Raw genomic sequence first — 114,548 nt, forward strand, 5'->3', positions numbered from 1 at the left:
GGCGGCTTTGGTATTGCGTTGCTCACCCCTTAACAGGGCGTTATAAGCACTGGCACAGCTCTAAGAATTCAAACGTTCATTCTTTAATCAAACTCTTAATTGGTATATATGCACAATGATGCACCTCTATGTTAAGGAGGTGTATATGCCAAAAATTTATGAGTACTTAGGGATAGTTCTATTTTTTTACAGCAATGAGCATGAGCCGATTCACATCCATGGTAAGTTTCAAGGTAAAGAATCTAAGGCGGAAATTCACCTAAAGAATGGGTGTATAACAAGAGTTGTAGTCAAAGATAAGGGGACTGGGTTAGAGTCTAAGAAGAAGCGAGAGTTTCAAGACTTTGTTCACTGTTATGCGGAAGATATAGTGGATAAGTGGGTAGACTACTTTGTAAAGAAGAAACATGTAAGTCCAATGATAATTACGAAGAAGGTTAAAAATGTCAGAGTTATCGGTGGTTAGAGCAACGCATCTTACTGGTCACATATTAGAAATCGAGTTTAGTGATAGTCATATTTCAATCGTGGACTTCGCACCATTTATTTTTGGTAATGGTCACCCAGACTATGATGTGTATAAAGACGTTTCTCACTTTTTGAAGTTTGACCTACTTGATGGGAATCTAAACTGGGATGATTACACAATGATTTTTCCTATCGGTGATCTGTACCAAAACAAATTGTAATAGTGCTTCTAACAAACTGTTTAAGAGTGATTCGCAACGCGTGGCATTTTTGCTATGCGTTGCGTTTAGTGTTTAAGGTGGTATGCGGGAGCTTTGGTATTGCGTTGCTCACACCTTAACAGGGCGTTATAAAGATTAGGAGACTTTCACGATAAATGGACTTAGTTGTTGAGTTACTAAAAACTGGTGATTACTGGATTGCGATTGTTGTAGTGATCGTAACTATTGCTATAAATGCTCCTAGAGTAACCGAGTACTACTTCTTACTTAGAAAAAATAGAATGGCTCAGATTTTGTCTGCTTTACAAGAACCGAGTGTTTCGGAAGAACTAAAGACTCATTTGAAAAATGAGCTCGATATTGAGTGTTTTAAAGGTATTCATGGTATCCGCGTTAGTCTCCCAATGTTAAAAGCAGTTTATGTACTTAATGAAAGGGTTGGGGCGACGGTCTCTTTCAGACATGTTTTGAAAACAGTCCAACTTTTACCTGATATTTCAGATGTAGAGCTTTTGTCGTACCGGATTAGATTAAATATCCTAGATAAGGTTATTGCTTCTTATAACCTGGTGTTTGGATTGCTCATAGCTGGCTTTGGGTTCATAACATTTTTACTATCGATTTACTCGATTGTTACTGGATTTGAGCCAAGTCTTCTTATTTCTGGTGTTATCTTCCTACCTTTAGGTTTTTACATGCTCAATGATGGTAGTGCCTTGTTTTCTGTGTATCACATCAATAGAGCACTCAATGACTATGAAAAGGCAACTGAGAAAAAATCTTTATAACAAATTGTTCAAGAGTGATTCGGCACGCGTGGCATTTTTACTATGCGTCGGTTTTAGTGGTTAAGGTGGTATGCGGAGGCTTCGGTATTGCGTGCCTCACACCTTAACAAGGCGTTATAAAACTATATGAATTTACGATTACTAAATAAATATGAAGAGGTAACTTACGATAAGTTAGCTCATGTTTGTAAGGAACGAGCCAAAGTTTTTACTAAAGTAAGGTTGGCTGATGTATTCCCTATAAACAACAGCGGGATATCAAAAGGTGAGTTTAGCTATTGTTTAAAGTCTCATTTTGATTTTGTTGTTGTAAACGATGACTATCACCCAATATTTGCAGTTGAGTATGATGGTCGTCAACATAGGACTGAATCACGTCAAATAAAAAATGATCTCCTTAAAAATAGTCTTTGTAAGAGGTTTGAACTCCCGATTCTACGAGCAAATTTTAATTATGTATCGAAAGAGTTTAAAGGTCTTGATTTACTGACTTATTTTATTGAATGTTGGTTTCTGTGTGAAGATTTTCAACAAGCTCAGCTTATGGGTAACATTCCTTATGAGGAAGATTTTGACCCTTGTTTTCTTATATCTACCTCCTCAGATGCGAATTCTAAATTTCCGTATTGGATATCGTTGGAAGCACAACTAGCAATAGAAAAGCTTTATAAGCAAGGTCAAATAAAACAACGAGTTCCATCAGATTGGGTTGGTCTAGATAACAAAGGAAACTATAGGTGTATTACGTGGCTTGAGGTGTCTGATCACGAAGTTATCCACTTGACGACAGGTATGCATGATCAACAATTTAACTGTGTAAGTATTTCAGAAACGATAAAAATGATAAATATTGTTGAATTACATCAGGCGATTAACGATTTTCTAGACAAAAAAATAAAAGCAGTATCAACGGAGCAGTTTAAAATATTGCTTGAACAATTTACATCTCGTTATGAGCCGAGAGGTTCTACTATAGCAGGAAGTATTGTGGCAAAAGTTTTATAACAAACAATTTAAGAGTGATTCCCCACGCTTGGCATTTTTGGTTTGGGTCAAGTTTAGTGTTTATGGCGTCCAAGTTGAGTGTCGTGGTAGCGTGGCTCACACCTTAATTGGGCGTTACATGTACTCTATCGTGAATTGATGCTTTGTTAGCTGTATAATAGTCTTGTTTCTTATAAAAAGAGAAAAGAAAGAATGTCAGACGACGAGTTTGAAAAATTAGAAAACGTTTGGTTAAACGTTGAGCATATCATGCCAAAAGATGATATATCGATTAAAATTAAGAATTGGGAAAACTTGATCCTTCAATTTCGAGACGACGCATTTGAAAAGAAAATAAAGAGTTTTTACGCTGATTTCTCTTATGGTGAATCGGATGTGAAGAAGTCGATTTCAGAGCTAAAGAAATGTTACCACTCGGAATCGCTAGTCCTTGTTTTAGGTGCAGGAGTTTCGCTCGATTATGGGCTTCCATCTTGGGATAAGTTATTACAGAGACTTATTGCAAAGACAATTGATACCGAGGACAGTAAAACTATTTCTGGGTTGTTTAATTTGGTGTTTGGTCCTACGGCATTAATTTCAGCAAGGTACCTTAAGCTGCACTTCGACAAAGAGAAGAATAAAAAAGGTGCTAGGAAATTTCCATTTGAAACAGAAGTACGAAATGCTTTGTATGAAGAGCTTGAAGATAATATGAGCTTAACATATAAATCCATTATAAAACTGTGTGTTTCACCTGGAAAGAGTCCAAGTTTAGACTCAGTGATAACATATAACTATGACGATATTCTTGAAGAGCATTTGAAACAGCTTGATTTAGGGATTAAATATAAATCTGTATATCAAATAGGAATGAACTCTAGAAGTGATGAACTTCCAATATATCATGTTCATGGATATTTACCAAGAAAAGGGAATATAACAGCTAAGAACTCAGTGATATTAAGTGATGATAGTTATCATAAGCAGTATACAGATTTCTATCACTGGAGCAATCTTGTCCAAGTTAACAAGTTTAAAGATTCAAATTGTTTATTTGTTGGACATTCTTTTTCTGATCCAAACCTTCGACGATTGCTTGACTTAGCTAAAGCTCAGCGAGGTAACGACCATATCCAACATTATTTAATTAAAAAGAAATACTCATCAGATGTTATTAAATCTAACATTGAAGAGTTAGCATCAAGAAACCATGAGTTGTCGGCTCTAATTTCTGATGAAAAAAAATTGTTGTCTGTAGTTAGTAGTCTAATAAATATAGTTCATAAATTTGAGCAAGAAGATGCTCACTCTTTTGGTGTTGAGATCATTTGGGTCGATGACTATGGCGATATACCTTCGATAATAGATGGCATATCGGCTTAACATGTAACAATCTGTTTAAGAGTGATTCGCAACGCGTGGCATTTTTACTATGCGTTGCTTTTAGTGTTTAAGGTGGTGTGCGGCGGCATCGGTATTGCGTTGCTCACACCTTAACAGGGCGTTAGTACGGGTTTGACATCAAAGGTCACAAGTTCTGGTGTTTATCTGTTTTGGCGCTCGAATTTACACCTTTCAGTTAGTGCCTTTCATGTTCTATCCGGTGGCACTATATGCGGAGTGTTCGCTTTGGTTTCACCGTTTACGGTTTCTAACTCTTAGCCTATTTCTTTGGTGCTTCTTCATTTTCGTGGTGGCTTTTGAGAGAACCTTGGTTGTAATTGATGCTGTCGTCGGAGTACTAGGACCGAATCCTTTTCTAATTTGAAGCCAGTGAAAGTAGGGCAGTTCAGTGCGTTTTTCTTCTAGCCAACTTTCGTTTTTCAATCGAGTTTAACTTTTGTAGCTGCCCGTCTCACTTCAGTGCTCAAAGCCTTTCATATCATGCTACTTTTCAATATCTTGGAGCGCACAAATAGAAGTAGCGCATGTACTAACAAATTGCTTAAGAGTGATTCGTAACGCGTGGCATTTTTACTATGCGGTGTCTTATGGGATTAAGGCGCTGTGCGGTAGCTTTTGTATTGCGTTACTCACACCTTAGCAAGGCGTTATGTGGTTGGAGAGAAATTATGAATCCATCAGCGGTTCTTGTTCATGTCCCAGATGTAGCGAAAGGGCTTGAATGGTACAAGAAAGCTTTTCCAGAAGCCGTTCCGGTTTACCATCCTGACTTTGATTTCACGGCGCTTGATCTAAATGGTTTCTCACTAGAAATAGTCCAAGCAGACAAAAAGGTTGGTGCTGGTAAAAGTGGCACAGTTGTTTACTGGTCAGTAGATAACTTATGTGTTGCGCTGGCTCATTTTGAAGAACTAGGTGCGTGCCTTTATCGTGGACCAATGGAAATTGAAGATGGTCTTTCAATGTGCCAAGTTGAGGACCCATTTGGAAACTTAATAGGACTACGTGGGAAAACCACATAACAAATTGTTCAAGAGGGATTCGCAACGCGTGGCATTTTTACTATGCGTTGAATTTAGTGATTAAGGTGGTATGCGGCGGCTTTTGTATTGCGTTGCTCACCCCTTAACAGGGCGTTATGTGCTCGGAGCAAAATATGAAAAAACTATCAATCATCACGCTGGGCGTATCAAATATCGAGTCCTCAGCAAAGTTTTATGAAGCGGTGCTTGGGTTAGAGCGTACAGATTATAAATCTGATGAAATTGTATTCATGGATGTTGATGGATCGGAGTTAGCTTTATTTCCTAAACCCGAATTAGCTAAAGATGTTGGTGTTGAACCAGATGGTTCAGGTTTTGCCGGTATTACACTGGCTAGAAATGTCGACTCTTCTCGTGAAGTGCTTAGTCTTCTGAACAAGGCAGAAGCAAATGGTGGGAAAATCGTAAAGCAAGGGCAGCCTGTATTTTGGGGTGGTTTTTCAGGTTACTTCTCTGATCCAGATGGGTACTTGTGGGAGATAGCTGTAGGTTCAGAGCTCTATAAAGCAGAAATGGAGCAACGCACATAACAAATTGTTCAAGAGTGATTCGGCACGCGTGGCATTTTTACTATGCGTTGCGTTTAGTGGTTAAGGTGGTATGCATAAGCTTCGGTATTGCGTGCCTCACACCTTAACAAGGCGTTAGTCGCCAGAAAAAGCTAGCAATCAAAATCATGTTTCTGAGCTTAAAATTTAGCAGCGGTTTGTTTGGTATACAGATTCATCGTCGATGGTCAAAACTCAGTTTCTGCTGTTTTAAGCCCAAAGCTTGGCAAGTGTCCTAGCGATTGTTTTGTTCTTTGGTGCTGACAGAACAGGGCAATCGAGAGTCTGTTTTTGGTTGCAAATCTGCTCGGTGAGTTTGTTGGTTTAAAAGCTCATTTACTTGCTGAAATGACGTTTTCTCTGGTGTTGTAAGTTCCACGTGGTTTCAGTGACTTTGTTGAAAGTCCGCACTGTGAGATTGGTTTTCCAAAAACGCTTGTTGGTGTTGTCAGTCTGTTTTCTACGACGTTGTTTGTTCCAAGTGGTTTCATTGAGTAGGTGCTTTGAAACTACGCCTGACTTGTGTGCATCAAAGCACATAAATTTTATTGTTCGCAAAGTTTAGTTCGGCTTAAAATTGTCGCTCGGTGCCTCGCGACTAACAAACTGTTTAAGAGGGATTCGCAACGCGTGGCATTTTCACTATGCGTTGGTTTAAGTGATTAAGGTGGTATGCGGCGGCATCGGTATTGCATTGCTCACCCCTTAACAGTGCGTTATGTGACCAGAGAAGGAATAACATGGAATACATACCCAAACTATTAGCTAGTAAATTTAAATGGGCTGCTACTTCTTCCTTACTGAAGCTTTGGTTTATATGTGTCTGCTTTGTTTTTTTGATGCCTTTATTGGTACCGATTCTCATGCGTATTAATGGTGATTTGGTATTATTAATGTTGAGTGCCTATTTAGTGTTTCTATTAGGCATATTTTCCGCTAAGTATTACTCTAGAACAGATGTGTTGTTAGGTACTCCGGTTCCTAAAAATAATAAGCTGAATTTTGTATTCCTAGCGGTATTCTATTTTAAGTTAAGTTGTGCTGTTCTCTTGGCTGTTTCCCCACTGTTTTTTGGTGATTAGGTTTTGGGGCAAGTCACATAACAAACTGTTCAAGAGGGATTCGCAACGCGTGGCATTTTCACTGTGCGTTGGTTTAAGTGATTAAGGTGGTGTGCAGTGGCTTCAGTATTGCGTTGCTCACCCCTTAACAGGGCGTTATGTGCTTATAGGAATAATGTATTCATGTCAGCAGAAGATATACTGAACTTAGCGAAGAAAAAGCAGTACGAGAAAGCCTACTTCGTTGGGAAAAAATACCTAGAAAAGAGTCCGAATAACGCCGAAGTAGTTGAGGCGTTGAAAGTTGTCTCTTCAGATCTTAGGTCGAGATGCATGGATTTAGCATATAAAAAGGCAGATAACACTTCAGCCTATTTTAAGGTGGCAAGCTTGTTAGAAAAGATGAATCAACTTACAAATCAAGATCTTTACGGTAATGTGATAATCCCAGATTAATGTACAAAACTGGGCACTCACTATACGGTGATGCATCGTTCAGAAAAGATATGAAAATCACTTAACCGCGCACATAACAAACTGTTTAAGAGTGATTCGCAACGCGTGGCATTTTTACTATGCGTTGGTTTTGGTGTTTAAGGTGGTATGCGGAAGCATCGGTATTGCGTTGCTCACACCTTAACAGGGCGTTAGTTTTTGGACTGAGCCATGAGAATATTTGCATAGCTCAGCTTTAGAGATGGGAAGAGCCTATTTTTTACGACGTTGACCTTTAGCTTTCTTTGGTCTCGTACCATTAGACCACCATGCTGGAATGGTGCTTGGTGACTTACCTAAGATATCTTTTAATATAGCTACTAGGTCGTAAGATACTAAGCCATCTATATGCTCATGTAGGCTAGGGTCAATATTATTTCTGAGCGCGTCTAGGACAAAGTCTATACCATTTGTACGTGCTAGTTTTGCCGCTGGAACGAAGTCACTATCTCCAGCAAAAAGAACAACCTTATCTACGAGCTTTTTCTGTGCAATGCTAGCAATATCGACGCCAAGTTTAATATCTACACCTTTTTGGCGCATACTGTAATAGAAGTCGTCATTTGTGAGTTCTTCAAATTTACGAGTTCCTTTTAAAACATCGTTGAGGGCGCGATCAGAAAGCTTCCATTGTTTATCATGTTTGATTGTACCTAGGCGAAGAGCAAATTTTCTCTGCTTTTTAACTTCAGCTAAAATCTCGTTACGATGAATTGTTTCTGGTTGTTTAGAAAAATCCAAAACTCGATGTTTTGTCTCTCCAGGGTTAACAAGAGGGTAATGAACTTTTATGTCCAACGGTGGCGAGTCATAGTAAAATACACGATACAGGTGTTGATAAGTGCTTACGTTACCGTCGTTGATATGCCGCTTAATGCAGCTGTTCAACACTTGAACAACTTGTTTGGGCGTTAATTCAGGCTCAGAAGGGAAGTAGCGGCGTTTGAAAAAGTTTAGGCGTTCAGGAAGAAAGACGCATCTACTAATACAGCAACTTTTATGTCCATAAAATTATTCGTTTAGTCCAGATACAAAAAAAACCGCGGGTGGGGCAAGGTTGTTAACAAATGAACCAAGCGTAGCCGCGGGTGCTATGTGTTTAATATTAGCTATTTTATCGGTGGTGTCAATAAAAAAACTAACAAACTGTTTAAGAGTGATTCGCAACGCGTGGCATTTTTACTATGCGTTGCGTTTAGTGTTTAAGGTGGTATGCGGGAGCTTCGGTATTGCGCTGCTCACACCTTAACAGGGCGTTAGCAAATTAATTCGCCATCTAACTCACATGGAGGAAAAGTCAGTGGAAACAGATAGAGATTCGATTATCGAATCGCATAGGCTTGCAAGCCCAGGTCTTCGGTATTTAGGACAAATCATTGATGGTGCAATAAGTGCCGCAATATTCATTTTCTTTCTTAGGCTCGGGACCTTAATTGGTTTATCCCAAGACTCATCTGGCTTAATCGCCTTTTCTGCCGCTGCTTTTTATTTCCTACTTTCTGATGGTTTCGCAAAAGGTCAAAGCCTTGGTAAGAAGCTACTAGGTATCTCAGTTATAGATTCAGTTACAGGTAAAAGTTGTAGTTTCCCTCAGTCATTTTTCCGCAATGTTTTGACACCAATAATCGGTATGATTGACGCGATCTTTATTCTAGGTAAAAGAAGACAGAGATTAGGTGACAAACTGGCGAAAACAATCGTTGTAGTAAATTAGCTAACAAACTGTTCAAGAGGGATTCGCAACGCGTGGCATTTTCACTGTGCGTTGGTTTTAGTGTTTTAGGTGGTATGCGGCGGCTCTTGTATTGCGTTGCTCACACCTTAACAGGGCGTTATGGCTCTAGGAGAAATATGTTAGTAGAACATGCTGTAGATTTGGGGGAGTTTGTAACCGAACTCCAAAGTGAGACTGATCGTGGGTTGCCTTTGGTTGGCGCTGCTCTCATTGACGAAAAGCTGTCAAAAACATTGGAGTCATTTTTCGTTGGGGGGAAGTCGACCAAAAATTTACTCTTTGGTGCTAATGCGCCCATTGGGGACTTATCTTCTCGCGTTGAATTATGCCTTTCGCTTGGATTAATAGACCAATTTGAGTATCAAGAGATTCAAATTATTCGCAAAATACGTAATCAGTTTGCCCATCTTCGACATGGACTTACCTTTGACGATGAGAAAATAAAAGGTTTGTGTACTAGCCTCAAATCACCTTTACCTGATGGTATGCCGAAGGAGCGGCAAACACCAAGGTTTCGGCTTATTAACGCGATTGTATGCATCGTTCTAAGGTTGTTTTATCGTCCTGAGTGGGTTGCTAAAGAACAAAGAGTGCCAAAGCAATGGGTTCCAGACTCAACTTGGTACAACACCAATGACACTCCGCCACCAGAGAATGCAGGTTTTGTTGGGTTAGTCAGCAAGTCGCTGTGAGTTGCGCCATAACAAAGCGTTTAAGACGGATTCCCAACGCTTGGCATTACCGGCTTTCTCCAGTTTAAGTGTTTATGTCACAATGGTTTAGGTAGGATGGTAGGCGTTGCTCACCACTTAACGCGGCGTTAGTTCCCCAGAGGAAGCAATCAATCCGTAGGGAATTTTTGTTTCTGGTGGAGTACACGCATAACTCTGATGATATCGCCCTCGACCCAGTAAGAGACAATCATCGAAATCTCAGGAATAATGAGCAATCGTCCGCGGATGCCATCTTTTTGCAGACCCATTAGAGGTTGTTCAAGCAAGTTTTCTACTTTTGCTTCAATGAGGTTGTCAGTTTTTTCTGCCGCATCAGGGTTGAAGTCATAGAGAAACTCGAAGATCTTTTCACGATCATTAAGTGACTCTTCTTCCCATAAAATCATTGCTTACCTCGATTACGGATTCTGGCTTTGCGCTCTTCCATTCGAGACTTAGCAGTTTGGTGTTCAACGAAAACGGATTTTCCTGAGTCAAGCTTCTCAAATGCTAGGTTTACTTGTTCAGTTAGCCATGCATCGTGAGATAATGTCTTTCTTTGTTGTTCAGCGAGTTGCTCAGTAAGTTCACGGCAAGCATCACTTAGAGTTCGACCTTGGCTCTCAGCCATTTGTTGAGCTAAGCGTTTTGTTTCTTCATCAACACGAAATTGAATTCTAGTGTCCATGATGTATTCCTTTGTTGGTGTGTGTACAAATGTTAGCACTAGGCTTTGAGATGGGCAACTAACAAACAATTTAAGAGTGATTCGGCACGCGTGGCATTTTTACTATGCGTTGGTTTTAGTGATTAAGGTGGTATGCGGGAGCATCGTATTGCGTGCCTCACACCTTAATTGGGCGTTATGTGTATTTAGAAGAACAAGGAGAGTTCACATGAAAAATATTGCGATGGGCGTGGTCGTAAGAGATGGAAAAGTTCTTATCCAAAAGCGCTTCAGACGAGGGCAAGGAATGGTATTTGAATTCCCAGGCGGTTCTATTGACCCTGGTGAGTCAGGTAATCAAGCAGCAGTTAGAGAGCTGTGGGAAGAAACGGGACTGCAAGGTTTAAAGCGACTCGGTAGTCATCAAGCTAAAAATGATTTTGGTGGTGAAATTCATTATGTTGTTTTACGTGCGGGTAATGATACTGAGCCTCAGATGATTGATGAAGTTAGGCAGCAAACTTTCTTTTGGCTTGAGCCAAGTGCTATTCCACTTGGTGATTTTTATCGAGCTGATATCGAATTTATAGAGAATCACTTAAGCCAATACACATAACAAACGCTTCAAGACGGATTCGCAACGCGTGGCACTTTTATCATGCGTTGATTTTAGTGATTTAGGTGGAATGAGGAAACATCGTATTGCGTTGCTCACCACTTAAGCGGGCGTTAGCAGTCAAGGATGAATATGAAACAAAACTATCAAGTTCATGAAGACATGTATGTTGAAGCTCGCCAAGCTGGCTGGAAAGGTTAGGGTGGCAACGAGCGAATGTCTAAAGCAGTTTTAGTGGAGCGTTTTCTCGAGCTATTTAAACGACCTGTGCAAGGTAAACTGCTCGAATTAGGTTGCGGTGAAGGACATCATTGCAGAGCCTTCCAGAAGTTGGGCTTTGAGGTGACAGGTATAGATATTTCACCAACCGCAATCGAATGGGCAAAGGAAAAAGCCAGAGCAACAGGAGTCGAGGGTAATTATTATTTAGCGGACCTAACGGTAGCGTCTCTTGAACTTCCAGAGCGTTATGATGTTGTTATTGACGGTAATTGCTTGCATTGCATTATCGGTGCAGATCGAGTCATATTCTTGAGTCATGTTTATCGTTCACTGTCTGAAAACGGGGTGTTTTTTGTCAGTAGCTTGTGCTCTAAAAATGAAATTAGCTATGAAACTTATAGAGATGGCAGTCCATATCGTCATGTTACCTCTGAAAATGATCTAGTTGTTGAACTAGAGAAAGCAGGGTTCCAAGTGCTTCATGTCAGTGTTTATGAGCGTGAAAGTTCAAACCACATAACGGTGTATGCGATAAAAGCATAATTTTGAGCAGAAAAAACTGCTAACAAATTGTTCAAGAGTGATTCGGCACGCGTGGCATTTTTACTATGCGCTGGTTTTAGTGGTTAAGGTGGTATGCGGAGGCTTCGGTATTGCGTGCCTCACACCTTAACAAGGCGTTAGGTGAATTAATGGAATATTACTACACAAATAATGATAGATTGATGCAGCTAAACGACTTAAAAGGACGTTTGACGCTTTTAATTGCTCATCTTCAACTAAACCATAACGATGCCAAGATAATTTCAATATACGAGCGTGCTTTGTTTGACGTAGATGAGCTGATTTGCAATGGTTTTAACCAAAATCAATTGTCGAATGTTAGTGATTCAATCCCAGATCTTTTTAATCGGCACAAAGATTGGGTACCTCCCTTAGAAGTTGGCTCTGATGGTAAGTTGTCTGAGCCGCAATGGTTTTTAGCGCTAGAGAATTATCTTCAACCTGTTCTAAAAAGTGCAAGGAAACTAAAGGAGTTGGGTGCGCGATAATTCACCTAACAAATTGTTCAAGAGGGATTCGCAACGCGTGGCATTTTTACTATGCGTTGGTTTTAGTGTTTAAGGTGGCATGCGGCGGCATCGGCATTGCGTTGCTCACCCCTTAACAAGGCGTTATAATTTTGGAGATTCCTCATGAGGATAAATCACACATGTCCATATTGTATGCAAGAAGCATTTAATAGAAGCGGCATGCAGAGTCTTAGTTTTAGGCTTACGCCTCACATGCTCCATGATAGCGGAGTACACGAAATTAAATGTCCGAGAGGTCATGAATATTCAGTTGTGTTAAATGCTGCAAAATATGAGATTTTATATGACTTAGGTATGAATGCTTTGGGTGACGGTTACACTCGGGAGTCGGTTTCGTCATTTGCTAGTGCTCTGGAGCGCTTTTACGAATTCTTCATAAAGTTTCAAATGGTGAACACTGGCATTACATCAGAACTCGCAGATCAAGCGTGGAAGACCGTTTCAAATCAATCTGAAAGGCAGCTTGGTGCTGTTACCTACCTCTACTTATCATCACTAGGTGAATTACCACCAGAGCTAAGCAGCAATGATCGTGGCTTTAGAAATAAAGTAATTCATAAAGGTTACATTCCATCCGTAGACGAAGCTATCGGGTTTGGAAAGGTTGTTTACAACCATATAATGGCGGTTATATCAGAACTTGAAGTTAAATATGGTCGTCAAAAACTGTATGAGTTTTACTCGAGTCAACTTCCACAAGGTGGTTCTAGTTGGGTTGTCAATGAATCTGCCAAGTCTATGAATCTATCTCAAACATCTGGAGGCACCTCAGTGGTTGATTTTGATACTATGTTGCAGAGGTTTAGTCGATAGAAAATTATAACAAACTGTTTAAGAGTGATTCGCAACGCGTGGCATTTTTACTATGCGTTGGTTTTGGTGTTTAAGGTTGTATGCGGCGGCATTTGTATTGCGTTGCTCACACCTTAACAGGGCGTTATGTGCCACCAGAATTTTGAGGCAATAAATTGAAGTATAAAGACTTGTCGAAAATTGCACTAGATCCATATAGCACTGATAAGAGTATCGATTTACTCAAGCTGCATGGGGTTAGTGCGCCTGATTCTGTGATTGAGCAGTTTTATATTGATCATAATGTCAACAGTCGCTTTTTAGCTCTCTACGGTGATCTATCACTTCTTGATCTAAAGTGGGAGCTAGTTGATTTTGATACGACGAAGTTTTTGCAGATAGGTAGCAATGCTTCATTTCCTGATTTCCTTGAGGAGGTATCTGAAGATGCATCGCATTTCAACGACGTTGGAGAGGCAGTGATTGATTGCCGAGAGGAAGTACTCAATCATTGGAAAAAGCATGGCACTTGGTTAACTCCACCGATATTTCTAGATGCAAATGTTCTTGGTGGTAAATCTGGCATACCTCATTTAGTTGAGGGGCATTCAAGGGTTGGGTGCCTGCTTGGTATTCAAAAATATAAAATCATTCCTTTGGCTGACAGGCACAAAGTGTATTGGGGCTCTATTCGCAAAGGCACATAACAAATTGTTCAAGAGTGATTCGGCACGCGTGGCATTTTTACTATGCGTTGCGTTTGGTGTTTAAGGTGGTATGCGGAAGTATCGGCATTACGTTGCTCACCCCTTAACAGGGCGTTATAGCGCTAGGCGATAGTGTTGCATTGCTCGCAATTTCAATTACCGCCTGTCTCTGGCATAAGATGCGATAAATTAAACTAAAAACATACAGTTTAATTCGTTATTCATTTGAGTGAATATTTGCCTTTTCAAAGTGAAAAGGAGTTACACATGGAGAGTTTGGTTTATACAGGAACAGAGCTTAAGTGGCACGGGCGCGGTACCTTTAACGCGACTTCTGGAATGAAGGGTTATCAATACCCTGAAGACCAGTGTGTTCCAGATAAAGGTCCTGTCCCAGAGGGAAAATACTATATTCCTCTTATATTGGGAGCTTTGGCTGAAGATGATGGTTCTGGCTTTTGTGTGCTTAAACCATCATGGCAGGTTCAAGAAATACCGCGTGGAGAAAGCGCAGGCGAGTGTGATCCTTACTGGGCTAACTGGGGCTATAATCGGGTGCGCTTTGAACCATACGACGAGGTTACCAAAAAAAGATGCAGACCTTCGAGAAGTGGCTTTTACCTTCATGATTCAACTAAAGGATACAGCCATGGCTGTATCGAAGTGGAAGGACGCTTCTTCAATGAACTTAGAGCGTTTATCAAAAAAACAGATGCTCGGAAGCTTATGTTAAGTATCAAATACCAACCGAATGTAAAAACTAATGGTGGAACTTATGTTGGCTAGAATCTGTATTTTATTATTTTGTTGCCTCCCCTTTTTGTCGTTCGCGCAGCAGACTGCAAGTAGCTTCGTTGACTTCGAGAATACACTTTCAAATTGTGTTTCTATTGATACTAGCGATACTTATGACCGTAACAATCTAACTCTAGTAGATATGAAGCTGATACTAGAAAAAAATATAGGTAGCTGTGGGTGCAAATCTGCCATAGCATCTATTACGCTTGAAAGGATGCCTTTTGGTAGTTCAAGCTTTGACTTTGCTTTGAGCAAGTCTCGCATTATATCAGTTCCTTTATTGCTCGATAATACATTGAAAAATGTTAGCAGCATCAAGGGTGCTTTGGCTTGCGGTAATAACTAGCGCAATAACAAAGCATTTAAGAGAGATTCGTAACGCATGGCATTTTTACTATGCGGTGGCTTATGATGATTAAGGCGCCGTGCGGTAGCTTTTGTATTGCGTTACTCACACCTTAGCAAGGCGTTATGTGCTTTGGTGTTCGTGTTGTTTAGATGTGCATGTAAGTCAATTTAAATTAGTAAAAGGCATTACTATGTCCAAAAAGGAATCGGATAAAAGTACAGCACTTAAGTTAGGATTGTTCATGGCTGGCTCGGTATTTGGTGCAGTCTTGTATATCTTTTTTGCAATTCCAGCATCTTGATTGTTCGGGTTACTAGGTGTCGTCGGTTGGGTAGCCACGGTTGGGCTCAAGCTACATGTAGGGATAGAATGTTAGTTGCCATCGTATACGTTATTGTCACACTTCTTATGGTTAAAGTGCTTTTAGAGAAGAGAGTCTCCAAAAGTGTACTTTTTTATTTCGCACTTGAACTCTATTTTGGTGCAGTTGCGGTCGCCTCTTATATCGATTAGCTGTTCTGTGAGCAAAGGTGTTCAGTTTAAGCACGCACATAACAAACTGTTCAAGAGGAATTCGTAACGCGTGGCATTTTTGCTATGCATTGCGTCTAGTGTTTAAGGTGGCATGCGGGAGCACCGGTATTGCATCGCTCAGAGCTTTACAGTGAGTGTGCATGGTTGCATATTGTTGGGATTACTATGATAGGGACTTCAATATGCAAAATATCCAGGACAAAAGAGAGTTTGAGGCTGCGATTCAAGCTTTAGAAGCGCAAGCAGTGAATGTTGGTCTTTGTATGGTGGTAGATGCATAAGCTAGGCAGCTTTACTCGAGACAAATAAAGCGTTTCTCTGAAGAGTTAAAGTTAGAAGTAAAACAAGGAAAAATTAGTTGAGAGGAAGCTGCAAAAAAGGCGAATGAAACTCGAAATGTAATTATGGAGATTGTAAGGGGTAAAAGTACCCCCGTCGGAAACGCATATGCTCAGCGGTTGAAAAGCAAAGGTAGAACGCTAAATGAACTGGTCGCGAAGAAAACAAACGAGATTTATCTTACCAAGCACTTCAACGATCTTACTTTAGAACAAAAGAACAAAGTGTATTCGGAAATCGTAAAGTCATCTGGCAAATCTAATCCAGATGTCAATAGGCTAATGAAAAATATTTCAAGTGCAGGACGCGGTTTGATTGTTTTATCTATCGGTCTTTCTGTGTACACGATTACCTCCTCTGAAAAGAAACTTGAGACAGCTGGCCGCGAGGCTTTAGTTGCAGGTGCTGGTATTGGCGGCGGTATTGCTGGAGGGGCAATAGCAGGTTTAGCTTGTGGTCCGGGAGCTCCAGTATGTGTAAGTGTGGGGGCTTTTATAGGTGGAACATTAGCTGCATTTGGAGTGAGTATTGCGTGGTAGTTGATATGGAACTGTTATCAAAAGATAAATTGGAAATACGTGACGTTGAGAAAGGCAGTGAGTACATATCTTACAAGATATTATTGGCTATTGAAGGCAGGCCCGCAAATTCTTTTGTCAAAGGTGTACAAGTAGAATATGGCGTAAAGTATGATAACTGTTACGTTATCTTTGTCACTGATGACATCCTTAATGAAGAAACGCTGAGAGTATATTTGTTTGATCTTAATGCAAAGCTGATCGATTACTTGTATATAGGTAGTGCTTATTCAACAGGGCGTTTACAAGACTTGACCCTTCAGAAAGACGGCTCAATATCATTTTTGTTTATAGGGGATACACTCTGGAATATAAAAGTATTATCCAAGGCAGAAATGATTATTCCTTTCGTGTCTAACCCGAAAGGGGTCAGCAGAAAAAGCGTCTTTAGTAGCTTTTTACATGTACAAGGCTCGCCAAAAGCAGAAACCTAACAAAGTATTTAAGAGTGATTCTCAACGCTTGGCATTGTCACTATGCGTTGGTTTATGTGATTAAGGTGCTTGCAGGGACATCGGTATTGCGTTGCTCACACCTTAACAGGGCATTAAATGACCTTTCAAATCGGTGCAACTTAATGTAATCGAGGTATGATGTATATTGAGTTAGCGCGAACTAAAAATATTGGTAAATCGCATTTACGCTTTGAAACTCCATATTCACTCACACTCATATTGGGGCAAAAGGGCAAACTATGGAATTTGAGTAGGATGAGAACAAAAACTTAATAAATTTGGCAAAACATAGAATTGATTTTGCTGATGCCGTACACGTTTTTCTTGATGCTAGCAGAATTGAAAGAGAAGATACACGCTACGACTATGGTGAAGCTAGGTTTCAAACGATTGGCAAGACAAAATATGGTATCTTGTTTGTGATTTATACAGAGAGGCAATCAAGTGGTAATATTAGATTAATCTCAGCACGTAAAGCTAACTCTCGTGAAAAAAATCTTATGAGAGAGATTTATTAAGCCATACTCTCAGGTGGTGTAATATGACAATCAAAAAGGTATCGATTGAGAATTTGAAGTTCTCTCGCGGGCAAACTGACAAAAAGCAACTTGAAGCGCTATCTGATAGAGAAATTAATGAGGCAGCCCTCAGTGATCCAGATAGTGTCGTTCCAACCGAAAAGGAACTTGAAGCGTTTGGTACACCAAAGGAGAGAGCATGACAAAGACAATTAAACTTTAAGACGTTCAATCACTCAACGGAAAAACGAACTGGCTCTATTTAAAAAAGTCAAATGAAAGTAGCAAACCAAGCCAAATAGCACCAGAGATTCGTCAGCATCATTTAAACCAAATGAAAAGACCGAAGTCATAGGTCATTTAACAAACTGTTTAAGAGTGATTCGCAACGCGTGGCATTCTTACTCCATCGCTGGGCTTTATGTTTACGGTGGTATGATTAGGTTTCGTGGTTGCGTTGCTCACCCCTTAACAGAGTGTTAGAACTACAAAGGCGCATGCAACGACTTGAAATTAATAGACTTATAAATATCGATATGAGTCGACAAAAAGACGTACTCATATTTAACAACATATTTGCATATGCGAGTATTCCCTTAAGCTCACACCAATAAAGGCTAAATATGAAAAAGCCAAGTTTCAGCAAGCTCAAAGTAAACTATAAAACTCTTCCTACGCAAATCCATTCATGCTCAATGGCATTTCCCAATACTTGCGCAATTAGGATGAGCGAAGCTTTAGTTAAAACACCTTACAGCCTTTAAGAATTCGTCAAAGAATAAATGCCCGCATGGTTATTTAAGGGGGGCACAAGATCTAGCTGCAGTGCTAGGTTCTCCAAAAGTCTTAGGAACACGTACACTCGGTTGGACAAGCCAAGCAAATGGGCAACCGCCAAGCAATGCTATCGGTAAGAAAGGTATTGTATGTTATATGAATATTCCTGACTTTTCAGGGCAAGGGCATATAGATTTATGGGATGGGACTAAAGCTGTAGGCGATGCCTATTGGGAAGCGAAAACTATATGGATGTGGACATTAACATGAGTAAGTTCTCTATCTTTATAAGTATTTTGATCTCGTTTTCCGTTAGCGCAGAGCAATTCTCGATTTTTGAAAGAGAAATTAAGTTAAATGAAGATTGTACCGTAGACGTTATTAACGCTGGGAATCTCTCATATTCTCAAGAACTGAGTGATATCGGGGAAAAAAAATGTTCGTTTATTAAGTTTGGAGAAACTAGTTTAATTCATCTAGAGCGATTCAATGATAAATATGTAGTTTTGGTTGAATCTCAATCTTTCGACAACAAAGAATGCACTTCTCGTTATGGAGCGTTAATTTTCCGCCGTGATAAACCAGTAGAGTTGATCAACTGGTTTAAGGAAAGTGGTAGTTGCGGGGCTGATAGAGAAAGAAGGGTTTTTGAATACTTTGTCTCAAAGTCCGTGCAAAAGTAATTCTAACAATCTGTTCAAGAGTGATTCAGCACGCGTGGCATTTTTACTATGCTTTGGTTTCGGTGTTGACGTGCCATGCTTCGGCTTGGTCATTGCGTGCTTCACACCTTAACAAGGCGTTAGCCGTCATAGAGCTTGCTATACTTAAAGTGATAGAATAGTATCACTTTAGTATTCCTTTGGAGCAACTCTCATGAAAGTAGAACTAGTTACATCACTCAAACGTCAAGCAACTAAGATTCTCGCCGATCTCCACGACACCAAAGAACCAGTGTTAATTACTGAGCATGGTAAGCCATCCGCGTATCTCGTTGATGTTGATGACTACGAGTTTATGCAAAATCGTTTAGCTATTCTTGAGGGTATTGCACGAGGTGAGCGTGCACTAGCTGACGGTAAAGTGGTAAGTCATGATGAAGCCAAGGGCAAAATGTCAAAATGGCTGAAATAATCTGGACTGAGCCAGCGTTATCTGACCTCAACGATATCGCTGAATACATCGCACTTGAAAATATCGTAGCTGCAAAGCAGTTAGTGCAAACGATCTTCTCCAAAGTCGAACGTTTACAAACTTTCCCAGAGTCAGGTCGTATTCCACCCAATCTAAAACATTTAAGTTATCGTGAAGTTGTCGTTAATCCATGTCGTGTTTTCTATAAACAAGACGGTGACAAAGTGTTTATTTTGTTTGTTATGCGCGCAGAGAGAGATTTGCGTAAGTTCTTGTTAAATAAGCAATAACCTTTAGGGATGAGCGCTTAGTATCAAGCTTGAAGTGCGACACTTAGAGTAGCTGCTCATAAATATACTCCGTTGGTGTCTTGTAACCAAGCCTTTGGCGTGGTCTGTTATTCAGTTTATATGCTATCTGGTTGTGGTTGCACAGTCTTTGTGTCACATAAGCCATTGAGGTTTTCTTAGGTAAATATTGGCGTACAGTTCAAAGGTTACAAGAAAACGGGTGTTCTTCACGAATCATTTGGTTAAGACACTACTTATAATTTTCCAAGTCAGGTCAAGCAGGCTGGGATGTTTCACATCCATATTAGACATTCTTCATCCAAACGTTGGCATTTGAAGAAGCTTTCATATCATAAGACCAGTAACACCGCGTTGATCTACTGTGAGGGCTTTTTGAATAAAAATTACTTTTTACTCTCAGGTTTTATTGAAAATGCTCTTCAATTATTTAAATTAAAACCACTTTACTTAATGGAATTGGCCGACGTAGCTGAACGCTTTCGTGAAAAGTTTTAGGAGGTAGTATGAGTATTGAGTTGAATTGGGAAAAAGGATTGCCATCATTTGTTGGTATGTATTTTGTTGCGGTAAAACTAGGACCCGCTGCTGGCGTCTACGATTTTGCTCAGTGGAATGGCTCAGCGTGGGAGTTACAAATAGAGGGTGATATAATTGCTTATGTAGATATTCAAGAATTCAAGAATTCCTTGGATATCAAATGGCCTGAAGATGTATTTATACAAAGAGAGCTTCAACAACTATCAGAAGATGACTCTGATCTTTGGTCAGAATCCTAGGGCTAACAAAGCATTTAAGAGTAACTCTCAACGCTTGGCATTTTTACTATGCGTTGCGTTTGGTGTTTGAGGTGGTATGCAGGAGCTTCGGTATTGCGTGCTTTATACCTTAACAAGGCGTTATGTGTATGTAGCTTAAAAACGTATAGCTAATTTGTCGAGAAATATATGAAAAGGATTTTGTGTTTATTTTTAATTGTTGGATTAGTTGGATGCGCTACAGCTCCAACAGTACCATCTGATGTCAAGCTAGCGTCTCATAAACGATTATATAATCAAAAATTATATAAACCTTCTGAACTTAGAACTGTTCCAGTGACGATAACACGGGACACTGGTGTTTTAGGGTCTTTGGGCTACTACATTCTTGAAAATAGATGGAGAATACGTGGTGTGGCTTAACGTGATGGAGGAAATTACCATTTACTTAGCTCCAGGAGGATACGTATTCGAAGTAGAAAATGGAGTATGTCCTGATATCAAACAGTGCAAAAAATCATTAGACGTAACCATAAAAAATGGATTTAGCAATAACTTTAGGATTGCCGCTGACGACGGTTTTGAGATCATTCGCTCCAACACATAAACACAACAAACTGTTTAGGGGGGCATCACGCGTAGCATTTTTATCATCCCTTGATCTTAGTGACTAAGGTGATGTGCGACAGCTTTTGTTCTGTGTTGCTCACTCTTAGCAGGGAATTATGCGATTGGTGGACAACTCATACCTATTGAGGTTAACATTCCTCCTCGCGGCTGCACATGAATTTCAGTCAACTTTAGAGAAAATACGATGATTGTAGAAAATGTGCTTCCTGAAAATTATGCAGAAATGCTTAATGTTTGGGAAAATTCAGTCCGAGCAACTCATGACTTCATAACAGAAGAAGATATTGAGTTTTTTAAACCAATTATCATTGAGCAGGCTTTTCCTGCTGTCGCGTTGAGATGTGTGAAAAATGATAGCGGCTCAATTTTAGGTTTCGTGGGTATCTACGACTCAAAGGTTGAAATGCTATTTATCTTGAACGAGACAAGAGGGCAAGGTGTTGGTAAGGTGCTACTGCAATATGCAATAGAGCAGTTAGGTGCAACCAAAGTCGATGTAAATGAACAAAACCCGCAAGCCGTAGGTTTTTACGAGTATATGGGTTTTAGAGTTGTTTCTCGCTCACCACTTGATGATATGGGAAAACCTTTTCCAATTCTGCATATGGCACTTTAGAGCTCGGTTTGTCGTAACCAGTTTGCTAGAAGAAACGCCCAAAGCTAATAACTTTGGGCGTTTCCGTATGTGGTGAAAAATCACATAACAATAAATTTAAGAGTGATTCGTAACGCTTGGCGTTTTTACTCCAAACCAGTTCAGTGTGCTATTTGCTTGGGCGTAGCATGACAATACCGCAGAATATTGGTTAAAATATCAACTACTATAAGAACACCATAAATTTATAAAGCCTTATGCGTTTGGGGCGTTGTGTGGCGAAGCGGGAACTGTAATGACTTATGCTGAGAAAGCACTATCATTGTATTCTTCGCCAGACATTAAATATTATGGGAAAGCCTGTGGTGGTAAAAATCCGCAGATAATGCACGGCATATGCAGAGTTCGCAAAGTTGATAGCCTCACACTTTCCGATATCAGAAATTGTTGCAGAATAGTAATTAATGCCCGCGGCGTTAACTTATTAAGTCAAGAGTCTAATTTCGGGAATTAGTGTTTAGTTATGTTTCGATATTAATACAAAAATGTAACTTACAACATTATAACTGAGCCATTGATCTCAAGGAGTCAATTATATAAAGGTGAGGCTTCTTTATTAGGGCGATATGATTTATGATTTTACTTGAAGCATACAGACAAGATGAAACCTGTCTAATGCATCAGGAGGTAAAATGGATTATTTGCCGAAACTTATGGCTAGGAAGTTTGAGTGGGTTGAAAATGTGTCAATGCTCATAATATGGATGATACTTATCTCTATATTACTAGTTTGTCCTTTCCTTGGTGTAGTGCTCATTAAAATCGACATAAGTTTGTTATTGTTTGTATGTGGCATATATTTTTTGCTTTTATTTGGTTTACTTTACGCTAAATACTATTCGTCAGAAATTATGTTATTAAAAGCATCCAAAAGCAGAAGTGGACTTATTCGAAATATGTTTTTACTTATGATTTTTCCTAGTTTAGGTGTTAATTAAAAATGGCTGGGTAAGTATTTTTATATATATTTGTTGGGTGTGCGTATTCAATATGTTTTTTATTATATTGACTATAATGGCATGTTCTCATCCAATTTTATTGTAGATAATGCGCTGAAGTGTAAAGCTACTCATTAATTCGAAATTTACGCCTTATCACCAACTCTAATGGAACGTATTTTAAAGATTGTTTTTAACGTTTTTTATATAAACAGTAATCTTCGCTAAAAGGACAATGACCCTGATCAGATTTTAGAAGGAAAAAGTGGAACATATTTCAATAGTCAAGGTAAAACACCTTTTTGGATACATATTAAAGATACAATTCAGTGACGGACACATCTCTATTGTTGACTTCTCATCATTTATTTTTAGTGGAAAACACCCGGATTATGAGCAGTACAGGGATACTTGTTTCTTTGTTGACTTTGACATTGTTGATGGTAATCTGAACTGGCATGATTATAATATGATTTTTCCTATTGAAGATCTTTATGAAAATAATGTTTTAAATTAATGATTTTTCTTTTTTTAGAAGCTTTTTAGATTGCGAAAAATTAATTATAGACGAAAATGTTCATGGAAAAAAAATCTTACTATCATCAAGTCAAATAGAGAAAAGTCACTAACATATGTTAGGGAATTAAAATGTAGCTTTGTTGATTGGGAAACTAGAATAATATTAGAATCTACGCTTAATGAGCTTGAAAGGCTAAGGAGTATAAGTGAGTTTTCCGATGATGAAAATGTTCGCGCTAATGCTGCTAATGATTATATAAAGGTTCAACTACTCAGAAAGTCACTTGAGAGTGAGGCGAAGGTTGTATTTGGGGAACAAATACTTAATTTTAACCAAGAAGACTTATGATACTCGCTTTGCTGATAGGATTCCTTAGATGTATTGAAAGTGAAAACCTTATTCAATGTTGCTCCATTGGACGGAGAAGTGAAACGCAAGTCACGAAATTTACTCGCATATGTTGAGTTACAAAATGGAGATATCTTGATAGATCTGATAACACTAACTCGCAATGGTCAGTCTTACTACTTTCAAGGAAAGCGATGGCAGCGAAACCAATGTTGTCTCGGTGAGGACGAGTGCACTGCAGATGATGGAAGTACGATACATATTTCGCTTCTAAATAGGCGACAGCGCCCTATATGGGTTGAGAGTAAAGAGTGTTACGTTTCGCCAGCTGCACAAAAACGTTATCAGCTATGGATTTCAAAGCAGCGATAAAACAGGCTTGGAGCTCTATGTTTGATGATAAAGAACTGAGGTACATAAAGATTTACTTAATTGAGAAGTATGAGCGTGATTTAGCTTTGTTAGCTAAATTAGATGAAGACAGTGATGATTATATCGAACTTGCAAACGATCTCATGCTACTGGAATGTTTAATCTTTAAATTTACTAAAGTATAAGTAAGGTTATTTCCACCCAATACGGGCACTAGGATCTACAAACTAAAAACGGGAAGAGTGACTAAATTATCTTTGGGCTTTGGAAAATTTTAGAAAAATTATTACTTCTTAGTTAAAATGATAAATAGAAACATGAAAACATTATTAAGACAAAACAAGTTGTCCAATATTAAGCTACTTCATAGTTTTATAAACAGAGTCTTTTTCTTTAGTATTTTAGCTTACTACTTAGTGATCATTTCAGAAGAACCATTGCTTACTCAACTCAGCTTTATAGCCTTTGGTTGTGGTTTCTCACTACTTATCGATTATTCAGTATCAAAACCACGACAGTCTGTCGAGGTCTCGTTTGATGGCACTAAGTTGAGGTTTCTCAATATGTGTATCATGACATCTGATGTAAAAGAAATTCTGTATGGACAAACCAAGAGGTTTGAACACACGGTTCGTTTTCGCTACAAAAATCAGACTTACCAAGATTTTGAACTTGCTTCGAAAGACTTGATCGAGGATTTGCGATTTTATTACTTTCTCGTGGATAACCAGTTACCAGTCAAAATGTTAGATTGTAACGAGCGCTTGATTTAATGTTTCTGTAAGAACGAGGAAAAAATGAATCAACTTTGTTGTTTATATTACGTAGGGATAATGAAAACACTCGTTATCAACGTGACACTACTCATTTTAGTTGGATGCGTGTCAAAAGTGGATAAACTGAGCTACTTGGAAACATGGAATGACAAGTGGCAAGAGTGTGACAAGGTAGGCAAGGAAACGACTATCGTATTTCCTCAGTCTGATTGGTTCGAAAGTTTGACGCTAGATAACAAAAGAAAAGTATTCTTATACATACATTTTCTTAAGGGTTACGAGTGCACTCAAGAAGAAGCCGAAAAACTTAAAAGTGTTTTGAGCGAATATGACATTACAACGCTCAATGAGGTTCTGAAAGGATTTATCTACTTCGACATGCCAAGCAATGTTGATGTTAAACATTTAGATGAACAGCAGCTTATCTTTCTCTCTAATCAAATTTTGGGACCTTTCAATGCTATAACAACAGCAGAAGCGATGGGATTAATAAAACACGAATGAACCTAAGCTGTGAGAATTATATTGTGTCAACATCTGATGATGATCGGTATGGCGATGGACTACGAAAAAGTGAGTTATTTCGTTTTAACCATGCCTTCTAATTCAAGAAGCTTGAAGGTGCATCGCAGTAAAAGCCATGATTACTGGCGTAATTAGAGATAGTTATACCGAAGCAATTGAACTCATGTTAATTATTGGTTTTATTCTTCACAACTTTTCCTGTTTAGGGGAGCAACGTGTGTCAAAGGAGGGCTTTGTGGAGTGGATGTTAGGCATATTAGCTTTTGCTGTATTTTGGGGACAAAACGAGTTCTCTTCAATTAAGTATCGACAAAAGACAATTGAGCGCAAGATAGATCTCTTATTGGAACAATCAGGTTTAGAGGTCGATCAACGGTTTGGTGTCTCAATCGAGGTGTGTGATGCGGTTAAATCCGGGGCTAAATTAAAAGCTATTCGTCTTTATAGAAAAGAGATGGGGGCTTCGCTGAGAGATGCTAAAAGGGTTATAGAAACATTGGAAAAAGAGATTGCTTGAGCCTGTCGATATAGAACTCAAGAGTATTTAACTCAATCATATTTACTTTGAATTTGGGTATAAACACACTATTTAACTTGGTATAGTAGTCCTTGTTATGGTTACGTTGTCACTCGACTCTCAAAGTTGTATTCTGAAGACCTGTCCTGTCTTCACATTGGGCCGAAGCTGAACAATGCGTTACTTACGAAACATTTATTAAGTTAGCTAAATGCAAACGAATAAAAACAAAAACCCGCAATGTGCGGGCTTTTTTAATCGAGACTATACTGCCAGTAAACGGCAATGGGTAGCTTAGTCAATTAAGCCATAGTCTTTACTTAAAATCTCTATGATTTCAGCTTTAGGGTTTTGGCTTAATGTAATTGGCTTTCCGGTAATTTTTTCTGCAATACCAATGTAAGTACGAGAGATATCCATTAAAGATTCGACTGGCAATTCGTTGTTGCGAGCCAATGCTTCACGTTCTGACATACGCTCTTTATTAAGTAAAATATCTGGGTCAGGGAAGTGGTTTAGCAGGAATTGACGGAAACCTTCTTTCGAGTTTTCGACGATTTGACCTTTTTGATACGCTTTGGTATCCCAAATTCGCGATGAATCAGGTGTGCCAACTTCATCCATATAAATTAGTTTTTCATTACCTGCGGCATCGTGTACGTAACCGAACTCGAACTTAGTATCAACAAAGGTTTGGTCGATGGCTTCCAGTGCATGACTGATCACGTTAAAGCCTTCTTTGAGTAGCTTCTCGTACTGCGCTATGTCTTCTGCATGAGAGAAGTTGAAAGCTGCAAAGTTGTCCACGATATTTTCGCGAGTGATGTTCACGTCATCAGCTTCAGGGACGTCAGGAATGCCTTTCAAGATACCTTTGGTTGAAGGTGTCATTAGTAGCTCTGGCAACATTTTATCTTTTTCAAGACCTTCTGGAAGCTGAATACCACAGAAGTTGCGTTCACCATTTGCATAAGCACGCCACATAGAGCCCGTAATGTACTTACGACAGATAGCTTCAATCTTAACTGGTTTGGCTTTTTGTACAATCCAGACAAACGGGTGGGGGATATCTAAAATATGGCTATCTGCAAGACCGTTTTCTTTAAACAGTTTAAACCAGTGATTTGAAATTGCGTTCAGCGCTGCTCCTTTACCCGGAACGCCTTTTAGTCCTCCTTCTCCGTGCCAGATACAATCGAATGCTGAGATGCGATCGCTGATTACCATAATGGCCAAGGGCGCATCTGGGGCGACGTCGTATCCTTTTTCTTTGATCAGTCGTGCGCTGTCTTTTTCTGTTAACCAGTAAACAGAGCGAACTTTTCCGCTGTGGACGGGCTTGTGAGTGCGAATTGGCAGGTCGTCATTGACGGCAAGTACTTGATTAGCAAGGCTCATTGCGACATTCCTATCATCTTAATCAAACGTCAGAAAGAGAACTTACTCAGCGCACAGTGCGCACTGAATAAACCGAATGAGGGCATCATACCAGAACTATTTTAACTCGCCAGAGAAAAAGCAAACGTTTGCTTCATTTTACTTTGGTATAAAAAAGCCCCCTTAAAAGGAGGCGAGATGCAGGATGGATAACGTCGATATTATTAGTGGTATTGGCTTGGACGGCCTTCGACGAAAAAGACTTCGCACTGATAACGCTGAGCGATGTCACGAAGCATAGATTGATTGATAAGAGCAATCTCATTCGAAGCAACAACTGCGCTAGCATTGCCAGATTGGATGGCTTTAATAACGATTTCCACTTCAGAAAGTTGCTGAGATGGCTTCATCTGAATGATGTTTTGACAGCGAATATTAGAAGCAGCAAGTTGCTCAAAATCAGGACGCGGGCACTGAGCAGTAAACAAAATCCACTGCTGTTGCTGAGATAATACTGCCAACTGAGAAAGAAGTTGGTCAGAGACATCCATCGGTTGTGTTGCTTGCGCCAATACGTTGTAGCGAGAGTATGTATGAGTTTGACTTTGTAACTGCATCTTACTGTTCCTTTATACATGCTGTATGTGTATACAGTAGTTTGTTTTCGAAGTCTGATCAACCCATTTTTATCGATGACTTAGGATAAATGTCGCATGTTTATTGCTTGGATTTTTGTTAAGTTGTTGAATTATAGAAATAAAGTTATTATCGAGTGTAGATTGGCAGTGTGAGAAAATGTGAACTTATCGACATTGCGCTTCCTGTCTATACAGTGTTTTTCTACTGTATAGACAGGGGTTGTACAGTAGGATTTGACTCGGAGACGAAAAGACAGGATGGAAAGTGGTAAGCTGATACGATCAAAAAAGCGCCTTAAACAAGGCGCCTTTGAAAATCAGTTCCATTGATTTGTTGTGGTTAGCTTGCTCGCTGAACCATACGTTCACGCATTTGCAATTCACCTTGGTTAAAGAGGCGCACATCAATTTTGGCGATGTCGTAGCAAGATTTGCAAGAACGATGGTATTTACCATCTAGGTAATCATGACGAGTAACAAAGCTAGGTTTTTTGCACCAGTCACAGGTGCCTTCTTCAGTGAACATTGATTTTCTCCCCACCTACATGAATTTTGAGTCGCTAGGTGTTATTTTTCGCCAAGTATTATGGCATACAAAAGATAGCTAGGTTAAATGTCTGTTAATTTGTTTGAGAGGGAGATCGATTGCGAGCCTTTATTTTAGAGGCAGAAAAGCTCGCATGTTAAAGGGGGTTGACTTGGTTTTACTATTTTGTAACATTCTGTGAAATGGTTTTAAACGCCTGATTTAAACGCTTCATTTCTTCTTCACTTCCTCTGGAATCAGGATGATAGAGCTTTGATAGTTGTCTGTAGCGCAATTTCACTGCTTTACTGTCTGGGATACTCTGTGGGGTATAACCGAACATGGCGCATGCTACAGCCAATCTGTGTCCTTCCGATTGACCTTTGATCTTCCTAAACTCTTTGAATACCTTTTCAAGTTGACGTTTAAGCTGCTTATTTGCAAATTCAAGTTCTTTAGTTTGAGTTTCTAACTGCAGCGTTCTGGATACTTGGTGGGCGGTATTTACATTGATATTCTGACGATGTCGACGAGTTGCGAATGCGCCTCCAGCAATTACTAAAGCAGCACCTAGGGCGCCAAAGAAGTACCAAAGTGTGGACTCTTGTGCTTGTTGCGTGGACTTCGCTTGTTTTTGGTCTTGTTCTTCTTCGTCGGTGGCTTTTTTGTCTAACTCGACGATTTCCGATACTTGTTTAGCTCGTAATTGGTTAAACCGCGCTTCCAAAAATTGATTGTACGCTTGCTCTGCTTGTGGGTTTTTTAAAGCCGAAAGCTGATACCAGGCTTCAACCAAATCGGCGTTTGATACTTCTTGCTGATGATGTTCTACAAAATCAGCCAACAAGAACCCGCGATCGTTTGGATCATCCAGTGCCACTGATGTAAACCAATACACTGCTAAGGTGTAATCTACGTCTCCGGTTAAACCTCTAGCGTAGTCTTCGGCTAACTGCTTTTGCGCTGGAATATACCCTTGATGTGCCGATTGTTCTAACCAATAGCGTGCGTCATTAGGTGAAGTTGGATTAGGGGATAGAGCCAGCTGCTGCGCTAGTTCGAATTGCGCCTCAGGCTGAGTTGGGTTTTGGGAGGCGAATGCTGCGCCCGTCAGACTGGTCATCAATACCAGAGAAAGGGCAAAAGTTTTGAAACACATGAGGTATGTCAGGTCTAGCGCTTATCGCTAGACCTGCTCCGGTAATTTTAGTTATTACCGATATGGTGCAACCAAATTACTTCAGTGGCAAGATCTGGATTTCAACACGACGGTTGCAAGCACGACCTTCAGAAGTTTGGTTTGAGCAAATTGGGTTACGCTCACCGTAGCCACGTGCGATTGCACGACCTGCTGCGACGTTTTGTGATACTAGGTATTGACGTACCGATTCAGCACGACGCTCAGATAGCGTTTGGTTGTAAGAATCGCTACCAGTACTGTCGGTGTAACCATCGATCACAAGGCTAGTGTCTGGGTATTCAACCAGAATGCGCGCCACGCCACGTAGTGTGTTATGGATGCTTGCGTCTAATTGGTAAGAGCTTGAAGAGAAGCCAATGCCGTTTTCCATGCGAAGAAGCAGTTTGTTTTCACCTACGCGTTCAACTTGCACACCTGAATTCAGTAGTGCACGACGCAATTCTGCTTCTTGTTGGTCAAAGTAGTAACCAATGCCAGCACCAGTTGCGCCACCAGCTGCAGCGCCAATTAATGCATGTTGACGACGTTCTTTTGCATTGTCGCCCGTCGCAAGACCGATTGCTGCGCCAGCAATCGCACCGATAAGCGCACCTTGTGTGGTGGAATTTGTTTCGTATTCACCTGTGGTTGCGTTTTGGCGTTGGGTTGCTTGACAGCCTGTAAGAGCCAGCACTAGCGCAAGTGCAATAGACATCTTTTTCAAAGGAAAATCTCCGTATAAGCCGAGGCGCAATGGCGCCTCATAATGGGATGTGAATTATGGAATAGAAGGTATTGATATTTGTTATGTGAACGTCAGATTGATAGGACGTTCGTCAGCTTTTTCTGATAGTTGGCGATTGAATAACCAGTGATAGGCTCACTTCGATGGGTTATCCAACATTTTTCTCGCTTGCTCTCCGCCCACTCCGCGGTTAACGGAGACCTTACGACCCTTCTTTAGGCCAACTTCATAATCTGCTGTGAGGTTTTTCATCGCTTCTTTGAGTTGTTTCTTGAACGTCTCTCGGTCGATGTTTTTAAATTCTTTATCAATGTAGTTATTGATCTTATTTGCGGACTCTTCATCAGGGGAGATCACTGGTAGTTTCTCAAGTGCTCCTTCAACCCAACCTGAAACAAAAGAGTTCACGCGACGAGTGACTTCCATTGATGAGGTGCCTGAACCGGCAAAGCTGTTACGAAACTGACCAGTACTTTCGTTCATTTCACGATAGATAATATCGAATGCAAATGCAGCAAAAATCGCACGGTCTGCTTCACCGATAAACTCAACTCGTTTTAATCCTTTATGGTTTAGAAGTACTGCCTCGACACCAAATTTAGTGTTAATACCGCGGATCACACGCAGCAATGTTGAACTGATGTTGGCTGGCAGCAGGTGTGACGATTGCGTCTTACCCATCTTGATAAACTCAATGTCATCTTTATCCAACCCGTATTTAAGCATCAAACGATGCGCCATTTTGATGGCGTTTGCAGCCTCATTGACGTTGGCGGAATTACCCAGTTCTAAACATTTGGCGATTTTCTTCAGAGCTTTTTGTTTATCCATCGATGAACAGTACCAAGAGCAGAAAATTTAAGAAGTCGGACATATTACCTTTTTCGCACTAAAAACGCCAGAAAGGCGAACTGTGAGCAAAAAGAAAGCCCCTTATTAAAAGGGGCTTAATACGGTGTTAATAGCGATTGAAACGTTATAAACCTAACTGGTCTAACAGATCATCTGCGTCATTTTTAGAACCACTTGATTGTGACGCTTGCTTGTCTTCCATACTTTTGCGAGTCGCTTCTAAAATGTCGTCTGGACTCTCGTCTTCCGCCACCTCAAACTCTTCAAGCTGAATAAACTCGGTTTTATCCATCGCAAGTTCTAAGTAGAAAATGTTGTTATTTGCCGTAGAGAAGGTCACGCGACGCGCTTGAGGTCGGTCGAGGTTGGTGTCTACTTGCAAAATTACCTGTTTATTCAGAGCCAACATTTTGGGTTGATTTTGAGTAATGTTGGTTTGTAGCTCTTTGCGGATCTTGTTGGTGAAGTCGCCAACCAGCTGATTCATCAGCTCACCAAGAACATCACCTACTTCGTCAGAGGTGTGCGAGATCGCTAACTCCTCTTCTGGCATGCCCATATTGCGCATGTAGTTGGTGTAGACCTCCAGTGCCGCTTTAGCAGTAAAGTTAATGACCACCAATCCAGTAAACCCACCGTCAAACAGTACAAAACAACCAAAATCCGGCTTGAGGCTGGTTTTGTTGATCTTTTGCACCATTGCTGAGTAGTTAACTTGAGAGGAAGTCGCCGAAGTAAGAACGCCAGAAACCGACTGGCAAAGTTTTAGAAGGATATCTTCAGTGGTTACAACTTTATTTTTTTTCATCCTGAAAGCTCATATTAAAGGGCTATTTCCCTTTCAATGTAAGGCATCAAGCCTCAAAAAATAAAGCATAAGTTTAATTCTTGTTTGGAGATTCTGATTTGAACGCCTTTTTAAATGTTGTAAAGTGACGTAATTCAAAGAATATTACCTCATTCATGTCTCTGTCTTCTGCTGTTGACGGTGTAGTTCCGAGGCGTGGGTGCTTAAAAATTACATAACCCGCAGCTGATTGGATCAGCGCAGTAGGGGCAGGAAGCAAATGTTACCAAGATTACACTCGCAAACGGATGTCGATCCTCTTGTTCTGAGTTTTCTCAAAGAACTTGAGCAATCCGGGTTCACTGGCGATATTGAAAGCCAGTATTCTAGCCGCCTTGCGGTAGCCACCGATAACAGTGTCTACCAGCAACTTCCTCAGGCTGTTGTTCACCCCAAAAACACTCAAGATGTCTCCCTTATTGGTCGGTTGAGCAATAAGGAAGCTTATGAACGTATAACGTTTTCACCACGTGGAGGCGGAACAGGTACCAATGGACAGTCGTTAACCAAAGGCATTGTGGTCGACTTGTCGCGTCACATGAATAAAGTGTTAGAGGTTAACGAAGAGCAAGGTTGGGTGCGTGTTCAAACGGGAGTGGTCAAAGACCAACTCAACGATGCTGTGCGCCCATATGGTTACTTCTTTTCACCAGACTTATCGACCAGTAACCGAGCAACGATTGGTGGGATGATCAATACCGATGCATCTGGTCAAGGTTCTCTCAAATACGGTAAAACGTCAGATCATGTTTTGTCACTGCAAGCGGTGTTTGCTGACGGTTCCATCTTAGAATCGGATCTGTCTCATGGTATGCCCATTGAAGGTGAATTTGCCCACAACGCGATGCGCATTACCGAAGCGGTGTGTCGTGATAATCGTCAGCAAATTAATGATAAGTTTCCACCATTAAATCGATTTCTAACCGGTTATGACCTAAAGAACGCGTTTGATGAGCAGGAAGATCGTTTTGATATTACTCGCGTATTGTGTGGGGCTGAGGGTTCGTTGGCATTCATTACCGAGGCAAAACTTAACTTAACTCGCATCCCTAAAGCTCGAACGTTAGTGAACGTAAAATACAACAGTTTTGACTCTGCATTGCGTAACGCTCCATTTATGGTTGAGGCAAATGCTCTATCAGTCGAAACCGTTGACTCTAAGGTGCTTAACCTTGCCAAACAAGACATTGTCTGGCACACCGTCAGCGACCTGATCACTGATGTTCCCAACAAAGAGATGCTTGGCATCAATATGGTGGAATACGCAGGTCAAGATGAAGAGGAAGTTGCCGCGCAAGTGTCCTCCCTGACGAGCAGACTTGATAGCATGCTAGAGACCGAAGAAGCGGGCATTATTGGATATCAAGTATGTAATGATGTTGCGAGCATCGGGCGTATATACAACATGCGTAAAAAGGCTGTGGGGCTGTTGGGGGCCGCGAAAGGGCGTGCTAAGCCGGTAGCGTTCGCGGAAGACACTTGTGTGCCGCCAGAGAACCTAGCGGACTTTATTGTTGAGTTCCGTGAACTGCTGGATGCGAAGTCACTCAACTACGGTATGTTTGGTCATGTAGACGCTGGCGTACTTCACGTCCGTCCTGCATTGGATTTATGCGATCCTCATCAAGAAGCCTTAATGCATGAAATCTCAGACGAGGTTGTTAAGCTGGTGGCCAAATACGGTGGCTTGATGTGGGGTGAGCACGGAAAAGGTTTTCGTTCTGAATATGGACCTGAGTTCTTCGGTGAGGAACTGTTTACCGAGCTACGACGTGTGAAAGCGGCGTTCGACCCGCACAATAAAATGAACCCTGGCAAAATCTGTACACCGTTAAACAGCGATGCAGAACTTGTGAAAGTCACGGATACGAAACGTGGCTACTTCGACCGTCAGATTGACGTTCAGGTGCGTGATAGCTTCAAGCAGGCAATGGAGTGTAACGGGAACGGCTTATGTTTTAACTACGACACGAGCTCGCCGATGTGCCCTTCGATGAAAGTGACAGCAGATCGTCGCCATTCACCAAAAGGGCGAGCAGGTTTGGTGCGTGAATGGTTACGTCAGTTGACAGAGCAAGGCATTGATATTCTCGACTTAGAGAAGCAGACGCTAGAAAATAAAACGCCTATCAAAACCATGATCGACCGTGTACGTCATTCAATCAATCGTCGTCATGAGTATGATTTCTCTCACGAAGTATACGAGGCAATGAATGGTTGTCTTGCATGTAAAGCGTGTGCGAGTCAGTGTCCTATCAAGGTTGATGTGCCTAGCTTCCGCTCTCGTTTCCTAAACATCTATCACTCGCGCTACCAACGTCCGGCAAAAGATTACTTGGTGTCGAACATTGAGTCGATGCTGCCCTTAATGGCAAAAGCCCCAACGCTTGTGAATGGAGTGCTTAAGCAGTCTTGGGTGCAAAGTTTAACGGCATCTACTGTGGGTTATGTCGATGCACCGTTGCTGTCTGTGCCTACTTTGAAGGATCGTGTAGACACGTTAACGACGGCTTATGATCTTCAAGTGCTGAGTGGTTTATCAAGTGAGGACAAACAACAGCATGTACTGATTGTACAAGACCCATTTACCAGCTACTACGATGCTGAGGTGGTGGAAGACTTTATCAAGCTGGTTAAGAAGTTGGGTATGAACCCTGTTCTTTTGCCATTTAAGCCAAATGGCAAAGCACAGCACATTAAAGGTTTCTTACGCCAGTTCAAGCACACCGCTCAAGATACCGCTAAGTTCTTGGAGATGGTTGCGGATTTAGACATTCCAATGGTGGGTGTTGATCCCGCGCTAGTGCTTTGTTATCGCGATGAGTATGCTGAGGTATTGGGCAGTAAGCGTGGTCAGTTTGATGTTTTAACTGCTCATGAATGGCTTCATCCAAGACTGAGCGAGTTCGAGGCTTTAGATACCAAAGAGCAAGCACCTTGGTATTTGTTTGCGCATTGTACTGAGAAAACAAAAATGCCAAATGCTGAGAAAGAGTGGGGTGCAATCTTTGCTCACTTTGGTGCGATCTTGAATACTATGCCTGTAGGCTGTTGTGGTATGGCGGGCACTTTTGGCCATGAAGTGGATAAGCTAACTATGTCTCGTGATATCTATGATCTAAGCTGGAAACCAAATTTAGATAAGCTTGATAATGACCGATGCTTGATTACTGGGTATTCCTGTCGAAGCCAAGTAAAGCGTTTTGAAGGCATCAAACCTAAACACCCAGTGCAAGCTTTGCTAACCTTGTTATAACGTTTACTCAAGCCCAGTTTTACTGGGCTTGTTGCCATTAGTGCTATGTAACTGAACATGAATCTGTTTTTACTTTCATAAGGATATGAAGATTGAAAAAGCTTGAGCTTAAAGTGCCGCCTGTCGCTCTATTTTTCTTGATGATACTGCTGATGTATGGGTTAAAAGAAGCGATGCCTGAAATGAAAATTACAGTGCCGTTTGTCGAGTTCGTTACGGCGGGGCTCATTATTCTTGCTGGTTTTATCGGTATTGCTGGTGTTTATGAATTTCGCAAAGCAAAGACGACCGTAAATCCGGTTAAACCAGAGACGGCTTCACTAGTGGTGGATTCCGGCGTTTTTGCCTACACGCGTAACCCAATGTATGTGGCGTTATTATTAGTTATTGTCGCTATAGGTTTGTGGTGGCAACACTTAAGCGTCATTTTATGTGGTGTATTGTTTGTGGCCTACATGAACCGTTATCAAATAAAGCCAGAAGAACGTGCGTTAGAGAGGTTGTTTGGCGAAGACTATTTGGATTATAAAAACCAAGTGCGTCGCTGGATTTGACGCAAAGATACCGAGTTACAGATGAAAGAAAGCCCAGCCATACGCTGGGCTTTCTTTTTGAAATCTGTCGGCAGTGGGATGATTATGCTGCCTTAGCAAACTTTGCTAGGAAGGCATCCTTGCGCTCGTTAAAGCGTTGAACCAAATCGTCCACTGCATCTTGGTCGTATGGCTTAAGACCACTCGCAACCATGCGCTTGATGCCTTTGCCAACAACTTCGCCATCTTCTTTGAAGGCAAAGTTTAGTGTTACTACGCCGCGCTTACCTTCAACATCGAACGTCGCACCAGTGAAATCTACTTCTGGATGAGCTAGGTCTAAACGACTGAATTCTACTTCCATGCTTTCGTAGATCACTAATGGTCGTTGGCAGTTGATCATCATTTGTTTCTCTTCCATCAGAGGAACCATGATGTGAGGGAAGTTCATGCCAGAGAATTGAACGTAGTTAGTCACCACGTGTTCAATGAACTCAGGGTTGAGGTTAGTTTCGCCTTCACGAGACATGTGCAGGTATTCTTTACCTGCTTCATCGACTACGGCACTTTCTTTTTCACACTTATTCTCGATATGAAGCGCTACGCCATCGTTCACCATTCCGGAGAAATCGAAACGCATCTTTTGGCTTACCCCTTCTTTGCTTAGCAATACGGCAAAAAGTAAATCGCCCGGCACACAAAAGCGTTTGTTGTCTTCATCATGGATAGGATTGTAATCACCAGCGACGCGTTTAGCGAAGTGACTTGCTTGCTCACGAGTGAACTGAAATTGGTGATTAGTGTTTGAAAAATAAGGTGTTAGAAACATAATTTTTACGTAGTAACCAAAACTGTCAGGGATTATATGCGAATATCTGCGTAGCAATGGTCCATCCAGTGAAAACTTCACTGTATCTTAACAATGAAACGATAACGCAGGGCAATTAAGCATCAAAAAGAGTGCTTTTGTGTCACATTATTCAGTATGGCTATAAATCAGGAATTTACCATTCGCTTCGGGCGATGAGTATATACCCAAGTGATTTCAAGATGCAGGGTTCAGAGCGTTGTCATTGATTCCCTACTTACCGAAAGCAAGCAAGGAAAACAACGCAGCGTAACAGCCTGCTATTTCCAAGTTGTTTGACTTAGCCATTGGTTTAATAGAAAAGCGAGTCAATGACACGCTTCCAAAGGGTACTCTTTACAAATAGTAAGGACCTTGGCTTGTATATTTTATTGGCGATTCTTGATTTAGATCCACTAGACCTTTAAATCGCCGCCGCGTCTACAAACCAAGTCATTCTCGCTGAACCTAGCATCTCGAGGTTACTTGGGTATATATAAATACAATAAAGGCTCCACGCAGGAGCCTTTAAAGTCATCACTCACTATGAATTAATGCACGCTTGGTAGTAAGCTTTCTGGCATTAATGCGTTGTGCAGAGCGAGCTTGAGTAGTGCATTGGCTTGCTCGATATCTGGCGCGAAGTAGCGGTCTTTATCGTAGAACGACACTTTCTCACGCAGCATTTGCTTGGCAATTTCGATACGCTCTGAAGATTTGTTTGGCGCACGGAAATCTAGCCCTTGAGCAGCTGACAAGTATTCAACCGCCAAAATGCCACGTGTATTCTCTCCCATTTCCTTTAAACGACGAGCAGCAAAAGTAGCCATCGAAACGTGATCTTCTTGGTTTGCGGATGTTGGCAAACTATCGACAGAAGCTGGGTGAGCCAATGTTTTGTTTTCACTTGCCAATGCTGCCGATGTCACCTGAGCAATCATAAAGCCGGAGTTCACGCCGCCATTGTCGACCAAGAAGGGAGGAAGCTTAGATAGAGCGCTATCTATAAGCAGTGCCATGCGTCGCTCTGACAAGCTACCAATTTCAGCAATCGCAAGTGCAAGGTTATCCGCTGCCATAGCGACTGGCTCTGCATGGAAGTTACCGCCGGAGATGATGTCATCATCTTCCGCAAAGACCAACGGGTTATCCGACACAGAGTTGGCCTCCACTTGTAGAATGTCTGCTGCATTGCGAATTTGCTGCAAACAAGCTCCCATTACTTGAGGTTGGCAACGCAGTGAATAAGGATCTTGTACCTTCTCACAGTTGGTATGAGATTCACCAATCTCGCTGGTCGCCTCTAACAGGTGGCGGTACGCCCAGGCGGCATCCATTTGGCTTCGATGACCACGAACACGATGGATACGTGGGTCGAACGGACGACGACTGCCTAAAGCCGCTTCTACTGACATCGCACCACAAACCGTCGCTGATGAGAACAGGTCCTCGGCAATGAACAAACCTTCTAGTGCAAATGCTGTTGACGCTTGAGTACCATTAAGCAGTGCTAACCCTTCTTTTGGAGCAAGAGTGATTGGCTCAAGACCGGCGATTTGCAGTGCTTCTAGACCTGAAATCACTTTGCCATTATGGCGAGCTTGACCTTCACCAAGAAGAACCGTACTCATATGAGCTAATGGCGCTAAGTCACCAGATGCGCCTACAGAACCCTTTTGAGGGACGCATGGGTAGACCTGAGCATTCACCAAATCAATCAACATGTTGATGACTTTTAAGCGTAAGCCAGAGAAGCCACGGGCGAGGCTGTTGATCTTTAATACCATCATCAAACGAACGGTTTCGTCTGACATGAACTTGCCGATACCAGCCGCATGAGAAAGCACGATACTGCGCTGCAGTGTTTCCAAATCTTCTGGCGCAATGCGTGTATTTGCTAGCAAACCGAAGCCGGTGTTAATGCCATAAACCGTCCGGTCTTCTGCAATCACTCGATCGACCACTTGAGTGCTTTCTTCTATTGCTGGAATCGCGTTTGGATCCAGAGTAAGGTTTACGGGTGAGCGGCTCACTTGGCGTAGTTCGTTTAAGCTAATATGACCTGGCTTTAGCGTTAAATTGAGCATGTCTTTCATCCTTACTTCAGCTTTTTCAGTTCTTCATTGAGCATTGGTAAATCCAGTTTTTGCTCAGCTGCACATTGTTTTGCGATGTCGTATCCTGCATCAGCGTGACGCATAACCCCCGTTGCTGGGTCATTATGTAGAACACGTGCAATGCGCTCCGACGCGTCATCACTGCCGTCACAACAAATCACCATGCCAGAGTGTTGTGAGAAGCCCATACCTACGCCACCACCATGGTGAAGAGATACCCATGTCGCACCCCCTGCGGTATTCAGCAATGCGTTTAGTAGTGGCCAGTCTGAAACGGCGTCTGAGCCATCCATCATGCCTTCGGTTTCACGGTTCGGGCTTGCTACAGACCCTGAGTCTAGATGGTCACGACCAATGACGACAGGGGCTTTGAGCTCACCGTTTTTCACCATTTCATTAAAGGCTTGACCTAAACGTTCTCGATCTTTCAACCCAACCCAGCAGATACGTGCTGGTAGACCTTGGAACTGAATGCGTTCGCGTGCCATGTCTAGCCAGTTATGTAGATGTGGGTTATCTGGGATCAGCTCTTTCACTTTTTGGTCGGTTTTGTAGATGTCCTCTGGATCGCCAGATAATGCTGCCCAGCGGAACGGTCCGATGCCTTCACAGAATAACGGGCGAATGTAAGCTGGTACAAAGCCAGGGAAGTCAAACGCGTTCTCAATGCCTTCTTCTAAAGCCATTTGACGGATGTTATTTCCGTAATCGAGCGTTGCCGCGCCTCGGTTTTGAAGCTCCAACATAGCTTTCACTTGAATCGCCATCGACTGTTTGGCTGCTTTAACTACGCTTGCTTCATCTTGTAAACGCATGTCTGCTGCATGTGACATGCTCCAACCTTGAGGTAAGTAACCATTCAATGGATCGTGCGCAGAGGTTTGGTCTGTTACTACGTCTGGTGTGATGTTACGTTCTACAAGCTCTGGGAAGATATCTGCTGCATTGCCCAGTAGACCAACTGAAATTGGTGCGTCAGATTCTTTGATCATCGCTAGTGCCTCATCCAAAGACGTTGCTTTTTTGTCAACATAACCGGTACGTAGGCGGTAATCGATGCGTGATTCGTCACACTCGACCGCAATCATGGAAAAGCCAGCCATGGTGCCAGCAAGAGGTTGAGCACCACCCATGCCACCAAGGCCCCCAGTTAAGATCCAGCGACCTTTGGCATCACCCTTAAAGTGCTTTTTCGCCACAGACACAAAGGTTTCATAAGTACCTTGAACAATGCCTTGTGAGCCAATGTAAATCCAGCTGCCTGCGGTCATTTGACCGTACATCATCAAGCCTTCTTTATCGAGCTCATTGAAGTGTTCCCAATTCGCCCAATGTGGCACTAAGTTTGAGTTCGCAATCAGCACGCGCGGCGCGTTTTTATGCGTCGGAAAAACGCCGACAGGTTTGCCTGATTGGACGAGTAAAGTTTGGTCATCGTCGAGTCTTTCTAACACTTCAACAATCTTATCGAAGCATTCCCAATTTCGTGCTGCTCGACCAATGCCACCATAAACGACAAGCGAGTGAGGGTGCTCGGCTACATCTGGATCAAGGTTGTTCATCAGCATACGAAGTGGCGCTTCCGTCAGCCAAGATTTGGCGCGCAGTTGTGTACCGTGTGGAGCACGAATTGTTCTGCTTGTATCAAGTCGTGGATCTTGTCCCTGGCGCTGTGTCATTTTAAGACTCCTTTAGTTTCACGTTTATATCCAAGTCTCTGCTTGGCTACTTCTCCTCAAATAACTTGGCATGAGAACTAACCATTATTCGAGTTAAGTGTTATTGAATTCGGTTATTTGGGTTTATGGTCTTTCTCTGCCATGGCATTGGCAATATCCCAGCACAGACGTGCTGCCAATCGAGCCGTTTGGCTATCGACGTCATAAGTGGGGTTGTACTCTGCAATGTCTGCCAACATGAGTTTGTTCTTGTAATGCAGTATTCGATCGAGAAACGGTGCAAGGATGTCGTAGCTCACGCCTCTCGCTGCCGGTGCGCTTACCCCAGGTGCAGTTGCCGCTGGAAATACGTCCAAATCAATCGTCAGATAGAGATAATCACAGTCATCGATAAAGTGCTGGAGCTGGGTTAAATGATAGCTGTGGTTCATGTAACAAAGCTGATTATCCTCCACGTACCAGACGTTGAGTTGATCTGCTTTTTGAAAAAGAGCCTGAGTATTGCTGCTGCGGCTGACACCTATGCAGGCGTAATGAAATGCCCAATCGTTACGCTGACAAAAATGATGGATCTGATTGAATGGTGTACCAGAACTTGGCTTTACCTCTGCAATGGGGCTTTCAAAAGCGCGTAAGTCAAAGTGTGCATCGAAATTGATGATACCGATTTTTGGCTGCTTATCTGGGTGATGGGTTTTGAAGTATTTGGCCAATCCAGAAAATGAAGCCCACGCAATTTCGTGCCCTCCACCCAAGACGACGACAGGGCTATAGGGTAGGACTTGAGCAATAGTATGCGCGCACAGATTCTGACTTGACTCTAGTAAATCGTCTTCACAAACGACGGTTCCTATATCGTAAAGTGGCGCGTCCTGATGCCATGCAAGATTGGCTAAGGCACGACGGATTAAATCTGGTGACTTCTTCGCACCAATGCGACCTTTGTTACGCGCCACACCTGCGTCGGTAGCAAAGCCAAGTATTGAAACGCCTTCGCTTAAATGTGGTAGTTCTTCGGTGGAGATATTTTTGATCACGTGGTGGACACGCTTTCGTTGTTCTCCATCTTCGGTATCTTGACGACCTTGCCAGTGAAAGGGTGGGTGATTTACATCGGATTGAGACATTTTAATGCCCTCCGTGGGAAACGTATTCACCATTCACTATACGACCTACTAAGCGTTTTGCACCGACTTGATAGCTGAGGTCTGCTGGATGCTCGATATCCCAGATGGAGAAATCGGCGTCACAGCCAATATCAATGACGCCACGAGATTCTCCGTAACCCAATGCTTTTGCAGCGTTTTGCGTAACACCACGCAATGCCTCTTGTGGTGTTAAACGGAAAAGTGTGCATGCCATGTTCATCATCAAGGTTAAATCGGCAAACGGGGATGTTCCTGGGTTGATGTCTGTTGCAATCGCCATTGGAACCTTGTGTTCTCTGAGTAAATCAATCGGTGGTAATTGGGTTTCACGTAGGAAGTAATACGCGCCGGGGAGCAGCGTCGCAACCGTTGGAGAGTTGGCTAAAGCTATTACGCCTTGTTCATCTAGGTATTCGATGTGATCGGCAGACAGACCATTGTATTGAGCGGTTAAAGCGGTACCGCCAAGCATAGAAAGCTGCTCAGTATGGCCTTTCACTCTTAACCCGTGTTGGGTAGCCGATTGAAAGACGCGTTCGGTTTGCTCTAAGTTAAAGCCTATCGATTCGCAAAACACATCGACGCTGGTGGCGAGATTTTCTTGAGCGACAAGAGGAATAATGTCGTCACAAATATGCTGAATATAGTCGTCAGCGCAATCTTTATATTCTGGAGGAAGCGCATGAGCAGCGAGTAAGGTGGTTGTGATCTTAACCTTACGTTCATGTTCCAAGGCTTTGGCTGCACGTAGCATTTTTATTTCATCATCCAGAGTTAATCCATAACCGGATTTGACTTCAATCGACGTGACGCCGCTTGCAATCAAACCGTCAAGGCGTGGCAAAGCGAGCTCAATTAGTTGTTCTTTAGTTGCGGTTCGTGTGGCATAAACGGTAGAGAGAATACCGCCACCTTGCTTGGCGATTGTTTCGTAAGGCACATCATTGAGGCGCATTTCAAATTCGTTGGCTCGATTACCCGCGTATACGAGGTGGGTGTGGCAATCTATTAACCCTGGCAGTAACAACCTGTTTTGAAGGTCAAGCGTTTGTTCGTAATGATCTGGATTCAGAATGGATTCGGTTTGTGCACTGTCTTTGCCTTTTTCTGTGGTACTGATGGCAACGATTTTTCCCGAACGAATGCCAACGCGGGCAGGAGGAGAAGGCAGGTAACCATGTTCTCCTTCTTGCATCGTGACCAAACGGGCGTTCTCAATCAACAGATCCATTCTTGTCGTTCCTTTCAATTCGTATTCTTTAAATGTATATACAAATAAATAGGAGAAAAAAGCATCACTGACAAGACTAATGTTGCGGAAATGTGATCGAAACGAAGAAGTAACGTCCAGTTTATAACAGGATCTTAGAGCTTAATTTGTACTTGTTACCAGGGTGATACAGAAGGGCTGTACTGACCAGTTTATCTTGGCTCCAAGTCCGGCGATTGAGGAGTAAGCACGGTTCATTGGCTTGCATTTTCAGGTCTTGCTTAACGCGTCCATCCGGTACAATCGCTTCGACCGTATGCTCTATGGCGCTCAGTGGACAATTGTCTGATAGGTATTGGTTTGGCGTCTTACAAGTGAAGTCTTGTTGTAGATAATTTGGTGCGTATTGACTGTTGACCCAACGCAGTTCAAGTTGAATCGGGTTGTTATCTTCAAAGTGTATGATTTCACTATAAAATACTGTTGTGCCTAACATCACGCCAAGCTTGGTTGCAATAGCGTCATCGGCTTTTATAGCGATTTGTTGTAACACTGCGCTGCGGTGTTCTCGTCCGCGATTACTGATTTCATCGGCAATATTGCGAATGTCTAAAAGGGGCGATTCTGATTTCTCCGCCGGATCACAAACAAAAGTCCCAAGGCGAGGGCGACGTTGCAGTTTCCCCTCATTGACTAAGTCCCGAATGGCTTTGTTGACGGTCATTCGACTCACACCAAACTGCTCAGTCAACTCGATCTCTGTCGCAATACGATGCCCAACTATCCACTCTCCCGAGTCAATTTTATCGAGGATGAATTGCTTGATTTGCATGTAGAGTGGCGCAGACATAAAGATTTCCTTTTAATTGACTATACAAATAGTGCGTAATCTATGGACAAATTGCAAACAAACATACCTATTTTGTGCAGTGATAAAAGGAATTAGTCCGCATTCTTGTCGTCTATTACTTGCAGGAGTTTCTACAGTTGTGTAAACAGAGACTTATCAAAACAATGAAAATAGACAGTCACAAAGGAATCGCATGTTTAAAAAACTCAAAGCGTCGCTTGGGATCGGCTCAGCTAAAGTCGATACGATCTTAGATGAAATGAGCGTGTACCAAGGGGCAACACTGCGCGGTCATGTTCAAATCAAAGGTGGTGACGTAGAGCAACAAATTGATGCCATTACCATCAAGCTCAATACCGAAATGAAAGTGGAAGTGGATGACAGTATCAGTTACCAAACTTTCACGATAGACCAACTTAAAGCGGTCGAACCGTTTGTAATTCAACCGAATGAAGAAAAACAAGTGCCATTCGAGCTCAAACTTCATGACGAAACACCAATCACAGCTGTGAGTGCACAGAAAAATCAATGCCATGTTTGGGTAGAAACTACGCTAGATATTGGCTTTGCGATTGACCCGCGTGATAGAGATTACATCGAGGTTAAGCCGTTACCAGTCGCTTCGCGTGTAATCCAAGCCATCGAACAAGCGGGTTTTACTATGGTGAAAGCGGATGTCGAGAAAGGCTTCTTGCGTGGCAATACGTTCTCTTCACGCTCGGGTATCTATCAAGAACTGGAATTTCGTAATAACGGTTTTGTGTCAACTAAAGAGATCGAACTCTCATTTATCCTAGATGGTGGGATTATCCACTGTTTAGCAGAGATCGACCGTTCATTTAGTATGTCAGGCGATCAATACCGTTCTTTCTCGTTACCGATTGGAGCTTCTGATTCAGAAGTTGCGGCAGCAGTTGCGCCGACATTGAATCTGTAAACATCTAACTTTCCGTTTCTGGAACGAATAGGTACCGATATCCAAAAGTGAAGGCGATATCGGTACTGTTATCCATGTTTCTCGCATTCTCAATCGCCATGATTTCAATGGCAGAGTTCTCCATCAAATAGCGATAACCAATAACAAACTCATTCGATGCGTCAGCAAACTCGCTTGGACCTTCAGTGGAGCCCTGATACCAATGATATTCAAGGATAAAGTGGTGATTGTTGTTTAACGCATAACGATATCCGCCTGCAAGCGCTGCCGTGTTGTGCCGGTATGGGAAGTCAACAAGCGCTCGATCACTATTTCGAAACGTCATCCCCGCCATGGAATAGAATACATTGGCTGCATTGAGTCGGTAGCTGTAGTTAATTTGTACTCCTTGCTCAAAACTGCTTCCTTTAAAGGAGCCGTGAGCGACATCGTTATAGTAGAGACTACCACCGACAGACAAACCATGATGTTCATTTTGTATTATTTGGTATTGGATATACGTTGAGAGGTTGTTTGCCAGTGTTTCACCTTCAAAATCCTCTATTAAAATGTCGTACTCGGGCATCGACATATAAAAGCGGTTCTTGTCGACTTCATCTCGTCCATTTTGTCCGATACCAAATAGGTCGTGAAAGCTTTCGGTCAGTCCATCTAAATGGTTGTCTGCAGCAAAGACCCAACGATAGTTCAGTTCCCATTGCCACTGGTCATTGATTTGCCATTTTCCACCGAGTTCAAGTTGGTTGTGATAGTAATCGAGAGAATAATCGCTTGTGTGAGCCCAGACACTTGCGATGGTGCCCGAACCATATGCTTCAACGTAGCCGGAGGGAAGACTATACCCAGAGCGAAGTACGTTAGTATGACTGACCACTTGTATTGGAGATTGCGCATAAGAGCGCAGTGGACCATACAAATCGGATGCGCTGAACGCTGGGGTACTTAGAAACAAGGCGCAACTCAAAAGAGTAGGTTGCCATCTTAAATCCATCATGATGAAAGCCTAAAATGAGATTACTCAATAAATTAACTATAGTGTCTTCATGTTTTGAATGCTGTTCAATTGCAATAATTATACAATTTGGGCTTAGTGTTGAATTGGTAGTAATGAAGTTTAGATGACATTTTGAAATCGCTCTTTGCATTCTAAATGTGAGCTAGGTACAATCCTCGTTCTGATGAAGGTCCGGTATTCGTGTTACCGAGCGACCGTCATCAACTTTCGAAATATCTTCTAATTTGAATAACATGTGTTGCTTGGTGTGCAACACCACTGTAAAGGACATAGCATGCCTATTATTACTCTTCCTGACGGCAGTCAGCGTCAATTTGACAACCCAGTTTCTACTATGGAAGTTGCGCAATCGATCGGTCCTGGTCTTGTAAAAGCAACTATCGCTGGTCGTGTAAATGGTAACCGCGTAGATGCGTGTGACCTAATTGAAGAAGACGCAAGCCTAGAGATCATCACAGTTAAAGATGAAGTGGACGGTCTAGAAATCGTTCGTCACTCTTGTGCTCACCTTCTTGGTCACGCTCTTAAGCAGCTTTACCCTCAAGCTAAAATGGCGATTGGTCCAACAATCGACAACGGCTTCTACTACGACATCGACCTAGACGAGTCTCTAACGCAAGACGATCTTGAAAAGATTGAAAAGCGTATGAAAGAGCTAGCGAAAACCAAGTACGAAGTGGTTAAGAAAAAAGTAAGCTGGCAGGAAGCACGTGATACGTTTGAATCACGTGAAGAACCATACAAAGTGGAAATCCTAGACGAAAACGTATCTCGTGATGATCGTCCAGGTCTTTACCACCATGAAGAATACATCGACATGTGTCGTGGTCCACACGTACCTAACATGAGCTTCTGTCAACATTTCACACTATTAAATGTGGCAGGCGCATACTGGCGTGGTAACAGCGACAACAAAATGCTTCAACGTATCTACGGTACAGCTTTCCACGATAAGAAAGCTCTGAAAGCGCACCTAACTCGCCTAGAAGAAGCGGCGAAGCGCGACCACCGTAAGATTGGTAAGCAACTAGACCTATTCCACATGCAGCAAGAAGCGCCGGGTATGGTGTTCTGGCATCACAATGGTTGGTCTATCTTCCGTGATCTAGAAGTATTCATTCGCGCTAAGCTAGATGAGTACGGTTACCAAGAAGTAAAAGGTCCGCTAATGATGGACCGAGTTCTTTGGGAACGCTCTGGTCATTGGGACAAATACGCTGATGCGATGTTCACAACTTCTTCTGAAAACCGTGAATACGCGATTAAGCCAATGAACTGTCCAGGTCACGTACAGATCTTTAACCAAGGTCTAAAATCGTACCGTGACCTACCGCTACGTATGGCTGAGTTCGGCTCATGTCACCGTAACGAACCATCTGGTGCACTACACGGTATTATGCGTGTACGTGGCTTTACTCAGGATGACGCTCACATTTTCTGTACTGAGAGCCAAATTCAAGAAGAAGTAACAAACTGTATCAAGATGGTGTACGATACGTACCAAACATTTGGTTTCGACAACATCGTAGTGAAACTGTCTACTCGTCCAGAAAAACGTGTAGGTTCAGACGAAATCTGGGATCAATCTGAAGAAGCATTGAAACAATCTCTTGAATCGATGGAAATCCCATACGAAATTCAAGAAGGTGAGGGTGCGTTCTACGGTCCTAAGATTGAATTCACGCTATACGACTGTCTAGACCGTGCGTGGCAGTGTGGTACTGTTCAGTTAGACTTCAACCTACCAGGTCGCCTAGGTGCAACTTACGTAGGTGAAAACAATGAACGTCTTGTACCGGTAATGATTCACCGTGCAATTCTAGGTTCACTAGAGCGTTTCATTGGTATCCTTATCGAAGAATATGCTGGTTTCTTCCCAACTTGGTTGGCGCCAGAACAGGCAATTCTTATGAACATTACTGATAAACAGTCAGATTATGTTCAGGAAGTAGTACAAAAACTACAAAAAAGTGGAATTAGAGCTAAAGCGGACTTGAGAAATGAGAAGATTGGCTTTAAAATCCGCGAACACACTTTGAAGCGTGTACCGTATATGCTTGTTGTCGGTGACCAAGAGATGGAAGCAGGCGAAATCGCAGTACGTACTCGTAAAGGTAAAGATCTCGGTAAATTTAAAGTGGATGACTTTATCGCATACATCCAAGACGAGATCTCTAGCCGTAAGCTCAATCTGGAGGAATAAGCTATTAAAGGCGGAAGACGCGGCCAACAGCCGGTAAAACAAAACCCACACCGTATGAACGGTGAAATTCGTGGCGTTCGTGAAGTTCGACTAACTGGCGCTGACGGTGAATCAGTTGGTGTTGTATCGATTCAAGAAGCGATCGCAGCTGCTGAAGAAGCAGGCATGGATCTTGTGGAGATCAGTCCTAACGCTGAGCCGCCAGTCTGTCGTGTTATGGACTACGGCAAATTCCTCTTTGAAAAGAGCAAATCTGCTAAAGAGCAGAAGAAAAAGCAAAAACAGGTTCAGATTAAGGAAGTAAAATTCCGTCCTGGAACTGATATTGGAGACTATCAGGTAAAACTACGCAACCTGACGCGTTTCCTTGAAGAAGGCAACAAAGTGAAGGTAACAATTCGCTTCCGTGGCCGAGAAATGGCACACCAAGACATCGGTGTTGACGTTCTTCATCGCTTGAAAGAAGACACTGTAGACTTTGCTGTAGTGGAATCTTTCCCAAGTAAGATCGAAGGTCGTCAGATGATCATGGTTCTTGCCCCTAAAAAGAAGTAATTAACGGCTCATCAAGTAATTAAGACCTAGCCGCCTTTCCTTCTAATAAAAGGTATAGCGGCTGGGTTTTGTTCGCCCTAATTACGTTGTTTATTAAACCTACTCAATGCGGAGTTATTCATCATGCCTAAGATGAAAACCAACAAAGGTGCTGCTAAGCGTTTTAAGAAAACTGCTGGTGGTATTAAGTACAAGCACGCTACAAAACGTCACATCCTGACTAAGCGTACTACTAAGAACAAGCGTCAACTACGTCCAAACTCAATCCTTCCTCGTTGTGAAGTGGCTGCAGTTGTTCGTATGATGCCATACGCTTAATTCTTTTTAGTTATCAATCGTTTAGTTTAGGAGAAGCATAATGCCTCGCGTAAAACGTGGTGTACAAGCTCGTGCACGTCATAAGAAAGTTCTAAAACAAGCTAAAGGTTACTACGGTGCACGTTCACGTGTTTACCGCGTAGCTTTCCAAGCAGTTACTAAAGCTGGTCAATACGCTTACCGTGACCGTCGCGCTAAGAAACGTCAATTCCGTCAACTATGGATTGCACGTATCAACGCGGCATCTCGTCAAAATGGTCTATCTTACAGCCGTTTCATCAACGGTCTTAAGAAAGCATCTATCGAGATCGACCGTAAGATCCTAGCGGACATCGCAGTATTCGACAAAGCAGCATTTGCTGTTCTAGTTGAAAAAGCGAAAGCTGCTCTTTAATTAGCAGTTTAGGATTAAGAGAAGGAGAGCATTAGCTCTCCTTTTTTATTGCTTTTTGTTTTGTTATCCGTAAGTTTTCTCACTTCTCACTTCTCACTTCTCACTTCTCACTTCTCACTTCTCACTTCTCACTTCCATCTCAGTGCTTGCTAAATCATTTTGTTATTAATCTGTGGTAGGGTTTATCGGCATAACGAGCAAAAGAGCTAGGAAAGACACCAAGGCGCAGCCGTTAGAGGACATCATTAAGGGAACTATGGCGTTGCTCCACGACTAGAAAGAGCAACTGAACAAACGAAAATTTAACCGCTAGGGAAGGAGTGTATGGTTCAACGAATCAGTTATGAATTTTTGCCACAGGTTTCAGGTCCTTATGTTCATGCTACTAGACACTGTGAGACCTTATATGTTTCAGGGTTGACTGCGTTAGGCTCTTCGAGCCAAGCTGAGGGGCTAGTAGATCAAACAAAGACAGTTTTATCTTATCTATCGCAAATACTGGCTGAAGAGCAACGAGAGAAGCGTGATCTGGTGAAGTTGACGGTGTTTATTACTGATATGAGTCAACTCGCGGCGATTCGTTCAGTACTATTTGATTTCTATGAGGGCTACTTGCCGGCGTGTTCGCTGGTGGAAGTAAGTGCCTTGATCCATGCTGATTTGGCAATAGAAATAGAGGCAGTAATCTCAAGCGAGGCGTTGTAATAAGAGGTAGGGATGAAAATAAATCGATTAGACCATTTGGTTTTAACAGTAAAAGACATAGCAACCACGGTGGATTTTTATGAGCGAGTGCTTGGTATGGAAAGCATCACCTTTGGTGAGGGGCGTGTTGCACTTGTGTATGGAAGGCAGAAGATCAATTTGCATCAGCTTGGCAATGAATTTGAACCTAAGGCAAGTCAAGTAGCTTCTGGGAGTGCTGATTTATGTTTTGTATGTGATACGCCAATTGCAAATGTGCTCTCCCATTTAGACTCCCATTCTGTCGAGGTTATTGATGGTCCTGTTCAACGGACAGGTGCAATTGGTAACATCCTATCGGTTTACATTAGAGACCCAGATGGTAACTTAATTGAGTTATCTAATTATCTTGCTGAGGTATAACATGATTTATTCAACAACCGAGACGATTCCAGGGCGTGAAATTGCGGAGATAAAAGGGGTCGTGACGGGCAATGTGGTTCAGTCAAAGCACATTGGGCGTGACTTCATGGCTGGCTTAAAAAGCATTGTTGGTGGTGAGATTCGTGGCTACACCGAAATGATGACTGAAGCCCGAAATATCGCTATTCAACGAATGGTAGAGGATGCCGCGAACCTAGGAGCAGATGCTGTTGTCGGTATTCGTTTTACCACCAGTTCGATTGTGGACGGTTCATCAGAGATTCTTGCCTTTGGTACGGCAGTAAAGCTCGTTTAATAAAGTATGATTTTGCACAGCGTGTTGCAAACTTATGTGCAATAAAGATGAAATCGTTAGAGGTAGCTCGTTTCTCCATTTTTAACTAAGCGTCAATGGCTGTTTTTATCTCATAATTCGCCTCCTAAAAAAGGAGGCGAATTTATGCGTGATACAGTTTTAAATAATGCAATTGTGACGTTCTGCGTGTGCTTACTGGTAGCGACGCTAGCAGCTAAAGGTAATTTACTCGTGACCATGTTGTCTTTTCCTATCGACTTCTTAGGTCTACTTGTTCTTTTATTCTTGTCATTATTTGTATCTTGGAGTGCTGTCGGGCATTTGAATGAAGGGCAATGGAAAGAATCTATTCTGTTGTATCTGATGTTGTATTACCTTGCTTTTGGTATTTTTTCAGACGGGAATACAGAGGGCTGGTCTCATTCAGTTGGCGTTGTCGGTAAACTTAAAATGACTCTGATCTACATCGCAAACTCAATAACGAGTATCTATGTTCCACTCATCATCGTTGGGATTTCTATTATCCATTTACGTTTTTTGCGCTCCCATATAGTTGACACTGAACAGAATGTGGCAGAGAAAGTTCAGCCTTAAGAAATAGAACTATTTTGTTGCATATATATGCAGTTTTTTGGCGTGTGCGTTTTAATGTGATTATTCTAAAAATGAACGTCTTTCAAAGTCGAAAGTATTCGAGTAGTTTCCATAAATCAGCATGAAATGCGACGGGCTATGGATGTTATACCGTATTTATGATGTGTTTAATTGATTAGATATAATGAAACTGAATGCATTTCTGGTGGCGGTATTGCTCATCTAAATGTGATGTTGGGTATATTAATTCACTGTTTTCTTATAAAAATATGAACTTATGGCTTGCCAATTGGTTCTAAATTGTTACAAATACCATTCAGTTGTAACATTGCCATAAGGAATTGTAGATGAGAGAACTCACTCCCGAGTACTTGTTAGCCGCATTACGACAAGCGATCAAAACCAAAGGGCTAACATATCGAGAGTTATCTGAGAAAATGGGCATGCCGTTGTCCACTTTTAAACGTCATTTAACTAGCACTAACCTAGGTCTTGATAAGCTACTTGAGTATTGTCGAGCTGTGGATTGTACCCTCGATGAGCTTCAAAAGCTGGCAAATCAGCTACAAGCTGAGGATCAGGACTATTTCAGTCGTACGCAGGATGAAGTCTTTTTCCAGTTTCCGCATCTTTACGATTTTTATCGAGAACTTCGAATGCTGAGGGGGAAGGATGGCTACACCATTCTTATGAAAAAGTATGATCTCTCAAAGCAAAGCATGTCTGACTACCTTGGTGCTCTAGAGCTGCTTGATTTGGTTTATGTGGACGAAGATAACAACATCACGCTTCACGGTCCGCTTTATTACAGCTATGCAGAAAACTCTAAACTTAACGAGAAGTACACCGAGATCCTTAAAGAACAAACGACTACACATGAGAAGTGTGTACGTGTAGCGCTATCGCGAATGAAAATCACGGAAGAACAGCTACTTATCTTAGAAGAGCAGATGGCGAAAACCGTGTTAGATTTTCATTCTAAAAACGTCGTTGCAGAGAACTTTAATGTGTCAGACTTTACCAATGTTTTGCTTATAGCAGGTCCGCATCAGCCTGTAACGTTTTCTGATGGTATTGTACAAACAGAAGTCAACTTCATTGATGACATTCGCTACGCTATCGCTTCGGCTGGGGATAAACCAAGCCTTTCGATATAGCTTCTAGTTATTTTTAGTGATTTATAGATTCACCCTTGAAATGTTTATTTAATGAACTAATATGACGAAGTGTCAATTATGACGATTCGTCAGAAATGTGATGGCGTTTCTGCAAACCATATTCGTGTTACAATTCATTTGAGTTACACAGGGATACGGGACGAGGAAGTATGTTTAACTTTGGTTGCAACAAAGATGACAAGCAAGAGGGAGGCCGAATTGCTTCTGGTTTGACTAAGAAACAGCAGGCGATCGCTGATCGCGAGGTCGAATTAGTTCAACTGGCTAAATCTTTAGTGCAAGAACAAGGCTTTGCTAACCTCACGATGGATAAGCTAACGGCTGCCAGTCCGTATTCAAAAGGGACCATCTATAACCATTTTTGCAGCAAAGAAGATGTGATCCTTGCACTTTGTATACACTCACTGAAAAGTGAGGCGGTGTTTTTTGAGCGTACGGCAAATTTTGATGGCAACACGCGTGAAAAGATCATTGCAATGCATGTTGGGTATCGTATTTACGCCCGTATGGAACCCGTATTGTCGACTTGCGCTATTGTCGCCAAAACTCCTTGGGTGATAGAGAAAGCTTCACCCGCTCGACTGAATGAATTGAACAAGCTGGAAGAAGAAGTAATATCTGGAGCGGACGCATTAGTAAACCACGCCGTGGAAATTGGAGATTTAAAATTCTCTCCTGCTGTTGGTGCTGATGCGATTGTTTTTGCCAATTGGTCGATTGCGTTTGGTTCTAATGCTTTGGCGCAAAATGCATCTAACAGTCGATGTATTCAGCGTTTGCAAGATCCGTTTTCGGTATTACACAATGCGAATATGTTACTTGATGGATTAGGGTGGTTACCTCTCTCAACAGATTGGGATTACCGCAAAACCTGGCGTCGAGTTGAGCAGGAACTATTTAGCGAAGAAATTGCTTACCTTGATTCAGTCAATCGCTGAGTAGGGTATAAACCAATCGGTTATTCGATTGGTTTTTTAGTCACACTATTTGACGGATCGTCAATAACGATTGTTTTGGTATCAGGATTTTTGATCCCTAGAGTGCCAAAACTGCGTTATTAACGCATCTGGAATTAGAGAACAGCGTAAGCTGCTTTTTTAACTCCGTTTTTTGACGAAACGTCACGAAGGGAGAGTGTGATGAAACACCACCAAGCTCAACAAGCAAGCCCCGGTCAATGGGGGAAAATACCAACCAAGCACAGTCTTTGGGTTCTGCTGGCAACAGTATTACTCGTTATTATCGCAACGATCGGAGCAAAGAATCTCTATTTTCGGGGCGACTATAATATCTTTTTCGATGGCAGCAATAAGCAGTTATTAGCTTTCGACGAAATTCAAACCACCTTCGCCAAAACAGACAATCTTGCTATCGTGATCGCTCCTGATAGCAGAGAGGTGTTTACTCCTGAGATCCTGAAACTCATACAAAACTTAACAGTGGATTCGTGGCAAGTGCCGTATTCGAGTCGAGTAGACTCTCTGGCTAATTACCAGCATACGGAAGCGGTTGAAGATGATCTCTTGGTCGAAGACCTGCTTTACGAAGAGCATGAGTTGACTCCAGAGCGAATTGCGAAAGTAAAAAATATCGCACTAACAGAGCCAGTGTTAAAAAATGCGCTGATCTCTGCAAAAGGCGATGTCACTGTCGTGAATATCACCGTTCAATTGCCGGAGGTTGATAAAACAGCGGAAGTCCAAGAGGTGATGGCTCACATTAATCAGATGCTGGCGCAGTATCAGCAAAACTATCCAAATGTTGAGTTTCATAAAGCTGGTATTATCGCCATGAACTATGCCTTCATGACCGCAGCACAAGAGGATAGCGCTACCTTAGTACCAACGATGCTGTTGGTTATTTTGTTGTTCTTAACCATCATGCTGCGTTCATTCTTAAGTGTTGTCGCGACTCTTATTGTGATTATTGGCTCGGTGATAGCAACGATGGGGTTGTCTGGTTGGGCTGGTATGTTTTTAAGCACTGCGACGGTTAATGTGCCAACCTTGGTCATGACATTGGCTGTAGCGGACTGCGTGCATGTTATTGCAACTATGCGCCAGTCGATGCAAAACGGCTTTAGTAAGGCACATTCGATAGAGCGCAGTATCTCTCTTAACTTTATGCCCATCCTAATCACGTCAGTTACAACCGCAATTGGATTTCTGATGATGAATATGTCGGATTCTCCTGTGCTGCGAGATTTTGGTAACTTATCGGCATTAGGGGTGATGATTGCCTGTTTTCTATCAGTGACGCTGCTTCCAGCGTTACTCACACTATTACCAGTCTCAGTTAAGCAACCTGCCTCACAGAGCGGGACCGACTTCATGGACAAGCTAGGAGATTTTGTCGTTTTACGTCGTAACGTGTTACTGCCAATATCAGTGATCGTTATTGCAGTGAGTGCAAGCTTGATACCGTTAAATCGAGTCAATGATGAATCCGTAAAGTATTTCGATAATCGCAGTGATTTTCGTCAAGCTGCCGATTTTATGGAAGCACGTATCAGCGGCATGACCAATCTCAGCATTGCCATCAAAACCAATGAGTCGCAAGGGATTGCTGATCCTGTTTTTCTTACCGCTATAGGCAACTTTACCGATTGGCTTCGCGAACAGCCTGAGACAGATCATGTTGCAACGCTCGCGGATGTATATAAACGCCTCAATAAAAACATGCACGCTGATGATGAGCGTTACTACTTACTACCACAAGATAGAGAATTGGCGGCGCAATACCTTCTACTCTATGAGATGTCTTTGCCGTACGGCTTAGATCTTAATAATCAGATTAATGTTGATAAATCTTCGATCAAAATGGTGTTAACCGTCGATAATTTAGGGAGTGTTGAATTAGTTGACCTTGAGAACCGAATCTACGCGTGGTTTGCCGACAATGCACCGCAATATGATGTGGTCGCATCGAGTCCATCATTGATGTTTGCTCACATTGGTGAGACCAATATGGCAAGTATGCTCTCTACGTTACCAATTACATTAGTTTTGATCTCTGCATTACTCATCTTTGCGCTGCGTTCGCTAAGGCTTGGTCTCATCAGCTTGGTTCCAAATATTGCCCCGGCCGTGCTTGGTTTCGGTCTTTGGGCGCTGATCTCTGGTGAAATCAATCTAGGACTGTCAGTCGTGGTGACCTTGACGCTTGGCATTGTGGTCGACGACGCGGTTCATTTCCTTTCGAAATATCAAAGAGCACGAAAAGAAGGACAAAATGCTGAACAGGCTGTTCGTTATGCCTTCCACACTGTTGGTCGTGCACTGTGGATCACTACCGTCGTATTGGTAGCAGGTTTCTCAGTATTGGCTATGTCGAGCTTTCGCTTAAATGCAGATATGGGGCAGCTTAGTGCGATCGTGATCTTTATCGCCTTGGTCGTGGACTTTTTATTCTTGCCAACGCTACTCATGCGTTTTGATAAAGCAGCATATGTCGAGCAAACAAAGACTAAAACGCCAGAAACACAAGCGAAGAAAAACATTACGGCATCGTTGTGATTGAACAGTGCCCTCAAGGAAAACAAGACAAGGACTATATGATGAAGTTATTTAGCAAACCTCTGAATGTCGTTACATTATCGATTTCTCTGTTAATGGCTCCTCTCACTTGGGCTGACGAAGCTAAAGGGTTGGAAATTGCACAAGAGCGCAAAGCGCGTGACCAAGGCTGGGGAGATTCTGTTGCCACCATGCAAATGATACTTCGCAATGCTCAAGGAGAAAGTAGTACTCGCTTGATGCGCCTAAAATCACTGGAGGTCGCTGATGATGGCGATAAAGGGCTAACTATCTTTGATGAACCACGAGATGTTAAAGGAACCGCATTTCTTAATCATTCACACACGGTGGGCGCTGACGACCAATGGCTCTATCTGCCCGCGCTCAAACGCGTAAAACGTATCGCTTCACGCAATAAATCTGGTCCATTTATGGGCAGTGAGTTTGCTTATGAAGACCTGAGCTCATTCGAGATTGAAAAGTACCGTTTCAATTACCTTAAAGATGAAACGATGAATGACCAAGAGACGTTTGTATTAGAGCAAATCCCGACAGATAAAAACTCCGGTTACACCAAGCAAGTGGTTTGGCTAGATCAAGCACATTATCGTCCTCTGAAAGTAGAATTTTATGACCGCAAAGGTGCGTTGTTAAAGACGTTAGAGTTTTCTGATTACAAACAGTATCTGAATCAATACTGGCGTGCCCACACTATGGCAATGATGAATCACCAAACGGGCAAGAGTACAGAACTGACAACCAGTGAATTGACGTTCCAGACCGGTCTTAAAGATAACGACTTCAACAAAAACATCCTCAAGCGTGTTAAGTAGGGAGGTTGAATGACTAGGGCAATCGCTGCTGGCCGAGTCTTGGCTAGCATTATGGCTGTGCTTTGTTCTTCGTCTTTGCTTGGCGCTGAATTGGCAGGTCAGGTTAACTTTGAGCATCGACAATTTTTCTCTGCCGGTGCTCAAGGGCAGAGCAAAGGGCAAACATCGCTAGTGTTGCAACCAGAGCTCTACTGGGATCTTCAAGATGGTGATGCGAGTTTCACCTTTACGCCTTTTTATCGTTGGGACAGCATGGATGATGAACGTACGCATGCTGATATTCGAGAAGCCTTGTATTTAACCTATTGGGATGACTATGAACTTCGTGTTGGTATCAGCAAGGTGTTTTGGGGGGTAACAGAATCTGCGCACTTAGTGGATGTTGTAAACCAAATTGATGCGGTAGAAGCGGTCGATGGCGAAGATAAATTGGGACAACCCATGGTGCATTTTACGTCCATCAAAGAGTGGGGAATGCTGGATGCGATGATCTTGCCTTATTTTCGTGAACGAACATTCGCGGGTAAAGATGGGCGTTTGAGGTTTGATCCTGTTGTCTCCGATGATGCGTTGTACGAATCGAGTCGAGAAGAAAAGCATGTAGATGTCGCGTTGCGGTATGCACAAATGTTTGGCGATTGGGATCTCGGCTTGAGCTATGTCTATGGAACGAACCGTGACCCGTATTTTCGATTCGAGCAAGGCGAGCTAAAACCTTACTACGCATTGATGAGCCATGTTGGACTGGATGTGCAGGGAATCGTGGGAGATTGGTTATGGAAACTTGAAAGTGTTTATCGTGATAGTTTTGATAATCATGTCGGTGTTGTTACCGGATTTGAATACACGATAGTGGGGGCTTTTGAAACGGTATGGGATGTGGGTCTTATCGGTGAGTATTTATATGATAGCCGTGGTAACAACGCGCAGAACATTGGTCAAAATGATGTCTTTGCAGGTGTTCGCTTAGCGTTTAATGATGAAGATGGCACCGAAATCCTAACTGGTATCACACAAGATCTCGATAATACCGATGTGTACAACGCAAAACTTGAGGCTTCCAGCCGCATTTCAAATCATTTTAAGTGGCAAATTGATGCTTGGTTGTTTAAAAATGACACGCCAACGGACCTCTTGTATTTCGCAAGAGACGATGATTTTATCGAGCTATCTATCCAGTACTATTTTTAGTGCGGGAGATAGTTAAATCGAAAATTCTAAGGCAAAGAGATCCATGTCATTATTTTGACTGGCTGCTAGAGCTGTAAGGAAGATTTATCGTTACTATTCCTTATGTTTGTTGTGGTTTTGATAGCGATGCGATAAGCAACTAACAAAACCCTCCGGTTTTACTTAGGGGTAGTAACGTTGAATTCATTTCGCTGGGACACTTATTTTGAAACAGGCATCGAAGAAGTCGATGAACAGCACCAATATCTTGTTGGATTTATCAACAAGTACGGCGAACTTTTGGCGCAAAACAGCATCACTCTCACGGACATTCAAGTGGCATTATTTGAACTGTCTCGCTATGCTGAGTTCCACTTCAAAGAAGAAGAGAACTTGATGCGAGAGGTCGAGATCCACCCAGAGCACCTAGAAAAACATATCCAAGTACATCGCGCATTTATGAGCGACATCATCAGTATGCAGAGCTTTATCAGTGATGCCAATAAACGCGCTGCTGAGCAGTTATTGGATTTCCTCATTCATTGGTTGGCTTACCACATTCTTGGTATTGATCAAAATATGTCTAAGCAAGTGGCTGCCATTCAATCTGGGATGTCACCGAGGGCGGCGTATGATGAACAAGAAAAACAAGCCAACGCATCCACTGCGCCATTGCTGGATGCGCTAAATGCTCTGTTTTCACAAGTTTCAGAGCGTAACCGAGAATTACTGAAGCTTAATCTGGTTTTGGAAGAAAAAGTGGATGAAAGGACAATACAACTTTCTCAAGCCAATAAGCAGCTAGAGGCTTTATCACTCACGGATTCGTTGACTCAACTGCCGAACCGAAGAAGTGCGATTAAATCTCTCAAGACCTTGTGGAGAAACGAGGAGGTGAGAGCTTTACCTTTGGTTTGTATCATGATTGATGCGGATTACTTTAAGCAAGTCAATGACACCTGTGGTCACGAAGCCGGAGATTTGGTCTTAAAAGAACTTGCACAAGCGCTAAAACACTCTTTTCGCAGTGATGATATCGTGTGTCGACTTGGCGGCGACGAGTTCGTTGTTATATGCCCGGATACGGGTCTTGAAGGTGGGTTGCATGTTGCCGAGATGGTAAGAAAACAGATCTCTCACATGCTGGTTCCAACAGCATTCGAACCTTGGCGAGGCAGCATCAGTGTCGGGGTAGCAGAACGCCGCGAAGAAATGCAAACTTACACTGATTTGATCCGAGTTGCTGACGAAGGCGTTTACTTAGCAAAACAAAACGGTAAAAACCGAGTACGGTCATCGCAAAAGCTAATATCTTCGAACTAACTCGTCATTCACATTAGAACGCCAGAGAACCCAATTTTTTCACTGTTTGGTGAAAATCTATGTGGCGTATTCTTTAGCTACTTATGCAAAAACAAACACGAAAAAGTAGGGGTTATTCCATAGCAACCCTTCATTTTTTACGTTTTTGTGTTCTTTTTATTCAATAACCTCTTCTTTTCATAATTCAATTTGGCCTTGGTGGCGGGTTTGGCTACTATGTACAGCTATCAAAAAACCAATCACTCCCTTATGGATACTACCAATAGGTAGATGAGGAAACGATGCAACATCTAGAAGAGATCATTGCTAACGCGAGTGCAGCAATTGAAGCTGCAGAATCGCTAGTCGTACTTGATGAAGTGCGTGTTCAGTATCTAGGTAAAAAAGGTGAGCTAACTGCTCAACTTCAAAGCCTAGGTAAACTACCACCAGAAGAACGCCGTGAAGCGGGTCAAGAGATCAACAAAGCGAAAGGCGTGGTTCAGCAAGCTATCGCAGCTCGTAAAGACGCACTACAACGTGCAGAGCTTGAAGCGAAGCTAGCGGCAGAAACGATCGACGTAACATTACCAGGTCGTCGTATCGAGAACGGTGGTCTACACCCAGTTACTCGTACTGTAGAGCGTATTGAGAAGTTCTTTGGTGAACTTGGCTTTAACACTGAGTCTGGTCCAGAAATCGAAGATGCATTCCACAACTTTGATGCACTAAACATCGCAGCTGATCACCCAGCGCGTACTGACCATGATACTTTCTTCTTCAACCCAGATTTGATGCTTCGTACTCACACGTCAGGCGTACAGATCCGTACGATGGAAAATGGCAAACCACCATTCCGTTTCATCGCACCTGGTCGTGTATACCGTAATGACTACGACCAAACGCACACGCCAATGTTCCACCAAGTGGAAGGCATGCTGGTTGATGAGAACGTAAACTTCGCACAGCTGAAAGGCATCCTGCACGATTTCCTATGCAACTTCTTCGAAGAGGAAGTGGAGGTACGTTTCCGTCCATCTTACTTCCCGTTCACTGAGCCTTCAGCTGAAGTTGATGTGAAAGGTAAAAACGGTAAATGGCTAGAAGTACTAGGCTGCGGTATGGTTCACCCGAACGTACTACGTAGCGTAGGCATTGATCCTGAAAAATACTCTGGTTTCGCATTCGGTATGGGTGTTGAGCGTCTAACAATGCTTCGTTACGGCGTGAACGACCTACGTGCGTTCTTCGAGAACGATCTTCGTTTCCTAAAACAGTTCAAGTAATCCAGGGGATAAATCACTATGAAATTCAGCGAATCATGGCTTCGTGAGTGGGTTAGTCCTTCGATTACCACTGACGAACTAACTCACCAAATTACAATGGCGGGTCTAGAAGTTGATGACGTGCTACCTGTAGCAGGTTCGTTCAACGGCGTTAAAGTTGGTCACGTTGTTGAATGTGGTCAACACCCAGATGCAGACAAACTGCGCGTTACTAAAGTAGACGTGGGTGAAGAAGAGCTTCTAGACATCGTTTGTGGCGCACACAACTGTCGCCAAGGTCTGAAAGTAGCAGTAGCAACGGTTGGTGCTGTTCTTCCAGGCGATTTTAAAATCAAAAAAGCAAAACTACGTGGTCAACCATCTCACGGCATGCTTTGTTCGTTCACTGAACTAGGTATCGATGTTGAGTCAGATGGCATCATGGAGCTAGCAGAAGACGCAGTAATCGGTACCGATTTCCGTGAATTCCTAGGTCTAGACGACGTAACAGTAGACGTAGACCTAACAGCAAACCGCGCTGACTGTTTCAGCATTCGTGGTCTAGCTCGCGAAGTTGGCGTACTAAACCGCGCTGACGTAACTGAGCCATCAGTAGAAGCAGTAGCAGCTTCAATCGAAGATAAAGTGTCTATCGAAGTGAAAGCGCCAGCTGCGTGTCCACGTTACCTAGGTCGCGTTGTTAAGAACGTAAACGTTCAAGCTGAAACGCCACTATGGATGCAAGAGAAACTGCGTCGTTGTGGTATTCGCTCTATCGACCCTGTAGTAGACATCACTAACTACGTTCTTTTAGAGCAAGGTCAACCAATGCACGCATTCGATCTAGCGAAGATCGAAGGTGGCATCGTAGTTCGTATGGCTGAGCAAGGTGAGAAGCTAACACTTCTTGACGGTAGCGAAGCAGAACTAAACGCAGATACACTAGTTGTTGCTGACCACAACAAAGCACTTGCAATCGCAGGTATCTTTGGTGGTGAAGAGTCTGGTGTAACAACGGAAACTAAAGACGTTCTACTAGAGTGTGCATTCTTTGCACCTGACCACATCCGTGGTCGCGCACGTAGTTACGGTCTTCACACTGATTCTTCAATGCGTTTTGAACGTGGTGTGGATTACGCACTGCAGGTTAGCGCAATGGAGCGTGCAACTCAGCTTCTTGTTGAGATCTGTGGCGGTGAAGTCGCACCTGTTGTTGCTGTAGAGTCTGAAGCAGACCTACCTAAGCCAAACAAAGTTGCTCTACGTCGTACTAAGCTAGACAACCTATTAGGTCACCACATCGCTGATGCTGACGTAGTAGAAATCCTAGAGCGCCTAGGTTTGACAGTTCAAGCTTCTGAAGAAGGTTGGGTGGCAGTAGCACCAACATGGCGTTTCGATATCGCTATCGAGCAAGACTTGATTGAAGAAGTTGGTCGTATCTACGGTTACGACAACATTCCTAACCAACACCCAGCAGCAGCACTTAAGATGCACAACCACGTTGAAGCGGATCTTCCACTGAAACGCGTTCGTGATCTTCTTGTTGACCGTGGTTACCACGAAGCAATCACATACAGCTTCGTTGAGCCTGAGCAACAAGAGCTAGTTGTACCTGGTGTTGAGCCTCTAGTGCTTCCAAACCCAATCTCTGCAGACATGTCAGCAATGCGTCTTGGTCTTATCCAAGGTCTGCTGAACACGGTTGTTCACAACCAGAAGCGTCAACAGCCACGCGTTCGTCTATTTGAATATGGTCTACGTTTCATCCCATGTGAATCTGCAGAAAACGGTATGCGCCAAGAGCCAATGCTTGCCGGTGTTATCGCAGGTACTCGCGGTGAAGAGCATTGGGATATCGAAACTAACACTGTTGATTTCTTCGACCTTAAAGGCGATCTAGAAGCAATTCTAGAGCTATCTGCTAACGAAAAAGCGTACTCTTTCGCTGCAGCTAAGCACCCAGCACTTCACCCAGGTCAATCTGCGGCAATCATCGTAGATGGTAAAGAAGTGGGTGTGATCGGTACTGTTCACCCAGAACTTGAGCGTAAGTTCGGTCTAAATGGTCGTACTATCGTATTCGAAATCGAATGGTCTGCAATCAACAGCAAAGTGATCCCTGAAGCGGTAGCACTTTCTAAATTCCCTTCAAACCGTCGTGATATCGCGGTAGTCGTGGATGAAGCTGTTGCATCTGGTGATATCGTTAACGCTTGCGTAGAGCAAGGTGGCGAGTTCCTTAAAGATGCGAAGCTGTTCGACGTTTACGTAGGTAAAGGCGTTGAAGAAGGTAAGAAGAGCCTAGCAATCGCTCTGACTCTACAGTCACTTGAGCGTACTCTGGAAGATGCAGATATCGCTGGTGCGGTTGACGCTATCGTTGCTCACGTTTCTGAGAAGTTTGGTGCGTCTCTACGTGACTAATCTCATGTAACGTATCTTCTTAAGAAATGGAAACCCTGCCAGTTTGGCAGGGTTTTTTTATATCTTGAGAGATAGGAAATAGGGAATAACTAGAGCCAAACTGTCTCTACCTTCATCCTCTCACCTTCGAGGTGAATCTTATTCACGCCAATCTTTGCATTGCGGTTGTATTCGTCAATACTGTGGTCAAAACCGTAAGCAGTAGCGGGTGCCATATGTTGAGTGACTTCTTGGCGCGTTACAGTCAGTGCATCATGACCATGCCCGCAAATAACATCTTGAACTCGGTACTTAGCCAAAAGCGCATGTAAGCTTGCATTGTTTTCCAAGCAAATGGCTTGCATCCAATCCGAGCCTACGGGAATAATAGGGTGATGGATAACAACAATCGGATTGATCGCATGGCGAAGTTGTTTATTGAAGCGTGCTAGCCCACGGTTATCGACACGACCAGAGCCTAAAGGGTGGCGCTTATCCAAAGGTTTAGCACTCGAATCTAAGAACAGCATGTCACGGTTATGAATTTTGGCTTTATTCACTACGTTAATAGAGCTACCGACCAGTTCCCGCTTCATCAATTTGGTGTCATCATGGTTGCCTGCAATTGCGAATATTTCCTTATCGCGAATGTGCTTTTCTAGGAAACTTAGTAGTACACGGTAATCACCCGGTTTGGGGTTGCAACAAAGATCGCCTGTGAGCAAAAGGGTATCGCATGATGAATCTTTTTGAGCATAAAGAAGCGCGCTACGTAGATTCTCAAAGCTTGAATCGTCACTTAAATGGCAGTCGCTGATTTGAATAATTGATGTCATAGAGTTGCAAAGCAAAAACGGTAGTTGTTTGACGTTAGTCTATCATTCAATCTTTTGTTTTTGATATGCCTCTACCATTAAAAGGTTTCTCTAGGTCATCTGTTTAAAAGCGCAGTGCCACAGCTTAATCGATAACTGAAGAACACCAGCGCCTTTCTTAAACGTTAACTTGATAGGTAGTTCGTGCTTGCAGGTTCTACTCTCTAGGACTGATTAATATAGCTTTGAAAATACAGTAAAAATGCAGAGATCTTCTGTGCATTCACTTGTTCACCCGCGCAACCAAGTTCTAACCAAAGTTTTTTAATATTCTTCTCTATGAGTGAGCCCCTTTTAGCTGCTGGTGGCACAGAGTTAGACGGCGGTTCTCCACAGCAAAGTTCAATATCGATGTTCTGCGATACATCTTTTAGGCATATACGTAGCCACACTTTTTGTCCTTGTTCTTGAGCTTTCGTCACAATAGCGTTTATGGTTTTCGAGTTGCTCTCTAATGAATCAATGACTACTCCACAGCAATCAATGGAAATAATTAATGCCACTGCTTATCCTTTTTTAGCTTTTCATCACTCTCACGTCTCTGACACCCTTCGAGGTAGCGGATAAAATCACATACGCCCTGAACGTTAACGTTCCCACCTTCGCACCGGAACATAGACCAGAGATCCGTCAGCTTACTTTCGAGCTGGGTTAGCGGCTTTCGTCTTGGGCTGTTTGTGGTTGTTGCTATTCTTGGTGCACTACCGCATGCAAGCCGAATGTTAATATCTTGCTTCAAATCTCGGACAATCACAGACACCCATACCTTAGATTTGCGGTCTTTTGCTCTGTTAACGAGTCCGGTTACCCATTCCCTGTCTATCTCTCGTGTTGTTGCTGAGACTCCACAAATATCAATAAATACTTCTAACGCCATTATTCACCACCAATTTCAAACCATTTTTTATCAATAGAAAGTTTCACCATATTTTTCATTTCTCTAATGATGTCTTCACTCAGTTCAGTGTGTACATAAAAGAAGATTCGAGGTGTATTTCCATATCCATTTGGCATTAGGGTATATTCATCATTGCCAAATTTTATTGTTGAAGAGAATTTGATGGCATCAAGCGTAGTTACAACTTTTGCTAAGTGTTCATAGCCACCTAGAAAAATTACAAGGCACTCTTTATCCATATAATTACAACTCCGTTGCAAGTGTTGAGAGATTTTAGGCTAATCGATAAATTGCTCAAAAAGCGAGACTCAAAAAAGAGACATGGTTAATTTAGCCGTAAAATTTAGATTGCGAATTTGTTAAATAAACAATGTCAGCGATAAAGTTTGCTTCAATCTCCTTTGAGCAATGCTTGCATTCTTCCATTTAAAAATACTTCTGGAACATCTTCAGAGGCGTATGCGTGGATGGTCTTCCCGTCAGAAAACTGAGTGACTAATTCATAGGAATTGGTTATTAGATTATCGAGGACCTCACGAGTTCGGTTCACCCTTGTAGGTATCCACCCCAGAATTCTGTGTTCAAATTCTCGATCCCAATGACCACCAATAAATTCGACTTTAACAATTTGAGGGATATACCGTTCTGCAATTGAATACTTCGTACAGTATATTTTGTAAGGTTTGTCATAGTTAGGGTCTGTTAAGCCAAATAAAGAATATTTTTCTCCATTTTTATCTACCGTTAAGGGTAGAGAGTTGAGGGAAATATTTTCACCATGGCTCTCACCGCCAATAAAAATAACTTCGTACATTATCTGTCCTCCATTAAGCCTCTATTTATTTTTCATCGGAATTTCGATTAATTGAATCAGTTCATTTTGTTCTTCATCTGTCAAAGTGGAGTGCACATAAACGAAGTATCTAGGTGAATTACCAACTCCTTTTGGGAGTAGAACGTATTCGTCATCGCCAAAGCACACTGTTGGTGTAAATTTGATTGTGTTGAGTGTTGTTGTGATTTCCTCTAAGTGATGAGCACCACCGAGAAAAATCACACGGCATGTCTTATCCATAAAATTACAACTCCTTTGTAAATTTGCGGAGGGTTCAGGCTAATAGATAAAACACTCAAAAAGCGAGGTATAAAGGCTAGATAAGGTGAATTTATTGTTAAAAATTAGATTTCAAATTTGAAGCGTTACGTTGTGATTTGTTAAACGTTGCTTGATGTTGATGGATTATGTGGAGGCATGGTTCAAGCAAGTGATAAAGCGAACGTTAGTAGCAGCGGTAGAGTAATAATGCTTAAAAAGTTGCCAAACAAGACCATAGAAGCAACGTTCAGAGGTTCGATATTGAGTCGTTCAGCAAACAAGTAGTTCATTACAGCTGGTGGCAACATGGTAAACAACACCATCATCTGTAATTGCATGATTGGCAATGGTATCAAGGTATAGATTAAGGCAAAGGCGAGTGCTCCGGTACCGAGTGATTGAAGTGTGCACCAAAGACCCACTCGAAGACCATCCCATCTTAAATGGCGCATTTGTGCTCCCAATGATAACAACATAACTGGGACGGCGGCTTGCCCAAGTAATGTGGTCGCTTCAAAAAGAGGAGACCAAATACCAATACCAGAAATGTTGATAAGCAACGCGAGCAAAGCGGATAAGAAGATCGGCATTTTGACGATTTGTTTAAGCGGATTGCCATTACTCAGTAGCATAACGCCAAGGCTTATATGTAGGCATGCTGAAACGACAAAAAGCAATACTGCGGAGGGAAGGGCGATTTCCCCGAAGGTGTAAGTAAACAGCGGTATCGCTAAGTTACCGCTGTTTCGAAACATGTGTGGTGGAGCCCATGCTTTGAATGATAATCCGCAAAACTTCGCGATGGGAACCATCACAATGCCAGGTACTACGACAGCAATAAGCGCGGCTAGTAGCAAGGGGACTTGCCCCATGCTGAGTGGCATACCGACAAGAGAAGAAAATACCAGTGCCGGAGTAAACACATCCATATTGATGCGATTGATTGGGCGAAAATCGGGCTTGAGGCATCGACCAACTAAGTAACCTACACAAACCAAGACAAAGACGGGAAATAAGATACTGATGACTTGGTGCAACATGACGGCTCTTTCGCGTGGTGAAAACAGGGATAAACAGTAACAACCTTTCAGTTAACCGTCATGGAGCAATCAATAGAATTTTGTCGCTGTTCAAGCTTTCATGCTCCTAGTGTCACGCTATATCTGAATAACAAGTCTGCTAAATAGGACCGACCAGATCTATTTTCAAACGTACTCAACTTACTGAAAAGGTAAGAAGTTTTGTGTCAATTGTTTGTAAAGTAGCCAGTATCTGACATTTTTATTAAATAGTGATTAATGTTGTTTTGAGTTTCAAATCTAGTAATTTGAACTGGATATTTTTTTCATTGGAGAGGGAATTAAAGGAAAATATGGAAATGGTGGTGGGTAAACTATCTGCGTGGTGCAACATTCCGTATATTAGCAAAGAAAAAAGTTGGCGAAAATCATAAGCTTGGCATACACTTCCTGATGTAACCCCGATATGTTGTTGAATTGGTAGGGTAAAACTGCTCTGGCGCTACACTAAGGTAGCATTGTTTAACATAGCTTTGAGGAAAGTTTTATGGCGCTCACAAAAGCCGAACTTGCAGAAAACCTGTTTGATAAATTGGGATTTAGTAAACGGGACGCCAAGGAAACGGTGGAAGTGTTCTTTGAAGAGATTCGTAAGGCACTAGAAAGTGGCGAACAGGTAAAACTGTCAGGTTTTGGTAACTTTGACCTTCGTGACAAGAATGAACGACCTGGTCGTAACCCGAAAACTGGCGAAGATATTCCTATTACTGCTCGACGTGTCGTTACGTTCCGCCCGGGTCAGAAGTTGAAAGCTCGCGTAGAGAACCTAAAGACCGACCAGTAAGCCATGTAACATGGAATGAGACCACGCTTTGTCGTGGTCTTTTTGTTTGTGGCTTTCATTACTGACTAAAGAACAAATAAAAACCACCGCAATTGCGGTGGTTTTTCAGTATTCAGGGAATTAGTTTCTAAAATACTGTTTGCTTAGGCTGCTTCCAGGTGCGTCGTTAGGTAAGGATGCCAAGCTTCTTGATACAAGTTTTTAGATTGAGTACGCATGTTACGAATTGATGCCATCTCGATATCATTTAGGTTACGACCTTCAACCAGAGCTTGACGTTCCAGTTTCTGAATTTGCTCGTACAAATCATGCTCCGGACCACTTTTTACATCAGCAATCGCTTTTAGATGCAATTGGACTTCAGCAATTAGGTTGGTTTTTGGTAAACGGACCAACAAGTTGAGATCACGATAACCAGAAGCCGTTGGTTTTTTAAAGCGGTTTTTTACTTTAACAATGGTTGTTTCGCGCTCTAACGTTTCATATACCGACACCAAGCTTGCTACGTCATTTGCAACGATGGTTGCACGGGCTAAGTCGGTGATACGTTCTACTTGACCGTCAAGTTCGTGGGCGATTTTCTCTTCGGCGCGGTGCTGAGATTTAACGCCAGCAAAATAAGGCTGTGCGTCAGTGAGAAGGGCAGTACTCTTACAGATGGTTTCTAGCTCAAACTGCGCTTGGTGCGCTTTGCTGTAAAGTACGTCGAAATCTGAATAAGGCTGTGTTGGTTTGGAGTCGATTGACTGAATGCCATACAAACCACTAAGGCTATGTTTAAACAATTTTGAGCAAACTTCGTTTTGGCTAGCAGAACGGTCTTGCTCGTTACTCGGGACATTTGGAAGTGCGGCGAAAGCCGGCGCACGGCTTAGTACTAATAGCATCAATGCCGTAGTACGTAGAAATAAGCTCATTCACTCTCCTTAACTTGCTTGCACTTAGAAAATGGGTAACGAAAAGGTCACTAAGATTCGCAAATCAGGTACTACCTAGTTAATGGGGTCTCTACGATAGATTCCAAGGTTGATTTTCAACCTTATGGTGGAATCGTGTTCTAGATCACCATTTGCTTTCCTTTATTCTGACCATCAGAACAAGGAAGGGTTCCTTCTTGAACGTTAGCCATACTAACATTGCAGTATTAACCAAAGATGAACGGCATAGACAAATTTGAAAAAATCATTAGTCTTAGCCCACAAAAGTGAAGCGCAAAGCTCGAATCCACTATCAGCCGACAAGTAGAAGAATCATGAGAGATCAAGAATTTTGGCACAATAAATGGGCCAGTAACCAAATTGGTTTTCATCTAGAAGACGTGAACCCACTGTTGCCTGCATTTTGGCAACATACGGCTGCAAAGCGTGATGATAAAGTTTTGGTGCCTCTGTGTGGTAAGTCAGAGGATTTGATTTGGTTAGCGACCAAACACGACGAAGTTCAGGGCGTTGAGCTAAGCCAAATTGCGGTAAGAGCGTTTTTTGCTGAGCATTTTTACACCCCAACGGTAACGCCTGTTAATGGTATGCACGAGTTATATCAGTTTGATGAGCTGTCGATTTATACGGGTGATTTCTTTACCGCCCCAGTATCTAAAGCCGATATCATTTACGATCGCGCTGCGTTAGTGGCTCTTCCTAAAGAGATGCGAGCAGAATATGCTGCTCGTGTTAAGCAATTGCTGAATCCTGGCGGTCGTATCTTGTTGGTCACGTTGAACTACCCGCAAGAAGAGATGGCAGGACCTCCTTTTAGTGTTCCTGTAGAAGAGATTGAACAGTTATTTTCCGGTTATAAGATCACACGCTTAAACGTAGATCAAGCCGATGATAATCACCCTAAAATTGCCAAAAAGGGTCTGAGTCGCTTCTCTGAAGAAGTGTATTTAATTGAAAGTGAATAGGGTAATCGAGTTTATACCCAAGTAACCTCGAGATGCTAGGTTCAGCGAGACTGACTTGGTTTGTAGACGCGGCGGCGATTTAAAGGTTTAGTGGGCCTAAATCAAGAATCGGCAACAAAGTATACAAGCCAAGGCAGCTCGCCCTTTGGGAGCGTGTCATTGACCCGATTGCTGCGTCAAACAACTTGGAAAGAGCTGGCTATTACACTGCGTTGGTTTCCTTGCTCTCGAATCAATGACAACGCTCTGAATCCTGCATCTTGAAGTCACTTGGGTATATACAAATAAAAAGCGCAGCCAATTGGGCTGCGCTTTTTGTTTCTTGGAGCGAACTAGTGAAATCAGTAAACGATCTGCACTTTAGAAGCGCTGCTCACTGCATCTTCAATCGAATCTTCGATAGTCTTACGACGCGTTAGAACAACGCCTAAACGACGGCGACCATCGATTTCAGGCTTACCAAACAAACGAACTTGAGTTTGTGGTTGAGCCAGGGCATTGGCAAGATTATCAAAGCGAATATCTGTTGATGTACCTTGCCCTAGGATGACAGCTGACGCGGACGGGCCGTATTGAATGATACTGTTGATTGGCATGCCAGTGAACGCACGAACATGCAGAGCAAACTCAGACATTTCCTGAGAAATCATAGTTACCATGCCAGTGTCGTGTGGACGAGGTGAAACTTCGTTGAAAATTACTTTATCACCTTTCACGAACAGCTCTACACCGAAGATGCCGTAACCACCGAGCGCATTTACGACTTTCTCCGCTGTGTATTCTGCTGCTTTAATCGCAGTATCTGACATTGCTTGTGGTTGCCACGACTCTCGGTAGTCACCATCTTCTTGACGATGCCCAATTGGTGCGCAGAAATGGACACCATCTTTCGCTCGTACTGTCAGCAGCGTAATTTCATAGTCGAAGTCAATAAAGCCTTCGACGATCACACGACCGGCACCAGTACGACCGCCTTCTTGCGCGTACTCCCACGCTGTTTGCACATCTTGTTCTGTTTTGATGACGCTTTGTCCTTTACCAGACGAACTCATCACGGGTTTTACTACACAAGGGATACCAACGTGCGAAACTGCCGCTTTAAAGTCATCAAAGTTATCTGCAAACTGATAAGGAGAATTCGTTAAGCTTAGCTCTTCAGCTGCAAGACGACGGATGCCCTCGCGGTTCATAGTCAACTTAGTTGCTTTTGCTGTCGGAACGACGTTCACGCCTTTTTCTTCTAGCTCAACTAATTTGTCTGTTGCGATAGCTTCAATTTCCGGAACCACATAAGCAGGTTGCTCTTTCTTGATGATTTCTTCTAATGCTTCGCCATCAAGCATATCGATGACGTAGCTGCGATGAGCCACTTGCATTGCTGGTGCGTCAGCATAACGGTCACACGCGATCACTTCTAAACCAAGACGTTGACATTCAATTGCTACTTCTTTACCAAGCTCGCCAGAGCCCAGAAGTAATACACGGGTAGCATGAGTGCTAGTAGCAGTACCAAACATAGTGTTCCCTTACAAAATAAAGTGGTGGAAGCGAATTTGCAGGGGATCATACTGATTTTTGCGAACGAAGCAAACGTTTGCGTGTGATTTTAAACAATAAAAAAAGGCCCTGCGTCATGCAGAGCCTCTCTCATAAGAGCATTGTGAGTTAAATGTTAACAAAACTCACTGGAATATCTGGGTTCAGTGCCTCTAGTGTTGATTGAGTATCGGCTAGGTGGCTGATCTTACCCTGTGAGTTTTCGACTAGTGCTGCGGCTTTGATGTCTTCAAACTGCTCGCCTGCCATCAGGATTTGAATTAAGGCAACCTGAAGTGGTGGAAGGCTAGGGTTGAACGCTGCGTTTTCTGCGTAAGCACCTTGGAATACACGACCACTATTCATCTCAAGAGCAATGCCACTTAAGTTGTTAGTGTATGGAGCGTGACTGATGTTCATAGCAGTAACTGCTTTTTGGATCAGAGTGTCGTTGTCATCGCAAGCAAACTCGTGTTTCACTTCTGCCATTAGACCTGACTGGATACCAAGATCGGCAGGACCGAATGCTTCAGGAAGATAGTCGTGTAGCGATTTTTCTTCACGCTCTGGCAATTGGATCTTTAATTCTTTCGCCGTAGTTAGTTCATTCATGAACTGACGACAGTGACCACAAGGGCTGTAGTTAATGGTGATATCTTTAACACCACGTTCGCCTTTCATCCAAGCATGGCTAATCGCGCATTGTTCAGCATGAACAGTTTGACCTAACTGAACACCAAAAAACTCCATGTTCGCACCGAAGTAAAGACGACCAGATAGACCACGAACAATCGCGCCTACATAGAATTCAGAAATCGGTGCGTAAGAAAACGCAGCGGCAAAAGGAAGTAGAGCAACACGAAGCTCTTTATCAGAAAGATTGGTAGCGTTCAGTAGCGCTTCAAACTGTTGCTCAGAAATAGTGGCATCAAAATCGTCAGAAAGGACGATAGGAGCAAGAGGTGTTGAAAGTGCTTCAGGAGCGCTTGCTAGCGCCTGTTCAATGCGACTTTTCATGTTGAATCCTTGTTATTGCATGGACAGTTATTCTATGTGAAAGGTGGAAATGTTCTGTGCTTTAGATCACGTTAATGTGTGTAATGATAATTTACGTTACATAATTAGAGTGAGCTCACACATGTATTCGATTTCACTAAGATTTAACGTTATCTCTGTCCCACTAATAACTATATCAACGTATATTCATACTGCGAATTTTCTAGAGGAGATTATGACCTGCTCACTTGATAGCAAAGCAGGTCATTGAGGTTATTATTGGTATAACCAAACCGCCAAAGCAAAGAAGCTTGGCGCGAGAATCGAGGTGATGATGCCACAAAGCACCAATGCAAGAGATGAGAACGCTGCATCTCCCGGTTGTTTCTCAGCACATGTTGCGGTGCCGAGAGCGTGAGAAACAGTACCCATTGTTAGACCGCGCGCAATTGGATGCTTAATACCAATGATATTGAAGATTGGGTACGCGAGGATGGCACCAAACAAACCAACAATAAGCACTAAAATTGCCGCAACAGCTGCTTCTCCGCCTAAGTGGCTAGAGATTTCCATCGCGATAGGGGTCGTCACAGACTTACCAACCAAGCTGGCTATTAAGCTAATGTCAGCTTTAAATGCCACCGCAATGAGCGTAGCGGTAAGCATGGACATAACACTACCTAACGTGCAAGCCAGAGTGATAATGCGCCAATTGGCTTTGATTTGAGGCAGTTGTTCATAAAGTGGATATGCCAGCGCAACAACGGCGGGTTGAAGTAAAAAGCTGATGTATTCGTTGTCAGCGTAGTATGTTTCAAATGGCACTTTCAAAAAGGTTAGCAACGGGATTAATACCGCGATACTGATCAAAAGCGGGTTAGCAATCGGATTGTTCACCTTGATTGCGATTTGGCGTGCGGCAAGGAAAACCACAATAGTGACAAGTAACCACATACTAGTGCTTCTCCTTCAGTAAGTAATCTAAGAACCATGCCAAGCTGACCAATACGATCAGTGAGCCGCCTACTGCACTCGCAATAATTGGCAGTGCGTTAGCCAGTAGCATATCGAAGTGTTGCATCAGACCCACGCTGATAGGCACGAATAGCAGGATCATATAGCGGATGAATAGCGTTGCACCTGGCTTAACCCATTCCACTTTGACTAAGCCAAGGGTCATTGAGAAAAACAGCACAAGCATGCCGATGACACTTCCTGGAACAGAAATGCCAATGAATTTTTGAATGGTGTTGCCGATACCAAGTGCTCCCATGATGAGTGCGAGGGAGATGAGCAAATGGATCAGCTGTAGTAATCGATCTTTTATCATTTTGACAGCATATAAAACAACAAGCACACCCGAAGGTGCGCTTGAACAAGGTAAGAAATTAGGAGGCTAGGCTCTCTACATAACGATAGACGGATTTTAATATTGCTATCTTCTTTTCGTCACTTTCATGTTCGTGAACTAAGTTTTCCAAATTCATCATGTACTCTTCAATCTGACTTTCGAAAACTTCACGACAATGTTGTGCCCAGCGTCTTTGTTCTAGTTCATCTAATGTGCCTGCATAATGGCGAGCACGGTAACGGAAAAGCAATGGCTTGATTCGTTTATCATCGAATTCAATGTCCAGTGCGGCTAAGTTATTCGGATCGGTTTCACGAATGATGTCCATAGCAGCGCGATCAGCAGGCGAGAAAAAACCATCGTAAAGCTGCGTATCAACGTCATTACTCTTTTCGAATTCACGTTCTATAGAGAATAGACTAATCAGCTTCTCTCGGATCTCTGGGTGTTGGCGCAACAACGCTAAATTGTTTAAACATTGTTGGCGGTCAATACCAATGACTTCCGCATTTTCCGCGGTTAATGTTTTTGCTGGAGCGAGAATAGGGCACTTGTTCAGATGCACTAGCTTCACTGGTACAGGCAGTAAGTCGCCCAATTCGTCACGCTTGGTGTACAAGCGTTCTTTCAGTTCTTCCGCTGAAAGTTCAAGGATCGGCTGAGGATCTTTGGCTAAATCAATCGTGATAACAGCGTTGTTGTTGGTTGGGTGCCAAGCCACAGGCACAATCCAGCTTGTGTATTGGCATTCACGCCCAAGCATGCCTGATACATGCATCAACGGAGTCATATTGACAATATCAACCAGCTCATTGAGTTTGCGCTTGTTACGCATCGAGAAAAAGTAGTCAAATAGCTTAGGTTGGGCGGCTTTAACTTTCTTCGCCATTTCAATCGTGGCAATCACGTCGGCCATCGCATCGTGAGCATTGCTGTGTTCAATGCCGTTAGCCACGGATAAATGCTCAAGCTTGAAACTCGTAAAGCCTTCATCATTCTCCGGCCATTCCACACCTTCAGGACGCAGGGCATGACATGCTCGCATCACGTCAAGCAAATCCCATCGTGAGTTGCCGTTTTGCCAGCTCCATGAGTATGGGTCGATGAAGTTTCGGTAGCAAGTGTAACGAGTGACTTCATCATCAAAACGTATGCTGTTGTAGCCAAGGCTAGTCGTCTTTGGTTTAGACAATTCGGCATGAATTTTGGCAATAAACTCAGGTTCAGGTAAGCCTTCTTGCATTGCTTTTTGTGGTGTAATACCAGTGATCAAAGCTGCTTCTGGCGAAGGAAGGTAATCAGCAGGTGGGCGACAGTACATCACCAAAGGTTCACCAATGATATTGAAGTTTTCATCAGTGCGAACGCCAGCAAACTGGCTTGGGCGGTCTTTGGCTGGACTTGTTCCCCAAGTCTCGTAATCGAAAAAGAAAAAAGTGGGCTGATTGTCTTGGTGCATTCTGCTTACCGTTTACGGAACCGATAGGAGTATTAGACCATTCAACGCCTTGACTCGCAACGAAAGATGCAATGTGACGTTGTGAAAATGAAAAAGCCGAAGTGTCACTTTCGGCTTGAAGTTTTTTATTTGGTTAATGCTTGGACAATCGCTGATTTTTATTAGCCAAAATCAAGGGTGAGCAACAAACGAGCTTGATTCGATTGGATACTAGGCGAGCGATGAACCAGTCCTTTGTTTTCATTTCCGATCCAACGCTCACCTTTCAGCAGTGCAACGTCACCAACAGAAAGGTGCCTGATGTCTGATTCTGCTCTGTATAAGCCGGATTCTGCATCCGAAAGCCCATGACTACCGCGACCGAGCTTTGAGCGATCAAGTACGTCATTAGCAATCCATTGAGTCGCAATGCCTTGGTAGGTAGTGACTAGGCGGCAGGGGACTTGATCAACGTGAAAACGGGGACACATCGCGCTATTGAGTGTCGCTAGGCGCAGTCCTGCGTCTTCTAACTCAAACAAATAGCAAAACATGTCGACTAACTCCACGATATTTCTCAACAATACATCCGGCGCCTGCCCATCGGTTGCGTATTGCAGTACTTCATAAGCATTTTCAGGAGATACATTCAGTGATTTATTGAAGTTAGGGTGGGAGGTGATGAACCGATTCGCGGCATCGGCAAGCGGTTGATCGAATTGTCGCCGCCAGATTGCGATATTGATGTCTTCTTGATAGATGTTCGCTAACACAGTTGGCTCTTCGCCTGAACTGAAACACGGCGTTCGAAGTGTGCATTCAAGAGCCTCAGTTGAAGTGGACTCGATTAAAGTTGAACTCATGACATTACCTCCGATGTTATCTGTGTTCATTTTGATATTTGTGAAATGTTATATCATAACAATGCTGCTCAATAAATCAGTTTAGACAGTTAGCGAGTAGGGAGTAAGGCATTAATTGTAGAAGATAGGAAGGGGATGACTCTTCACTTTGGTGCGCTTAAATACAAAAAAGCCGATGGAGAAACCATCGGCTCAAACTGAGAGTTATTTTTTGAGAACAGCTACGCTTTTTGTTCTTCTAACTGTCCATTGTCGTTGGTGGATTTCAACAATCGGCTGGTAATGGTACCTGCAGTCATTGCACCAGAGACATTAAGTGCAGTTCGCGCCATATCAATTAGTGGCTCGATAGAGATCAGTAGCGCTGCGATTGTCACAGGCAAGCCCATCGCAGGCAGTACAATCAGGGCAGCAAAGGTTGCGCCGCCGCCGACACCAGCAATACCAAATGAGCTAATCGTGATGATGGCAATCAGTGACAAAATGAAGTTGATGTCTAGAGGATCAATCCCCATTGTTGGCGCTACCATTACCGCCAGCATTGCTGGGTAGATACCTGCACAGCCGTTCTGACCGATAGTGGCACCGAAAGACGCTGACAAGTTCGCAATCGCTGGTGGTACGTTTAGCTTGGTGATTTGTGCTTCAACGTTAAGTGGAATCGTTGCCGCTGAACTGCGTGATGTGAATGCAAATGTCAGTACTGGCCAAATCTTTTTAAAGTACTCAGTAGGGCTAACGCCGACAAAAGAAACAAGTAGACCATGAACAAGGAACATCAGTGCAATTGCTACGTAAGACGCAACAATAAAGCCAAGCAAATTAAAAATGTCGGCAGCACTTGATGTTGCGACCACTTTCGCCATAAGGGCAGCAATACCATAAGGCGTTAATGCCATGATCATCTTAACCAGGCGCATAACCACGGATTGTGCCGCTTCCACAAAAGTACGAATTGGAGATTCCAACTCTTCTTTTTCTGCCATCACTTTACGTGCAGCGATACCGACTAAAACACCAAAGATAACCACAGCAATGATCGATGTAGAACGAGCCCCTGTAAGATCGGCAAACGGGTTAGTTGGAATAAAGCTTACTAACATCTGAGGGATCGTTAGGTCGCTTACTGATTCTACTCGACTCTCTAATACGGCAATACGAGCCGTTTCACGTGCACCTTCAGTTAATCCAGCGGCAGACAAACCAAATGTAGTCGTAACAAGAATACCGATCATGGCAGCAATGGCTGTTGTTACCAGCAAAACAGAAATCGTTAGACCAGAGATCTTACCCAGCGAACCGCCTTTCTCTAGCTTTACAACGGCGGAAATCATGGAAATCAATACCAAAGGCATAATCACCATTTTAAGCAGACCAACATAACCGCTGCCGACTATGCCGACCCATTCAAGTGTTTGTCCAATGACATCGCTGCCTTCGCCATGAATAAGTTGCAGTCCAAGACCGAAAAGAGAGCCCGTAACCAAGCCAATTAAAACCAAACGCGAGAGTGTGTTTTGTTTTTGTTGTTGGTTAAAAAGGAACATTAATATGGCGATAAACACCGCCAGAGAAGCAACCACTGCGAAATTCATAATCTTACCTTAGTAATCGGCATAAGAAGTGCTGATTAAATTTTATACGGAGCTATATACTGGTTGGGTAAGATACCGAGTGGGATATAACTTTAAAAATGATTAACAGGTATTAGATAGATCTAAAATGAATATAAAAATGCGACTCGACTCTCGTTGATGACTGATTTAGCGTAATATTTAGGCGAAATTTTTCAATCATAGTGCCTAATGAGATCAAGCATATCCTTTCTATGCAAATAAATGACTTTTTCTTCTTGATAGCTGAAAACTTGATAAATCATCGCTTTGGCTACGTCTTGAGCATGAACGGGTACAAAGTTCGCCAATTTACCAAGCATAAGCGGACGAATTACCTTAGAAAGTGTCTGAACAACCTTTTCATCCGTACGAGGATTTTCTCGCTGTCCGACCAGAGGTCCGGGCCTTGCGAACACCACTTCTTCAAAGCCCATCCTCTCGATATTTTTTTCCATATGTCCTTTGCAAGCTAGATAATGGGATGAAGAAGACGCTTTTGCGCCTAGACTCGAAACCACAGCGATGCGTTTTACACCGATCATCTTCATTTGTTGAGCAACTTTACATACCAATTCGACGTCGATTTTTCGCAGAGCATCTTTGCTGCCAGCTTGTTTTAATGTGGTGCCGAGACAAATAAAACCGACGCGTGGAATCGGTTGCTGATCGTCCCAATCGTGGATTGTGAGCGCCGCGTCTAACAATGGGACAATTTTGTTATTTGGATCCTCGATACCAGTGATCGTTCGGCGGGAGAGAGAATATAGCGTTTCGATGCTAGGCTGTGAGACAAGTTTAGCCATGACTTCTTTCCCTACAAGACCTGTACCACCTGCAATAATCACACATGCATTTGAATCGTTGCCCATTGTATCCTTCCTGTTTAAGAACAAGTGCTTAGGCTATTGTAGCGCATTTCTTCCACGAAGCTGCAGTCAGGTAGCTAATGTATGACATTTAATCAATCGAACTCAGTGAACCTAGCATCTCGAGGTTACTTAGGTATAGAAAGCTAAGCAAATAAAATACCCGCAAATAAAAAGACCCGCGGGACGAACGGGTCTTTTTTCCTAGGAGAATGATAAGGGTATGGATTGCCGCGATGGGCGTTGTTTGTTGGGCTTGCCTTTCTTAGCAGGGCGACGACTTTGATTGGCAAACATGATCTCTCACTCTTTATTGTCGGGGACAAGATCTAAATAGCATCACTCGTGCCAACATTGGAATGTTGTGGGTAAATCGGAACTAATCTAACAACCCTATAAGGAACAAAAAATCATTTTAAATCGACGAATGGAAATTAAAATTATTTATTATTCAGTTATATAGACCTGTCTCGATAGGTGGGTTGATTCTCGGTCTTACCTCTTAAAAGAAAGGTTATCTTGTTTACATATGTGGCTTCATTGCTCGACTTTGTTTTTCTTCTATCGCTAAATGAGCAGGTTGAAATAATATTTTTATCAATATGACTGTCGAATTGACAAAAAGCGCTGTCAAAAAGAGAAAATCAGATGAAATTGCACGGGAGAGGGGTACACTTGTTCTCTCAATTTGTCGGGAGTCTCATTTCTCTCGCGGTTTTCTAAGACCAAGGACGTCGTATGAACATAGATCTCAGTACGCTTGCGCCAACGCAGGTGTACCATTTGATGACTCAAACTGTCATTCCTCGCCCAATCGCTTGGGTGCTCACAGACTCAGGTGAGCAAAACTTCAACTTAGCGCCATTTTCCTACTTTACTGCGGTTTCTAGCCGTCCACCTTTATTGATGATTTCTGTGGGAAAAAAGCCCAATGGGGACATCAAGGACACCACGCGAAATGCATTAGAAACCGGTAAGTTGGTTATCCATATTGCACCCAGCGATCTCGCGGATAAAGTCACTTTATCTTCTGCCACATTAGAACATGGGGAATCTGAACTGGAGACGACTCAACTTGAGACGGTTGATTTCCAAGGTTTCGAATTACCACGCTTAGAGGGCGCGCCAATTGCATTCGGCTGTAAGTTGCATGAAGTGATAGAGGTGGGAGAGACACCGCAAAGTTTAATCTTTGCAGAGATTGAACACATTTATGTCGATGAGCGGGTCATATCCATGGAAGGTGACCGTTTAAAAGTTGATGCCTTAGCTGTAGACCCATTAGCTCGATTAGGTGGTAATGAATACGCCACGTTAGAAAAAACTTTTTCTGTCGCTCGTCCAAAATAAAGAATAAGGAATCATCATCATGGATCGCTCTTTTGCCTCAGAAATTCAAGCTCGCATTGATAACAAAACCAAACCATTAGGCGCTCTTGGTTTGCTCGAAAAAGTGGCGCTAGAACTGGCGTTAATTCAAAGCCAAGATAAGCTTCAATCGGTTGAAACAATAGAAATTCGCAAACCAACCATGTTGGTATTCGCTGGTGATCATGGTATCGCGGAAGAAGGGGTGAGCATTGCACCAAGCGCCGTGACTCAACAAATGGTGGCGAATTTCCTCGCTGGTGGCGCCGCCATTAATTGTTTCTGCGATCTCAACCAAATTGACTTTAAGGTCATTGATTGTGGCATGTTGTCACCGATCGATACCTTAGTTCCTGACTTTAAAAACCATCCCAACTTGATTGAGAAACGTCTGGGAAATGGCACGGCAAACTTTGCTAAACAAACGGCGATGTCACTAGAACAAGTCGCGTTAGGTTTGGAATATGGTGCCCAAGTCGCGCAACAGGCGATTCTTAATGGCTCGAACTTATTGATGTTTGGTGAAATGGGGATTGGCAATACCAGTTCTGCATCGGCATTGTTAACTGCGCTGAGTCCATTGGAAGTCGACCATTGCGTTGGTTATGGCACGGGCATTACTCAAGAGCAACTCAACCGCAAGATCAAGCTAGTTGCACAAGGTGTGAATCGCTGTCGTGACCTTGATACCAAAGGCGCGTTGGCTCAAGTCGGTGGGTTCGAAATCGTGCAAATGGTTGGCGCATTCTTAGAAGCGAAACGCCACAAAACGCCTGTTTTAGTCGACGGATTTATCGTCTCTGTAGCCGCTTACGTCGCGACTTTATTGAATGAAGAGACGCGAGATTACATGCTGTTCGCCCATACCTCAGAAGAGAATGGGCACAAGTTTGTGCTGGAATGTTTGCAAGCGGAGCCTCTCTTGGATCTTGGTTTGCGTTTAGGTGAAGGTACCGGAGCGGCGCTTGCTTTGCCACTGGTAAAAGCGGCGGCTCAGTTTTACAACAACATGGCGAGCTTTGAGAGTGCGGGAGTGACGGTTTAGTGTCCGCTTCTGATAATACACTCCATTCAGAGACTCGTTCTTTGCGCTACCAGAGTGAGCTTTTCTTGCTCGCAGTAAGTTTTTTTAGCCGTATACCAGTGCCTTCTGATTTACCTTACAGTGAAACGCGCATGAACCAAGCGGGGCGATATTTTGCTTTGCTCGGTGTGTTGCTCGGGCTACTGTGCGCAGCTGTATTTTCACTGGCAAGTTTATTGTTCCCAAACTCAGTTGCCATCGTGTTGACCATGGCATTTAGCCTGCTGCTTACCGGTGCGTTCCATGAGGACGGTTTAACGGATATGGCGGATGGTATTGGTGGTGGCATGACGTTAGAGCGCCGCTTAACCATAATGAAAGACAGCCGCATCGGGACGTACGGCGCGGCAACGCTAATGATGGCGCTGTTGGCGAAGTTTGTATTTTGGAGCGAGTTAGCCAATGAACCTCAATTTTGGCTGATGATCGTTGTGGCGTACACCGTGAGTCGAGCGCTGGCTGCCACTCTCATATATGACATGCCTTACGTTAGTGACACGGATACCTCGAAAAGTAAACCGTTAGCGAATAAGCAATCGAGCTTAGAAGTCGCGATACTGCTCTTAACTGGTGGGGTTGTAGCGTTGTTACTGGGCGTGACTCAGGCAGCTGTGATTGTATTGGTATTGGCACTGTTTCGTGTCGGCTTTAAACGCTGGCTGACCAAACGTATCGGCGGATTTACTGGCGACTGCCTTGGTGCTGCGCAGCAGCTTGCAGAGTTGCTTGTTTATCTCACTCTTATCGCATTTAGTCATTCATTATGAAGCAACTTATTCTAGGTGGTGCGCGCTCAGGAAAATCGAGCTTAGCAGAGAGCAGGGCGCAACAATGGGCACAAAATAAAAACGGAACGCTTCACTATGTGGCGACGGCATTGCCTTTTGATGACGAGATGAGGCAACGCATTGCTCACCATAAACAGCAGCGAGGGGCTGGGTGGATTGAACATGAATGTCCGCTTAACTTGCCTGAGCTCATTTGTGGGTTTTCGTCTCAAGATGTCGTGTTAGTTGACTGTCTCACGCTTTGGCTCAACAACTGGATCTTTGAACTCGGTGATGACTGCTGTAATGAGCGGTTAGAGGAGCAAATTGAGTTGTTGGTGAATGTGGCGGCGCAATCTGACGCGACGCTGATTTTTGTCTCTAACGAAGTCGGTATGGGCATTGTGCCGCTCGGCGCCGTCAGTCGTTATTTTGTTGATAATGCGGGACGGATGAATCAAAAACTGGCGACCGTGTGTGAGCGAGTCACGTTTGTCGCTGCGGGTTTGCCACTTGAGCTCAAACCACAGGAAGGGAAGAGATGAAAACGCTGAATATCTATTTACTGCGGCACGGAAAAGTGAACGCAGCCCCAGGTTTACACGGACAAGCCGATTTAAAAGTCGTTGAAGCAGAGCAACGCAAAATTGCTCAAGCGTGGCAACAAACGGGTCGAGAAGTAGAAGGGATCATTAGCTCTCCCTTGTCACGTTGTCACGATCTTGCTGAGATACTCGCTGAGCAGCAACTTTTGCCTTTAAGTGTGGAACCACAACTTCAAGAATTGGATTTTGGTGATTTCGACGGCATCCCATTTGACATGCTTTCTGAGCACTGGAATAAGCTCGATGCATTTTGGAAAGCACCGGCACAACACACCTTACCGAATGCTGAGAGCTTGGAGGATTTCTCTCATCGTGTAACTTGTGCTTGGTCTCAAATCATCAACGATATCAATGACAACTTGCTAATTGTCACGCATGGTGGCGTAATTAGAATGATTCTTGCCCATGTATTGGGTGTAGATTGGCGCAATCCGCGATGGTATTCGACATTAGCGATAGGAAATGCGTCAGTAACACATATAACAATTACCATCGATGATCAGATTTACGCCTCAGTTCGTTCGATAGGCGTACCACTATTTGAAAATTAGTCACGGAAGTAGCCAACGCTTGGATCTCTACCGAGTTTAAGAGAGAAAAGAGCTGGCTCGATTACATCAAAAGGAACCATAAATGACCGCTCCTAGCTGGGATTTATCCATCGTTTATAACGATCTCGCTGACCCACGAATTCAAGATGACATTGCCCTTGTAGAGCAATGCATTGACCTACTCAATAAACAGTCTACCGATTGTAACTCTGTTGAAGTGATGCAAAACGCAATCTTAACCAGTGAGGCGGCAAGCCGTTTGGCTGGCACTATTGCGAACTTCGCTAACTGTTACGCGTCAGTGGATGCGACAAATGCAGAGGCGAAAGCACTGCTGGGTCGTATGACGCGTATTTTCTCTGAGCTTTCTCAAGCTTACAGTGCTTTTGAGCTTAAATTGACTCACGCTGATGAAGAGTTCATTACTCGCGTTTTGGATCATGAAAATCCAGACATCAATGGTCAGGCGTTTTCAATCCTGAACTCTCGCAAACTGGCTGACACACGTTTAAGCACCGAAGAAGAAAAGCTATTAGCGGCAATGAGTGTGGATGGAAAATCTGCGTGGGGTAAGTTATACAACAACCTCACGGGCTCTTTGAAAGTGAAGCTTGACTACGCTGATGGTGAAAGTGAAGAGCTTGGCTTCTCGCAAGCAGCAAGCATTCTTTATGGCTCTGAATTTGATCGCCAAGAAGCTGCATGGCGTGGTGTTCAAAAGGCGATGGCGACACACCAAGAGTCTTTTGCCTCTATCCTTAACGCGCTTTCAGGTTGGCGTTTAACAGAGAACAAAAAGCGTTCTACCAAGCGGGATGTTCATTTCCTTGACCCAAGTTTGCATGGCAGCCGAATCAAAGCGGAAACGTTGGATGCCATGATGAAAGTCGCTAAAGACAGTCGTGAAATTGGTCAAAAAGCCGGTTTGCTAATGGCGAAGGTCCACGGTCTGGATGAGATGAAACCATGGAATCATCTTGCTGCGATGCCTGCTTTGAGTGGCGAAGCGAAAGTTTATCCATTTGATGAAGCAATTGACGTTATTTGTGAAGCGTTCGAAACCGTGAATCCAGACATGTCCGAGTTTGTCCGCATGATGGTACAAAACGGCTGGATTGATGCTGCGCCTAATGCCAATAAACGCCTTGGTGCATACTGTACTAAGCTGCCGGCGACGCGTACGCCGCTCGTGTTTATGACGTGGAGTGGTAGCCGCTCAGATCTGATGACGCTGGCTCATGAGCTTGGTCACGCCTTCCATAACTGGGTGATTCGTGACTTGCCGCTTTGCCAAACGTACTACCCGATGACGTTGGCAGAAACTGCCTCGATTTTCGCTGAAAACATCGTTCGCGATCATCTGATTTCAAAAGCAGAAAGTGTGGATGATAAGCTCGAAATGCTGTGGGAAGAGCTTTCTTCGGCGTTGGCGCTAATGATCAATATTCCAGTTCGTTACGAATTCGAAAAAGCTTTCTACGAGCGTCGCCAAGAGGGCGAACTGACAGCTGATGATTTCTGTGAGCTGATGTCAGAAACGTGGAAAGATTGGTATGGCGATGTGATGAGCGAAGCTGATCCTTATTTCTGGGCGAGCAAGCTGCACTTCTCCATCTCTGGGGTGAGCTTCTACAACTACCCATATCTGTTCGGCTTCTTGTTCAGTAAAGGTATCTACGCTCAACGTGAAGCTAAAGGGGAGCGTTTCTACGACGATTACGTAGATCTATTACGTGACACTGGCAACATGATGGCTGAAGAGGTTGTAGACAAGCATCTTTCAATGGATCTGACGCAACCAGAATTCTGGCAGCAGAGTGTGGAGCTAGTTCGTGACAAAGTAGACGAATTTGAACGTTTACTCGCACAACGTGGTGAATAAACGCTAAAAGTTGATCAAATCATAATGATCTTCTTTAGGGCTGTGGTAAAGTTCACAGCCCTAACACTTTGTAATTGTTTAAAAAATAAACGCCTCAATGCTTGATTTGAGTGCATGGCGCGAAAAGGTATGGGATTTTAAATAAATTTGGTGGCTTCTACTCATAAGTGGGATCGCAACAACAAAAATCCTTTGTACAATTTATTAACATACCCGCCGTGCTATTAAGGAGTAACGCATGACGAAGTCTCTCTTTCGCCAATCGTTTTTAACTGACACGTTAGATGTTCATATTGATGTCGCGCCAGCGGAGCAGGTGCTGTCTAATGGTGTAAAACTTAAACTCTATCAGCGTGGTGTGCTAGAAGTGATTCCTGATGAATACACTCAGGAAACAAAGAACGTCATCATCTCTTGTGGTGTCCACGGGGATGAAACCGCACCGATGGAGCTGGTGGATTCAATTATCAAAGACATCGAATCTGGCTTCCAGAAAGTCGAGGCTCGATGCTTATTCATTATCGCTCATCCAGAATCGACTCTGGCGCACACGCGATTTTTAGAAGAAAACCTTAACCGACTGTTTGATGAGAAAGAGCACGAGCCGACCAAAGAGCTTGCGATTGCTGATACTCTCAAATTGTTAGTGAGAGATTTCTATCAAGATACGGCAGCTGAAACACGCTGGCACTTGGATTTGCACTGTGCGATCCGTGATTCAAAGCACTACACCTTTGCTGTGAGTCCGAAAACGCGTCATCCTGTACGTAGCAAAGCCTTGATTGATTTTCTCGACAGTGCACATATTGAAGCGGTGCTGCTTTCTAACTCGCCAACCAGTACATTCAGTTGGTTCAGTGCAGAGAACTACGGCGCTCAGGCTTTGACGATGGAGCTTGGTCGTGTGGCTCGCATTGGTGAAAACGACTTAGACAAACTGACTGCGTTCGATTTGTCACTGCGTAACCTAATTGCAGAGGCGAAAGCGGAGCACTTGTCTAAACCATGTATCAAGTACCGTGTCAGTCGTACGATTGTGCGCTTGCACGAAGATTTCGATTTCATGTTTGATGACAACGTTGAGAACTTTACCTCATTCGTTCACGGCGAAGTGTTTGGTCACGATGGTGACAAACCGTTGATGGCGAAGAACGATAACGAAGCCGTTGTTTTCCCAAATCGCCACGTCGCGATTGGTCAACGCGCAGCATTAATGGTGTGTGAAGTGAAAACGCGCTACGAAGATGGCGAGTTAGTCTACGATTAATGCCATATCGCTTTCATTTCGGTGACTAAAGCGTAAGAACACATTTGCAATTTACCGAGGCTTAACTGTAAGGTTAAGCCTCGTTTGTATTTATCGGCTACTATGGATTTTCAACAACTTATCCTGAACAAGGAACGACGCTGGCAACGCAATCTTTTGATCATGTCAGTGATTCTCGTGCTGCTCTCTGCTATCCACTTGATGGTCGGAGAGGTATTCCTTTCTCCTTTTCAGTCTCTCTCTGCATTTGAACAAAAACTCTTGTTGGATCTACGTCTGCCACGTTTGGTTTCTGCCGCCATTATCGGGGCAGCATTGGCGGTCTCTGGTGCTACCTTACAAGTTCTGCTTGGCAACGTATTAGCCGAACCCGGCGTTCTCGGGATCTCCGGTGGCGCGAGCTTGGCAATGGTGCTCGTCATGTTTGCCTTGCCGGTTTTACCTTCTCCGATGATCTTTATGTTGGCTGCCATTGCCGGTTCGATGCTGTTTACCGTCATATTGGTTGGTATCGCAAGGGCAATGCATCTCACTACTGCAAGGCTGCTGCTCGTCGGCGTTGCACTGGGTATTTTGTCGAGCGCCATTGTGACGTGGGCATTCTACTTTAGCGATGACTTGAGCCTACGTCAGTTAATGTATTGGCTAATGGGCAGCATTGGTGGGGCAAGTTGGTATCAGCACACCGTTACTTTGGTCATGCTACCTGTATTGATTTGGCTCTGTTGCAAGGGCAAACCGCTTGATAAGTTGATGCTTGGGGAAATCCATGCCACTCAACTAGGTATTGATGTTCATCAGATGCGCTGGAAACTCATTTTAGCAATTTCCATTCTCGTTGGTGGTTCCGTTGCATTGGGTGGGGTCATTAGCTTTGTGGGCTTAGTCGTACCGCATCTGCTTCGATTGGCGTTTGGTACAGAAAACCGCTATCTGTTGCCTCTGTCGGCAATATCTGGCGCAGCCTTATTGGTGTTTGCGGATATCGGCGCGCGTTTGTTACTTGATTCCGCTGAGCTGCCGCTTGGAGTGATGACCACTTCTATCGGCGCACCTATCTTCATTTGGATGCTGGTGAAAAGTCATGATGCACGTTAAGCACATCGCAGTGGGAAGTCGACTGCTACCGTTGTCCTTTGAATGTAAGCCGGGTGAGGTTGTCCATGTCGTGGGTCCAAACGGCTCCGGGAAAAGCACATTACTTGGTGCGATATCTGGCACCTTAACTCAGCGTGAAGGCGTGAGTGGGGAAGTGTTAGTCGACAATCAAGACTTGTTAGCAATGCCACTTTCAGAACAAGCGCATATTCGTGGGTATCTGTGTCAGCAATCAAGGCCCGCATTCAATGTTGATGTCTTTCAATACTTAGCACTTTCATTGCCAACTGGTGCCAATATCAGCGACGCGAAAGTACGAGATGCCGTTAATATTGTTATTGAGCTAGTACAATTGCAAGACAAGCTTCATCGAAGTATTAAGACATTATCCGGCGGTGAATGGCAACGTGTCCGTTTAGCCGGAGTGTGTTTGCAAGTGTGGCGCACAATTAACCCTTACTCTCGGCTATTGATTTTGGATGAACCCGCAGCGCCGCTGGATATTGCCCAAGAAGGACTGCTATATCAGCTCATTAATGCCGTCGCTGCGCAGGGGATTGGGGTGTTGGTCGCAAACCACGACCTAAACCGAACGCTTAAACACGCTGATAAAGTCTTGCTGCTCAATAACGGCGTATTGCATTCTTTAGGTCATGCAGATGAAGTACTCACGGAAGAGGGCTTGGCAGAAGTTTTCCAAACTCAAGTTCGTAAAGTCGTATTGGAAGATAGACCCTATTTGATTTTTGATTAACTTGAATTCGCAGCTAAAAACCGCCGTGTTGACATCAAACAGAGCACGCTAAAAAGTGTCAATCTGGTTGTAAGACTGTGATGTTCAATGCCAATACTAAGCTGCAATTAGCCGTTTTCTCTAACACTCTTTTCGTGCAAGTGATTATTTTAGCAGTTGCAGTGATATTTCGAGCGATTCCATTTTTATACGCTTCTAAGCCATTTCTTATTTGAAGGCTGATCTCAATTGCCTATAAAGTTGATAGTGAAACATAAAGATGAGAGACATCAAAACAAAGGTACTTTCAAACCATATTCATTTAATGGTCATGTGAACTATAACTCAATGGACGAACCCAATTTAGAATCAGCCCGTTTAACGGAAAAGACTGAAGACCTACGAAAACGAAACCAAATACCTTTTAAATTTGATGGTGAACCAGTTGGGGAGCTGGCAGGTCGCTTCGAACACTGGCTCCCAGGCAAGAAATTTGAGGTCATGGCTGCGGTCAACAACTTCGCTATGTCATTGAATGCCCGGGGGAAGGTAATCGCAGACATGACAGAGCTGGTTTGTGTGACTGATAATTTACCACTAGCAAACTTTGACTATTGGGAGAGGCTTATTCGCTCACAGTTTTCAAAAGTGGTATCAGACACGAAACACGCTTCACAAATGTGCACTTGGTTGGATTTAATTAGTGCTGATGGACGCAAACGAGAGAATACGCTCAGAACGTTGTGTGGTGGTGCGCCTAATGCATTTTTTCTTTGTATGGCGCTACGCAGACTTAATGATTGGGCACCTCAAGTTCGCCAAGCCGCCAAAGAGCAATTAGCGAAGATAGCAAAGCACAGTGATCCTCAAGACGTTGCAAATGCGACAAGCGTAGTCCTTGTTCATTGGAACTCTTGGGGACGAATCGATGAGACGGAAAAGCAAGTATTGCTGAATATAATAAGCAGACCCCAGGTAGCAAACGCTATTGTCGCCAAATTGATGAACTCTTGCTGCGGTCCCATGCCCTCGTTATTTTCTCAGTTAAGTCGGACCAACATTTTAGATACGCATCTAACTAACATCGCGAAGAGTGCTATTCAACCTTGTATAAGAGCCAAGGCTTTTCGTGCTCTTTTCGAAAAACGGCTTACATGGATTCATGGGCGAGAGTGGGTTTGGACAGATATTCGTTACTGTGAAGGGCAGTTCAAGCCCATCGTCTACGAACGGCAGATTAGTGTATCCCTTTCATCTGCCGAGTTATTAAACCGCTCAGCACGCGACGCTTCTCCTATTGTTCGCAGAGTTGCAGCTGAGTTCCTTATTCGAGAGTTAGAGTCTCTTGGTAGTAAGGCAAAGAGATACGCACAGGGATTTTCAGCAGATAAATCAAACTCTGTCTCCGAGCGAGGTAGGTTTGCACTGAAGATGTTAAGCAAGACATAAAAGTGCTGTTCTCAGAAAACAAGTTATACAAAAACTAGATGGTAATAATGTAAGGGGGTGCATATTAATGTCAGCTTAGCCACAGTGATTAAAAGTAGGTTATTACTCTTTGCTTTTCTTCTTTATCCAACGGTATCACCAGCTAAAAGCTCAGAGATACATCTTTTACTTAACTGGATGATAGATAACCATCAAACGATCGAAACCACGCTTAAAGATAGTAACCCATCTACATTAGTACCAACCATCTTCACTTTAACTGAAATCTGGAAACGTCGTGATGGAGCGCTTTCTGGGGAGGTGTCCCCATTAATTCTGAAGGCATTAATTGCGGACCCTTACACCACCTTATTGTTACTTTCGAAACAGCCTCTATCATTCGACAATTGGCTTGATGAGTTGGAAGGAATGGCATTTACCGCCTATGACACTAACGACAAAGCGGGACTTGAAACGTTAAGAGTCGATGTAATGCAGTCGCTCAGGTCGATTTCTGAAGCTAACGAAGGAAAGTTAACTTTGATGGCATCCCAACTTATCAATAGATTAAGTCACATTGAAATACGGGATATTCACTAAATCATGTAGGACACAGCTCTTGTTGCGCCTTTACGAATATACAAGGAGGAAGAGTGATAAGACTCATTGCTTTACTAAGTTTAGGGTTGGCATTTTCAGTGCAAGCGGAGAGAGGGCTCTCACCCAAAGTCGAACAACCGTTGCTTCAATTTGAACAAGCAAATTGTTTATATCAGTATTTTTCATACAAAAATTATGATTTAAAAGATATAAGAAGCATCTCGGCAGGTATTGTACAGATGAGCCATATTCCCGCAGATAAATTCGTTGAAGTTAATGAATTAGTTCGTAACTATGAGCCCCAGATTCAGTATAAGAAAGAGACGTCGCCTCTACTTGTGAAGTGTTTTACTTTAGAAAGCGACCCTGCTTTTTTGAAAAAACTGAGCCGCGTTTCGGAGCGTGATTAAGATAAGAGACCTTTTCTTATTTTAGAGTTTTGGTTAAAACGGAAGAAAAGCTGGATCAAGATAAACAGGCAAGCACAATAACGAAACCTAAAAGAGGTTTATGCGAGCTTTGAAATGGCATAGAACAAAAAGAAAATTTACTTGCCTTGACTTGGAGAAAGGAATGAAAAAATACGTGATTGTGGCTCTAACGAGTTTGTCGTCTATGGCATTTGCTCAAGAAGAAGCGATTGATTGTAATAACGCGGTCAGTACCCTCGAGATTAATCAGTGTGCAGCCATTGAGTTAGAGGCTGCTCAAAAGCAACTAAATAAGTATTTGGAAACGAGTTTCGAACATAATTCTTATGATCCTGAGCTGATTAAAGCGATTCAAGTTGCACAAAAAGATTGGCAAGCGTACGTGACGTCGCATTGTGATTCGGTATATACGCAGTGGCGTGAAGGGACAATTCGTGGCGTGATGGCTATTTCCTGCGAAACTCAATTAACTCAACAAAGAACTCACGAAATTTGGCAAAACTTCTTAACCTACATGGATAGTACGCCACCGGTTTTACCCGAACCAAATGTTGAGTAGTGTTACTTAAACGCGGATAGATTCATTTTTTAAAACGCGTCAACGTACTTAACCTCAACACGGCTTCTATCACGCTAAACGGTATAGCGGATGAGAGATACTGTTTAGCCCACTCAGGCAGTAAATGGGAAGTGTTTTATGCCAAAGAGGGCAAATGTGATTCAGAACCTGATCGTAGGGCATTTTGCGGGTAAATTTAGCTGTAAGTTTCTTCTCTTGTTGGAGAGCTAGCACTTCTTTTGAGGACCGATAGTATGTTCCAAAGTCTCCTTCTAACTGAGATCCTTAAATCTGAGCTGAAAAACAACAATTTAATTGTTGAAACAACGAGTTGGCCGCCAAAATGCAATAAGCTCATTGTATTGCAATATCGGTTTTCCAAATCATATACTTTGGTCAATTATCGAGAATTGGAAGATGGGCATTATTGGTTCGCAGAGTACATTGATGGTGACGAATGTTTGGCATGTCGCTTTGATGTTCTTTAGCATCATTCTTTTGAATCATGTATTTCAAGCTTATGGCATTTAATAGAGAAGGAGTTCATTTGACGATTCCTACCTTGTACATTTTTTCTGGTCTTCCTGCGTCTGGTAAGTCGACGTTAGCAAAGCTATTAGCCGCAAGAGTTGGCGCGATGTATGTACGCGTCGATACTATAGAGCAAGGTCTACGTGATTTGTGTCATTTCAAGGTTGAAGGTGAGGGTTATCGGCTAAGTTACCGGATCATCCGAGATAACCTTGAACTTGGGTTGAGTTGTATCGCTGACTCTTGTAACCCCATAGAGCTTACACGGCATGAATGGCAGCAAGTGGCAACAAGCATGTCTGCTCACTTTGTTAACATAGAGATAAGTTGCTCGGATGAGAATGAGCATAAACAACGTGTTGATTCTCGTAAGAATGAAGTTGAGAACCTGCAGCTACCGAATTGGCAACAAGTAAAAGCTCGTCACTACGAGGCTTGGAAGACGGAAGTCGTCAAGATTGATACGGCAACAGACAGTATCGAAACGTCGTTTGCCAAATTGGTCGAAAAGCTTGGTATTTGAATTTAGCATTCCTTTTATGATGGAGATTCGCCATGCACAAGCGAGATAATGGTCTCGATGCCCAGGGCTTTATCCGCAATGACTGTTCACCAGAAAATATTCAAATAGAGTTCCAACCAGTTGTTGAGGTCGTTGTTGGTGAGCTGATAACGCAACTTCCAAAACAAATAGATGGTATCTACTTGTACGGCAGCGTTCCCAGAGGCACAGCAATGCTGGGGCACTCAGATCTCGATGTTTCCGTAATACTGACCGCACCGGTGAGTCAAAATGAACTGGGCATATTCAACAAACTGTCTTCAAGCATCCCCAAAGCTTATCCGCAAATAAGCAAACTTGATATTGACCCAGGTGAGCGTCATCGTGTTCTAGACCCAAAAGAAAAATACCATTGGCAATTTTGGCTCAAACACTGTTGCTGCTGCATTTGGGGAAATGATTTATCAAAAGAGCTTGTGTCACATAAACCCAGCTTTGAAATCGCTGAAGCTCTCAATAGTGACCTCGCGGTTTTTTTGGAGCAAATGAGTGGTCGTTTTGCGCAAATGAGTGACAAAGCGGTAGCAAAAGTGATTGGTAAGAAGTTGATAAGAGCTGCCTACTATTTTGTCGCTGAGAAGGACGGCAGTTGGTACATCAACTTGCCTGAATGTGTCGAAGTAGCGAGAAAATACTACCCAAATCAACATCAAGATATTGATCTTGCTTACCAATGTGCAATAGGCAACATAGCGTCCAAAATAGATGCCATCGCACTTTATCAGCGGTTAAGTCAACACATCAATGCTAGGGCTTTACAAAGTTGATTGTTTATCAAGAACGCTCAGAATAAAAAACGCCCACAATATCGAGTATTGTGGGCGCTGAATTTTATCTGTAGTGCCTAATCGGCGACTTACTGTGTAAGTGGCTTAAGGTCTGCAGGGCGGTAGTAAACCGATTTTAGAACCTTACCTTTACGTACCGTTTTGCCTTCAGATACAAAATCTTCTGCGCATTTCGCAATGATGTATTCGCCTTTTTGAACCGCCATCAGCTTGATGCCTTGTTCAGCGTAGAACGCTTCTGTTTCTGCATATTCTTGCTCGTTACGGCACACTTTGCTCATGTTGCTTGAGTGCACTTCGTCCCAGCAAGGGATAAAGTCGATACCACGGTTCACCGCTACGTTAAGCAGTAGATCGATCAGGTAGCTGATCGCTAGGTTATCTTCAACTTTGCTGTCACCAAGGTGTACTAGACGACCCATTAGAACGTAAACGCTGTCAATGATTGCGTCTGCTTGCTCGGTTTTGCAATCCGCTTCCGCTAGTTCAGTAAGCTCTTCGATCGCAAGAGAAGTGTGTAGTGTATCTGCTTGTGCGTCTAGGCTTGCAACATCCGCCACTGGTAGGTCGAAAGTGCTACGGAACTCGGTGATGTCACGGTATAGGTGATCAAAAATCTCTTGGGTTAGCTTTGACAGTTGCATTCTAATGTCCATTGAATCGATTGAAGTTGCAATCATATCAAACCGAACTTTAATCCCCAAGCGATCCCATTCTAACTGGTTAGAATTCTGTCTCTTGGGGAGTGAGTCTTAGCGAAATAGGTAAGGGAAGAGCTTCTTACGTTCTTCCTCTGAAAGCGCTGAAACACGTGCAATATTGGTATCTGGAATGGACTCTGGATCAGGGTAGTGCTTAAGTACCTTTTCCATGCTCTCCTCACGGATCAAATGAAACACTGGGTATGGAGAGCGATTCGTCAGGTTTTCATCATCTTCTGGTTCTGCACCGCCAAAGCAGTAATCAGGATGGAAGGTGGCAACTTGGAAAATGCCTTCCCAATCTTGCTGTTTGATCAAACCTTCAACCCAATCAATGAAGAAGTTGTAATCCCAGAAATCTTGCAGCATGTTTGGAACCACAACCAAGGTTGTCTCCAGTTTTTCTGGCTCGGTATTACTGAGTTCGATCAGTTGCAGCAAAATGTCTTCAAGTAGAGCTTCTTCTTGCGAGGCTTCACTAACGAAGATTTTGATTTGTTTATTGCGCTGTGGCTTAGCGGCGAATGGGCAGAGATTTAACCCGATCACGACATCATTGAGCCATTGATCGACTTGCTCTGTGATCGCATTGATATCGGTGTTTGGTGATTCTTGTGTTGAGCGCGTTGGCATACGACTTTCTTGCTTTTATGAATGTGGCGCAAGCATAGCAGACCAACGCCACAACATAAAATCAATAGGGCTTAACGCCTTGCTAAGCAGTTATATCTGCGTTATCGCCAGCGTCAATTCGCTCTGTAATGTGTTTTAAGAATGCGATAGCAGCGAACATGGCAATGTACAGTGTGCTACCGCCAATTAGTACACTCGACCAACCGCCGTTTTGCCAGCAATAGAGCAATAGGAATCCACCTAAACTGCCGCCAATATAGTAATGCACGAGATACAATGCGGTCGCCGTCGCTTTTGCTTGTGTTGCGTTTTGTCCAACCCAACCGTAGGCTAGCGTGTGAGTGAAGAACGCACCGAAGCTGATCAATAACAAACCTGCCAACATTGCAGGTATGCTTTCAATTACTGCGATCCACATGCCAGCCATACTGACGATAGAGCCTAAAAACATGCCAAGTATCGGTGAAAAGCGTTTACTCCAATGTCCGGCACAACGGGAAGAAAATGTACCACCCAAATAGCAAACAAAGATGAGAGAAGCTAACCCGACAGGCACATTATGTGGTGCACTGACCAAGCGGAATCCCATTACCGAATAAAGATTAACGAACAAGGCAAAGTTCAAACCGCCAATTAGCATAGCGAACCACACACGTTGATTTTTGAAGTGTCCGATAATAGCTCGATTGTGATGCCTTAAACTGCTCGAAGAAGGGGTGAAGTTTTTCTGTTTTGGCAGCAAGTAATGCACGCTGACCACACCGATAAGGGTGAATAGCATCATGACTTCGATGGCGACATCGATGCTGAAGTTGTCTGCCAACAATCCTCCGCTGATACGCCCTGCGATCCCTCCCAATGAATTGGCTGCGATATAAGTACCGATCGCCATTGAAAATGCGTGTTTATCTAGCTCTTCCGCCATATAAGCAACGGCAACAGCAGCAAACGCGGCAAGCGCAACACCGATCAAAGCGCGACAAACCACTAAGAACAAAAACGAATCGCCAAGCAGCATTAATGCAGAAATTGCAGGGATCGAAAACAGACCAAACATCATTACAGGTTTGCGCCCAATCGATTCAGAGAGCACAGCCATCGGGACCAAGCTAAAGGAGAGAGCCAGTGTGGTGGCGGCGAATAGCCAGTTGACCTGCGTTTCCGAGATCTGAAAGTGCGCCGCAAAGCTTGGCAGCATCGGCTGAAGGAGATATAGGTTCGAGAAAACTAAAAACGAGCCGAGTGCCAGAGATAGCGTAATGCGTTTGTATTCCGGAGTACCGAAACTGACCATGAGTCCTGCCTAATGCGAGCGAGCAAATATAAAGAAACTGTGATCAATCTATCAGTTAGTTGTGGATTGAAAAAATATATTAAAAATATGGTTGGTATATATTTTTGATCTAATGGAATCGAAACAACTCAAACACTTTTTGGCGGTCGCGGAACACGGCAACATTACTCATGCAGCTAAGGCTTTGCACATTGCTCAGCCAGCGTTAAGTATTTCAATTAAGAAGTTCGAACAGTCTCTTGGCGTGACGCTGTTTCGCCGAGAAGAAAAGAAAATCAGCTTAACCAAAGAAGGGGAAACCCTGTTGGTTCACGCTAAGCGAGTAATTCAGCAGTTACACGATGCGCAGTTAGCAATTGATGAACTCAAAGGTTTAGCCAAAGGGGAAGTGCGCCTTGGTACGCCTTCAATGATGGGCAGCTATTTTTTCCCTCGAATTGTCATGGCGTTTAAGAGCCAGTATCCAGATTTAAAGCTGACGCTGGTGGAGGCGGGTACTCAGTCTATCCGCCGAATGTTACTTAATGGACAGCTCGATATTGGCGTGATCAGTTGTGACGATGTACCAGAAGACTTAGAAACTGACCATTTGTTTACTAGCCAAATGGTCGCCGTTGTGGCTCCGGAACATGACTTAGCTCAGCGCAGTGCCATCACATTTGATCAGTTTTTCGAGCATGATTTGGTGATGTTCCAGCATGGCTACTTCCACCGAGAATTCTTAGACCACGTTAGTGAAGAGCATGGCTTTACGATGAAGTCCTCATTCGAAACCAACTTGCTGCCGCTCATTCTGAGTATCGTTAAACAAGAATTTGCTATTACCGCTCTCCTAGAACTGGTGACACAACATGAACAGGGTGTGGTGGGTATTCCATTTGAACCGAGCGTTAAGCTCGACCTTGCACTCGCGTGGCGAAAACAAGGCTATCTATCCATTGCCGACCGTACTTTTATTGACTTTGTGAAGCGGTATGTTTGATTTGCATCCAATTAAAACCAAACTGTTCAATGGAAAGCCTCCCTTTAATTGGGAGGCTTTTCCTTTTATGCAGTTATCTCTTTCTCATTAAGTGGTATCAATACCCCAAGAGCCACCATGGCAGCGCCCCCGATTACGGTGAACAATACTCGCTGCGAAAAGATCAATTCTGCCATTTCCGGATTAAAAGGACCTACTGAGACAGTAAGAATAAGCAGCATGATACAAGCCGTGGCAATGGTGTAGTTGTGTTCGAGATACACAAGGATGCCGTAAAGCGAAGCGATGACCAAAACCCACATGGTTATTGTCATTGCTATGTCGGAGTTGAAAGAGCCCAATAGCAACCCCACAGGCAAATAAACTAATGCGCCAAGCATGGTTCCGTTCAAACGTTGCCAAGCTTTCGGTGCTAAATCTTTGCTGAACGGGCTGTGGATCATCATAAATAGGTAAGCACCTAAAACGGCTCCTGTGCCACCCCATATACCTAACGACAGCACCAAGCCAATCCCTAGCGCCTTGCGGCTGGAGTACTTGAGATCAACACGACTAATTTTATGTGTGGTGCTCATCGAGCCATTCTGGGTGTTGGCGTTTTTCCAAACCAGCGTACTAGCAATGATCGCCACAGTGATGCCAAGCACAACCGATACTGAACGTTGAAGCATAAGTTCTGTGGCTGGGATATCTACCGGCATCATCATCGATAACAACATAAACGTCAGCGGCAGAATGTACTTTGGTACTCCTTGGTGGTGTTTATCGCGCTCTGTTATGACGAGTAAGAAGGCAAACAGCGCACTAGTAAAAGGCGCATAAGTGATAGGCACCATGGAAAGTGGTACCGCAGTTAATGTCATGACCAAAGGATGAAGGCTACCTAGCAGGGTGTCTTTTGTCGTACTGAATTTGAGATTGTATAGGTAGTGGATGATTCCCACTTCCACCGCCACAAAAGCTTCTCCGACATCATAAAAATACGCACTGATGATAAGCAGCACGATAGAAAGCAAAAACATGCGGTTGCCTAGCACAAGGTAAGGCTTTGGCGGGATGAATTTTTGAGCGAGTGAATCGAGCATGGCGTATTTCCCATCCTTCAGTGAATAACAATATGGAAGGTATGAGATTACCAATTTGATGAAATATTCATTGCCAGTTTGCGACAATAGTGATGAAAGCTTGAGCAGCATAAAGTGCCCAAGCTTAATGCGACTACGCGATCTTCTTGTCGCGAGATTCGAAGAAATAGGTCACAAATACCATGTAGGCAACGACCAACACTAACTGCCATATCCGAACGTAAAACTTATCGTCTAGCGCACCGCTGCTCATGGAGGTACCCATTAACACCATAAAGCCCGTAAATGCAGTGGCGTAGACTGGGGCTTTGGCGGGCTCGGTGTAAATCTTGGTCCCAAGTAACGTAATAACCACCAACATCACTAGCATGTAGATGTACATATTTGGCACCAGAGAAATGGTAACGAAAGCGGCGAAAGCGAGTAGTCCTCCTAACACATTACTGATAACAAAAAACAATGATGTTTTGCCCGCTTTGTCGCTGGTTGCCATCAGAGAAAGCAGCATGACAAACGCAACGGTGAGTAATATTTGTGACAGTTGGAAATAGAAATAAAAACAAACCAAGGGAAACGACATCATCCAAGCTCGAATCGCAGCATTCCAACGAACTTCTTGAGTTAGAGGGGAGGGAGGGAAGCCAGCAAATTCAGTCGCATCCTCTTCTGGGAAGTAAACATGCGACACCCCGTAAAGCGCTACGGCGACGATACCAGAAAACGCAAAACCGATGCCCACGTCTAATGCGGCTTGTTTGTCTATAATGGTAACCGATGGAATCAAAATCAGGGCAATCATCAAGAAAGTGGCAAACATTACCCATTTTGGATCGGTAAATAGGTAATAGCTCCACAACATGCCCAACGACAGTACAGCCAGAAAACCTATTTTGTACTCTGGCAAGCCGCTCGATACCAAAAAGCCAATGACCGCGGTGGAGATCAACGCATAGCCAAGTTGTTTGACATGCAGGATATGAAACTGGGGTTTATCGACGATGAATTTTGCCGTCAAAAGAGGCGTACAAAATGCCAAAGGCCAGTTAAACCATAACGCGATAAAAGTAGCCAAACCTACGGTGACAACATAGCGCAGTATTCGACGTTCTTGTGCTTGAGTCAGACTATCTAACATAAGAGAACACGCTCACTAGATTGATCCAAACCTTACCCAGAAAGTTAAATAGAGCGTTGCTCTCTGTGTAGATCACCACATCTGCTTGTCCACCGATGCGCATGAAGTCAGCGGCATGTTTATCATCGAGCTTAATGGTCACGGGCATACGTTGTGTATCGCGAAGCCAACCATTTTGATTTTTCACGGTGGCTAAGGTGCCTGGCTGATTATTCGCGCCCCATGCAACCCCTAAATCTACTGAAGATACTGTGCCAGAGAAGGTTTGTCCGGGAGCATAATCGAGTGCAATTTCAACTTTATCTCCGGCGTTAATGTTGCCCATGCTGTTTTCGCGGAAGAAGGCTTCAAGCCATAAACCGTCGCTTTCAACAAACGTCATCAAGGGAGAACCTGCCGTGGCATAAGCACCTTGCGACAAATTAAAATTGGTCACAGCGCCATCAGAAGGTGCTCGCATTGTCGTGCGTGATAAGTTCAGTTGCGCTTGTTGCAGTTCTAGTAAAGCCGATTGGATCTGAGCGTTCTCTTCACCTGCCGCTCCCACCTGAGCTTTTGCTTTTTCTAGGTTCGCTTTGGCGTTAACGACATCGGCATTCGCTTTATCAATGGCTGCGCGAGTAGTGTCTGCATCTGATTTTGAAACCACGCCTTTTTCTGCCATGGCTAAAACTCGTTGCCCTTGGCGTTTAGCATTTTCTTGTGCCACGAGCGCGGTGGTCAATTGAGCTTGTGCTGACATCACACCTGCCATTTGCGAGCCAACATTCTGTCCTGCGATCTTGAGCTTTGCTTCTGCTTGCTTGACCGCAATCTGGTGATCGGTGGTATTGATTTGCAGTAGCACATCGCCTTTTTTGACTTCGGTATTTGGTTTAATGCTGATGCTGTCAACTTGACCAGAGACTTGAGGGATCAATGAGACGACATTGCCTTCAACACGGACATTATCGGTTGTCGGAATGATGCGATCTGCCACTATCGCTGTACCAATGGACACCATAGTGAGTGCCAATAATGCATTGGTTGTGCGCTTGACCTTATTAACCGGTTGCTGCGTCTGGCTTACTTGGTTTTCTGCTGCTGTCTCTGACATATAAACACTCACTAATGATGAAGAAAGATGGTCAGAGTTCTCCATCGACGCAAGCTAGGCGCGAATTAAACTGAGACCAGTTCGTTTGAGCGTTAAAATACAATGTGTAAGGAAGTAAAAATTGCCATTATGCGACATTCGGAAATTTTGCAGAGTAGTGGTTTGAATAAGAGCGACAGACAAAGAAATAGGGCGGGCAGATAGAAAAAGAGCCTCTCTTTGGAGAAGCTCTTTAGGGTAGAGATAACGTGACTAAGTGATCAAACAAATTGATTAATATGTCACTTAGTTGCTGTACATTTTTTCAAAGTTCTTTGGATTCCAGCCAATCATGACTCGATCGCCAATCTTCAGTACAGGTACAGAACGAGCCCCCAGTGCATCGAGCTCTTTGCGTCCGCGTTGCATTTTTGCATTGCACAAGCGGTAGTTAATATTTTTCGAATCAAGATAACGTTGAGCATCTTTGCAGTGCGGGCATTTGTCTTTGACGTAAAGAACGACACGTTTCATTCAATTTCTCTCCATTATCGTCGGGAGGCGAAGTTTAGCGAGGTTTCGCAACAAAGGAAAGCTTGTGGAACTACACCGCATTACAAATGCCTGCTATCTATCAAAGTAAGAGTAGCCACAACATCGAATTGATTTCAAAAATAAGGTACGCACGCTGGTATAATTTAATGGTATAAAGTACACTAAAATAATTACAGAACGCTATTCATTTACAAACCAATAAAAAGGAAAGTTAGACAGGCAGGAAGCCGATATAACGACGGAGAAAAACATGAGAAATAAAGGCTTCACTTTAATTGAGATGGTTGTGGTTATTGTACTACTCGGTATTTTGGCGGTTACCGCAGCTCCGAGATTTTTAAATCTTCAAGATGATGCGCGAGATGCAACTCTGGAAGGTTACGCAGGTGCGTTGCTTGCTAGTATTGGGATTATTGCAGGCAAACATAAAATTGAGGGTGAACCCGATACCTTGATTGTTGACGGTACAGAACTATCATTCTTTACCACAGAAGATGGCAACACTCAGTCGTTTGAATACCCAACAGCGACAGATGTCGAGCAATGTATGGATATCTGGAACACTGCGGTTAATGGCATTAGAGCGAAAGGGGCTGATGCCAAAAAAGGTGAATTGAAGACGACTTTTGATCGTAATGAAGCCACTTGCTCTTATGCAGATTTACAACACGGCGCTGTGACATATAAATCCGGTACAGGGGATGTCCGCGTAGATAGCTAATAGCGACCTTCTAGGTTGGGTAGGGGCTTGAGATGCTCCTATCCAACAAGTAACTCCTTTTTAAACTCTCCTCAATATGACTGCAAAAGCTGCGTAGGTACTGTGAACAATCAGATTGGTTATAACCTAAGATGAAACTCTTGCTCATCTCAGGTATATTTAGCGCCTTTCTTTTGTCATAGCAGACTTAATACGCATGCATCCGTCACTTCGATATATTCAAGGTTATCCGCAGAACATTGTCGAGCAAGTCAGTTCACTCGTCGACAGTGGTAAACTGGTACCTTGGTTCGAAAAACGCTACCCAGATAGACACCAAATCAAAAGCGAAAAGGCACTCTACGAATACGCAATAGCGATCAAAAACCGCTATATGAAGAAAGCCGCGCCAATTAGCAAAGTGGTCTACGATAAGAAAATTCACGCTGTAAACAATGCGCTTGGTTTGCATAGCGTGATAAGTCGTAACCATGGTGGCAAGCTGAAATCGAAAAATGAGATTCGCATTGCGAACGTGTTTAAAGATGCACCTGAAGCGTTACTACGCATGCTGGTGGTACATGAGCTGGCACACACGCGTGAGAAAAACCACGACAAAGCCTTTTACCAACTGTGCTGTTATATGGAACCTGAGTATCATCAACTCGAATTTGATGCTCGTCTGTTTATGATTTACCTCGATTTAAAAGCGAATTCGAATGAAGACCAATAATCACAACGCGAAACAAGCTCAGCCAAAAACGGCGAAGTCTAAGCCGAGCAAAGAAGTCACCAAGATCAAACCAAAGCGTGTGAAAAATAAACCAACAGCAAAAGCTGCGAGTGCGGCAAAAAGCACTGGTCTGAAAACTAACGCCGCGAACAAAAGCAGCGATGTGGAAGTGATCAAAACTGCCAAAAGTGGATTGCATGAACGTAATGCACATCGAGGTCGCTACGATTTCAAAAAGCTAATCACAGCAGAGCCTCAGCTCAAATCATTTGTGATAATGAATCCGAAAGGGGAAGACTCAATCAACTTCTCTGATCCAAAAGCCGTCAAGATGCTCAATAAAGCATTGCTGGCGGCGCATTATGATATTGAATACTGGGATATTCCTGATACTTACTTATGTCCGCCCATTCCTGGGCGTGCGGATTACGTTCATCGCGTAGCAGAGTTGCTTGATAGTGAAGTAAAAGGCAAATATGCACACCATAAGGTGCGAGCACTTGATGTGGGTGTAGGGGCAAACTGTATTTACCCAATCGTAGGTGTGACTCAATATGGATGGCATTACACTGGTAGCGATGTTGACGCAACATCGATTGAATCAGCACGAGCAATCACAGAGCGTAATGCCTCGTTAAACGGTAAGATCGAACTGGTACAACAAACCAGTGAGTCCAATATTTACCGTGGTATTATCCAACCAAACGATCGCTACGATATTACGACTTGTAACCCACCATTCCACCGTTCAGCTGAAGAAGCCGCGATGGGCAGTCAGCGTAAGCTAGATAATTTAAAAGCGAATCAGCGTAAGAAGGGTGTGAAGGTTCAAGCTAATCAAGCGAAAACGCCTCAAGTAAAAGCCAATAAACCCGCGCTTAACTTTGGTGGGCAAAATGCTGAGCTATGGTGTGAAGGTGGTGAAGCTGCTTTCATCCGTAAGATGGCGAACGAAAGCCAAGCATTCAGTGCACAAGTGCTCTGGTTTACCACGTTAATCTCAAAGAAAGACAATGTTCGTCCGATGCGCAAACAACTTGAAAAGTTGGGTGTAAAAGCGATCCGAATCGTGGAAATGAGCCAAGGACAAAAAGTCAGCCGTTTTATCGCTTGGTCCTACATGGACAAATCGCAGCGTAAAGCGTGGATTGAATTAAAGTAGTTATCCAGCAAAGCTGTTCAAATAATTAAAAAATAGCACCACTTTGTTGGTGCTATTTTTTAACAAGAAATTCATTAATTTAATAATTATAACAAGTTTATTTTCTCTTTATGTCAAATTATATGGTAGGGCTATCAAGTTAAAATAACATGGGGTACTATCCAGTAAAGAAATAATATTTATATATGCCCAGCGATGTCCGATAACGAACTGATCATCTTCCCTTGGAATCACAATTTTGAGACAGGGATGAAAAAGATTGATGAACAACATTACCATCTATTTTTATTGGTGAATAAATTAGCTAATACGTTGATTTATGATGACCAGATTGAAGTAGACGGCGTATTTAGTGAGTTAAAAGACTATGCTCAATATCACTTTTCATATGAAGAAAGTGTATGGAATGAATACTTTTCTGATGATATTTGGAATGATGAGCATAAGAAGAGCCATGCCTCTTTTGTTGATGAAGTCATAAAAATCCAAGCGGAGTCGAAAGATCTCAACTGGCAAGAATCTATTGAGCATATCCTACAGTTCTTAGTGCGTTGGCTCGTGTTCCATATTATTGGTGACGATAAAAAAATGAGCGTGGCAGTAAGAGAGTTAGAGTCGAGTGACTCTTTAGAGGCGGCGAAAGTGAATGCTGTCGACACTTTGCAAGGTATCAATGGCTTGGTCGCCGATACTGTACTTAAAATGTATTTTGAGGTATCAAGTCAATCTATTGAATTAGTGAGAGAAAAGCATCGTCGCTTTGTTGCTGAGAAAGAATTGAGATGTCTCAATAAAAAGCTGCAAGAACTCGCTATTACTGATGAATTATCGGGTCTGTACAATCGCCGATACTTCAATATCATGACGCCAGATATTCTTAATAAAGCACAAGACACTAACCAACTCGTCAGCTTTGTATCCATTGATTTAGATTACTTTAAACAACTAAATGATCAGTTTGGTCATCTAAAAGGGGATGAAGCGATCACCAAAGTAGGCGCATTGTTGTCTGCTCACTTTAATGACCTCGATGACATCGTGTTTAGAATTGGTGGGGAAGAGTTTCTAGTTGTGATTGTAGGGTCTGAACATAAAACCTCAATCAACCGCGCAGAGGCGTTTAGAAAAGCTACAGCCGAGCTTTCTATTATTTGTGAAACCAGTGCTCAAAGTCACATATTAACCAGTTCAATTGGTGTGTTCACTCAGTGTCCAGAACCGAATTTGGATATTCGTTATTACTTAGATAAAGCAGACCAGTGTTTATATAAAGCAAAACTCAATGGTCGAAATATTGTCATCGCAGACGAGATATAAACGATATTAACTGCGGTGAATTAAAAGTAGCTAGTTGTCGATTTTAAATTCGATAATTAATATTAAATTGAAAATCAATATAAAATCGATTGAAGTTCAATAATAATCATATTAATTTTTTTTATTGGTGAGTTGTGCGACATATTTTAATAGGTCGCCGTCAATGTCAGGCAGTCCGTCAGAGAAGAAAATTTGTGCTCCAGGAGTACAACGCATTAATACGTTGGTGAGTTCACCATCATCATTAGAAGTATTGATCGCATTGAGCTTAACCAGCTTGTTGTAAACTTCTTCTTCTAGTTGTTGGCGTTGTGCGTTGGTCAAACGAATACGACCGACACAAATCCCCGGATTTACCTCGTGAGATAAGGATTCTTTTTGGAAGCGTTCACGGAATAATGAGTCGAGTTCAGAGCCTTCTTCCATCAAAAAGCGTCGCCCAGAACGGTAGAACAGCCCATCACCAAAATCTTCAACATAACCTAGCATTTCCGCGATCCGCAGATAAAAACGCAGACTGGTTTCTGATAACTGATAGGTTTTCGCAATGTCTTGCGGGTCAAGGTTACGAGACGTCACCATATAGATAAAGTCGAGAAGGTAGGGGTGTTCAAGAAATAACGCGCTTTGCTCTTCTGTCAGCATTTGTTCGTTCTCATGCTGAAGCTGATTGGCGAGGTTGGCTAGCTCAATAAGATCGGTGTTTAAATAGTTGAGATAGACAAGGATTTTATCCAAGCCCAAAGAAGGATTATGCAGGTGGCGCTTGATGCTCGACAACGGAATACCGCTTTTCTCTGACAAAGAGCTGTAGCACAGCCCCTCATCTTTGATCTTTTGTCGCAGCGCCGCTAATAGAAATCTAGGTCCGACATTCATTTCTTAACACCACCTTAACTGCTGAGCTTATTTTGATGTGTTCTGTTGTTCCAACAACAAGTTACGAATAGCGGTGCCAGCTTCCAAAATGTGTTTTTTCAGCAAATACTTAGCGCCGTCCACATCGCGATTTTGACACATTTCGAACAAGGTCAAATGCTCTTGCTCTGCCTTTTGAATGCCCGTCGTGAACAGCAGTTGCATGCGAATGTAGCGGTCGCACTTAGTGTTGAGGCTGTAAATCACATCCATGGTTTCTGGCATATTTGCGGGTGCATACAAAGCTTTATGGAATTCGTAGTTGTAGTTGCTCCATTCTTCTACTTCATCGCCGCTGTTGACTACCGCTTCAAAACGTTCACGGACTTCACGTGCGCGTTCGAGATCCTCGTCAGTCATGTTCTGAATCGCACGCTCTAAAATGTGGCATTCCACTACGGCGCGCAGCTCGAACAACTCGTCGATTTTATCTGGAGAGAGCTCGGTTACTGTTGCCCCTTTATGAGGCTCAAAGCTCACTAATCCTTGTGCTTCCAATTGCACTAACGCTTCACGAACGGGAATGCGGCTAACATTAAACTCTTTTGCCAACGCGTCCTGACGTAAAGGTTGACCAGTTTTTAACTCACCCTTGAGGATCTGAGTTCGAATCGCTTCCTCAACCAGTTGAGTGCGGGTCTTAAAAACAGGTTTTTGTGACATTGAAGTCTCCCGTCAAAAATAAATATTGTATCCAATTTCTTTAGTTTATTGTTTTTCTGGATTAAGCCAACTGCAAGCGAAGGTTTTGAGATGTGGCGTGAAATAAAAGGCACCAACTGGTGCCTTTTTGAGCCAATGACTTAACTGTGAGCTGCTTTGCCATCTACTGCGCGCGCGATCTCCAATGGATTTTCTGCTTTTAACGAATCGGGCAGTAAGCTTTCTGGTAACGCTTGATAAGCCACCGGACGTAGCCAGCGGTGAATGGCTTCTGCACCAACAGAAGTCGAAGCCGAATGGGTCGATGCGGGATATGGACCGCCATGCACCATGGCATAACCAACTTCTACGCCTGTCGGCCAGCCATTAAATACCAATCGTCCGGCAATCTCTTCCAAACGAGGGATGAGCTGCGATACTTGTGGGTAATCTTCTTCCGTTGCATGAATTGTCGCGGTTAGCGATCCTGCCAGCGTTTCACTGAGCGAAAGCATATCAGCCACATCTTCACAAACGACGATCAACGATTGTGGACCAAAAATCTCTTCTTCCCACGCAGGATGTTTGCGCCAATTTTCACTGTTCGTGACAAAGAGAGCCGATGCAACATAAGGGGACTCCGCTTGAGAAAAAGTGACGTCAATTCCGTCGTCAGAACCTCGGCTGACGACCTGTGATTGGTAACTATCACGGATTCCGGGAGTAAGTAGAGTAGAAGGAGATTGTTGTCGAATGAGGGATTGCGCGGTTTCAATAAACGCTTGTGTTTCCGGTGTATTCAGCGCGAACACTACGCCAGGTTTAGTACAAAATTGCCCACATCCCATGGTCATTGAAGCAACAAATTGCTCCGCTAAGTCGGCTTTGGCTCTCATTGCGGAAGGGAAAATAAATGTCGGGTTAATGGCACCAAGCTCGCCATAAAACGGGATTGGCTCAGGTCGTTGCTGCGCTAGGTTGAACAGGGCACGTCCACCGCCAACCGATCCAGTAAAGCCCACCGCTTTTATTTCAGGATGGCTGACTAGAGCTTGTCCTAAAGCACGCTGATTTCCTTGCAGCAAGGTGAAAATCGCTTGTGGTAACTGCTCTTGTTTCAGCGCTTGCTCGATACACTCTGCAACGATTTGGCTTGTACCTGGGTGCGCCGTATGACCTTTTACAATCACCGGGCAACCTGCCGCGAGAGCAGAAGCAGTATCTCCACCAGCAGCAGAGAAAGCCAACGGAAAGTTGGATGCACCAAATACCGCGACAGGACCAAGTGCAATTTGCTGGCAACGAATATCTGGCTTAGGTAGCGGGGCTCGAGTTGGGTCTGGCGTATCAAGAATGACTTTGTGATAACTGCCAGAATTGACTACGTCAGCGAATAAGCGAAGTTGATTAGCTGTACGAGCGATTTCTCCTGTCAGACGTGCTTCGGGAAGCGCCGTTTCTAAATGTGCTCGGGCGATAATGTCATCGCTTCTTGCTTCTAATTCACTGGCAATCGTGCGAAGCAGGCTAGCGCGCTTGCTGTTACTTAAGCTGCGAAAATCGCGCGAGACTTTTGCTGCTGTAGTAGCGGCTTGATTGACCTCAACTTCCGTATGAACAGGAAAAGCTAAAGGGAGCGCCTCACCGGTAAAGGCGTTGGTCGCGTAAAAAACGTTGTCGGTTTGCGGGTTCATTGTGATTCCTTACTGTCCTTATTTCACTTCAAATCCATACGCGTATGGGTCTTCGTCATCCACCCAGATGGTGTTGTGTCCATACACTTGCGCCCAGCCTTCGATGCTAGGCAGAATGGCTGCTCGCCCGTTCACTTCAGTGACGCCTTCAATACGTCCGTTAAACAGGCTGCCGATAATACTTTCGTGGACAAAGTCCTCGCCTTGTTGAAGTTTGCCTTTGGCATGCCACTGCGCCATACGGGCACTGGTGCCTGTGCCGCAAGGGGAGCGGTCAAGGGCTTTGTCGCCATAAAACACCGCGTTGCGAGCGGTTGCGTTTTCATTAGTAGGGCTACCTGTCCAAAGCACGTGAGAGACGCCACACACGGTTGGATCGTCTGGATGCACACATTCCACCGCTTTTGAAACGGCTTCACGAACTCGGGGGGAGAGCATCAAAATTTCATCAGGCGAGTAGTGCTCAAGACCGGCATAGTTGGTTTGTGGGTCGACAATCACGTAGTAGTTGCCTCCATAAGAAACATCGACAGTGATTTCTCCGAGTCCTTCTACTTCAACGGTGACATCTTGATGAGCAAGGTAAGCAGGAACGTTAAAGATTTTAACTGACGTGACCTTGTCACCTTTTGTTTGGTAATGCACTTCGATTTGTCCAGCAGGGACGTCAAGGATCAAACGACCTTCTTCTTTCGGTGTGATCAGCCGATTCTCAATTGCCGTGGTGACGGTACCTATCGTGCCGTGCCCGCACATAGGTAAGCAGCCGCTGGTTTCGATAAACAAAATCGAGGCATCAGCATTGTCACTACAAGGCGGTAAAACGACAGAACCTGACATCATGGAGTGACCACGAGGTTCAAACATCAATGCCTGACGAATCCAATCATAGTGTTCCAAGAAATATTGGCGCTTCTCACTCATGGTATTGCCCCTAAGCGGAGGAACACCGCCTGCCACTAATCGGACAGGGTTGCCACAGGTGTGGGCATCGATACAGAAAAAGGTTCCTTGTCTCATTTTTCGCTCCTTGCTGAAAAAATGGGTTGAATCGAACGGGCTTAATGTTATCGTGATGTAAAATATATTGTATACAATCTGCTTTTTCAAATGTGACTTGGAGCATATTCATGTTGGTCAAGGAAGAAACTGGAAATCAAAATATAGCGATAGTAGGCGCGGGGATCATCGGCTTGGCAATTGGCTTAAAATTGCAACAACAAGGGCATCAGGTGACGTTATTCGACCCGAATGGCGTGGGAAATGGTTGCTCGAAAGGGAACGCAGGACATATCGCCACTGAGCAAGTTTTTCCACTCGCAACACCGGGTCTTATTCCTCAATTACCTAAGATGCTATTGAACCCCAAAAGTCCGGTTTCTATCCGATGGCAAGATCTCCCTTCCACCATGGGTTGGATGCTTCGGTTCTTATCAAAAGCCAAACCATCGTCGACAGAGCCTTCGACCAACGCCATCAAAAGTCTCAATTCAAGAGCAGTGAAAAGCTGGCAACAGTTACTCGATTCCATCGAGAAAAAAGACCTGATCAAAATGGATGGCTCGTTATTGACCTTTGAAAGCGAGCGGTTGTTCGAACGTTATCAAAGTACGCTAGAAGAGCTGGAAAAACACGGCGTGAAGTATCAAGTGTGGACGCAGAAAACCATCCGTGAACAACTTCCCAAGATCAGTCGACAAATTCGCTATGGTGTATTTTTCCCTGAGACGGGACATACGTTAGACCCTTATTCCATCTGCGTTGAGCTCTATGATGCATTTGAGAAGCAGGGTGGAACCATTGTTAACAAAACGATTGATGCTCTAAGTAAATCGGGGCAAGTGTCGGTGGAATCAAGTCAATATTCATTCGACCGTATTATTGTTGCTGCTGGGGTACATTCCAAGCCATTAGTAAAGCAATTAACGGGTATCGCTGTGCCCATTCAAGCCGAGCGAGGGTATCACTTAATGATGGATGATAAACGGCAAGCGCTGCCGTTTCCGATCAGCTCTGCCGACCGAAAATTTATCATGACGCCGATGGCGAGTGGGCTGCGTTTAGCGGGAACAGTGGAGTATGCGCATGTAGAATCTCCCCCGAATATGAAGCGTGCCGAGATGCTGTATCAGCAAGGCGATGCAATGTTCGAAAGTGGATTAAACCCTCTCAAACAACAAGAAAAGTGGATGGGAAACCGACCTTCAACAGTGGATTCGTTACCTGTGATTGACCAGATTTGTGAAGGAAAAGTGCTGCTGGCATTTGGACATCAGCACCTTGGATTAACCCAAGCTGCAATTACCGCCGATCTCATTTTGGAGCTTGTTGAAGGTAAAAGCCCATCGGTTGATCTTTCACCATTTACGCTCAAGCGATTCGCTTAAAAAATTTTAAGATTAAATATTGTATAAAATATATTTAATGCTAATGTTAACGAAAATTTAACAATAAGGTGTCCAGCAGCCGTATCCGGATACCTCCAGAAAACGACCAAAGGAGTAAAACATGTCACGAATGACGAAAGCACCACTGGCGATGTTGATTTCAGGAATGCTGTTGGGGACCTCTGCACACGCAGAAGAGAAATTAACGATTGTGTCTTGGGGCGGTGCGTTTACCAAGAGTCAAGTTGAGGCGTACCACAAACCTTTTATCAAAAAGACGGGCGTTGAGATTGTCTCAGAAGACTTCAGTGGTGGTTTAGCCGAAATCAAAGCGCAAGTAGAAGCTAATAATGTGCGCTGGGATCTGGTATCGCTAGACAAGCCAGACATTGTACGCGGCTGTGCAGAAGGGCTGTTAGAGCCTGTTAATCCGAGTATTTTGCCGTCGGGTGCAGATGGCACGCCAGCAGAGCAAGATTTCATTGAAGGGGCGATTCACGAATGCGCAATCAACTCGATTGTGGTCTCGACGGTACTAGCCGTCAATGAAGAGGCATTTAAAAGTAAAGCCGCACCAAGCAAGTTGACCGACCTTTTTGATTTGAAAACCTTTCCTGGTCGACGTGCGCTACAAAAGCAGCCTCAAGGTAACTTAGAGTGGGCACTGTTGGCGGATGGTGTGAAGCCTGAAGAGGTTTATGCTTTGCTGGAGACCGAACAAGGGCGCGAGCGAGCATTTGCCAAGCTCGATACCATCAAATCACAAGTGTTGTGGTGGACCACAGGTGCTCAGCCACCACAAATGCTCGCCGACAAAGAAGTGGTAATAGCCTCGGCGTTTAACGGTCGTATCCATAATGCCAGACAAGATGAAGGTCAGCCATTTCGCATCATTTGGGATCACCAAATGGGATACATGAACGGCTGGGCGATTCCAAAGGGCAGTGCGCACACCAAGTTAGCGCTCGATTTCATCGCCTTTTCATCGGGAACCAAGCCTTTAGCTGACCAAGCAAAATACGTTGCCTATGGTCCAACACGCAAGTCGTCATCGGCGCAAGTAAGTCCTGAGATTTTGGCAAACCTGCCTACCGCACCGCAGAACTTTAAAACAGCCTTTTTGATTGATGACGAGTGGTGGTCGGATTATGCCGATGAACTCAATGAAGAGTTTAACACTTGGCTGCTTAATTAGGCGTTAACTAAGCGCTAACTCAGTTGAGTCTTACCTCTGAAGGGGCGGGCTTGATAACTAAAATTTCCGCCTCTGATGTTCCCCTTTAGTTGCTTTGGAGAAACCATGAACGTTATCGATGCGCAGCAAGTTGCCAAGTGTTTGAGCATGAAGTCATTGATTGAAACCATGCGAGAAACTTATGCCCAGCCTGCAGCTATTCCCCAACGAAGAGTGATGCCTTTGGAAGAAGGTAAGTATGAAGCATTTGCTTTGCTACCCGCATGGAACCAAGACTTAATCGCGGTTAAAGCTTTTACCTATTTCCCACAGAACCCAGCACATGGCAAAGATACGCTGGCTTCCAAAATCTTGGTGTTTAAAAGAGAAGACGGTCAACCTGTCGCATTGGTCGATGGAAAAGTGCTGACCTTCTGGCGTACAGCAGCGGCGTCTGCATTAGCCGCGGATTACCTAGCGCGTGAAAACGCTTCTCGGTTGCTGATATGCGGAACTGGCAATTTGGCACCATATTTTGCGTGGGCGTACGCCGCAGTTCGACCGCTTAAACAGGTTTATGTTTGGGGACGCAGCTTGGACAAAGCGATGGCGACTGTCGATCGCGTTGTCTCTTCGCCAGAGTATCAATCCTTGCCAATCGAACGTCAGTTTGCGGTGTCGGTGGTTGAGAGCGTCGATGAGACTCTTGAACACGTTGATATCATTAGTTGTATTACCGCTTCTGCTACACCACTGTTTGATGGTGCAAAGGTTCTACCCGGCACGCATATCGACTTAGTGGGCAATCATGATTCGGATAAACGAGAGTGTGACTCGACAGTAGTGCAACGCGCGCAGGTGTATGTCGATAGCCGTATCAATGTATTAGCGGAAGCAGGGGATTTACTGATCCCAATCCAAGAGGGCGTGTTTAACGCCGAACAGATTAAAGGAGAGTTGCCACAGCTTTGCGCCAAAGAAGTGAGAGCGCGTCAGAGTGATGAGGCGATCACCTTATACAAATCGGTGGGCAGTGCCTTAGCCGATTTAGCCGCTGTACAAGCGGTATTGAAAGAAAGCGGCATCAGCCTAGTTTGAGCATTTTTGCTCGCCTTTTAAATTGCATACAATATACATATAGGGAAGAAAGTTCATGAAAGTAGAATGGAAAGGTGTCTATCCAGCTGTCAGTACTCAGTTTCGTCACGATCAGTCAATTGATTTAGATGCAACGCAAACCGTTATCGATAACCAAATTAAAGATGGCGTCAACGGCATTATCTGTTTGGGTACGGTAGGAGAAAACTGCGCCTTGTATCCAGAAGAAAAACGTCAGGTATTGCAGGCAGCACAAGAAGTGGTCAATGGTCGTGTACCTTTGATTGCAGGTACGGCAGAGTCCATCACCACTGCGGCGGTTGACTATATGCAAGACGCACAAAAAATCGGTATTGATGGCTGTATGGTGATGCCTGCAATGGTGTACCGCACGTCAGAAAGCGAGACCTTTGATTACTACCGCACCTTGGCGCAAGCGACGCCAGAAATGCCAATCATGATTTACAACAACCCAGTTTCTTACGGGGTGGATGTCAATCTCGACATCATGGCGAAGTTGGCTGAATTTGAAAGCATTGTGGCGGTGAAAGAGTCCACCACGGATACGCGCCGCATTACAGAACTCTACAACCAATTTGACGATCGCTTTACCGTGTTCAGCGGCGTAGATGACATTGCGCTTGAATCACTGATGCTAGGTGCAACAGGCTGGATCTCTGGCTTAACTAACGCATTCCCTGAAGAGTCGGTGGCGATTTATAAGTTGGCAAGTCAAGGTCGTTACGCAGAAGCGTTAGAGATTTACCGCTGGTTCCTACCATTGCTGCGTTTAGACACCATCCCAACTTTGGTTCAGTGCATCAAGCTAGCAGAGCAAGTGTGTGGACGCGGCTCTGAGCAAGTTCGTGCCCCTCGTCAAATCTTACAAGGCGCAGAGCGTGAGCAGGTGATTCAATTGGTCGAGCATGCGCTTGCTACTCGTCTAGACCTGAGCAAATACAATCTATAACCAAGCTGCTTAGCAGGGCGTTAACTGACGCTCTGCTTATTCTTGATGTTCAAAAAAGTGAGAGGAGGGAAGCCATGAATTCGGCGAACAAGGACTATGTCAGCTTTCAACACGTTAAGAAAACCTACGATGGCACCAACTTGGTTGTAAAAGATTTTAACTTAGATATTGCCCCCGGTGAGTTTGTCACCATGCTTGGACCTTCCGGGTCGGGGAAAACCACGTGTTTAATGATGCTGGCAGGGTTTGAAACTGCCACTGGCGGCGAAATTTACATTGATGGCGTGCCAGTGAATAACCTTGCTCCGCATAAGCGAGACATCGGCATGGTATTTCAAAACTACGCGCTCTTTCCCCATATGACCATTGCTGAAAACCTTGCCTTTCCGTTAAAGGTACGCAAGCTCGACAGTGGAACCATCGAGAGTAAAGTGCAAAGCGCATTAGACATGGTGGAACTAGGGCACGTTGCCAGTCGTTACCCTAAACAGTTATCTGGCGGTCAGCAACAGCGCGTTGCACTCGCCAGAGCCTTAGTGTTCGAGCCAAAACTTGTGTTGATGGATGAGCCGTTGGGTGCGTTGGATAAGCAGCTTCGTGAGCAAATGCAGATGGAAATAAAGCATCTTCACGAAAAGCTTGGCATCACCATTTTGTACGTGACGCACGATCAAGATGAAGCGCTCACGATGTCTGATCGCATTGCGGTCTTTAATCATGGTGAAGTGCAGCAATTAGCGCCGCCAACTGAGTTGTACGAATCGCCAAGCAATGCGTTTGTGGCGCAGTTTATTGGCGAGAACAATCAACTTACCGGTATTGTAAACACGTTAGATGATACTTGTTGCCAAGTGCAGGTAGGGAAAGCGGCATTCAATGCGAAACCGGTAAGAGTCACAGAGCGAGGGCAGCGCACCACGCTTTCGATTCGACCGGAAAAAATCATCCTTCAGTCTGATGGCGAGCAGTGTGATAACCAAGTTTCCGGTATTTTACGTGAGCTGATTTACCATGGTGACCATTATCGCTTAGTGGTTGACGTTGAGACGGTGGGTAAACTCGTCGTCAAAGTACCAAATGACAATCGCACCCATCTCTCACTTACTCCCGGCGCACAATGCCGTATCGGCTGGCAAAGTGAAGATTGTCACGCCCTTGATTGCTCACAGCCTCAATCTCAACTGCAAACGGAATGTAATGAGGAGGCAGCATGAGTCGAGAGCTAACCTCGTTGGACTCGGTATTGGAAATCGAGCGCCAAGTTCATGAGCAAGAACACGATCTCAAAGCTCAGCTGCAAAAAGCAGAACGGAGAAAAACCACTCGCTCGATCATGCTTACTGTGCCCTTGGTGTGTTTCATTTTGCTCACCTTTGCGTTTCCCATCTTAGAAATGCTGTATCGCAGTGTCGACAATCGAGCCATACCACAAGCATTACCAGACACTATTCAAGCGCTAGAAAGTTGGGACTATCGAGGTCAGCCGCACCCAGAAGTGATCACTGCGTTTTCTCATGAGCTATTGGGTTTGTATCAAAGTAAAACGCTGCCAAAAATCGCCAATCGCATGAATATTGCAGTTTCCGGAATGCGCAGCTTAATGATGAAAACCGGAAGAAAGCTATCTCGTCTTGAGTCATTGCCAACATCGATTACAGAGTTGTCTAAGCTAGATAAGCGCTGGGCAGAAACTAAGTATTGGGCGGCGTTTAAGAACCTCAGTGGTGCCATTACATTGAGCCACTATTTAGCGGCATTAGACATGCAAGTGAATGAGTTTGGTGAAATTGAAGCGCAACCAGAAAAACGCCAGATCTACGTCGACCTTTTCTTTAAAACCTTTTGGATGTCGGTCTTAATCACGCTCATTTGCTTGGTAATGGCATACCCCGTAGCGTACTTGTTATCAAACTTACCAGACAAGCGCGCAAACCTTTTGTTGATCGTTGTTCTTTTGCCATTTTGGACTTCGCTACTTGTCCGGACTACGTCTTGGATTGTGTTGTTGCAAAACCAAGGTGTGATTAACGACTTACTGATTTGGTCTGGCTTGACGTCGGAACGGATTCAAATGATCCACAATACGTTTGGCACCGTGGTATCGATGGTTCACATTCTTTTGCCGTTTATGATTTTACCGCTCTACAGCGTGATGAAGGGCATTAGTCCGACTTACTTCCGCGCGGCTCGTTCACTCGGTGCCACGCCTTTGGTGGCGTTTACCAAAGTTTATATGCCGTTGACATTACCCGGTATTGGTGCTGGCGCGTTGCTGACCTTCATTCTTTCCATCGGTTTTTACATCACACCGGCATTGGTTGGCGGACGAAGCGGACAGATGATTTCCAACATGATTGCTTATCACATGCAAACCTCGTTGAACTGGGGCATGGCGGGGGCTTTAGGCGGTCTATTGTTGTTTGTGGTGTTAGCGC

Annotated in this window: 123 protein-coding genes and 4 pseudogenes (1 of these 127 running past the window's edge); 82 read left to right on the forward strand and 45 right to left on the reverse strand. The window is 43.5% G+C overall.

Annotated features, from left to right (window positions below):
* Positions 1-145: 145 nt before the first annotated feature.
* The 9 genes from OH459_RS06890 (at position 146) to OH459_RS06970 (ending at position 6,976) form a co-directional block, all read left to right on the forward strand.
* Positions 146-466, forward strand: coding sequence for a DUF4160 domain-containing protein (locus OH459_RS06890; RefSeq protein ID WP_269986130.1), 321 nt, complete (start codon positions 146-148; stop codon positions 464-466).
* A complete protein-coding gene (locus tag OH459_RS06895) occupies positions 444-689 on the forward strand; it encodes a DUF2442 domain-containing protein (RefSeq protein ID WP_025523863.1) in 246 nt (81 codons plus the stop codon). The genes OH459_RS06890 and OH459_RS06895 overlap by 23 nt, the downstream gene beginning before the upstream one ends.
* Positions 690-844: 155 nt before the next feature.
* Positions 845-1,477: a hypothetical protein gene (locus tag OH459_RS06905; protein WP_029790609.1), complete on the forward strand. Its 633-nt coding sequence runs from the start codon at positions 845-847 to the stop codon at positions 1,475-1,477.
* Between the two features lie 126 nt (positions 1,478-1,603).
* Positions 1,604-2,482 (forward strand): DUF2726 domain-containing protein, encoded by an 879-nt coding sequence (locus OH459_RS06915; RefSeq protein ID WP_269986140.1) that lies wholly within the window; start codon positions 1,604-1,606, stop codon positions 2,480-2,482.
* A 192-nt stretch (positions 2,483-2,674) separates the two neighbouring features.
* On the forward strand, positions 2,675-3,847 hold the full coding sequence (locus OH459_RS06925; RefSeq protein ID WP_269986141.1) for an SIR2 family protein: 1,173 nt from the start codon (positions 2,675-2,677) through the stop codon (positions 3,845-3,847).
* Positions 3,848-4,536: 689 nt separating this feature from the next.
* The gene (locus tag OH459_RS06940) at positions 4,537-4,890 is read left to right on the forward strand and encodes a glyoxalase/bleomycin resistance/dioxygenase family protein (RefSeq protein WP_025527329.1); all 354 of its coding nucleotides are present in this window, start codon (positions 4,537-4,539) and stop codon (positions 4,888-4,890) included.
* A 134-nt stretch (positions 4,891-5,024) separates the two neighbouring features.
* On the forward strand, positions 5,025-5,441 hold the full coding sequence (locus tag OH459_RS06950; protein ID WP_269986142.1) for a VOC family protein: 417 nt from the start codon (positions 5,025-5,027) through the stop codon (positions 5,439-5,441).
* Positions 5,442-6,199: 758 nt separating this feature from the next.
* On the forward strand, positions 6,200-6,541 hold the full coding sequence (locus OH459_RS06965) for a hypothetical protein (protein ID WP_017191348.1): 342 nt from the start codon (positions 6,200-6,202) through the stop codon (positions 6,539-6,541).
* Positions 6,542-6,703: 162 nt separating this feature from the next.
* Positions 6,704-6,976 (forward strand): hypothetical protein, encoded by a 273-nt coding sequence (locus OH459_RS06970; protein WP_269986143.1) that lies wholly within the window; start codon positions 6,704-6,706, stop codon positions 6,974-6,976.
* 252 nt (positions 6,977-7,228) lie between these two features.
* Here OH459_RS06970 and OH459_RS06980 read toward each other — a convergent pair whose 3' ends face one another.
* Positions 7,229-7,756: an NYN domain-containing protein gene (locus tag OH459_RS06980; RefSeq protein ID WP_269986144.1), complete on the reverse strand. Its 528-nt coding sequence runs from the start codon at positions 7,754-7,756 to the stop codon at positions 7,229-7,231.
* 559 nt (positions 7,757-8,315) lie between these two features.
* Between OH459_RS06980 and OH459_RS06990 the strand changes: the two genes are divergently transcribed.
* Complete coding sequence (locus tag OH459_RS06990) at positions 8,316-8,729, forward strand: RDD family protein (protein ID WP_269986146.1); 414 nt, start codon at positions 8,316-8,318, stop codon at positions 8,727-8,729.
* 137 nt (positions 8,730-8,866) lie between these two features.
* Complete coding sequence (locus OH459_RS06995; protein ID WP_052125117.1) at positions 8,867-9,442, forward strand: MltR family transcriptional regulator; 576 nt, start codon at positions 8,867-8,869, stop codon at positions 9,440-9,442.
* Positions 9,443-9,591: 149 nt separating this feature from the next.
* Here OH459_RS06995 and OH459_RS07000 read toward each other — a convergent pair whose 3' ends face one another.
* Positions 9,592-9,870 (reverse strand): type II toxin-antitoxin system RelE/ParE family toxin, encoded by a 279-nt coding sequence (locus OH459_RS07000; RefSeq protein ID WP_258452043.1) that lies wholly within the window; start codon positions 9,868-9,870, stop codon positions 9,592-9,594.
* On the reverse strand, positions 9,867-10,151 hold the full coding sequence (locus OH459_RS07005; RefSeq protein WP_158156595.1) for a type II toxin-antitoxin system RelB/DinJ family antitoxin: 285 nt from the start codon (positions 10,149-10,151) through the stop codon (positions 9,867-9,869). Before OH459_RS07005 ends, OH459_RS07000 begins: the two co-directional genes overlap by 4 nt.
* A 208-nt stretch (positions 10,152-10,359) precedes the next feature.
* Between OH459_RS07005 and OH459_RS07015 the strand changes: the two genes are divergently transcribed.
* The 15 genes and pseudogenes from OH459_RS07015 to OH459_RS07125 all read left to right on the forward strand — a co-directional run bounded on the left by OH459_RS07015 (position 10,360) and on the right by OH459_RS07125 (position 19,333).
* The gene (locus OH459_RS07015) at positions 10,360-10,746 is read left to right on the forward strand and encodes an NUDIX hydrolase (protein WP_010648800.1); all 387 of its coding nucleotides are present in this window, start codon (positions 10,360-10,362) and stop codon (positions 10,744-10,746) included.
* A 216-nt stretch (positions 10,747-10,962) separates the two neighbouring features.
* Positions 10,963-11,511, forward strand: coding sequence for a class I SAM-dependent methyltransferase (locus tag OH459_RS07025; protein ID WP_269986149.1), 549 nt, complete (start codon positions 10,963-10,965; stop codon positions 11,509-11,511).
* A 149-nt stretch (positions 11,512-11,660) separates the two neighbouring features.
* Positions 11,661-12,020: a hypothetical protein gene (locus OH459_RS07035; protein ID WP_269986151.1), complete on the forward strand. Its 360-nt coding sequence runs from the start codon at positions 11,661-11,663 to the stop codon at positions 12,018-12,020.
* A 174-nt stretch (positions 12,021-12,194) separates the two neighbouring features.
* On the forward strand, positions 12,195-12,875 hold the full coding sequence (locus OH459_RS07045) for a hypothetical protein (RefSeq protein ID WP_269986152.1): 681 nt from the start codon (positions 12,195-12,197) through the stop codon (positions 12,873-12,875).
* Between the two features lie 155 nt (positions 12,876-13,030).
* Complete coding sequence (locus OH459_RS07055; RefSeq protein ID WP_269986154.1) at positions 13,031-13,561, forward strand: hypothetical protein; 531 nt, start codon at positions 13,031-13,033, stop codon at positions 13,559-13,561.
* Positions 13,562-13,828: 267 nt separating this feature from the next.
* Complete coding sequence (locus OH459_RS07065) at positions 13,829-14,347, forward strand: L,D-transpeptidase family protein (RefSeq protein WP_269986157.1); 519 nt, start codon at positions 13,829-13,831, stop codon at positions 14,345-14,347.
* Positions 14,337-14,705 carry a DUF2195 family protein gene (locus OH459_RS07070; RefSeq protein WP_047517102.1) on the forward strand — a complete coding sequence of 123 codons (369 nt, stop codon included), beginning with the start codon at positions 14,337-14,339 and terminating at the stop codon, positions 14,703-14,705. Before OH459_RS07065 ends, OH459_RS07070 begins: the two co-directional genes overlap by 11 nt.
* A 995-nt stretch (positions 14,706-15,700) precedes the next feature.
* Entirely contained in the window at positions 15,701-16,120 is a 420-nt protein-coding gene (locus OH459_RS07085) for a hypothetical protein (protein WP_230544371.1), read from the forward strand.
* 5 nt (positions 16,121-16,125) lie between these two features.
* Positions 16,126-16,593 (forward strand): hypothetical protein, encoded by a 468-nt coding sequence (locus tag OH459_RS07090; RefSeq protein ID WP_127891310.1) that lies wholly within the window; start codon positions 16,126-16,128, stop codon positions 16,591-16,593.
* 287 nt (positions 16,594-16,880) lie between these two features.
* A pseudogene (locus OH459_RS07100) lies at positions 16,881-17,132 on the forward strand (BrnT family toxin); the annotation flags it as partial.
* A gap of 23 nt (positions 17,133-17,155) precedes the next feature.
* Positions 17,156-17,335 (forward strand): hypothetical protein, encoded by a 180-nt coding sequence (locus OH459_RS07105; protein ID WP_017190351.1) that lies wholly within the window; start codon positions 17,156-17,158, stop codon positions 17,333-17,335.
* Positions 17,336-17,957: 622 nt separating this feature from the next.
* Positions 17,958-18,179: a hypothetical protein gene (locus tag OH459_RS28305; RefSeq protein WP_157782068.1), complete on the forward strand. Its 222-nt coding sequence runs from the start codon at positions 17,958-17,960 to the stop codon at positions 18,177-18,179.
* Complete coding sequence (locus OH459_RS07110; protein ID WP_226982075.1) at positions 18,176-18,592, forward strand: hypothetical protein; 417 nt, start codon at positions 18,176-18,178, stop codon at positions 18,590-18,592. Before OH459_RS28305 ends, OH459_RS07110 begins: the two co-directional genes overlap by 4 nt.
* A gap of 193 nt (positions 18,593-18,785) precedes the next feature.
* On the forward strand, positions 18,786-19,043 hold the full coding sequence (locus tag OH459_RS07120; RefSeq protein WP_005445660.1) for a type II toxin-antitoxin system Phd/YefM family antitoxin: 258 nt from the start codon (positions 18,786-18,788) through the stop codon (positions 19,041-19,043).
* Positions 19,031-19,333, forward strand: a complete 303-nt coding sequence (locus tag OH459_RS07125) for a type II toxin-antitoxin system RelE/ParE family toxin (protein ID WP_269986159.1) — start codon at positions 19,031-19,033, stop codon at positions 19,331-19,333. The genes OH459_RS07120 and OH459_RS07125 overlap by 13 nt, the downstream gene beginning before the upstream one ends.
* Positions 19,334-19,376: 43 nt before the next feature.
* On the opposite strand, the pseudogene OH459_RS07130 reads toward OH459_RS07125, so the two are convergent.
* Positions 19,377-19,529 (reverse strand): annotated as a pseudogene (locus OH459_RS07130) (IS30 family transposase); the annotation flags it as partial.
* Positions 19,530-19,591: 62 nt separating this feature from the next.
* On the opposite strand from OH459_RS07130, the pseudogene OH459_RS28310 reads away from it, so the two are divergent.
* From OH459_RS28310 to OH459_RS07165, 8 genes and pseudogenes are all read left to right on the forward strand, one after another.
* Positions 19,592-19,849, forward strand: a pseudogene (locus OH459_RS28310) (type II toxin-antitoxin system YafO family toxin); the annotation flags it as partial.
* Between the two features lie 8 nt (positions 19,850-19,857).
* Positions 19,858-20,130 (forward strand): hypothetical protein, encoded by a 273-nt coding sequence (locus OH459_RS07135; RefSeq protein WP_050903611.1) that lies wholly within the window; start codon positions 19,858-19,860, stop codon positions 20,128-20,130.
* Positions 20,131-20,923: 793 nt separating this feature from the next.
* Positions 20,924-21,355 carry a GNAT family N-acetyltransferase gene (locus OH459_RS07145; RefSeq protein ID WP_269986161.1) on the forward strand — a complete coding sequence of 144 codons (432 nt, stop codon included), beginning with the start codon at positions 20,924-20,926 and terminating at the stop codon, positions 21,353-21,355.
* Positions 21,356-21,521: 166 nt separating this feature from the next.
* Positions 21,522-21,751, forward strand: a pseudogene (locus OH459_RS28260) (hypothetical protein); the annotation flags it as partial.
* 846 nt (positions 21,752-22,597) lie between these two features.
* Positions 22,598-22,849 carry a DUF2442 domain-containing protein gene (locus OH459_RS07150; RefSeq protein WP_053053365.1) on the forward strand — a complete coding sequence of 84 codons (252 nt, stop codon included), beginning with the start codon at positions 22,598-22,600 and terminating at the stop codon, positions 22,847-22,849.
* A 662-nt stretch (positions 22,850-23,511) separates the two neighbouring features.
* The gene (locus OH459_RS07155; protein ID WP_123947168.1) at positions 23,512-23,757 is read left to right on the forward strand and encodes a hypothetical protein; all 246 of its coding nucleotides are present in this window, start codon (positions 23,512-23,514) and stop codon (positions 23,755-23,757) included.
* Between the two features lie 648 nt (positions 23,758-24,405).
* A complete protein-coding gene (locus tag OH459_RS07160; RefSeq protein ID WP_029791150.1) occupies positions 24,406-24,852 on the forward strand; it encodes a hypothetical protein in 447 nt (148 codons plus the stop codon).
* A 136-nt stretch (positions 24,853-24,988) separates the two neighbouring features.
* Positions 24,989-25,390 carry a DUF6793 family protein gene (locus OH459_RS07165; protein ID WP_269986164.1) on the forward strand — a complete coding sequence of 134 codons (402 nt, stop codon included), beginning with the start codon at positions 24,989-24,991 and terminating at the stop codon, positions 25,388-25,390.
* A gap of 294 nt (positions 25,391-25,684) precedes the next feature.
* On the opposite strand, the gene OH459_RS07170 is transcribed toward OH459_RS07165, so the two are convergent.
* From OH459_RS07170 to OH459_RS07200, 7 genes are all read right to left on the reverse strand, one after another.
* The gene (locus tag OH459_RS07170) at positions 25,685-26,788 is read right to left on the reverse strand and encodes a phosphoribosylaminoimidazolesuccinocarboxamide synthase (protein ID WP_005445626.1); all 1,104 of its coding nucleotides are present in this window, start codon (positions 26,786-26,788) and stop codon (positions 25,685-25,687) included.
* 203 nt (positions 26,789-26,991) lie between these two features.
* Entirely contained in the window at positions 26,992-27,384 is a 393-nt protein-coding gene (locus OH459_RS07175; protein WP_009697340.1) for a SulA-like leucine-rich domain-containing protein, read from the reverse strand.
* A gap of 361 nt (positions 27,385-27,745) precedes the next feature.
* Positions 27,746-27,931 carry a hypothetical protein gene (locus OH459_RS07180; protein WP_005445621.1) on the reverse strand — a complete coding sequence of 62 codons (186 nt, stop codon included), beginning with the start codon at positions 27,929-27,931 and terminating at the stop codon, positions 27,746-27,748.
* 181 nt (positions 27,932-28,112) lie between these two features.
* Positions 28,113-29,090 carry a J domain-containing protein gene (locus tag OH459_RS07185; RefSeq protein ID WP_038897616.1) on the reverse strand — a complete coding sequence of 326 codons (978 nt, stop codon included), beginning with the start codon at positions 29,088-29,090 and terminating at the stop codon, positions 28,113-28,115.
* Between the two features lie 76 nt (positions 29,091-29,166).
* Positions 29,167-29,826, reverse strand: coding sequence for an OmpA family protein (locus OH459_RS07190; RefSeq protein WP_017190341.1), 660 nt, complete (start codon positions 29,824-29,826; stop codon positions 29,167-29,169).
* Positions 29,827-29,991: 165 nt separating this feature from the next.
* On the reverse strand, positions 29,992-30,687 hold the full coding sequence (locus OH459_RS07195; RefSeq protein ID WP_005445617.1) for a DUF2786 domain-containing protein: 696 nt from the start codon (positions 30,685-30,687) through the stop codon (positions 29,992-29,994).
* A gap of 145 nt (positions 30,688-30,832) precedes the next feature.
* Positions 30,833-31,516 (reverse strand): DUF3334 family protein, encoded by a 684-nt coding sequence (locus OH459_RS07200; RefSeq protein ID WP_009697342.1) that lies wholly within the window; start codon positions 31,514-31,516, stop codon positions 30,833-30,835.
* 259 nt (positions 31,517-31,775) lie between these two features.
* Between OH459_RS07200 and ydiJ the strand changes: the two genes are divergently transcribed.
* Positions 31,776-34,811, forward strand: a complete 3,036-nt coding sequence (ydiJ, locus tag OH459_RS07205) for a D-2-hydroxyglutarate dehydrogenase YdiJ (RefSeq protein WP_269986166.1) — start codon at positions 31,776-31,778, stop codon at positions 34,809-34,811.
* Between the two features lie 92 nt (positions 34,812-34,903).
* On the forward strand, positions 34,904-35,365 hold the full coding sequence (locus OH459_RS07210) for a methyltransferase family protein (protein WP_005445612.1): 462 nt from the start codon (positions 34,904-34,906) through the stop codon (positions 35,363-35,365).
* 82 nt (positions 35,366-35,447) lie between these two features.
* On the opposite strand, the gene OH459_RS07215 is transcribed toward OH459_RS07210, so the two are convergent.
* The 6 genes from OH459_RS07215 to hutC all read right to left on the reverse strand — a co-directional run bounded on the left by OH459_RS07215 (position 35,448) and on the right by hutC (position 43,195).
* Complete coding sequence (locus OH459_RS07215) at positions 35,448-36,173, reverse strand: DUF3581 domain-containing protein (protein WP_009697345.1); 726 nt, start codon at positions 36,171-36,173, stop codon at positions 35,448-35,450.
* Positions 36,174-36,742: 569 nt separating this feature from the next.
* On the reverse strand, positions 36,743-38,278 hold the full coding sequence (gene hutH, locus OH459_RS07220; protein ID WP_269986168.1) for a histidine ammonia-lyase: 1,536 nt from the start codon (positions 38,276-38,278) through the stop codon (positions 36,743-36,745).
* 11 nt (positions 38,279-38,289) lie between these two features.
* The gene (gene hutU, locus OH459_RS07225; RefSeq protein ID WP_009700165.1) at positions 38,290-39,987 is read right to left on the reverse strand and encodes a urocanate hydratase; all 1,698 of its coding nucleotides are present in this window, start codon (positions 39,985-39,987) and stop codon (positions 38,290-38,292) included.
* 113 nt (positions 39,988-40,100) lie between these two features.
* Positions 40,101-41,114, reverse strand: coding sequence for a formimidoylglutamase (hutG, locus tag OH459_RS07230; protein ID WP_269986169.1), 1,014 nt, complete (start codon positions 41,112-41,114; stop codon positions 40,101-40,103).
* A 1-nt stretch (position 41,115) separates the two neighbouring features.
* Positions 41,116-42,366: an imidazolonepropionase gene (gene hutI / locus OH459_RS07235; RefSeq protein WP_017190337.1), complete on the reverse strand. Its 1,251-nt coding sequence runs from the start codon at positions 42,364-42,366 to the stop codon at positions 41,116-41,118.
* Positions 42,367-42,487: 121 nt separating this feature from the next.
* Positions 42,488-43,195, reverse strand: coding sequence for a histidine utilization repressor (gene hutC, locus OH459_RS07240; protein WP_045490278.1), 708 nt, complete (start codon positions 43,193-43,195; stop codon positions 42,488-42,490).
* Positions 43,196-43,388: 193 nt separating this feature from the next.
* Between hutC and OH459_RS07245 the strand changes: the two genes are divergently transcribed.
* Entirely contained in the window at positions 43,389-44,132 is a 744-nt protein-coding gene (locus OH459_RS07245) for a sporulation protein (RefSeq protein WP_009697351.1), read from the forward strand.
* Positions 44,133-44,136: 4 nt separating this feature from the next.
* Here OH459_RS07245 and OH459_RS07250 read toward each other — a convergent pair whose 3' ends face one another.
* Positions 44,137-45,126 (reverse strand): DUF3187 family protein, encoded by a 990-nt coding sequence (locus OH459_RS07250; protein ID WP_005445595.1) that lies wholly within the window; start codon positions 45,124-45,126, stop codon positions 44,137-44,139.
* A 295-nt stretch (positions 45,127-45,421) separates the two neighbouring features.
* Between OH459_RS07250 and thrS the strand changes: the two genes are divergently transcribed.
* From thrS to pheT, 16 genes are all read left to right on the forward strand, one after another.
* Positions 45,422-47,350: a threonine--tRNA ligase gene (gene thrS, locus OH459_RS07255; RefSeq protein WP_269986171.1), complete on the forward strand. Its 1,929-nt coding sequence runs from the start codon at positions 45,422-45,424 to the stop codon at positions 47,348-47,350.
* Positions 47,351-47,353: 3 nt separating this feature from the next.
* On the forward strand, positions 47,354-47,905 hold the full coding sequence (gene infC / locus OH459_RS07260; protein ID WP_074050532.1) for a translation initiation factor IF-3: 552 nt from the start codon (positions 47,354-47,356) through the stop codon (positions 47,903-47,905).
* Between the two features lie 123 nt (positions 47,906-48,028).
* On the forward strand, positions 48,029-48,223 hold the full coding sequence (gene rpmI / locus OH459_RS07265; protein WP_005445589.1) for a 50S ribosomal protein L35: 195 nt from the start codon (positions 48,029-48,031) through the stop codon (positions 48,221-48,223).
* Positions 48,224-48,263: 40 nt separating this feature from the next.
* Entirely contained in the window at positions 48,264-48,617 is a 354-nt protein-coding gene (gene rplT / locus OH459_RS07270) for a 50S ribosomal protein L20 (protein WP_004727974.1), read from the forward strand.
* Between the two features lie 324 nt (positions 48,618-48,941).
* A complete protein-coding gene (locus OH459_RS07275) occupies positions 48,942-49,322 on the forward strand; it encodes a RidA family protein (RefSeq protein WP_017190336.1) in 381 nt (126 codons plus the stop codon).
* 12 nt (positions 49,323-49,334) lie between these two features.
* Positions 49,335-49,724, forward strand: a complete 390-nt coding sequence (locus OH459_RS07280) for a VOC family protein (RefSeq protein WP_009697353.1) — start codon at positions 49,335-49,337, stop codon at positions 49,722-49,724.
* Position 49,725: 1 nt separating this feature from the next.
* Positions 49,726-50,040: a heavy metal-binding domain-containing protein gene (locus tag OH459_RS07285; RefSeq protein ID WP_005443150.1), complete on the forward strand. Its 315-nt coding sequence runs from the start codon at positions 49,726-49,728 to the stop codon at positions 50,038-50,040.
* 144 nt (positions 50,041-50,184) lie between these two features.
* Positions 50,185-50,634, forward strand: a complete 450-nt coding sequence (locus OH459_RS07290) for a hypothetical protein (protein WP_050932775.1) — start codon at positions 50,185-50,187, stop codon at positions 50,632-50,634.
* 347 nt (positions 50,635-50,981) lie between these two features.
* Positions 50,982-51,791, forward strand: a complete 810-nt coding sequence (locus tag OH459_RS07295) for a helix-turn-helix domain-containing protein (RefSeq protein ID WP_005445576.1) — start codon at positions 50,982-50,984, stop codon at positions 51,789-51,791.
* 170 nt (positions 51,792-51,961) lie between these two features.
* Positions 51,962-52,750, forward strand: coding sequence for a TetR/AcrR family transcriptional regulator (locus tag OH459_RS07300; protein WP_009697355.1), 789 nt, complete (start codon positions 51,962-51,964; stop codon positions 52,748-52,750).
* 201 nt (positions 52,751-52,951) lie between these two features.
* A complete protein-coding gene (locus OH459_RS07305) occupies positions 52,952-55,327 on the forward strand; it encodes an efflux RND transporter permease subunit (protein WP_253650504.1) in 2,376 nt (791 codons plus the stop codon).
* Between the two features lie 41 nt (positions 55,328-55,368).
* Positions 55,369-56,160, forward strand: a complete 792-nt coding sequence (locus OH459_RS07310) for an outer membrane lipoprotein-sorting protein (protein ID WP_026000346.1) — start codon at positions 55,369-55,371, stop codon at positions 56,158-56,160.
* A gap of 9 nt (positions 56,161-56,169) precedes the next feature.
* Complete coding sequence (locus OH459_RS07315) at positions 56,170-57,351, forward strand: hypothetical protein (RefSeq protein ID WP_269986228.1); 1,182 nt, start codon at positions 56,170-56,172, stop codon at positions 57,349-57,351.
* A gap of 177 nt (positions 57,352-57,528) precedes the next feature.
* Positions 57,529-58,653: a GGDEF domain-containing protein gene (locus tag OH459_RS07320; protein ID WP_029791128.1), complete on the forward strand. Its 1,125-nt coding sequence runs from the start codon at positions 57,529-57,531 to the stop codon at positions 58,651-58,653.
* Between the two features lie 281 nt (positions 58,654-58,934).
* On the forward strand, positions 58,935-59,918 hold the full coding sequence (gene pheS / locus OH459_RS07325; RefSeq protein ID WP_005439802.1) for a phenylalanine--tRNA ligase subunit alpha: 984 nt from the start codon (positions 58,935-58,937) through the stop codon (positions 59,916-59,918).
* 18 nt (positions 59,919-59,936) lie between these two features.
* Entirely contained in the window at positions 59,937-62,324 is a 2,388-nt protein-coding gene (gene pheT, locus OH459_RS07330; RefSeq protein ID WP_269986233.1) for a phenylalanine--tRNA ligase subunit beta, read from the forward strand.
* An 89-nt stretch (positions 62,325-62,413) separates the two neighbouring features.
* Here pheT and OH459_RS07335 read toward each other — a convergent pair whose 3' ends face one another.
* The 7 genes from OH459_RS07335 to OH459_RS07365 form a co-directional block, all read right to left on the reverse strand.
* Positions 62,414-63,139, reverse strand: coding sequence for a metallophosphoesterase family protein (locus OH459_RS07335; RefSeq protein ID WP_053050945.1), 726 nt, complete (start codon positions 63,137-63,139; stop codon positions 62,414-62,416).
* Between the two features lie 203 nt (positions 63,140-63,342).
* Positions 63,343-63,681, reverse strand: a complete 339-nt coding sequence (locus OH459_RS07340; protein WP_029791121.1) for a hypothetical protein — start codon at positions 63,679-63,681, stop codon at positions 63,343-63,345.
* A complete protein-coding gene (locus OH459_RS07345) occupies positions 63,672-64,055 on the reverse strand; it encodes a hypothetical protein (protein ID WP_017817997.1) in 384 nt (127 codons plus the stop codon). Before OH459_RS07345 ends, OH459_RS07340 begins: the two co-directional genes overlap by 10 nt.
* Positions 64,055-64,315 (reverse strand): hypothetical protein, encoded by a 261-nt coding sequence (locus tag OH459_RS07350; RefSeq protein WP_005445548.1) that lies wholly within the window; start codon positions 64,313-64,315, stop codon positions 64,055-64,057. Before OH459_RS07350 ends, OH459_RS07345 begins: the two co-directional genes overlap by 1 nt.
* A gap of 152 nt (positions 64,316-64,467) precedes the next feature.
* The gene (locus tag OH459_RS07355; protein WP_059678539.1) at positions 64,468-64,890 is read right to left on the reverse strand and encodes a hypothetical protein; all 423 of its coding nucleotides are present in this window, start codon (positions 64,888-64,890) and stop codon (positions 64,468-64,470) included.
* Between the two features lie 21 nt (positions 64,891-64,911).
* Entirely contained in the window at positions 64,912-65,151 is a 240-nt protein-coding gene (locus OH459_RS07360; protein WP_047517048.1) for a hypothetical protein, read from the reverse strand.
* A 182-nt stretch (positions 65,152-65,333) separates the two neighbouring features.
* Entirely contained in the window at positions 65,334-66,212 is an 879-nt protein-coding gene (locus tag OH459_RS07365; protein WP_009701053.1) for an AEC family transporter, read from the reverse strand.
* Positions 66,213-66,738: 526 nt separating this feature from the next.
* Here OH459_RS07365 and ihfA point away from each other — a divergent pair.
* Positions 66,739-67,035, forward strand: a complete 297-nt coding sequence (gene ihfA / locus OH459_RS07370; protein ID WP_005445544.1) for an integration host factor subunit alpha — start codon at positions 66,739-66,741, stop codon at positions 67,033-67,035.
* A gap of 143 nt (positions 67,036-67,178) precedes the next feature.
* Here ihfA and OH459_RS07375 read toward each other — a convergent pair whose 3' ends face one another.
* The gene (locus OH459_RS07375) at positions 67,179-67,952 is read right to left on the reverse strand and encodes a phosphoribosylglycinamide formyltransferase (RefSeq protein WP_005445543.1); all 774 of its coding nucleotides are present in this window, start codon (positions 67,950-67,952) and stop codon (positions 67,179-67,181) included.
* 335 nt (positions 67,953-68,287) lie between these two features.
* On the opposite strand from OH459_RS07375, the gene OH459_RS07380 reads away from it, so the two are divergent.
* Positions 68,288-68,938, forward strand: a complete 651-nt coding sequence (locus OH459_RS07380; protein ID WP_005445541.1) for a thiopurine S-methyltransferase — start codon at positions 68,288-68,290, stop codon at positions 68,936-68,938.
* Between the two features lie 341 nt (positions 68,939-69,279).
* Here OH459_RS07380 and purT read toward each other — a convergent pair whose 3' ends face one another.
* The 8 genes from purT to OH459_RS07420 all read right to left on the reverse strand — a co-directional run bounded on the left by purT (position 69,280) and on the right by OH459_RS07420 (position 77,607).
* Entirely contained in the window at positions 69,280-70,455 is a 1,176-nt protein-coding gene (gene purT / locus OH459_RS07385; RefSeq protein WP_269986238.1) for a formate-dependent phosphoribosylglycinamide formyltransferase, read from the reverse strand.
* Positions 70,456-70,603: 148 nt separating this feature from the next.
* On the reverse strand, positions 70,604-71,491 hold the full coding sequence (cdd, locus tag OH459_RS07390) for a cytidine deaminase (protein ID WP_005445539.1): 888 nt from the start codon (positions 71,489-71,491) through the stop codon (positions 70,604-70,606).
* A 255-nt stretch (positions 71,492-71,746) separates the two neighbouring features.
* Positions 71,747-72,424: an LrgB family protein gene (locus tag OH459_RS07395; RefSeq protein WP_005445538.1), complete on the reverse strand. Its 678-nt coding sequence runs from the start codon at positions 72,422-72,424 to the stop codon at positions 71,747-71,749.
* Position 72,425: 1 nt separating this feature from the next.
* On the reverse strand, positions 72,426-72,800 hold the full coding sequence (locus tag OH459_RS07400) for a CidA/LrgA family protein (protein WP_005445537.1): 375 nt from the start codon (positions 72,798-72,800) through the stop codon (positions 72,426-72,428).
* Between the two features lie 58 nt (positions 72,801-72,858).
* Positions 72,859-74,280 carry an exodeoxyribonuclease I gene (gene sbcB / locus OH459_RS07405; RefSeq protein ID WP_172580702.1) on the reverse strand — a complete coding sequence of 474 codons (1,422 nt, stop codon included), beginning with the start codon at positions 74,278-74,280 and terminating at the stop codon, positions 72,859-72,861.
* A 161-nt stretch (positions 74,281-74,441) separates the two neighbouring features.
* On the reverse strand, positions 74,442-75,122 hold the full coding sequence (locus OH459_RS07410; protein WP_269986239.1) for a DUF1826 domain-containing protein: 681 nt from the start codon (positions 75,120-75,122) through the stop codon (positions 74,442-74,444).
* Positions 75,123-75,343: 221 nt separating this feature from the next.
* A complete protein-coding gene (locus tag OH459_RS07415; RefSeq protein ID WP_269986240.1) occupies positions 75,344-76,717 on the reverse strand; it encodes an L-cystine transporter in 1,374 nt (457 codons plus the stop codon).
* Between the two features lie 194 nt (positions 76,718-76,911).
* Positions 76,912-77,607 (reverse strand): NAD(P)H-binding protein, encoded by a 696-nt coding sequence (locus OH459_RS07420; protein ID WP_017818004.1) that lies wholly within the window; start codon positions 77,605-77,607, stop codon positions 76,912-76,914.
* A 735-nt stretch (positions 77,608-78,342) separates the two neighbouring features.
* On the opposite strand from OH459_RS07420, the gene OH459_RS07425 reads away from it, so the two are divergent.
* The 16 genes from OH459_RS07425 (at position 78,343) to OH459_RS07500 (ending at position 91,837) form a co-directional block, all read left to right on the forward strand.
* A complete protein-coding gene (locus OH459_RS07425) occupies positions 78,343-78,954 on the forward strand; it encodes a flavin reductase family protein (RefSeq protein WP_041055540.1) in 612 nt (203 codons plus the stop codon).
* A 19-nt stretch (positions 78,955-78,973) separates the two neighbouring features.
* Positions 78,974-80,017: a nicotinate-nucleotide--dimethylbenzimidazole phosphoribosyltransferase gene (cobT, locus tag OH459_RS07430; RefSeq protein ID WP_269986241.1), complete on the forward strand. Its 1,044-nt coding sequence runs from the start codon at positions 78,974-78,976 to the stop codon at positions 80,015-80,017.
* Positions 80,017-80,823: an adenosylcobinamide-GDP ribazoletransferase gene (locus OH459_RS07435; RefSeq protein ID WP_269986242.1), complete on the forward strand. Its 807-nt coding sequence runs from the start codon at positions 80,017-80,019 to the stop codon at positions 80,821-80,823. Before cobT ends, OH459_RS07435 begins: the two co-directional genes overlap by 1 nt.
* Positions 80,820-81,368, forward strand: a complete 549-nt coding sequence (gene cobU, locus OH459_RS07440) for a bifunctional adenosylcobinamide kinase/adenosylcobinamide-phosphate guanylyltransferase (protein ID WP_269986243.1) — start codon at positions 80,820-80,822, stop codon at positions 81,366-81,368. The genes OH459_RS07435 and cobU overlap by 4 nt, the downstream gene beginning before the upstream one ends.
* Positions 81,365-81,979, forward strand: coding sequence for an alpha-ribazole phosphatase (gene cobC, locus OH459_RS07445; RefSeq protein WP_269986244.1), 615 nt, complete (start codon positions 81,365-81,367; stop codon positions 81,977-81,979). Before cobU ends, cobC begins: the two co-directional genes overlap by 4 nt.
* Before the next feature lie 82 nt (positions 81,980-82,061).
* The gene (locus OH459_RS07450) at positions 82,062-83,861 is read left to right on the forward strand and encodes a M3 family oligoendopeptidase (RefSeq protein WP_269986246.1); all 1,800 of its coding nucleotides are present in this window, start codon (positions 82,062-82,064) and stop codon (positions 83,859-83,861) included.
* Between the two features lie 238 nt (positions 83,862-84,099).
* Positions 84,100-85,128 carry a succinylglutamate desuccinylase gene (locus OH459_RS07455; protein WP_005439838.1) on the forward strand — a complete coding sequence of 343 codons (1,029 nt, stop codon included), beginning with the start codon at positions 84,100-84,102 and terminating at the stop codon, positions 85,126-85,128.
* Between the two features lie 102 nt (positions 85,129-85,230).
* Positions 85,231-86,226 carry a vitamin B12 ABC transporter permease BtuC gene (gene btuC / locus OH459_RS07460; protein WP_039841058.1) on the forward strand — a complete coding sequence of 332 codons (996 nt, stop codon included), beginning with the start codon at positions 85,231-85,233 and terminating at the stop codon, positions 86,224-86,226.
* Positions 86,213-86,980 carry a vitamin B12 ABC transporter ATP-binding protein BtuD gene (gene btuD, locus OH459_RS07465; protein WP_167424360.1) on the forward strand — a complete coding sequence of 256 codons (768 nt, stop codon included), beginning with the start codon at positions 86,213-86,215 and terminating at the stop codon, positions 86,978-86,980. The genes btuC and btuD overlap by 14 nt, the downstream gene beginning before the upstream one ends.
* 246 nt (positions 86,981-87,226) lie before the next feature.
* Positions 87,227-88,408 carry a hypothetical protein gene (locus tag OH459_RS07470; protein WP_269986249.1) on the forward strand — a complete coding sequence of 394 codons (1,182 nt, stop codon included), beginning with the start codon at positions 87,227-87,229 and terminating at the stop codon, positions 88,406-88,408.
* A gap of 57 nt (positions 88,409-88,465) precedes the next feature.
* Positions 88,466-88,987: a hypothetical protein gene (locus OH459_RS07475; protein WP_045452642.1), complete on the forward strand. Its 522-nt coding sequence runs from the start codon at positions 88,466-88,468 to the stop codon at positions 88,985-88,987.
* Between the two features lie 53 nt (positions 88,988-89,040).
* Positions 89,041-89,397, forward strand: a complete 357-nt coding sequence (locus OH459_RS07480; protein WP_050923402.1) for a hypothetical protein — start codon at positions 89,041-89,043, stop codon at positions 89,395-89,397.
* 163 nt (positions 89,398-89,560) lie between these two features.
* Entirely contained in the window at positions 89,561-89,977 is a 417-nt protein-coding gene (locus OH459_RS07485; RefSeq protein WP_009697380.1) for a lysozyme inhibitor LprI family protein, read from the forward strand.
* Between the two features lie 254 nt (positions 89,978-90,231).
* On the forward strand, positions 90,232-90,465 hold the full coding sequence (locus tag OH459_RS07490) for a hypothetical protein (protein WP_005445523.1): 234 nt from the start codon (positions 90,232-90,234) through the stop codon (positions 90,463-90,465).
* A 59-nt stretch (positions 90,466-90,524) separates the two neighbouring features.
* Positions 90,525-91,031, forward strand: a complete 507-nt coding sequence (locus OH459_RS07495) for an AAA family ATPase (RefSeq protein ID WP_029791093.1) — start codon at positions 90,525-90,527, stop codon at positions 91,029-91,031.
* 32 nt (positions 91,032-91,063) lie between these two features.
* Entirely contained in the window at positions 91,064-91,837 is a 774-nt protein-coding gene (locus OH459_RS07500) for a nucleotidyltransferase domain-containing protein (RefSeq protein ID WP_050925136.1), read from the forward strand.
* A gap of 89 nt (positions 91,838-91,926) precedes the next feature.
* Here OH459_RS07500 and OH459_RS07505 read toward each other — a convergent pair whose 3' ends face one another.
* The 3 genes from OH459_RS07505 to OH459_RS07515 all read right to left on the reverse strand — a co-directional run bounded on the left by OH459_RS07505 (position 91,927) and on the right by OH459_RS07515 (position 94,486).
* Positions 91,927-92,502: a nucleoside triphosphate pyrophosphohydrolase family protein gene (locus tag OH459_RS07505; RefSeq protein WP_005445519.1), complete on the reverse strand. Its 576-nt coding sequence runs from the start codon at positions 92,500-92,502 to the stop codon at positions 91,927-91,929.
* A 108-nt stretch (positions 92,503-92,610) separates the two neighbouring features.
* Positions 92,611-93,192, reverse strand: coding sequence for a DUF1415 domain-containing protein (locus OH459_RS07510; RefSeq protein ID WP_009697385.1), 582 nt, complete (start codon positions 93,190-93,192; stop codon positions 92,611-92,613).
* An 82-nt stretch (positions 93,193-93,274) separates the two neighbouring features.
* Positions 93,275-94,486: an MFS transporter gene (locus OH459_RS07515; RefSeq protein WP_039974542.1), complete on the reverse strand. Its 1,212-nt coding sequence runs from the start codon at positions 94,484-94,486 to the stop codon at positions 93,275-93,277.
* A 112-nt stretch (positions 94,487-94,598) separates the two neighbouring features.
* Between OH459_RS07515 and OH459_RS07520 the strand changes: the two genes are divergently transcribed.
* Complete coding sequence (locus OH459_RS07520; protein ID WP_009705912.1) at positions 94,599-95,468, forward strand: LysR family transcriptional regulator; 870 nt, start codon at positions 94,599-94,601, stop codon at positions 95,466-95,468.
* A 65-nt stretch (positions 95,469-95,533) separates the two neighbouring features.
* Here OH459_RS07520 and OH459_RS07525 read toward each other — a convergent pair whose 3' ends face one another.
* From OH459_RS07525 to OH459_RS07540, 4 genes are all read right to left on the reverse strand, one after another.
* The gene (locus tag OH459_RS07525; protein WP_269986253.1) at positions 95,534-96,553 is read right to left on the reverse strand and encodes an FUSC family protein; all 1,020 of its coding nucleotides are present in this window, start codon (positions 96,551-96,553) and stop codon (positions 95,534-95,536) included.
* A 133-nt stretch (positions 96,554-96,686) separates the two neighbouring features.
* Positions 96,687-97,688 carry a DUF2955 domain-containing protein gene (locus OH459_RS07530; RefSeq protein ID WP_269986254.1) on the reverse strand — a complete coding sequence of 334 codons (1,002 nt, stop codon included), beginning with the start codon at positions 97,686-97,688 and terminating at the stop codon, positions 96,687-96,689.
* Complete coding sequence (locus tag OH459_RS07535; protein WP_050935325.1) at positions 97,678-98,784, reverse strand: HlyD family secretion protein; 1,107 nt, start codon at positions 98,782-98,784, stop codon at positions 97,678-97,680. Before OH459_RS07535 ends, OH459_RS07530 begins: the two co-directional genes overlap by 11 nt.
* 285 nt (positions 98,785-99,069) lie before the next feature.
* Positions 99,070-99,297, reverse strand: a complete 228-nt coding sequence (locus tag OH459_RS07540) for a glutaredoxin family protein (protein ID WP_005439862.1) — start codon at positions 99,295-99,297, stop codon at positions 99,070-99,072.
* Between the two features lie 271 nt (positions 99,298-99,568).
* On the opposite strand from OH459_RS07540, the gene OH459_RS07545 reads away from it, so the two are divergent.
* From OH459_RS07545 to OH459_RS07560, 4 genes are all read left to right on the forward strand, one after another.
* Positions 99,569-100,039 carry a type II secretion system protein gene (locus OH459_RS07545; RefSeq protein ID WP_005445513.1) on the forward strand — a complete coding sequence of 157 codons (471 nt, stop codon included), beginning with the start codon at positions 99,569-99,571 and terminating at the stop codon, positions 100,037-100,039.
* A gap of 196 nt (positions 100,040-100,235) precedes the next feature.
* Positions 100,236-100,751, forward strand: coding sequence for a M48 metallopeptidase family protein (locus tag OH459_RS07550; RefSeq protein ID WP_005528224.1), 516 nt, complete (start codon positions 100,236-100,238; stop codon positions 100,749-100,751).
* Positions 100,738-101,913, forward strand: coding sequence for a 23S rRNA (adenine(1618)-N(6))-methyltransferase RlmF (gene rlmF / locus OH459_RS07555; RefSeq protein WP_269986255.1), 1,176 nt, complete (start codon positions 100,738-100,740; stop codon positions 101,911-101,913). Before OH459_RS07550 ends, rlmF begins: the two co-directional genes overlap by 14 nt.
* Before the next feature lie 195 nt (positions 101,914-102,108).
* A complete protein-coding gene (locus OH459_RS07560; protein ID WP_038897583.1) occupies positions 102,109-103,230 on the forward strand; it encodes a GGDEF domain-containing protein in 1,122 nt (373 codons plus the stop codon).
* 111 nt (positions 103,231-103,341) lie between these two features.
* On the opposite strand, the gene OH459_RS07565 is transcribed toward OH459_RS07560, so the two are convergent.
* The 4 genes from OH459_RS07565 to OH459_RS07580 all read right to left on the reverse strand — a co-directional run bounded on the left by OH459_RS07565 (position 103,342) and on the right by OH459_RS07580 (position 107,504).
* Positions 103,342-104,109, reverse strand: a complete 768-nt coding sequence (locus OH459_RS07565) for a transcriptional regulator (protein ID WP_239969720.1) — start codon at positions 104,107-104,109, stop codon at positions 103,342-103,344.
* Positions 104,110-104,136: 27 nt separating this feature from the next.
* Positions 104,137-104,811 (reverse strand): GntR family transcriptional regulator, encoded by a 675-nt coding sequence (locus tag OH459_RS07570; protein ID WP_005439897.1) that lies wholly within the window; start codon positions 104,809-104,811, stop codon positions 104,137-104,139.
* 140 nt (positions 104,812-104,951) lie between these two features.
* Entirely contained in the window at positions 104,952-106,484 is a 1,533-nt protein-coding gene (locus OH459_RS07575) for an aldehyde dehydrogenase (NADP(+)) (RefSeq protein ID WP_269986256.1), read from the reverse strand.
* Between the two features lie 18 nt (positions 106,485-106,502).
* Positions 106,503-107,504 (reverse strand): 4-hydroxyproline epimerase, encoded by a 1,002-nt coding sequence (locus OH459_RS07580; RefSeq protein WP_269986257.1) that lies wholly within the window; start codon positions 107,502-107,504, stop codon positions 106,503-106,505.
* Between the two features lie 110 nt (positions 107,505-107,614).
* On the opposite strand from OH459_RS07580, the gene OH459_RS07585 reads away from it, so the two are divergent.
* The 6 genes from OH459_RS07585 to OH459_RS07610 form a co-directional block, all read left to right on the forward strand.
* The gene (locus OH459_RS07585) at positions 107,615-108,871 is read left to right on the forward strand and encodes an NAD(P)/FAD-dependent oxidoreductase (protein ID WP_269986258.1); all 1,257 of its coding nucleotides are present in this window, start codon (positions 107,615-107,617) and stop codon (positions 108,869-108,871) included.
* A gap of 121 nt (positions 108,872-108,992) precedes the next feature.
* A complete protein-coding gene (locus tag OH459_RS07590; protein ID WP_269986259.1) occupies positions 108,993-110,066 on the forward strand; it encodes a polyamine ABC transporter substrate-binding protein in 1,074 nt (357 codons plus the stop codon).
* Between the two features lie 105 nt (positions 110,067-110,171).
* The gene (locus OH459_RS07595; RefSeq protein WP_269986260.1) at positions 110,172-111,143 is read left to right on the forward strand and encodes an ornithine cyclodeaminase family protein; all 972 of its coding nucleotides are present in this window, start codon (positions 110,172-110,174) and stop codon (positions 111,141-111,143) included.
* Positions 111,144-111,198: 55 nt separating this feature from the next.
* Entirely contained in the window at positions 111,199-112,113 is a 915-nt protein-coding gene (locus OH459_RS07600) for a dihydrodipicolinate synthase family protein (RefSeq protein WP_050936996.1), read from the forward strand.
* Positions 112,114-112,187: 74 nt separating this feature from the next.
* Positions 112,188-113,327 carry an ABC transporter ATP-binding protein gene (locus tag OH459_RS07605; protein ID WP_269986261.1) on the forward strand — a complete coding sequence of 380 codons (1,140 nt, stop codon included), beginning with the start codon at positions 112,188-112,190 and terminating at the stop codon, positions 113,325-113,327.
* Positions 113,324-114,548: the 5' portion of an ABC transporter permease gene (locus tag OH459_RS07610; protein WP_269986263.1), read on the forward strand. Its footprint extends 56 nt past the window's final position; only the first 1,225 of its 1,281 coding nucleotides appear in the window; its start codon is at positions 113,324-113,326; its stop codon lies beyond the right edge, outside the window. Before OH459_RS07605 ends, OH459_RS07610 begins: the two co-directional genes overlap by 4 nt.

The organism is Vibrio sp. MM46 (genome assembly GCF_027587135.1).
Lineage (GTDB): Bacteria > Pseudomonadota > Gammaproteobacteria > Enterobacterales > Vibrionaceae > Vibrio > Vibrio harveyi.

Excerpts from the sequence above, each read along its gene's own strand:
- OH459_RS07305 (WP_253650504.1), top strand. The coding sequence starts at position 52,952 with ATGAAACACCACCAAGCTCAACAAGCAAGCCCCGGTCAATGGGGGAAA.
- OH459_RS07310 (WP_026000346.1), top strand. The coding sequence starts at position 55,369 with ATGAAGTTATTTAGCAAACCTCTGAATGTCGTTACATTATCGATTTCT.
- OH459_RS07180 (WP_005445621.1), bottom strand. The coding sequence starts at position 27,931 with ATGTTCACTGAAGAAGGCACCTGTGACTGGTGCAAAAAACCTAGCTTT.
- cdd (WP_005445539.1), bottom strand. The coding sequence starts at position 71,491 with ATGAAAAGTCGCATTGAACAGGCGCTAGCAAGCGCTCCTGAAGCACTT.
- OH459_RS07165 (WP_269986164.1), top strand. The coding sequence starts at position 24,989 with ATGATTACTGGCGTAATTAGAGATAGTTATACCGAAGCAATTGAACTC.
- OH459_RS07490 (WP_005445523.1), top strand. The coding sequence starts at position 90,232 with ATGTTCCAAAGTCTCCTTCTAACTGAGATCCTTAAATCTGAGCTGAAA.
- OH459_RS07315 (WP_269986228.1), top strand. The coding sequence starts at position 56,170 with ATGACTAGGGCAATCGCTGCTGGCCGAGTCTTGGCTAGCATTATGGCT.
- pheS (WP_005439802.1), top strand. The coding sequence starts at position 58,935 with ATGCAACATCTAGAAGAGATCATTGCTAACGCGAGTGCAGCAATTGAA.
- OH459_RS07395 (WP_005445538.1), bottom strand. The coding sequence starts at position 72,424 with ATGTGGTTACTTGTCACTATTGTGGTTTTCCTTGCCGCACGCCAAATC.
- OH459_RS06915 (WP_269986140.1), top strand. The coding sequence starts at position 1,604 with ATGAATTTACGATTACTAAATAAATATGAAGAGGTAACTTACGATAAG.
- OH459_RS06905 (WP_029790609.1), top strand. The coding sequence starts at position 845 with ATGGACTTAGTTGTTGAGTTACTAAAAACTGGTGATTACTGGATTGCG.
- OH459_RS07585 (WP_269986258.1), top strand. The coding sequence starts at position 107,615 with ATGTTGGTCAAGGAAGAAACTGGAAATCAAAATATAGCGATAGTAGGC.
- OH459_RS07215 (WP_009697345.1), bottom strand. The coding sequence starts at position 36,173 with ATGTTTCTAACACCTTATTTTTCAAACACTAATCACCAATTTCAGTTC.
- OH459_RS06970 (WP_269986143.1), top strand. The coding sequence starts at position 6,704 with ATGTCAGCAGAAGATATACTGAACTTAGCGAAGAAAAAGCAGTACGAG.
- OH459_RS07275 (WP_017190336.1), top strand. The coding sequence starts at position 48,942 with ATGGTTCAACGAATCAGTTATGAATTTTTGCCACAGGTTTCAGGTCCT.
- OH459_RS06895 (WP_025523863.1), top strand. The coding sequence starts at position 444 with ATGTCAGAGTTATCGGTGGTTAGAGCAACGCATCTTACTGGTCACATA.
- OH459_RS07290 (WP_050932775.1), top strand. The coding sequence starts at position 50,185 with ATGCGTGATACAGTTTTAAATAATGCAATTGTGACGTTCTGCGTGTGC.
- OH459_RS07580 (WP_269986257.1), bottom strand. The coding sequence starts at position 107,504 with ATGAGACAAGGAACCTTTTTCTGTATCGATGCCCACACCTGTGGCAAC.
- hutU (WP_009700165.1), bottom strand. The coding sequence starts at position 39,987 with ATGACACAGCGCCAGGGACAAGATCCACGACTTGATACAAGCAGAACA.
- OH459_RS06890 (WP_269986130.1), top strand. The coding sequence starts at position 146 with ATGCCAAAAATTTATGAGTACTTAGGGATAGTTCTATTTTTTTACAGC.
- OH459_RS07500 (WP_050925136.1), top strand. The coding sequence starts at position 91,064 with ATGCACAAGCGAGATAATGGTCTCGATGCCCAGGGCTTTATCCGCAAT.
- sbcB (WP_172580702.1), bottom strand. The coding sequence starts at position 74,280 with ATGCACCAAGACAATCAGCCCACTTTTTTCTTTTTCGATTACGAGACT.
- thrS (WP_269986171.1), top strand. The coding sequence starts at position 45,422 with ATGCCTATTATTACTCTTCCTGACGGCAGTCAGCGTCAATTTGACAAC.
- OH459_RS07570 (WP_005439897.1), bottom strand. The coding sequence starts at position 104,811 with ATGTCACAAAAACCTGTTTTTAAGACCCGCACTCAACTGGTTGAGGAA.
- OH459_RS06995 (WP_052125117.1), top strand. The coding sequence starts at position 8,867 with ATGTTAGTAGAACATGCTGTAGATTTGGGGGAGTTTGTAACCGAACTC.
- OH459_RS07005 (WP_158156595.1), bottom strand. The coding sequence starts at position 10,151 with ATGGACACTAGAATTCAATTTCGTGTTGATGAAGAAACAAAACGCTTA.
- OH459_RS07545 (WP_005445513.1), top strand. The coding sequence starts at position 99,569 with ATGAGAAATAAAGGCTTCACTTTAATTGAGATGGTTGTGGTTATTGTA.
- OH459_RS07410 (WP_269986239.1), bottom strand. The coding sequence starts at position 75,122 with ATGAGTTCAACTTTAATCGAGTCCACTTCAACTGAGGCTCTTGAATGC.
- OH459_RS07160 (WP_029791150.1), top strand. The coding sequence starts at position 24,406 with ATGAAAACACTCGTTATCAACGTGACACTACTCATTTTAGTTGGATGC.
- OH459_RS07120 (WP_005445660.1), top strand. The coding sequence starts at position 18,786 with ATGAAAGTAGAACTAGTTACATCACTCAAACGTCAAGCAACTAAGATT.
- OH459_RS07105 (WP_017190351.1), top strand. The coding sequence starts at position 17,156 with ATGACAATCAAAAAGGTATCGATTGAGAATTTGAAGTTCTCTCGCGGG.
- purT (WP_269986238.1), bottom strand. The coding sequence starts at position 70,455 with ATGTTTGGTACTGCTACTAGCACTCATGCTACCCGTGTATTACTTCTG.
- OH459_RS07245 (WP_009697351.1), top strand. The coding sequence starts at position 43,389 with ATGTTTAAAAAACTCAAAGCGTCGCTTGGGATCGGCTCAGCTAAAGTC.
- OH459_RS07280 (WP_009697353.1), top strand. The coding sequence starts at position 49,335 with ATGAAAATAAATCGATTAGACCATTTGGTTTTAACAGTAAAAGACATA.
- OH459_RS07070 (WP_047517102.1), top strand. The coding sequence starts at position 14,337 with ATGTTGGCTAGAATCTGTATTTTATTATTTTGTTGCCTCCCCTTTTTG.
- OH459_RS07455 (WP_005439838.1), top strand. The coding sequence starts at position 84,100 with ATGACGAAGTCTCTCTTTCGCCAATCGTTTTTAACTGACACGTTAGAT.
- OH459_RS06950 (WP_269986142.1), top strand. The coding sequence starts at position 5,025 with ATGAAAAAACTATCAATCATCACGCTGGGCGTATCAAATATCGAGTCC.
- OH459_RS07025 (WP_269986149.1), top strand. The coding sequence starts at position 10,963 with ATGTCTAAAGCAGTTTTAGTGGAGCGTTTTCTCGAGCTATTTAAACGA.
- OH459_RS07550 (WP_005528224.1), top strand. The coding sequence starts at position 100,236 with ATGCATCCGTCACTTCGATATATTCAAGGTTATCCGCAGAACATTGTC.
- OH459_RS07420 (WP_017818004.1), bottom strand. The coding sequence starts at position 77,607 with ATGGGCAACGATTCAAATGCATGTGTGATTATTGCAGGTGGTACAGGT.
- OH459_RS07590 (WP_269986259.1), top strand. The coding sequence starts at position 108,993 with ATGTCACGAATGACGAAAGCACCACTGGCGATGTTGATTTCAGGAATG.
- OH459_RS07110 (WP_226982075.1), top strand. The coding sequence starts at position 18,176 with ATGAGTAAGTTCTCTATCTTTATAAGTATTTTGATCTCGTTTTCCGTT.
- pheT (WP_269986233.1), top strand. The coding sequence starts at position 59,937 with ATGAAATTCAGCGAATCATGGCTTCGTGAGTGGGTTAGTCCTTCGATT.
- OH459_RS07535 (WP_050935325.1), bottom strand. The coding sequence starts at position 98,784 with ATGTCAGAGACAGCAGCAGAAAACCAAGTAAGCCAGACGCAGCAACCG.
- OH459_RS07565 (WP_239969720.1), bottom strand. The coding sequence starts at position 104,109 with ATGAATGTCGGACCTAGATTTCTATTAGCGGCGCTGCGACAAAAGATC.
- OH459_RS07375 (WP_005445543.1), bottom strand. The coding sequence starts at position 67,952 with ATGAGCTTATTTCTACGTACTACGGCATTGATGCTATTAGTACTAAGC.
- OH459_RS07525 (WP_269986253.1), bottom strand. The coding sequence starts at position 96,553 with ATGCTCGATTCACTCGCTCAAAAATTCATCCCGCCAAAGCCTTACCTT.
- cobU (WP_269986243.1), top strand. The coding sequence starts at position 80,820 with ATGAAGCAACTTATTCTAGGTGGTGCGCGCTCAGGAAAATCGAGCTTA.
- OH459_RS07065 (WP_269986157.1), top strand. The coding sequence starts at position 13,829 with ATGGAGAGTTTGGTTTATACAGGAACAGAGCTTAAGTGGCACGGGCGC.
- OH459_RS07450 (WP_269986246.1), top strand. The coding sequence starts at position 82,062 with ATGACCGCTCCTAGCTGGGATTTATCCATCGTTTATAACGATCTCGCT.
- cobT (WP_269986241.1), top strand. The coding sequence starts at position 78,974 with ATGGATCGCTCTTTTGCCTCAGAAATTCAAGCTCGCATTGATAACAAA.
- OH459_RS07185 (WP_038897616.1), bottom strand. The coding sequence starts at position 29,090 with ATGTGTTTCAAAACTTTTGCCCTTTCTCTGGTATTGATGACCAGTCTG.
- OH459_RS07000 (WP_258452043.1), bottom strand. The coding sequence starts at position 9,870 with ATGATTTTATGGGAAGAAGAGTCACTTAATGATCGTGAAAAGATCTTC.
- OH459_RS07415 (WP_269986240.1), bottom strand. The coding sequence starts at position 76,717 with ATGAATTTCGCAGTGGTTGCTTCTCTGGCGGTGTTTATCGCCATATTA.
- OH459_RS07190 (WP_017190341.1), bottom strand. The coding sequence starts at position 29,826 with ATGTCTATTGCACTTGCGCTAGTGCTGGCTCTTACAGGCTGTCAAGCA.
- hutI (WP_017190337.1), bottom strand. The coding sequence starts at position 42,366 with ATGGATCTGTTGATTGAGAACGCCCGTTTGGTCACGATGCAAGAAGGA.
- rlmF (WP_269986255.1), top strand. The coding sequence starts at position 100,738 with ATGAAGACCAATAATCACAACGCGAAACAAGCTCAGCCAAAAACGGCG.
- OH459_RS07380 (WP_005445541.1), top strand. The coding sequence starts at position 68,288 with ATGAGAGATCAAGAATTTTGGCACAATAAATGGGCCAGTAACCAAATT.
- OH459_RS07335 (WP_053050945.1), bottom strand. The coding sequence starts at position 63,139 with ATGACATCAATTATTCAAATCAGCGACTGCCATTTAAGTGACGATTCA.
- OH459_RS07170 (WP_005445626.1), bottom strand. The coding sequence starts at position 26,788 with ATGAGCCTTGCTAATCAAGTACTTGCCGTCAATGACGACCTGCCAATT.
- OH459_RS07350 (WP_005445548.1), bottom strand. The coding sequence starts at position 64,315 with ATGGATAAAGAGTGCCTTGTAATTTTTCTAGGTGGCTATGAACACTTA.
- OH459_RS07605 (WP_269986261.1), top strand. The coding sequence starts at position 112,188 with ATGAATTCGGCGAACAAGGACTATGTCAGCTTTCAACACGTTAAGAAA.
- OH459_RS07175 (WP_009697340.1), bottom strand. The coding sequence starts at position 27,384 with ATGCAGTTACAAAGTCAAACTCATACATACTCTCGCTACAACGTATTG.
- OH459_RS06965 (WP_017191348.1), top strand. The coding sequence starts at position 6,200 with ATGGAATACATACCCAAACTATTAGCTAGTAAATTTAAATGGGCTGCT.
- hutC (WP_045490278.1), bottom strand. The coding sequence starts at position 43,195 with ATGTCTGCGCCACTCTACATGCAAATCAAGCAATTCATCCTCGATAAA.
- OH459_RS07090 (WP_127891310.1), top strand. The coding sequence starts at position 16,126 with ATGGAACTGTTATCAAAAGATAAATTGGAAATACGTGACGTTGAGAAA.
- ydiJ (WP_269986166.1), top strand. The coding sequence starts at position 31,776 with ATGTTACCAAGATTACACTCGCAAACGGATGTCGATCCTCTTGTTCTG.
- OH459_RS06925 (WP_269986141.1), top strand. The coding sequence starts at position 2,675 with ATGTCAGACGACGAGTTTGAAAAATTAGAAAACGTTTGGTTAAACGTT.
- hutH (WP_269986168.1), bottom strand. The coding sequence starts at position 38,278 with ATGCTCAATTTAACGCTAAAGCCAGGTCATATTAGCTTAAACGAACTA.
- OH459_RS07200 (WP_009697342.1), bottom strand. The coding sequence starts at position 31,516 with ATGAAAAAAAATAAAGTTGTAACCACTGAAGATATCCTTCTAAAACTT.
- btuD (WP_167424360.1), top strand. The coding sequence starts at position 86,213 with ATGATGCACGTTAAGCACATCGCAGTGGGAAGTCGACTGCTACCGTTG.
- OH459_RS07360 (WP_047517048.1), bottom strand. The coding sequence starts at position 65,151 with ATGGATAAGACATGCCGTGTGATTTTTCTCGGTGGTGCTCATCACTTA.
- OH459_RS07520 (WP_009705912.1), top strand. The coding sequence starts at position 94,599 with ATGGAATCGAAACAACTCAAACACTTTTTGGCGGTCGCGGAACACGGC.
- OH459_RS07355 (WP_059678539.1), bottom strand. The coding sequence starts at position 64,890 with ATGTACGAAGTTATTTTTATTGGCGGTGAGAGCCATGGTGAAAATATT.
- OH459_RS07540 (WP_005439862.1), bottom strand. The coding sequence starts at position 99,297 with ATGAAACGTGTCGTTCTTTACGTCAAAGACAAATGCCCGCACTGCAAA.
- cobC (WP_269986244.1), top strand. The coding sequence starts at position 81,365 with ATGAAAACGCTGAATATCTATTTACTGCGGCACGGAAAAGTGAACGCA.
- OH459_RS06940 (WP_025527329.1), top strand. The coding sequence starts at position 4,537 with ATGAATCCATCAGCGGTTCTTGTTCATGTCCCAGATGTAGCGAAAGGG.
- rplT (WP_004727974.1), top strand. The coding sequence starts at position 48,264 with ATGCCTCGCGTAAAACGTGGTGTACAAGCTCGTGCACGTCATAAGAAA.
- OH459_RS07135 (WP_050903611.1), top strand. The coding sequence starts at position 19,858 with ATGAGTATTGAGTTGAATTGGGAAAAAGGATTGCCATCATTTGTTGGT.
- OH459_RS07560 (WP_038897583.1), top strand. The coding sequence starts at position 102,109 with ATGTCCGATAACGAACTGATCATCTTCCCTTGGAATCACAATTTTGAG.
- OH459_RS07595 (WP_269986260.1), top strand. The coding sequence starts at position 110,172 with ATGAACGTTATCGATGCGCAGCAAGTTGCCAAGTGTTTGAGCATGAAG.
- OH459_RS07400 (WP_005445537.1), bottom strand. The coding sequence starts at position 72,800 with ATGATAAAAGATCGATTACTACAGCTGATCCATTTGCTCATCTCCCTC.
- OH459_RS07250 (WP_005445595.1), bottom strand. The coding sequence starts at position 45,126 with ATGATGGATTTAAGATGGCAACCTACTCTTTTGAGTTGCGCCTTGTTT.
- OH459_RS07195 (WP_005445617.1), bottom strand. The coding sequence starts at position 30,687 with ATGGATAAACAAAAAGCTCTGAAGAAAATCGCCAAATGTTTAGAACTG.
- OH459_RS07345 (WP_017817997.1), bottom strand. The coding sequence starts at position 64,055 with ATGGCGTTAGAAGTATTTATTGATATTTGTGGAGTCTCAGCAACAACA.
- OH459_RS07515 (WP_039974542.1), bottom strand. The coding sequence starts at position 94,486 with ATGGTCAGTTTCGGTACTCCGGAATACAAACGCATTACGCTATCTCTG.
- OH459_RS07510 (WP_009697385.1), bottom strand. The coding sequence starts at position 93,192 with ATGCCAACGCGCTCAACACAAGAATCACCAAACACCGATATCAATGCG.
- OH459_RS07575 (WP_269986256.1), bottom strand. The coding sequence starts at position 106,484 with ATGAACCCGCAAACCGACAACGTTTTTTACGCGACCAACGCCTTTACC.
- ihfA (WP_005445544.1), top strand. The coding sequence starts at position 66,739 with ATGGCGCTCACAAAAGCCGAACTTGCAGAAAACCTGTTTGATAAATTG.
- OH459_RS07145 (WP_269986161.1), top strand. The coding sequence starts at position 20,924 with ATGATTGTAGAAAATGTGCTTCCTGAAAATTATGCAGAAATGCTTAAT.
- OH459_RS07035 (WP_269986151.1), top strand. The coding sequence starts at position 11,661 with ATGGAATATTACTACACAAATAATGATAGATTGATGCAGCTAAACGAC.
- OH459_RS07295 (WP_005445576.1), top strand. The coding sequence starts at position 50,982 with ATGAGAGAACTCACTCCCGAGTACTTGTTAGCCGCATTACGACAAGCG.
- OH459_RS07045 (WP_269986152.1), top strand. The coding sequence starts at position 12,195 with ATGCAAGAAGCATTTAATAGAAGCGGCATGCAGAGTCTTAGTTTTAGG.
- rpmI (WP_005445589.1), top strand. The coding sequence starts at position 48,029 with ATGCCTAAGATGAAAACCAACAAAGGTGCTGCTAAGCGTTTTAAGAAA.
- OH459_RS07530 (WP_269986254.1), bottom strand. The coding sequence starts at position 97,688 with ATGTTAGATAGTCTGACTCAAGCACAAGAACGTCGAATACTGCGCTAT.
- OH459_RS07485 (WP_009697380.1), top strand. The coding sequence starts at position 89,561 with ATGAAAAAATACGTGATTGTGGCTCTAACGAGTTTGTCGTCTATGGCA.
- OH459_RS07015 (WP_010648800.1), top strand. The coding sequence starts at position 10,360 with ATGAAAAATATTGCGATGGGCGTGGTCGTAAGAGATGGAAAAGTTCTT.
- OH459_RS07285 (WP_005443150.1), top strand. The coding sequence starts at position 49,726 with ATGATTTATTCAACAACCGAGACGATTCCAGGGCGTGAAATTGCGGAG.
- OH459_RS07300 (WP_009697355.1), top strand. The coding sequence starts at position 51,962 with ATGTTTAACTTTGGTTGCAACAAAGATGACAAGCAAGAGGGAGGCCGA.
- OH459_RS07365 (WP_009701053.1), bottom strand. The coding sequence starts at position 66,212 with ATGTTGCACCAAGTCATCAGTATCTTATTTCCCGTCTTTGTCTTGGTT.
- OH459_RS07505 (WP_005445519.1), bottom strand. The coding sequence starts at position 92,502 with ATGCAACTGTCAAAGCTAACCCAAGAGATTTTTGATCACCTATACCGT.
- hutG (WP_269986169.1), bottom strand. The coding sequence starts at position 41,114 with ATGTCTCAATCCGATGTAAATCACCCACCCTTTCACTGGCAAGGTCGT.
- OH459_RS07600 (WP_050936996.1), top strand. The coding sequence starts at position 111,199 with ATGAAAGTAGAATGGAAAGGTGTCTATCCAGCTGTCAGTACTCAGTTT.
- OH459_RS07125 (WP_269986159.1), top strand. The coding sequence starts at position 19,031 with ATGGCTGAAATAATCTGGACTGAGCCAGCGTTATCTGACCTCAACGAT.
- btuC (WP_039841058.1), top strand. The coding sequence starts at position 85,231 with ATGGATTTTCAACAACTTATCCTGAACAAGGAACGACGCTGGCAACGC.
- OH459_RS07425 (WP_041055540.1), top strand. The coding sequence starts at position 78,343 with ATGAACATAGATCTCAGTACGCTTGCGCCAACGCAGGTGTACCATTTG.